The sequence below is a fragment of the Paenibacillus sp. IHBB 3054 genome (assembly GCF_051594305.1).
In the GTDB taxonomy this organism is placed as follows: Bacteria; Bacillota; Bacilli; order Paenibacillales; family Paenibacillaceae; genus Paenibacillus_AQ.
The window spans coordinates 342,566-457,908 of the sequence record NZ_JBOFBG010000001.1 but is presented as its reverse complement, the minus strand read 5'-3'; the positions used below and the strand labels follow the sequence as shown (position 1 = coordinate 457,908).

93 protein-coding genes, 2 pseudogenes, 2 riboswitches and 1 other annotated feature (2 of these 98 running past the window's edge) are annotated in these 115,343 nt (G+C 50.1%); of the genes and pseudogenes, 70 read left to right on the top strand and 25 right to left on the bottom strand.

Annotation, left to right across the window (positions count from 1 at the left end):
* The 9 genes from ACQ76X_RS02295 to ACQ76X_RS02255 form a co-directional block, all read left to right on the top strand.
* Nucleotides 1–729 carry the 3' portion of an ABC transporter ATP-binding protein gene (locus tag ACQ76X_RS02295; RefSeq protein ID WP_438491231.1) on the top strand. Its footprint begins 234 nt before the window's first position, so 729 of the gene's 963 nt are visible here — the last part of the coding sequence; its start codon lies off the left edge, out of view; its stop codon occupies nucleotides 727–729.
* Between the two features lie 162 nt (nucleotides 730–891).
* Nucleotides 892–2,085, top strand: coding sequence for a D-alanyl-D-alanine carboxypeptidase family protein (locus ACQ76X_RS02290; protein ID WP_438491598.1), 1,194 nt, complete (start codon nucleotides 892–894; stop codon nucleotides 2,083–2,085).
* A 173-nt stretch (nucleotides 2,086–2,258) separates the two neighbouring features.
* Nucleotides 2,259–2,612, top strand: coding sequence for an anti-sigma F factor antagonist (gene spoIIAA / locus ACQ76X_RS02285; protein ID WP_038594706.1), 354 nt, complete (start codon nucleotides 2,259–2,261; stop codon nucleotides 2,610–2,612).
* The gene (gene spoIIAB / locus ACQ76X_RS02280) at nucleotides 2,609–3,064 is read left to right on the top strand and encodes an anti-sigma F factor (RefSeq protein ID WP_038594704.1); all 456 of its coding nucleotides are present in this window, start codon (nucleotides 2,609–2,611) and stop codon (nucleotides 3,062–3,064) included. Before spoIIAA ends, spoIIAB begins: the two co-directional genes overlap by 4 nt.
* A gap of 11 nt (nucleotides 3,065–3,075) precedes the next feature.
* Nucleotides 3,076–3,831: an RNA polymerase sporulation sigma factor SigF gene (gene sigF / locus ACQ76X_RS02275; RefSeq protein ID WP_038594702.1), complete on the top strand. Its 756-nt coding sequence runs from the start codon at nucleotides 3,076–3,078 to the stop codon at nucleotides 3,829–3,831.
* A gap of 856 nt (nucleotides 3,832–4,687) precedes the next feature.
* A complete protein-coding gene (locus ACQ76X_RS02270) occupies nucleotides 4,688–5,374 on the top strand; it encodes a response regulator transcription factor (RefSeq protein WP_038594700.1) in 687 nt (228 codons plus the stop codon).
* Nucleotides 5,371–6,513: an ATP-binding protein gene (locus ACQ76X_RS02265; protein ID WP_438491228.1), complete on the top strand. Its 1,143-nt coding sequence runs from the start codon at nucleotides 5,371–5,373 to the stop codon at nucleotides 6,511–6,513. The genes ACQ76X_RS02270 and ACQ76X_RS02265 overlap by 4 nt, the downstream gene beginning before the upstream one ends.
* 2 nt (nucleotides 6,514–6,515) lie before the next feature.
* A complete protein-coding gene (locus tag ACQ76X_RS02260; protein ID WP_438491226.1) occupies nucleotides 6,516–8,846 on the top strand; it encodes an ABC transporter permease in 2,331 nt (776 codons plus the stop codon).
* 4 nt (nucleotides 8,847–8,850) lie between these two features.
* Nucleotides 8,851–9,609: an ABC transporter ATP-binding protein gene (locus ACQ76X_RS02255; RefSeq protein WP_438491224.1), complete on the top strand. Its 759-nt coding sequence runs from the start codon at nucleotides 8,851–8,853 to the stop codon at nucleotides 9,607–9,609.
* A gap of 371 nt (nucleotides 9,610–9,980) precedes the next feature.
* Here the strand turns inward: ACQ76X_RS02255 and ACQ76X_RS02250 are convergent.
* Nucleotides 9,981–10,449 (bottom strand): annotated as a pseudogene (locus ACQ76X_RS02250) (LysE family transporter); the annotation flags it as partial.
* Between ACQ76X_RS02250 and ACQ76X_RS02245 the strand changes: the two are divergent.
* Nucleotides 10,335–10,865, top strand: a complete 531-nt coding sequence (locus tag ACQ76X_RS02245; protein WP_438491222.1) for a transposase — start codon at nucleotides 10,335–10,337, stop codon at nucleotides 10,863–10,865. The pseudogene ACQ76X_RS02250 and the gene ACQ76X_RS02245 overlap by 115 nt on opposite strands.
* Nucleotides 10,866–10,869: 4 nt before the next feature.
* Nucleotides 10,870–11,100, top strand: coding sequence for a DUF2188 domain-containing protein (locus ACQ76X_RS02240; protein ID WP_438491220.1), 231 nt, complete (start codon nucleotides 10,870–10,872; stop codon nucleotides 11,098–11,100).
* Nucleotides 11,101–11,197: 97 nt separating this feature from the next.
* On the opposite strand, the gene ACQ76X_RS02235 is transcribed toward ACQ76X_RS02240, so the two are convergent.
* Nucleotides 11,198–12,052, bottom strand: coding sequence for a manganese catalase family protein (locus ACQ76X_RS02235; RefSeq protein WP_438491218.1), 855 nt, complete (start codon nucleotides 12,050–12,052; stop codon nucleotides 11,198–11,200).
* Nucleotides 12,053–12,240: 188 nt separating this feature from the next.
* On the opposite strand from ACQ76X_RS02235, the gene ACQ76X_RS02230 reads away from it, so the two are divergent.
* Together ACQ76X_RS02230 and ACQ76X_RS02225 are read left to right on the top strand one after the other, a co-directional pair.
* The gene (locus ACQ76X_RS02230; RefSeq protein ID WP_438491216.1) at nucleotides 12,241–13,521 is read left to right on the top strand and encodes an MFS transporter; all 1,281 of its coding nucleotides are present in this window, start codon (nucleotides 12,241–12,243) and stop codon (nucleotides 13,519–13,521) included.
* Nucleotides 13,522–13,602: 81 nt separating this feature from the next.
* Nucleotides 13,603–15,045 (top strand): amino acid permease, encoded by a 1,443-nt coding sequence (locus ACQ76X_RS02225; protein ID WP_438491214.1) that lies wholly within the window; start codon nucleotides 13,603–13,605, stop codon nucleotides 15,043–15,045.
* Here the strand turns inward: ACQ76X_RS02225 and ACQ76X_RS02220 are convergent.
* From ACQ76X_RS02220 to ACQ76X_RS02205, 4 genes are all read right to left on the bottom strand, one after another.
* A complete protein-coding gene (locus ACQ76X_RS02220; protein ID WP_438491597.1) occupies nucleotides 15,042–15,674 on the bottom strand; it encodes a LysE family transporter in 633 nt (210 codons plus the stop codon). The two genes, ACQ76X_RS02225 and ACQ76X_RS02220, sit on opposite strands and share 4 nt — an antisense overlap.
* A 106-nt stretch (nucleotides 15,675–15,780) precedes the next feature.
* Nucleotides 15,781–16,302 carry a DUF3231 family protein gene (locus ACQ76X_RS02215; protein WP_438491213.1) on the bottom strand — a complete coding sequence of 174 codons (522 nt, stop codon included), beginning with the start codon at nucleotides 16,300–16,302 and terminating at the stop codon, nucleotides 15,781–15,783.
* A 93-nt stretch (nucleotides 16,303–16,395) separates the two neighbouring features.
* Nucleotides 16,396–18,063, bottom strand: a complete 1,668-nt coding sequence (locus ACQ76X_RS02210; RefSeq protein ID WP_438491596.1) for a ribonuclease J — start codon at nucleotides 18,061–18,063, stop codon at nucleotides 16,396–16,398.
* A 414-nt stretch (nucleotides 18,064–18,477) separates the two neighbouring features.
* On the bottom strand, nucleotides 18,478–18,807 hold the full coding sequence (locus ACQ76X_RS02205; RefSeq protein ID WP_038594678.1) for an RNA polymerase sigma factor: 330 nt from the start codon (nucleotides 18,805–18,807) through the stop codon (nucleotides 18,478–18,480).
* 191 nt (nucleotides 18,808–18,998) lie between these two features.
* Here ACQ76X_RS02205 and ACQ76X_RS02200 point away from each other — a divergent pair, with 191 nt between their 5' ends.
* Entirely contained in the window at nucleotides 18,999–19,208 is a 210-nt protein-coding gene (locus ACQ76X_RS02200; protein ID WP_076108952.1) for a hypothetical protein, read from the top strand.
* Nucleotides 19,209–19,331: 123 nt separating this feature from the next.
* Here the strand turns inward: ACQ76X_RS02200 and ACQ76X_RS02195 are convergent, their stop codons facing one another.
* Nucleotides 19,332–19,763 carry a hypothetical protein gene (locus tag ACQ76X_RS02195; RefSeq protein WP_438491210.1) on the bottom strand — a complete coding sequence of 144 codons (432 nt, stop codon included), beginning with the start codon at nucleotides 19,761–19,763 and terminating at the stop codon, nucleotides 19,332–19,334.
* A 201-nt stretch (nucleotides 19,764–19,964) separates the two neighbouring features.
* On the opposite strand from ACQ76X_RS02195, the gene ACQ76X_RS02190 reads away from it, so the two are divergent.
* A complete protein-coding gene (locus ACQ76X_RS02190) occupies nucleotides 19,965–21,545 on the top strand; it encodes a sigma-70 family RNA polymerase sigma factor (RefSeq protein ID WP_438491594.1) in 1,581 nt (526 codons plus the stop codon).
* Nucleotides 21,546–21,651: 106 nt separating this feature from the next.
* On the opposite strand, the gene ACQ76X_RS02185 is transcribed toward ACQ76X_RS02190, so the two are convergent.
* The gene (locus ACQ76X_RS02185; RefSeq protein ID WP_438491208.1) at nucleotides 21,652–22,590 is read right to left on the bottom strand and encodes an aldo/keto reductase; all 939 of its coding nucleotides are present in this window, start codon (nucleotides 22,588–22,590) and stop codon (nucleotides 21,652–21,654) included.
* A 187-nt stretch (nucleotides 22,591–22,777) separates the two neighbouring features.
* Between ACQ76X_RS02185 and ACQ76X_RS02180 the strand changes: the two genes are divergently transcribed.
* The 7 genes from ACQ76X_RS02180 (at nucleotide 22,778) to ACQ76X_RS02150 (ending at nucleotide 30,481) form a co-directional block, all read left to right on the top strand.
* The gene (locus ACQ76X_RS02180) at nucleotides 22,778–23,095 is read left to right on the top strand and encodes a hypothetical protein (protein ID WP_438491207.1); all 318 of its coding nucleotides are present in this window, start codon (nucleotides 22,778–22,780) and stop codon (nucleotides 23,093–23,095) included.
* Nucleotides 23,096–23,214: 119 nt separating this feature from the next.
* Complete coding sequence (locus ACQ76X_RS02175) at nucleotides 23,215–24,273, top strand: FecCD family ABC transporter permease (RefSeq protein WP_038600267.1); 1,059 nt, start codon at nucleotides 23,215–23,217, stop codon at nucleotides 24,271–24,273.
* Nucleotides 24,274–24,275: 2 nt separating this feature from the next.
* The gene (locus ACQ76X_RS02170) at nucleotides 24,276–25,310 is read left to right on the top strand and encodes a FecCD family ABC transporter permease (protein WP_438491205.1); all 1,035 of its coding nucleotides are present in this window, start codon (nucleotides 24,276–24,278) and stop codon (nucleotides 25,308–25,310) included.
* 47 nt (nucleotides 25,311–25,357) lie between these two features.
* Nucleotides 25,358–26,398, top strand: coding sequence for an NAD(P)/FAD-dependent oxidoreductase (locus ACQ76X_RS02165; RefSeq protein WP_438491203.1), 1,041 nt, complete (start codon nucleotides 25,358–25,360; stop codon nucleotides 26,396–26,398).
* Nucleotides 26,399–26,597: 199 nt separating this feature from the next.
* Nucleotides 26,598–28,169 (top strand): spore germination protein, encoded by a 1,572-nt coding sequence (locus ACQ76X_RS02160; protein ID WP_438491201.1) that lies wholly within the window; start codon nucleotides 26,598–26,600, stop codon nucleotides 28,167–28,169.
* Nucleotides 28,159–29,367 carry a Ger(x)C family spore germination protein gene (locus tag ACQ76X_RS02155; RefSeq protein WP_438491199.1) on the top strand — a complete coding sequence of 403 codons (1,209 nt, stop codon included), beginning with the start codon at nucleotides 28,159–28,161 and terminating at the stop codon, nucleotides 29,365–29,367. Before ACQ76X_RS02160 ends, ACQ76X_RS02155 begins: the two co-directional genes overlap by 11 nt.
* Before the next feature lie 16 nt (nucleotides 29,368–29,383).
* Complete coding sequence (locus tag ACQ76X_RS02150; protein WP_438491197.1) at nucleotides 29,384–30,481, top strand: GerAB/ArcD/ProY family transporter; 1,098 nt, start codon at nucleotides 29,384–29,386, stop codon at nucleotides 30,479–30,481.
* 4 nt (nucleotides 30,482–30,485) lie between these two features.
* Here ACQ76X_RS02150 and ACQ76X_RS02145 read toward each other — a convergent pair whose 3' ends face one another.
* The 3 genes from ACQ76X_RS02145 to ACQ76X_RS02135 form a co-directional block, all read right to left on the bottom strand.
* On the bottom strand, nucleotides 30,486–30,713 hold the full coding sequence (locus ACQ76X_RS02145) for a hypothetical protein (RefSeq protein WP_438491195.1): 228 nt from the start codon (nucleotides 30,711–30,713) through the stop codon (nucleotides 30,486–30,488).
* 184 nt (nucleotides 30,714–30,897) lie between these two features.
* Entirely contained in the window at nucleotides 30,898–31,905 is a 1,008-nt protein-coding gene (locus ACQ76X_RS02140) for an ABC transporter substrate-binding protein (RefSeq protein ID WP_438491193.1), read from the bottom strand.
* A gap of 69 nt (nucleotides 31,906–31,974) precedes the next feature.
* Nucleotides 31,975–33,591: an ABC transporter substrate-binding protein gene (locus tag ACQ76X_RS02135; RefSeq protein WP_438491191.1), complete on the bottom strand. Its 1,617-nt coding sequence runs from the start codon at nucleotides 33,589–33,591 to the stop codon at nucleotides 31,975–31,977.
* Between the two features lie 147 nt (nucleotides 33,592–33,738).
* Between ACQ76X_RS02135 and ACQ76X_RS02130 the strand changes: the two genes are divergently transcribed.
* The 14 genes from ACQ76X_RS02130 to ACQ76X_RS02065 all read left to right on the top strand — a co-directional run bounded on the left by ACQ76X_RS02130 (nucleotide 33,739) and on the right by ACQ76X_RS02065 (nucleotide 52,810).
* Complete coding sequence (locus tag ACQ76X_RS02130) at nucleotides 33,739–34,098, top strand: (2Fe-2S) ferredoxin domain-containing protein (RefSeq protein WP_379140590.1); 360 nt, start codon at nucleotides 33,739–33,741, stop codon at nucleotides 34,096–34,098.
* A gap of 109 nt (nucleotides 34,099–34,207) precedes the next feature.
* The gene (locus tag ACQ76X_RS02125) at nucleotides 34,208–35,146 is read left to right on the top strand and encodes a carbohydrate ABC transporter permease (protein WP_038594652.1); all 939 of its coding nucleotides are present in this window, start codon (nucleotides 34,208–34,210) and stop codon (nucleotides 35,144–35,146) included.
* Between the two features lie 25 nt (nucleotides 35,147–35,171).
* Nucleotides 35,172–36,011, top strand: coding sequence for a carbohydrate ABC transporter permease (locus tag ACQ76X_RS02120; protein ID WP_438491189.1), 840 nt, complete (start codon nucleotides 35,172–35,174; stop codon nucleotides 36,009–36,011).
* Between the two features lie 154 nt (nucleotides 36,012–36,165).
* The gene (locus ACQ76X_RS02115; RefSeq protein ID WP_438491187.1) at nucleotides 36,166–37,560 is read left to right on the top strand and encodes an extracellular solute-binding protein; all 1,395 of its coding nucleotides are present in this window, start codon (nucleotides 36,166–36,168) and stop codon (nucleotides 37,558–37,560) included.
* A 101-nt stretch (nucleotides 37,561–37,661) separates the two neighbouring features.
* A complete protein-coding gene (locus tag ACQ76X_RS02110) occupies nucleotides 37,662–39,473 on the top strand; it encodes a sensor histidine kinase (protein ID WP_438491185.1) in 1,812 nt (603 codons plus the stop codon).
* Nucleotides 39,466–41,079, top strand: coding sequence for a response regulator transcription factor (locus ACQ76X_RS02105; protein WP_438491183.1), 1,614 nt, complete (start codon nucleotides 39,466–39,468; stop codon nucleotides 41,077–41,079). Before ACQ76X_RS02110 ends, ACQ76X_RS02105 begins: the two co-directional genes overlap by 8 nt.
* A 32-nt stretch (nucleotides 41,080–41,111) precedes the next feature.
* On the top strand, nucleotides 41,112–43,022 hold the full coding sequence (locus ACQ76X_RS02100) for a hypothetical protein (protein WP_438491181.1): 1,911 nt from the start codon (nucleotides 41,112–41,114) through the stop codon (nucleotides 43,020–43,022).
* A gap of 110 nt (nucleotides 43,023–43,132) precedes the next feature.
* A complete protein-coding gene (locus tag ACQ76X_RS02095; RefSeq protein WP_438491180.1) occupies nucleotides 43,133–44,269 on the top strand; it encodes a glycoside hydrolase family 88 protein in 1,137 nt (378 codons plus the stop codon).
* A 1,097-nt stretch (nucleotides 44,270–45,366) separates the two neighbouring features.
* Nucleotides 45,367–47,244 (top strand): DUF2264 domain-containing protein, encoded by a 1,878-nt coding sequence (locus tag ACQ76X_RS02090; protein ID WP_438491178.1) that lies wholly within the window; start codon nucleotides 45,367–45,369, stop codon nucleotides 47,242–47,244.
* 412 nt (nucleotides 47,245–47,656) lie between these two features.
* Nucleotides 47,657–48,466 carry a GNAT family N-acetyltransferase gene (locus ACQ76X_RS02085; RefSeq protein ID WP_438491176.1) on the top strand — a complete coding sequence of 270 codons (810 nt, stop codon included), beginning with the start codon at nucleotides 47,657–47,659 and terminating at the stop codon, nucleotides 48,464–48,466.
* A gap of 40 nt (nucleotides 48,467–48,506) precedes the next feature.
* On the top strand, nucleotides 48,507–49,238 hold the full coding sequence (locus ACQ76X_RS02080; protein ID WP_438491174.1) for an SDR family NAD(P)-dependent oxidoreductase: 732 nt from the start codon (nucleotides 48,507–48,509) through the stop codon (nucleotides 49,236–49,238).
* 15 nt (nucleotides 49,239–49,253) lie between these two features.
* Nucleotides 49,254–49,952: a 5'-methylthioadenosine/adenosylhomocysteine nucleosidase gene (locus tag ACQ76X_RS02075; RefSeq protein WP_438491172.1), complete on the top strand. Its 699-nt coding sequence runs from the start codon at nucleotides 49,254–49,256 to the stop codon at nucleotides 49,950–49,952.
* A 171-nt stretch (nucleotides 49,953–50,123) separates the two neighbouring features.
* Nucleotides 50,124–51,278: an AI-2E family transporter gene (locus ACQ76X_RS02070; RefSeq protein WP_438491170.1), complete on the top strand. Its 1,155-nt coding sequence runs from the start codon at nucleotides 50,124–50,126 to the stop codon at nucleotides 51,276–51,278.
* Nucleotides 51,279–51,298: 20 nt separating this feature from the next.
* Entirely contained in the window at nucleotides 51,299–52,810 is a 1,512-nt protein-coding gene (locus ACQ76X_RS02065) for a carboxylesterase/lipase family protein (RefSeq protein WP_438491168.1), read from the top strand.
* 126 nt (nucleotides 52,811–52,936) lie between these two features.
* Here ACQ76X_RS02065 and ACQ76X_RS02060 read toward each other — a convergent pair whose 3' ends face one another.
* Complete coding sequence (locus ACQ76X_RS02060; protein ID WP_438491166.1) at nucleotides 52,937–54,109, bottom strand: substrate-binding domain-containing protein; 1,173 nt, start codon at nucleotides 54,107–54,109, stop codon at nucleotides 52,937–52,939.
* Nucleotides 54,110–54,315: 206 nt separating this feature from the next.
* Nucleotides 54,316–54,465, top strand: a riboswitch (FMN riboswitch).
* A 129-nt stretch (nucleotides 54,466–54,594) separates the two neighbouring features.
* Here ACQ76X_RS02060 and ACQ76X_RS02055 point away from each other — a divergent pair.
* From ACQ76X_RS02055 to ACQ76X_RS02025, 7 genes and pseudogenes are all read left to right on the top strand, one after another.
* A complete protein-coding gene (locus tag ACQ76X_RS02055) occupies nucleotides 54,595–55,548 on the top strand; it encodes a DMT family transporter (protein ID WP_438491164.1) in 954 nt (317 codons plus the stop codon).
* Nucleotides 55,549–55,817: 269 nt separating this feature from the next.
* A pseudogene (locus tag ACQ76X_RS02050) lies at nucleotides 55,818–55,928 on the top strand (carbohydrate ABC transporter permease); the annotation flags it as partial.
* A gap of 638 nt (nucleotides 55,929–56,566) precedes the next feature.
* Nucleotides 56,567–57,229, top strand: a complete 663-nt coding sequence (locus tag ACQ76X_RS02045; RefSeq protein WP_438491162.1) for a stage V sporulation protein AA — start codon at nucleotides 56,567–56,569, stop codon at nucleotides 57,227–57,229.
* Nucleotides 57,226–57,651, top strand: coding sequence for a stage V sporulation protein AB (locus ACQ76X_RS02040; protein ID WP_038594622.1), 426 nt, complete (start codon nucleotides 57,226–57,228; stop codon nucleotides 57,649–57,651). Before ACQ76X_RS02045 ends, ACQ76X_RS02040 begins: the two co-directional genes overlap by 4 nt.
* A 1,265-nt stretch (nucleotides 57,652–58,916) precedes the next feature.
* The gene (locus ACQ76X_RS02035) at nucleotides 58,917–60,731 is read left to right on the top strand and encodes a spore germination protein (RefSeq protein ID WP_438491593.1); all 1,815 of its coding nucleotides are present in this window, start codon (nucleotides 58,917–58,919) and stop codon (nucleotides 60,729–60,731) included.
* Nucleotides 60,732–60,924: 193 nt separating this feature from the next.
* Nucleotides 60,925–62,259, top strand: coding sequence for a diaminopimelate decarboxylase (gene lysA / locus ACQ76X_RS02030; protein ID WP_438491160.1), 1,335 nt, complete (start codon nucleotides 60,925–60,927; stop codon nucleotides 62,257–62,259).
* 141 nt (nucleotides 62,260–62,400) lie between these two features.
* Nucleotides 62,401–62,832, top strand: a complete 432-nt coding sequence (locus ACQ76X_RS02025) for a peptidylprolyl isomerase (RefSeq protein WP_038594618.1) — start codon at nucleotides 62,401–62,403, stop codon at nucleotides 62,830–62,832.
* A 230-nt stretch (nucleotides 62,833–63,062) separates the two neighbouring features.
* On the opposite strand, the gene ACQ76X_RS02020 is transcribed toward ACQ76X_RS02025, so the two are convergent.
* Both ACQ76X_RS02020 and ACQ76X_RS02015 read right to left on the bottom strand, forming a co-directional pair.
* The gene (locus ACQ76X_RS02020) at nucleotides 63,063–64,622 is read right to left on the bottom strand and encodes an IS1182 family transposase (protein WP_438491158.1); all 1,560 of its coding nucleotides are present in this window, start codon (nucleotides 64,620–64,622) and stop codon (nucleotides 63,063–63,065) included.
* Between the two features lie 333 nt (nucleotides 64,623–64,955).
* Complete coding sequence (locus ACQ76X_RS02015) at nucleotides 64,956–65,711, bottom strand: YwaF family protein (protein ID WP_438491156.1); 756 nt, start codon at nucleotides 65,709–65,711, stop codon at nucleotides 64,956–64,958.
* A gap of 360 nt (nucleotides 65,712–66,071) precedes the next feature.
* Between ACQ76X_RS02015 and ACQ76X_RS02010 the strand changes: the two genes are divergently transcribed.
* Nucleotides 66,072–69,572 (top strand): collagen binding domain-containing protein, encoded by a 3,501-nt coding sequence (locus ACQ76X_RS02010; protein WP_438491154.1) that lies wholly within the window; start codon nucleotides 66,072–66,074, stop codon nucleotides 69,570–69,572.
* A 109-nt stretch (nucleotides 69,573–69,681) separates the two neighbouring features.
* Here ACQ76X_RS02010 and ACQ76X_RS02005 read toward each other — a convergent pair whose 3' ends face one another.
* Complete coding sequence (locus ACQ76X_RS02005) at nucleotides 69,682–71,157, bottom strand: copper amine oxidase N-terminal domain-containing protein (protein ID WP_438491152.1); 1,476 nt, start codon at nucleotides 71,155–71,157, stop codon at nucleotides 69,682–69,684.
* Between the two features lie 53 nt (nucleotides 71,158–71,210).
* Complete coding sequence (locus ACQ76X_RS02000; protein WP_438491150.1) at nucleotides 71,211–72,578, bottom strand: MBOAT family O-acyltransferase; 1,368 nt, start codon at nucleotides 72,576–72,578, stop codon at nucleotides 71,211–71,213.
* A gap of 192 nt (nucleotides 72,579–72,770) precedes the next feature.
* Between ACQ76X_RS02000 and mscL the strand changes: the two genes are divergently transcribed.
* The 12 genes from mscL (at nucleotide 72,771) to ACQ76X_RS01940 (ending at nucleotide 82,914) form a co-directional block, all read left to right on the top strand.
* Nucleotides 72,771–73,169, top strand: a complete 399-nt coding sequence (gene mscL / locus ACQ76X_RS01995; protein ID WP_438491148.1) for a large conductance mechanosensitive channel protein MscL — start codon at nucleotides 72,771–72,773, stop codon at nucleotides 73,167–73,169.
* 101 nt (nucleotides 73,170–73,270) lie between these two features.
* Nucleotides 73,271–73,440, top strand: a riboswitch (FMN riboswitch).
* A gap of 223 nt (nucleotides 73,441–73,663) precedes the next feature.
* A complete protein-coding gene (ribD, locus tag ACQ76X_RS01990; RefSeq protein WP_438491147.1) occupies nucleotides 73,664–74,764 on the top strand; it encodes a bifunctional diaminohydroxyphosphoribosylaminopyrimidine deaminase/5-amino-6-(5-phosphoribosylamino)uracil reductase RibD in 1,101 nt (366 codons plus the stop codon).
* A gap of 72 nt (nucleotides 74,765–74,836) precedes the next feature.
* On the top strand, nucleotides 74,837–75,505 hold the full coding sequence (locus ACQ76X_RS01985; protein WP_038594610.1) for a riboflavin synthase: 669 nt from the start codon (nucleotides 74,837–74,839) through the stop codon (nucleotides 75,503–75,505).
* A gap of 61 nt (nucleotides 75,506–75,566) precedes the next feature.
* Nucleotides 75,567–76,820, top strand: coding sequence for a bifunctional 3,4-dihydroxy-2-butanone-4-phosphate synthase/GTP cyclohydrolase II (locus ACQ76X_RS01980; RefSeq protein ID WP_438491145.1), 1,254 nt, complete (start codon nucleotides 75,567–75,569; stop codon nucleotides 76,818–76,820).
* A 39-nt stretch (nucleotides 76,821–76,859) separates the two neighbouring features.
* Nucleotides 76,860–77,327 carry a 6,7-dimethyl-8-ribityllumazine synthase gene (ribH, locus tag ACQ76X_RS01975; protein ID WP_038600255.1) on the top strand — a complete coding sequence of 156 codons (468 nt, stop codon included), beginning with the start codon at nucleotides 76,860–76,862 and terminating at the stop codon, nucleotides 77,325–77,327.
* 141 nt (nucleotides 77,328–77,468) lie between these two features.
* Nucleotides 77,469–78,260 carry a segregation and condensation protein A gene (locus ACQ76X_RS01970; RefSeq protein WP_038594609.1) on the top strand — a complete coding sequence of 264 codons (792 nt, stop codon included), beginning with the start codon at nucleotides 77,469–77,471 and terminating at the stop codon, nucleotides 78,258–78,260.
* Nucleotides 78,229–78,846, top strand: a complete 618-nt coding sequence (gene scpB, locus ACQ76X_RS01965) for an SMC-Scp complex subunit ScpB (RefSeq protein ID WP_438491143.1) — start codon at nucleotides 78,229–78,231, stop codon at nucleotides 78,844–78,846. Before ACQ76X_RS01970 ends, scpB begins: the two co-directional genes overlap by 32 nt.
* A gap of 160 nt (nucleotides 78,847–79,006) precedes the next feature.
* Nucleotides 79,007–79,693: a DUF2953 domain-containing protein gene (locus ACQ76X_RS01960; protein ID WP_438491141.1), complete on the top strand. Its 687-nt coding sequence runs from the start codon at nucleotides 79,007–79,009 to the stop codon at nucleotides 79,691–79,693.
* Between the two features lie 117 nt (nucleotides 79,694–79,810).
* Nucleotides 79,811–80,305 carry a GerW family sporulation protein gene (gene ytfJ, locus ACQ76X_RS01955; protein ID WP_438491139.1) on the top strand — a complete coding sequence of 165 codons (495 nt, stop codon included), beginning with the start codon at nucleotides 79,811–79,813 and terminating at the stop codon, nucleotides 80,303–80,305.
* A 205-nt stretch (nucleotides 80,306–80,510) separates the two neighbouring features.
* Nucleotides 80,511–81,716 (top strand): D-alanyl-D-alanine carboxypeptidase family protein, encoded by a 1,206-nt coding sequence (locus tag ACQ76X_RS01950; RefSeq protein ID WP_438491138.1) that lies wholly within the window; start codon nucleotides 80,511–80,513, stop codon nucleotides 81,714–81,716.
* The gene (locus ACQ76X_RS01945) at nucleotides 81,709–82,374 is read left to right on the top strand and encodes a nucleoside recognition domain-containing protein (RefSeq protein ID WP_438491136.1); all 666 of its coding nucleotides are present in this window, start codon (nucleotides 81,709–81,711) and stop codon (nucleotides 82,372–82,374) included. The genes ACQ76X_RS01950 and ACQ76X_RS01945 overlap by 8 nt, the downstream gene beginning before the upstream one ends.
* A 6-nt stretch (nucleotides 82,375–82,380) precedes the next feature.
* Nucleotides 82,381–82,914 carry a spore maturation protein gene (locus ACQ76X_RS01940; RefSeq protein ID WP_340897403.1) on the top strand — a complete coding sequence of 178 codons (534 nt, stop codon included), beginning with the start codon at nucleotides 82,381–82,383 and terminating at the stop codon, nucleotides 82,912–82,914.
* Between the two features lie 30 nt (nucleotides 82,915–82,944).
* On the opposite strand, the gene ACQ76X_RS01935 is transcribed toward ACQ76X_RS01940, so the two are convergent.
* Entirely contained in the window at nucleotides 82,945–84,309 is a 1,365-nt protein-coding gene (locus tag ACQ76X_RS01935) for an erythromycin esterase family protein (RefSeq protein ID WP_438491134.1), read from the bottom strand.
* Between the two features lie 239 nt (nucleotides 84,310–84,548).
* On the opposite strand from ACQ76X_RS01935, the gene ACQ76X_RS01930 reads away from it, so the two are divergent.
* The 8 genes from ACQ76X_RS01930 to glpK all read left to right on the top strand — a co-directional run bounded on the left by ACQ76X_RS01930 (nucleotide 84,549) and on the right by glpK (nucleotide 93,091).
* Nucleotides 84,549–84,893: an N-acetylmuramoyl-L-alanine amidase gene (locus ACQ76X_RS01930; protein WP_438491132.1), complete on the top strand. Its 345-nt coding sequence runs from the start codon at nucleotides 84,549–84,551 to the stop codon at nucleotides 84,891–84,893.
* A 20-nt stretch (nucleotides 84,894–84,913) separates the two neighbouring features.
* Nucleotides 84,914–85,672 (top strand): pseudouridine synthase, encoded by a 759-nt coding sequence (locus tag ACQ76X_RS01925; RefSeq protein WP_438491131.1) that lies wholly within the window; start codon nucleotides 84,914–84,916, stop codon nucleotides 85,670–85,672.
* A 110-nt stretch (nucleotides 85,673–85,782) separates the two neighbouring features.
* On the top strand, nucleotides 85,783–86,307 hold the full coding sequence (locus tag ACQ76X_RS01920; RefSeq protein WP_438491130.1) for a redoxin domain-containing protein: 525 nt from the start codon (nucleotides 85,783–85,785) through the stop codon (nucleotides 86,305–86,307).
* Nucleotides 86,304–87,992, top strand: a complete 1,689-nt coding sequence (gene resB / locus ACQ76X_RS01915; protein WP_438491128.1) for a cytochrome c biogenesis protein ResB — start codon at nucleotides 86,304–86,306, stop codon at nucleotides 87,990–87,992. The genes ACQ76X_RS01920 and resB overlap by 4 nt, the downstream gene beginning before the upstream one ends.
* Nucleotides 87,989–89,251 carry a cytochrome c biogenesis protein CcsA gene (gene ccsA, locus ACQ76X_RS01910; RefSeq protein WP_438491126.1) on the top strand — a complete coding sequence of 421 codons (1,263 nt, stop codon included), beginning with the start codon at nucleotides 87,989–87,991 and terminating at the stop codon, nucleotides 89,249–89,251. The genes resB and ccsA overlap by 4 nt, the downstream gene beginning before the upstream one ends.
* A gap of 75 nt (nucleotides 89,252–89,326) precedes the next feature.
* Nucleotides 89,327–90,043: a response regulator transcription factor gene (locus ACQ76X_RS01905; RefSeq protein WP_020427515.1), complete on the top strand. Its 717-nt coding sequence runs from the start codon at nucleotides 89,327–89,329 to the stop codon at nucleotides 90,041–90,043.
* The gene (locus ACQ76X_RS01900) at nucleotides 90,044–91,483 is read left to right on the top strand and encodes an ATP-binding protein (RefSeq protein WP_438491123.1); all 1,440 of its coding nucleotides are present in this window, start codon (nucleotides 90,044–90,046) and stop codon (nucleotides 91,481–91,483) included.
* 114 nt (nucleotides 91,484–91,597) lie between these two features.
* A complete protein-coding gene (glpK, locus tag ACQ76X_RS01895) occupies nucleotides 91,598–93,091 on the top strand; it encodes a glycerol kinase GlpK (RefSeq protein ID WP_438491121.1) in 1,494 nt (497 codons plus the stop codon).
* Between the two features lie 141 nt (nucleotides 93,092–93,232).
* Here glpK and ACQ76X_RS01890 read toward each other — a convergent pair whose 3' ends face one another.
* From ACQ76X_RS01890 to ACQ76X_RS01880, 3 genes are all read right to left on the bottom strand, one after another.
* Nucleotides 93,233–94,105: a GNAT family N-acetyltransferase gene (locus ACQ76X_RS01890; protein WP_438491120.1), complete on the bottom strand. Its 873-nt coding sequence runs from the start codon at nucleotides 94,103–94,105 to the stop codon at nucleotides 93,233–93,235.
* A gap of 8 nt (nucleotides 94,106–94,113) precedes the next feature.
* Entirely contained in the window at nucleotides 94,114–94,464 is a 351-nt protein-coding gene (locus tag ACQ76X_RS01885) for a hypothetical protein (RefSeq protein WP_438491119.1), read from the bottom strand.
* 296 nt (nucleotides 94,465–94,760) lie between these two features.
* Nucleotides 94,761–96,011: a methyl-accepting chemotaxis protein gene (locus ACQ76X_RS01880; protein ID WP_076108999.1), complete on the bottom strand. Its 1,251-nt coding sequence runs from the start codon at nucleotides 96,009–96,011 to the stop codon at nucleotides 94,761–94,763.
* Between the two features lie 286 nt (nucleotides 96,012–96,297).
* Between ACQ76X_RS01880 and ACQ76X_RS01875 the strand changes: the two genes are divergently transcribed.
* Complete coding sequence (locus tag ACQ76X_RS01875; protein WP_438491118.1) at nucleotides 96,298–102,957, top strand: glycoside hydrolase family 3 N-terminal domain-containing protein; 6,660 nt, start codon at nucleotides 96,298–96,300, stop codon at nucleotides 102,955–102,957.
* 595 nt (nucleotides 102,958–103,552) lie between these two features.
* Here ACQ76X_RS01875 and ACQ76X_RS01870 read toward each other — a convergent pair.
* On the bottom strand, nucleotides 103,553–105,193 hold the full coding sequence (locus tag ACQ76X_RS01870; RefSeq protein WP_438491117.1) for a response regulator transcription factor: 1,641 nt from the start codon (nucleotides 105,191–105,193) through the stop codon (nucleotides 103,553–103,555).
* A gap of 3 nt (nucleotides 105,194–105,196) precedes the next feature.
* The gene (locus ACQ76X_RS01865) at nucleotides 105,197–106,975 is read right to left on the bottom strand and encodes a sensor histidine kinase (RefSeq protein ID WP_438491116.1); all 1,779 of its coding nucleotides are present in this window, start codon (nucleotides 106,973–106,975) and stop codon (nucleotides 105,197–105,199) included.
* A gap of 128 nt (nucleotides 106,976–107,103) precedes the next feature.
* Here ACQ76X_RS01865 and ACQ76X_RS01860 point away from each other — a divergent pair, with 128 nt between their 5' ends.
* Nucleotides 107,104–108,444, top strand: a complete 1,341-nt coding sequence (locus tag ACQ76X_RS01860; RefSeq protein ID WP_438491115.1) for an ABC transporter substrate-binding protein — start codon at nucleotides 107,104–107,106, stop codon at nucleotides 108,442–108,444.
* On the opposite strand, the gene ACQ76X_RS01855 is transcribed toward ACQ76X_RS01860, so the two are convergent.
* On the bottom strand, nucleotides 108,428–109,411 hold the full coding sequence (locus tag ACQ76X_RS01855; RefSeq protein WP_438491114.1) for a helix-turn-helix transcriptional regulator: 984 nt from the start codon (nucleotides 109,409–109,411) through the stop codon (nucleotides 108,428–108,430). The genes ACQ76X_RS01860 and ACQ76X_RS01855 overlap by 17 nt on opposite strands.
* A gap of 155 nt (nucleotides 109,412–109,566) precedes the next feature.
* On the opposite strand from ACQ76X_RS01855, the gene ACQ76X_RS01850 reads away from it, so the two are divergent.
* Entirely contained in the window at nucleotides 109,567–110,412 is an 846-nt protein-coding gene (locus tag ACQ76X_RS01850) for an SDR family NAD(P)-dependent oxidoreductase (RefSeq protein WP_438491113.1), read from the top strand.
* Between the two features lie 99 nt (nucleotides 110,413–110,511).
* Here ACQ76X_RS01850 and serA read toward each other — a convergent pair whose 3' ends face one another.
* Both serA and ACQ76X_RS01840 read right to left on the bottom strand, forming a co-directional pair.
* A complete protein-coding gene (gene serA / locus ACQ76X_RS01845; RefSeq protein ID WP_076109875.1) occupies nucleotides 110,512–112,104 on the bottom strand; it encodes a phosphoglycerate dehydrogenase in 1,593 nt (530 codons plus the stop codon).
* Nucleotides 112,105–112,342: 238 nt separating this feature from the next.
* Nucleotides 112,343–112,569, bottom strand: a binding site (T-box leader).
* 114 nt (nucleotides 112,570–112,683) lie between these two features.
* Nucleotides 112,684–113,592, bottom strand: coding sequence for a hypothetical protein (locus ACQ76X_RS01840; RefSeq protein ID WP_438491112.1), 909 nt, complete (start codon nucleotides 113,590–113,592; stop codon nucleotides 112,684–112,686).
* Between the two features lie 65 nt (nucleotides 113,593–113,657).
* Here ACQ76X_RS01840 and ACQ76X_RS01835 point away from each other — a divergent pair, with 65 nt between their 5' ends.
* The 3 genes in view from ACQ76X_RS01835 to ACQ76X_RS01825 are tightly spaced (each overlapping or abutting the next) and all read left to right on the top strand, a layout consistent with a single transcriptional unit that may run on beyond the window.
* Complete coding sequence (locus ACQ76X_RS01835) at nucleotides 113,658–114,251, top strand: lysostaphin resistance A-like protein (RefSeq protein ID WP_438491111.1); 594 nt, start codon at nucleotides 113,658–113,660, stop codon at nucleotides 114,249–114,251.
* Complete coding sequence (locus tag ACQ76X_RS01830) at nucleotides 114,248–114,622, top strand: hypothetical protein (protein ID WP_438491110.1); 375 nt, start codon at nucleotides 114,248–114,250, stop codon at nucleotides 114,620–114,622. The genes ACQ76X_RS01835 and ACQ76X_RS01830 overlap by 4 nt, the downstream gene beginning before the upstream one ends.
* Nucleotides 114,616–115,343: the 5' portion of a metallophosphoesterase gene (locus ACQ76X_RS01825; RefSeq protein ID WP_438491109.1), read on the top strand. The gene runs 127 nt beyond the window's last position; the window shows 728 of its 855 coding nt (coding positions 1–728); the start codon lies at nucleotides 114,616–114,618; its stop codon lies beyond the right edge, outside the window. Before ACQ76X_RS01830 ends, ACQ76X_RS01825 begins: the two co-directional genes overlap by 7 nt.

Sequence of the window (115,343 nt, the reverse complement as noted above, 5' to 3'; positions counted from 1 at the left end):
GTGCGCAGCCTGGGTACCGAGCAGCTGCGCCGCTTCCGCACCGATATGCAGATGGTGTTCCAGGACCCGTATGCTTCGCTGGATCCGCGCTGGACCGTGCAGCGCATTCTGGAGGAGCCCATGCGCACGCATGAACAGGCAGCAGGAAATGAACTGAAGAGCCGGGTTGAACACTTGATGGAGGTTGTGGGACTTTCCCCTTATCAGGCGCACCGTTTTCCGCATGAATTCTCCGGAGGCCAGCGGCAGCGGATCGGAATCGCCCGGGCGCTGGCTCTGAACCCCAAGTTCATCGTCTGCGACGAGCCGGTATCTGCATTGGATGTATCGATCCAGGCCCAGGTGCTGAATCTGATGCAGGATCTGCAGGAGCAGTTTGGGCTGACCTATATGTTCATCTCCCATGACCTGTCGGTCGTGAAATTTATCAGCGACCGTGTGGCCGTCATGTACCTGGGGCGGATCGTTGAGCTTGCGCCCACTAAGACGTTATTCGCGAAGCCGCTCCATCCGTATACACAAGCGCTGATGTCCGCAGTGCCGGTGCCAAATCCGGCTCTGAAGAAGCAGCGGATTGTCCTGAGCGGCGATGTGCCGAACCCGGAAACTCCGCCAAGCGGCTGTGCCTTCCATCCCCGCTGTTCTCATGCAATGGACAGATGCCGTACCGAAGAACCAGTGCTGCGTGAGCTGGAATCAGGGCACCAGGTTTCCTGCCACTTGTATTAACCGATAGAGCAAGATAGTGAGGCCATCCGGAAGCGGGTGGTCTTTATTTTATAGAGCATTTTTGCGGATAAATGGAATAATTTTCACCCTTTCTGACCAAACTGGAACACAGTACCTATGAATTGAAGGTTAATGTTCAGGAGGGGAACCATTGTGAGAAGAATGCGTTATGTTATGTTAGTGCTGTGTATTGCTGTATCGGTTCTGGGAGCGTCCTCGGGGGCGTATGCGGAGGAAAAAGCCAAAGGTACCGGTACCGGCAGCACTGCCGCCGCTGTTGACCTTGCGCCGGGTGCACGTTCCGCCATCCTGATGGATGCGGGCACCGGCACGGTAATCTATGAGAAGAACAGCCATGATAAGCTGCCTCCGGCAAGCATTACGAAAATTATGACAATGCTGCTCACCGTCGAGGCACTTGACGAAGGAAGACTGCAATTGACCGATAAGGTACGGACCAGTGAATACGCGGCATCCATGGGCGGTTCGCAGATTTTTCTGGAGCCCGGTGAAGAAATGACGGTAGACGAGATGCTGAAAGGCATCGCAATGGCCTCAGGCAATGACGCATCGGTGGCAATGGCGGAGAAAATCGCCGGTTCGGAGAGTGCATTTGTGGATCTGATGAACAGCAAAGCTGAAGAGCTAGGCCTGAAGGACACCCATTTCGCCAACTGTAACGGTCTGCCGGCGCAGAACCATTATTCTTCGGCGCATGACATTGCCGTGATCAGCCGGGAGCTGCTGAAGCATGAGCGGATCATCAAATATACCGGATCCTATCAGGATTATCTGCGCAAGGATTCGGCCAAGCCGTTCTGGCTGGTGAATACGAACAAGCTGGTCCGTTTCTATACAGGAGCCGACGGACTGAAAACGGGTTATACCTCCGAAGCCAAGTTCTGCCTGTCCGCGACTGCGGCCAGAGACGGACTGCGTGCTGTTGCGGTCGTGCTGGGCGAACCGAACACCAAAACGCGCAACAGCGAAGTGTCGGGGATGTTCGATTATCTCTTTTCCCAATATAAAATGCACACCATTCACAAAAAAGGCGACGCTATCGGTACCCTAAAGATTGAGAAGGGTGTGAAAACGGAGCTGCCTCTGACCGCGGAGGAAACCTACAGTGTCCTGCTGAAGAAAGGCATCACCCAGGAAGGCATCCGCCATGAGCTGGTATTGCCGGCAAACATCAAAGCTCCTGTAGCTGCAGATCAGATCATAGGCAAGCTGGTAGTTTATCAAGGGACAAATGTAATTAAGAAATACGAGCTCAAGGCAGGCGAAGATGTGGCGAAGGCGGGCTGGTGGAAGCTGTTCAAGCGGACGACGGGTTCGCTGTTCACGATTGATTAATTTCTTGTATTTTGTAGATTGCTCATGAGTCTCCTGTAGATTCATAGGGATTTTCTTCTAGTTTTGTCGTGGGGCAGGAATCCTCAATTGCCATGTAGAAAACCTTGTCCTTGAAGGGGAAAACATTTAGTCTCAGGGCGGTTTTGAAAGCAACGAAGAGGAGAGTGGCAGGCATGAATTCTCATGTGGAGATGGAGCATCACCGGGGTGTGCTGATTGTCCGTTTGTTTGGAGAGCTGGACCATCACGCAGCCGATTATGTACGTATGGAAATGGATGAAGCGATTATGCGCGGCCAGGTCGAGCATATGATCCTCAGCCTGAAGGACCTGCAGTTTATGGACAGCTCGGGCTTAGGAGTCATTCTCGGGAGGTACAAGCTGATTCGCAGCAAAGGCGGCAAAATGGCAGTCTGCGATGCCACCGCACCTGTGAAGCGGCTGCTGGAAATGTCGGGCCTGTTCAAAATCATGTCCCTATATGACGACGAGAGCGCTGCACTCTCGGATTTGGAGGTTGCGTTATGACAAAGAGTGAAGCTGGTAACTTCATGAGTGTGCAGTTTGCTGCCCTGTCGGAGAACGAATCGTTCGCGCGTGTGGTGGTGGCAGCCTTCGTCTCCCGGCTCGATCCCACAATGGAAGAGCTGAATGATCTGAAGACAGTCGTTTCGGAGGCAGTGACGAACTGCATTATTCATGGGTATGACAGTGACCCTGAAGGGATTGTCAGCATCTCCGCATCGATTGAGAACGAAACCGTGCGTCTGACCATAGAGGATCAGGGACGCGGGATTGAGGATTTGGAGCTGGCGCAGCAGCCGCTGTACACCTCCAAGCCGGAGCTGGAGCGGTCGGGTATGGGTTTTACGATTATGGAGAATTTCATGGACGAGTTCGAAGTTACAAGTGAACCGGGGCGCGGTACTTCCATCGCAATGAAGAAAACCATCGTCTCGAAAAAAGCTTTATACAATTAGGGGTTGGAGCCATGGATGCAGAGTCAAAAAAAGCTCCGCCGACCTATTTGGACGATGCGGAGGTCAAACGTCTTATCGCGCTCAGTCAGGCTGGAGATAATCTGGCCCGCGACACGCTTGTAAGCTGCAATATCCGCCTCGTCTGGTCGGTGGTGCAGCGGTTTATGAACCGCGGGTATGAGCCTGATGATTTGTTCCAGATCGGCTGTATCGGACTGCTGAAGTCCGTAGATAAATTCGACCTCAGCTATGAGGTCAAGTTCTCCACCTACGCGGTGCCGATGATCATCGGCGAGATCCAGCGTTTCCTGCGCGACGACGGCACCCTGAAGGTCAGCCGTTCGCTGAAGGAGATGGCGAACAAGGTACGCAAGATGAAGGATGAAATGTCCAAGACATTGGACCGCCTGCCGACCATCGGCGAGGTCGCGGAGGCGCTGGGCGTGACGCCTGAAGAAATCGTCTTCGCCCAGGAGGCCAACAAGCCGCCGACCTCGATCCACGAGACTGTCTTCGAGAACGACGGCGACCCGATCACCCTGATCGACCAGATCGCTGACGAAACGCAGGAGCGCTGGTTCGACAAGCTTGCGCTGAACGAGGCCATTGGGGCCTTGACCGAACGCGAGCGCCTGATCGTCTATCTGCGCTACTACCGCGACCAGACGCAATCTGAAGTCGCCAGCCGCCTTGGCATCTCGCAGGTCCAGGTGTCGAGGCTGGAGAAGAAAATCCTTGCGAACATCCGTGAGCAGATTGCGCAGTGAAACAAGGATAAGTATGAGCAGTGAACGTGACGGGTGAAATCAAGAGTGGATGAGCAAGAAGCAGGAGCCGCCTCGGGAGAGGCGGATTTTTTAAAAAGATAAGAATTTATATGTTTTAGGGGCTGTCCCATAAGTGGAGTTTCCGGCGAATGGGACAGTTCTGTGATAAAAATGACCGTAAAAAACAACAGAGCCGCGCTTCTCCCGTTACTGGAGAGTCGCTGCTCTTTGTTTTTGGTCATTGGCTGCCGAACTTCATATCCACACTCTAAGGTTTCCTTATATACTTTGAGGGGGATCGTCTTCTTCTAAGTCCATTGGTAAGCAAAGTTGATCCATGGTATATTGAATGTACAAAGAAATCGCTCCTTTTTGAGATGGTTGGGTGGTACCTCCATTTTACTAAAAGGGCGATTTTTTGCTGTTTTTTAAGATTGTCGAAACAATTTCCGTTTAAACAGCGGAGTGGACGGACTGATTGTGGAAAAGCGGTAGCGGTCGCCTTTATCCCCGGATTTTCGCAGCCATTTCATGGCTTTTGAACAGAATGGAACGAATAAATTTTTTTTGCGCCGCCGTGTGAATTATTCAAAATAAAATGTTGTTATGCTTCTGAGTCCAGCTTATTCAGGTGTTCCATAACACGGCGTAGTAGATGCGCAGGAACTTATGCTCCAATGCCTCGCCCCGCAAAGTCGCAGTATTTTCTTTCCCGGCACAATGCTCAGCATTGACAGCCGGATTGCAGGAGCAATGTTAAGGTAATGTTAAGGTTAACCATGTTTAACTGAAAGGTAGGACAATTATAATGAACTTACGGCTCGAAGGTATGATGAGCAAGAAGAGAGGTGAAACCATGAACAAAACTATTCTGATTGTAGATGACGAGAAGGAGATTCGTGAGCTTCTGCGGTTGTATATAGAAAAGGACGGCTATTCCGTGATACAGGCTGAAAATGGATTGGAGGCGCTTAAACAGGCTGCGTCCGCACGGATTGATTTGGCTGTCATCGACATTATGATGCCGGAGCTTGACGGCTATCAGCTTATCAAAGGTTTGAGAGAACGCAGCAATCTTCCCATTATTATCGTGAGCGCTAAAACGGAAAATCATGAGAAAATATTAGGGCTTGATCTTGGTGCGGACGATTATGTTACAAAGCCTTTTGACCCTTTGGAGGTCACAGCCCGAATCAAAGCTCAATTACGACGCTATGACGGAGGTGCGGCGGATTCCGAAGCGGCTTTACTGACGGCAGGCGAACTGTGTATGGATGTTTCCGCTTGCACACTTAGCTTTGGCAGCGGGACAATCCCTCTTACCGCCACGGAATTTAACATGATGAAGCTGTTTATGCAAAGTCCCGGACGCGTATACACCAAACAGCAGATTTATGAAGCTGCATGGCAGGAGGCAGCCATCGTGGACGACAATACGGTGATGGTCGCCATCAGCAAGCTGCGCGGCAAACTTCCTGGTGACGGTGCGGTATCCATCGGAACCGTCCGGGGATTAGGGTATCGTCTGGAGGTGCGTACATGAAGAAAAAGCGTAGTTTCAAAAGTGTCATCATGCGCAGATTCATAGGCTATACCATCGGAATTGCACTGACGCTTCTGGTATTGGAGTTTTTAATCAGTCTGTTTACATTGAATAACGGGATGAACTTCTCGGAACTGGCGTCTTCCCCTCTGGCCGAGGGGACGGAAACCCTTCAAATCACGCTTTCAGTTATCTGGAATCTTATCACAGTTGCGATATATTTTATTGGGATTGTCCTTTTTGGGCGCGGAATCAACAGGAAAATCATGGAGCCTATACAGAAAATGGAAGAAGGTTTCAAGGAGGTTACGGCCGGTCATTTAGACACTACACTGGACTTTGAAACAGAAACGGAATTTGGGGAAATGCGGGATGCTTTCAATTTTATGGCACGAAAGCTGAAAGACTCCGAAGAAAAGCGAATGACAATGGAAAATGAGAGGATGCGGCTTTTCTCGCACATTGCCCATGACTTGAAAACCCCCATGACAACGATTTCCGGATACGCGCAAGCCTTGGCAAGCGGTATGGTGGAGGAGCCGGACAAACAGCGGGAATACCATCTGGCGATTAAAGCGAAATCCGGGCAGATGAACCAATTGATTGACCAGTTGCTTTCCTATTCCAAGCTGGGTACGCCGCAATACCGGATGAATTTTGCGAAGGTTGACCTTGTAGAGCTGCTTCGCGTATCTTGCGCCACTTTGTTTGGTGAAATCGAAAGCAGGCAGATGAAATTGGAGCTGCGGTTGCCGGACAAACCAGTATTTTACATGGCGGATTCGTTGGAAACCAACCGTGCTATTGGCAATCTGCTGACAAACGCAATCCGCCATAACCCGGTGGGCAGCCTATTGTCCGTGGGGCTGACGGATGAACCCGGCTGTATTGAGTTACAAATTGCCGATAACGGAGCGGCTATCCCGGAGGCCATCGCCGGGAATCTGTTCGAGCCTTTTGTTTCCGGCAGTGATTCAAGAAGTACCAGCAGTGGAACAGGACTTGGGCTTGCCATTGTGAAAAAGGTGATAGAACAGCATTCCGGCGAGGTTTTCGTATTGGACGCACCCTCTCCTTATACAAAGATGTTTGTCCTGAGTTTTCCAAAAGTTTCAGGACACAGAAAGACGGAGGGATGAATATGTATCAAAAAATTATCAAAAACGATATACGCAAAAGTAAGCTGATTACCGCGACGATTACGGCGTTTATCCTCGTTGCCGCCATGCTGACCGCTTTGGCCGCATCGCTGACAGTAAACCTGTTCGGCGGTATCGACAATATGCTTCTTTCGGCAAAGTCGCCTCATTTCATGCAGATGCACACAGGCGACGTAGATTTGGAACAGTTGCGGAGCTTCGCGGATGCTAATGACAACGTAGAGGATTATCAGGTGTTGGAGTTCCTCAACATCGAGGGCGCGGACATTGTCATCGGGGACGATTCCCTTGCCGGAAGCATACAGGACAACGGCCTTTCAGTGCAGGGCGGGAAATTCGACTTCCTGCTTAACTTAAACGGCGAAGTCATCCATCCCGCCGACGGCGAAATCTATGTCCCCATCTATTACATGCAGGAAGGAAACGCGGCACTTGGCGATACGGTGACAATCCATGGCATTTCCTTTACCGTCGCGGGGTTTTTACGGGATTCTATCATGAACGCGGCGATGGTAAGCTCCAAGCGGTTCCTTGTGAGTCAAGCGGATTTTGAAAGAGTCCGTGAGTTCGGACAGTTAGAAAACCTTATTGAGTTCCGGCTGGCAGAGGACGTTTCCTTCCCGGCTTTCGAGGCAACCTATCTCGATGCGGGGCTTCCGGCAAACGGTCCGCCCGCTATCACTTACACTCAAGTGAAGATGATAAACGGCATTACGGACGGCATCATGATTGCCGTGCTGGTGTTGATAGGCGTCCTTGTCATCATCGTGGCGTTTTTGTGTATCCGCTTTACGCTACTAGCTAAAATCGAAGAGGATTATAAGGAAATAGGCGTACTGAAGGCCGTTGGGATGCGGGTATCGCAGATTAAAAAGCTCTACCTTGCGAAATACGGCGCTATCGCGGGGGCGGCCTGCGCGCTGGGCTTTCTGGCCTCCCTGCCGCTCCAAACGCCTTTCATGCAAAACATCCGCCTGTACATGGGCGAAAGCGGCAGCCCGTTACCCGGCTTGCTCTGCGGACTTTTGGGGGCGACGGTAATCTGCGGGGTTGTCATGCTGTATGTGAACGGCATGTTGCGGCGCTTCCGTAAAATATCTGCGGCGCAGGCGGTGCGGTTCGGCGCGTCGCAGGAAAAATCGAGATCGGCCAGAAATTTCCGGCTGAGTAATAACAGGCTCTTTTCCCGGAATATCTTTCTTGGAATCAAGGATGTTCTTTCCCGGAAAAAGCTGTATCTCACCATGCTGATGGTGCTGGTCATTTCCTCATTCATTATGATTGTGCCGCAAAATATCAGCAGCACCATTTCTGCGGAAAGCTTCATCACCTACATGGGCATGGGAATTTCCGACGTTAATATCGGGGTGATGCGGACACAGGTGGAGGACGTTCTGGGGAAGGCGGCGGAAGTTGCTGATGTGCTGGCGGAGGATAAGAATGTTGAAAAGTATGCTTTGTTCACCGGCATGATGTTAGACCGGAAAGCGGACGACGGAACGATGGAGAAGCTGCGGGTGGCATTTGGTGACTATTCCGCCTTTCCTATCACCTACTCCAAGGGCCGTGCGCCGCAATCGGAATCGGAACTCGCTCTCTCCGTCCTCAATGCCAAAGACCTTGAAAAAACAGTTGGGGATGAAATCATTTTAATCGTTGACGGTGCGGAAAAGCACCTGACGGTCTGTGGGATTTACTCTGATGTCACCAACGGTGGCCGAACGGCGCAAGCCAGTTTTGAGGCAAATAACGGAGATGTTTTGAGCGTCGGTCTGGCGGTCACGTTCCGTGACCGCCAGAGTGTAAAGGCGGCAATATCACAGTACAGGGAACAGTTCCCTTTCGCCAAGGTTACCGGTATCGACGAAAGCATTGGGCAGATGCTCGGCTCTATACGGGACGCCATCAAAATGGCTTCCGCTGTCGCTATCGGGGCAACCGTCCTGCTCACACTACTGGTCACGGTGCTGTTTATGAAAATGCTGGTGGCGAAAGACCGTTATCCTATCGCCATACTGAAATCAATGGGCTTCACCGGTGCGGATATTCGCGGGCAGTATCTTACGCGCTCCATCACCGTGCTGGTACTGGGAGTAATCATCGGCACGATTCTGGCAAACACGCTGGGAGAGCTTGTCGGCGTGGCAATCGTTTCTTCCTTTGGCGCAACAACCTTCCATTTTGCGGTAAACCCGTGGTTTGTCTACCTCGTTTCGCCTCTGCTGATTACGGGTTGCGTTGTCGCCGCCACCATGCTGGGCGTTTCCGGCATCCAGGCATTAAAAATTTCCGAACATATTAAGGAGGCTTAACATTATGAATAGCATCATTACAGGTAAAAACATCGTGAAAACCTTTGGCAAGGGTAAGGAGCAGGTCAAAGCGCTGAATGGAGTAAACGTGGAAATAGCAAAAGGCGAGTTTGTTGCCGTGATGGGGCCGTCCGGTTCAGGGAAATCTACACTGCTGTTCGCGCTCAGCGGCATGGACGAGATTACAGGAGGGGCGGTGAAATTTGGCGATACCGAACTATCTAAACTCCGCGAAAACGCGCTTGCGGATGTTCGCCGGACAAAAATGGGCTTTGTCTTTCAGCAGCCCACTATGCTGAAAAACTTGAATCTTTTGGATAATATCATTCTCCCCGCCGCGCATGAGGGCAAAAAGGATACAGCGAAACTCACGCAAAAGGCGAAAGCCCTGATGAAGAAAACAGGGATTGCCGGGCTTGAAAGCAGGGATACCACGGAGGTTTCGGGCGGCGAGCTCCAGCGGGCCGGCATCTGCCGCGCCCTGATGAATGCGCCGGAGATTCTCTTTGCCGACGAGCCGACTGGCGCGCTCAACTCAAAGTCGGCGGAGGAAATCATGGGGCTGCTGGTGGACATCAACACAGAGGGCACAGCCATATTGCTTGTGACCCACGATGCGAAAGTCGCGGCCAGGGCTGATAGGGTTCTGTTTACGAAGGATGGGAATATCGTTTCCGAACTGCCGCTACAAAAGTTCAGCGGCAGGGATATGGAGGCGAGAGGGGAAAAGGTACTCGCTGGGATGGCGGCTGTGGGTATTTAGGTGCGATTAAAAACAACAAATAGCCATAGGCGGCGCGGAAAACCTCTGAACTTAATTGCTTATGCCTTGCGAAAACGATAAACGCGGAGTGCGTAACCGTACCGCCTTTGGGCGAAAATCCGAACTTGGACAATGCAATGTATAAATATGATATAGAGTTTTTTAATAGCATCGGGAAATCCCCTACCAAATTATCGGATTTCATTCAATTGAATGATGCTGAAATAGCTATTGATAATGTGATGAGGACGAAATACATGAACCAAGCTTCCAGTAATACCAAAGAAGACAAAAAACTGAAATGGTGGCAGCTGAGTTTGCTGGGAGTTGCGGGCACCATTGGTACAGGGTATTTTTTAGGCTCGGGTCTGGCGCCATGGATACATCCCAAAGAAGAATCCCTAATACGATAGCTCCGCTGTACATTAGTAACTGCTGCATTGGGTATTCATTGACTGCCTTAGCAAGGATGGACCCGTAAATCCCGAGCCAGAACAGAATCGAGAGCGGATTAAATAAAGACATCAGATAGGACTTTGACAGGGAAATTTCGCTTCCTCTCATCTCGGCTGCGGAGATTTCGCCTGCATTTTTGATGCTCTCCACACCTGTATAGACCAGAACAAAGAAACCGAATAACCATAAGAAGGCTTTCACAAAAGGAGCCTCAAGCAAATGGATAACGCCAAAATAAACCAGCAGCATATAAATGATATCTGCGCTGATTGCCCCGAGGTCTACCACCCAGGCATGCCAGAAGCCTCCGCGAATACCCTTGTCCAGCTGCGCGGGGAGCCGCAAAATATATAGGGCGTTATTTAGCACGTCCAGCGATCGCAGAGTACCGGGTCGTCAGCTATGGTTACCATAAAGTCCATTATTGGTATGCAGATCACCGAACGGGTAAACGGGTAGATGTGGTCTCACCAGTGATGAAATTTATATACGACCTGGTGCAGCACATCCCGCCGAAGCATTTCCGGATGGTAGGGCGCTACGGTTTATACAGCCGTGGAAAAAACAAGGAGTCGCAGAAGGTCATAAATCTGTGGCGGTTCATGGTACATAAACAAATCGAGATGATCTTTGCAACCAAAGAACGGAAGAAAAAGAGTTACCGAGAGCAAATGCTAGAGCCCGTTAGGGTGATTTTGTTCTGGACCAGTTCCCTTGATTGTACTCTACTTTATGAGGTTAATAAGTGGCATGCAGGCCCGAAAAGGAGCGTCAATCCTAAGGGTGAAGAGGAGGAATAATCAGATGGAAGATCAGCGCAAGCATAATATCCATACGACTCCGGGTAAAAACGGAGGTTGGGACAATCAGCAGGGCGGAGAGAAGCTCAGCCATCACCGGACCAAGGAAGAGGCGGAGAAGGCCGGGAAAAAAGAGGCAAAGAAGGCTCACATCGAGCAGAAAATTCACAATAAGGATGGCAAGATTTCTGATTCTATCAGCTATGGCAATGATCCGTTCCCACCAAAAGGTTAAAGCAGAGTTGCTTATTCATATAGGACAACTAACCCCCAAGACCCGCGATTATTACGCGGGCCTTGGGGGTCTGCCTAAGTCTGTTTGGACAGTGGAATTACATATGCATATCCTGTATCCCAGGGCTATGTTCGTTAGGCATTTCAGGCATAACCGGTACAGGGAAACCCTCTGGAGGAGCAACTACGTCAAGATTTCCTTTGTTGCGGCTAGGAGAAGTGCCTTGGAATATTTCTGCCATTCTTGACGGATCCAAGCTAAAGTTAAATTGAATGTTATGGTAACCCATGTCTACGAATTTACGGCATTCCGGGTACTTATTGATGTCATAGTTCGGAACCGGGAATATGTTTCCCCAATTGACACCCAGAGTCTCCAACGCCTTAGCGAACGCATTTTGATGGGCATTATCGCGCACGATCAGGAAGCCCAGTGTTTCGCGGAATGTTTTGTTTGAGCTCATCTCATAAATCCGGGTCTTCTGCAGCACCCCCGTCGATTCCAGCACGACATTATTCAGAAGGTCACTGATCAGATTTCCATGGCTGTAGACGTAGTTTCCAAGCCAAGGATTGCCCATGGCATCCACAGGCAATGAGGCTTGTGCGCCCATAATAAAATGATGGGGATTGGCATGCTTCACGGCTTCGTCCAAAGGAGCGCCATCTCTGCCCCCATTTCCAGCCTGCTCTTCACCGGACCCGTTTAGCAACTGGTTAATGGTATGCTGGACCAGATCTACATGAGCAATTTCTTCCAGGAATACACCGCGGAGCAAATCACGAAACTGTAATTCTTTCCCCCGAAAATTGCTGCTCTGAAAGAAATACTGCATCATGGTACGCATCTCTCCGTAATGGCCGCCCAATATTTCCTGAAGTACTTTGGCTGCAGCAGGATCGGGCTTATCTACGACGATCCCATTAATCAGTCCTTCTTTATAGAAATACAATTGAAAGTCCTCCTTATAAATCTTGATTTGATATTTTTCCGTGTAGTTTCCTCTAAAGACTGTTTGTTTATGCACCAGTTGGAAGGAAGTATAACCCGGAACAACTGTTTCCGATGAAATCAAACGTATAAATATGTCCGTTGAAACCACAATAAGCGGTATGTGAATATAAAAAAGGTGGTTCGTCCATGAAAGGAAAAAAAGCCGCACTGGTTGCACTAGCTTCCATTCCGCTAATTATGACACTCGGAAATTCCATGCTGTTGCCTATTCTGCCGCAAATATCAAAGGAACTTAATATCAACGCATTTCAAGTGAGTATGATCATCACGGTTTATGGCCTTATAGCCATACTGATGATTCCGGTCGCCGGCTATTTATCCGACCGCTACGGAAGAAAAATCGTTATTTTACCGAGCCTTATTTTAGCTGCCCTGGGCGGAGCAGTCTGCGTAGCCGCTGCATGGTTCATGGCTGGAGTAAATGCTTACTGGGTCATACTGGGGGGGCGTTTACTGCAGGGTATTGGTGCAGCGGGCGCATTCCCAATCGTGCTTCCCTTTGTGGGGGATCTGTTCAAGGATGAGAAGGAGGTTAGCAAAGGCTTGGGAGTGATTGAGACTTCCAATACCTTCGGTAAAGTGTTAAGCCCGATCCTTGGAGCTTATCTGGGAACATTGCTTTGGTATGCTCCTTTTATAGCCATTCCCATTCTTTGTCTGGTTTCATTTGTGCTGGTTGTGTTTCTGGTCAAAAAGCCAGAGGCAGAGGAGCGGTCTGAAAAAATGGGCCTGGGTCAGTTTTTGTCGACAATCAAAGATATACTCCATGAGAAAGGCCGCTGGCTCTATGCAATATTTGCCATCGGCGGAATATGTATGGTTGCAACCTTCGGTGTATTGTTCTATTTGTCGGAGACCTTGGAATCAGAATACAACCTACATGGGGCTTCAAAGGGATTTGTGCTGGCGATACCACTTGCACTGCTGTGTCTGGCTTCTTTTGGGACCGGGAAAATTATCGGACAAAACAAGACGCTGATGAAATGGCTGGGCTTTAGCGGCATGGCTTTACTCACGGCTGCAATGCTTACTACAGGATTTAGCCGGAATATTTATTTTATGGTGGGGTTTTTAAGTTTGAGCGGAATTGGGATTGGTATGGTATTGCCTTGTATGGATGCGCTGATCACGGAAGGGATTGAGAAGGAGAAGCGCGGCACCATTACTTCCTTATACAGCAGCATGAGGTTTATCGGAGTTGCGGCTGGGCCGCCAGTAGTATCTTTGCTGATGAATAGAGGGCACTGGGTCTTATTCGGTACTATGGCAGCGGTAGGGGCAGTTGGCGGACTGCTGTCATTGTTTGCAGTTACTCCAAGCACAAGCGGAAATGGCGGAAAGAATAAACAGAGACAAAACAAATTGGTGCAGAAAAAGGGGATTCCAATCCGGCAGCGTGCAAGGTAAGCCCTGTACTCAAGAAATGGGATGGATTATAAAGAAATAAAAGGAACAAAGTAAACCGCTACAGGAAGGGATGAATGATACATGAACCAAACTTCCAGCAAGACCAAAGAGGAAAAGAAACTGAAATGGTGGCAATTGAGCTTATTGGGAGTCGCTGGGACTATAGGCACCGGTTACTATCTTGGCTCTGGTCTAGCGATCTCCACCGGGGGCCCTGCGGTGCTGCTTGCCTATATTCTGGCAGCTGTTGGAACCTATGTCGTATTTGACGCCTTGGCGCGAATGACTGCACAGCACCCGGAGCAGGGTTCCTTTCGGTCCTATGCCAAAAAGGCATTCGGAAGCTGGGCAGGGTTCGGCAGTGGTTGGATGTACTGGTTCTCGGAGCTATTGATTATGGGAAGCCAGCTAACGGCATTGTCCATTTTTTCGCGCTTCTGGTTCCCAGCCGTGCCGATGTGGGTCTTTGCAGCCGGGTTTGGTGCTGTAAGCCTGTTAATCGTTTTTTTTGGCAACAAGGGGTTCGATCGGGTTGAAAATGTGCTGGCTATCATCAAGGTGGCAGCTATTCTAATGTTCCTGGTGATTGCGGCAGCTCTTCTGGCAGGCTGGATTGGCGGAGGAAAGTATGCTCCCAAACTTCCGCTTAGCTATTCTGCGTTATTTCCGGCAGGGGGCTTAGGGTTATGGTCTGCCTTTATTTTTGCTTTTTATGCCTATGGCGGCATAGAGGTAATTGGCATTATGTCCTACAGACTCCAGAAGCCTGATGATGCACCTAAAGCTGGAAAGGTCATGCTGCTGGCGCTCGCTGCTGTGTATGTCCTGTCTATCGGGCTCGCTGTAACAATGGTACCCTTTAATGCTTTTAATTCGAAAGAAAGCCCGTTTGTACTTGCTCTCAGCAGTGACCATCTGGCTTTTGTCCCTCATTTGTTTAATGGAGTGCTGATCATTGCCGGCTTCTCCACGATGACCGCATCGCTTTACGCCATAACTTCGATGATGATTACCCTTGCGCAGGAAGGGGACGCCCCCCGCTTGTTCTCCAAAAAATGGAAGGATAAGTATCCATTCTTTGCGATGTGTCTGATTGCTGCGGGTCTAGTTGGAGCCATTATGATGTCACTGTGGTTGCCAGGGAAAGTATATGAATATATCACTACCGCTGCAGGGTTGATGATCCTGTATAACTGGTCCTTTATTTTGCTCTCTTCAGGCAGGCTGCTGAAACCAACTAAAATAAGCGGAATTAAGCGATGGATCGGGCTGCTGCTTATCGGGATAGCGGTTGCGGGCACTCTTTTTCATGCACTCAGTCGTCCAGGGTTCTACATCAGTCTCCTGATTCTGTCGCTGATCGCGCTAAGTGATTGGATCGTCCAGCGGGTAAAGAAAAAACATGCAGCTGCTTCAGCTGGCAACCAGCCTCAAGAAGATAAGGAAATGAATGAACACGAAACACTGCCGGGTGGACCTGGGTTTCGGATCACAGGCATCAGGCTGCGGAAGAGCAAGCTTTAGTGGAAAAATAGCAGCTGGATAGCCTGTACCCCAAAATACAAACCAAAGCCAACCAGCGACAGGCCGGACACAACGGAAATCCCCTTTAAAACCTGAGCGGTCAGCAGCTTCCGAAAGATGCTGGAGGCGGCAGCCATAGAAACATCCCAAATGAGAATCCCGATTACGATAGCCCCGCTATACACTAATAACTGCTGCATGGGATACTCATTTGCCGCCTTGGCCAGGACGGATCCGTAAATGCCTAGCCAGAATAAAATAGATAAAGGATTGAACAGTGACATCAGAAAACCTGACAGATAGGATCTGTACAGCGAAGCTTCCCTTCCCCTCATGTCGGGTGCTGTGATTACACCTGCATTTTTGATGCTCTCCACACCTGAATAGACCAGTACAAAGAAACCAAATAACCATAGGAAGGCTTTAACAAACGGAGCTTCGAGCAAATGAATAATTCCAAAATAGACCAGCAGCATATAAATAATATCTGCGCTGATTGCCCCGAGGCCTACCACCCAGGCATGCCAGAAGCCTCCACGAATACCCTTGTCCAGCTGTGCGGCATTAATGGGACCGATTGGAGCCGAAAGCGATAATCCGAGAAAAACATATCCTATAAATATATTAATGCTGACCTCCCCCTTTACGTTAAGCATATTCGCAGAAAGCCGTTAGTAGGACAACAAAAAGAAGGCCCGCAATGGATTGCGGGCCTTCTTTACATTCTGATTTAGGTTAAGCCTTAACGGCTTCTGGTCTTTTTACTTGAAGAGGCGGAGGGATCAACCAGCCTTTTTTCTTGGTCAGATGCAGAATTTTAAGGCCTATGGCTGCTTTGGTAAGGTGGTATTTTGCAAATAAAGCACCAACATCTTCTCTGATGGATTGTCCCATAACCTGGCTGCAGGCAACCAATCCGGCTGCGTTATCAGCAGCAATTTTGGCAGCAATCTCCGGATCTGTGAAGCGAGCCCCTACAGGAATATCCTCAAGCTTGACTTCGGGTCTACTAGGCATTACCGGTGCTGAAGCAATACCGTTATCAGCCAGCAGCGAATCGCACTCGCTGATTTCCAGCTCGGCTTGATCAATTAATGCGGCTAATACTTTTTTAAGATCATTATCACCGGCATGATACGTATAGGCCCGGTAAAAGGAGAGAGCCCCTTTCGCTACCATCGAGGCTTGCCACACGCTAAAGATCTCTCCATAATGCATCGGTTCGTCTTTGGGATTGCCACCTAAAATTCCTGTCATAAACAAGCTCCTTTGCTTTTAAATTTGATCAAATTTAGCATACCCAGCAACACGCCAAACTATTTCAGATTTCACATGAATGTTTAATCACAATTACACTTCAATAATGATCGGAAGAATCATCGGGCGGCGTTTTGTTTTCTCGTACAGATATTTGCCCAAGGCATCTTTGAGCGTTTGCTTCATGATATTCCATTGACCCAAATCCCCTTTGCTCATTTTCTCCAGGGTTGCTGCGATAAACTGATTGATCTCTTCCATTAGCTTGTCTGAATTCCGTACATAAATGAAGCCACGGGATATCGTGTCAGGGGCGCTCAGCATCCGGCCATCCGTTTGGCTAAGGGTAATGACAGTGATCAACACCCCATCCGCAGACAACTGACGGCGGTCCCGCAAGACCACATTGCCGATGTCGCCGATTCCCAGGCCATCCACAAATATTTGACCGGCGGTAACCCGCCCCGATTGACGGACAACCCCTTCCAGTGATTCAACGACCTCGCCGTTTTTCAAGATAAATATATTGTCCTCCTTAACTCCGACTGCTTCCGCCAAGAGGCTATGATGATGAAGCATGCGGTATTCTCCATGAATTGGAATAAAGTATTCAGGCTTCATTAGGGTAAGCATCAGCTTCAATTCCTCCTGGCTGCCATGCCCGGACACATGAAGCTCGCTCTTTGATCCGTAGATGACCCTCGCGCCGAGCATGTATAGATTATCAACAATCCTGGATACATTACGCTCATTGCCCGGGATCGGATTGGCCGCGAGAAGAACGGTATCCCCGGCTCCGATTTCCATCAGCCTATGGCTGGAGTTGGCCAAACGGGACAATGCTGCCATGGGCTCACCTTGACTGCCTGTGCAGAGGACAGCTATCTGATCTGGAGGCAGTTTCGCAGCTTCCGCAGGTTCTACCAGCATCCCTTCCGGGATGCTCAAATAACCCAATTCCTGGGATACGGAGACTACGTTCACCATGCTTCGGCCAAGTAAGGCAAGCTTACGTCCGGTATGGATAGAGGCATCAACAATTTGCTGCAGACGGTGCACATTGGAGGCGAAAGTGGAGACAAATATTCTGCGATCTGCTTTTTGAAAAGCTTCTTCCATATGCGCACCTACAAGCCTCTCGGAGGGAGTGAATCCGGGACGTTCGGCATTCGTGCTCTCCGAGAGCAGAATTTTAACACCGTTTTTGCCGATGTCGGCCATTTTATGTATGTCCGGATATTGTTTATTGACAGGTGTCATATCGAACTTGAAGTCGCCCGTATGGACAACCGTTCCTTCAGGAGTATCAAAGACGACACCGAGACAATCAGGAATGCTGTGGTTGGTACTAAAAAAGGTCGTCGTAATGGAACCGAAGGTGAGGCTCGAATCGGCATCGATGCAATGCAGGCTGGTCTGGCGGAGCAGACGATGTTCCTTGAGCTTATTTTCAATTAACCCCAGGGTCAGACGGGAGGCGTAGATGGGGATATTTAATTGTTTGAGCAGGTAGGGAATCCCTCCAATGTGGTCCTCATGTCCATGAGTCACAATCAGTGCTCTTAACTTGTCGACATTATTTAATAAATAAGATACATCTGGAATGATTAGGTCAATGCCAAGCAGACTCTCATCCGGGAATTTAGAGCCGCAATCGATAACAAGAATGTCATCGGCGTATTGCAGGAAATACATGTTCTTACCAATTTCATGAACGCCACCTAAGGCTGCAATCGATAACCTTTTATCTGACATTTTTATATTCCCTCCTTATTAGAATCCTCTATATTATGTTTAGAGTCTTTAATAACTATCCATTGTTTCGGGAGGTGAGTTAGGATAAAAAAGAACAAAAATAAGCTGCGTTCCTCGTAACATGACGGGGAACGCAACTTTATGTCTGAATGGATCCAAATGAATCGTAATACGGCCTTCCTTGCAGCAATCTGCTCGTGAGGAACATGGTGCAGTTGAATAATCTAGTAAACGTATTCCAAGGGTATTAAACTTGCTTTTCGCTATGAATTAATTCCAGAAACTCTACGATAATTTCGGAAGTCACATCCTCCGCCGGCAAATGTATAAATTGACTTAGCCGGAGAATGACCGGCCTGTACAGCTCAATCAGTTGAAGCGTGGCTTCGGGGTCTTTGTTTCTGACCTCGTTCAGCAAATTTAAAAATTCGCGATCTGGGATAGGCGCTGAATCAGCTTCCTTTTCCATTTGTGCACCCCCTGTTGACTGATGTTGAGTTGGCGAGCGACTTCAGCTTCCGTCAAGCCTTCCAAATAGATTTTTTGCAAAATGGATCGCTCGTATGGGGACAACATGCTGATCAGCTGTTCCGCAGCGATTTTGTTATCTGAAGATTCTGTGAATGAAGGGACGGCAAGCTTGTCATCGTAGCTGTTCTCTTGTCGCTTGATCTTCTTTGCCCGATATTGCAGTCTCCAGCCAATACGGTATATTTCGGTTTTATAGCGGTTATATTCACTCTGCTGCACACCAACACTCCCCTTTCTACTATTTAACGTTTATGTATATAGGGAACTTTTAAGAGGGAAATAACAACCAAAAAAGGAACATGTGTTCCTATATATTATACACGTTTTCCAATTTAATGGAATCGGTTGTAAAACAAAGCCCGAAGTTTCCCTTCAATTAAAACGTCGGTTTAGGAAGGGAGGGGAGATTTATGGACATTGCAGATGTTGTCAGCTTGATTACTAATGTGGGCTTTCCGGTCACACTCTGCTTTATTCTGATTCGTTATGTACTGGAAACGGTAGGAGAGAAGCTGGATAAACTGGATGCTTCGCTTCATCAGCTCACCCAGGCTATTCAAACTCTGGAAGGCACAGAAAAGGCGGTAGAGTTCAAAAGTGTTAAATCTAAGCAAGTTTGACAAGCGTATCGCTTCAGCACAAAAAGCTTCCCACAAGAGGAAGCTTTTTGCCTTGAATTGTAAACCTGCTAATCATTGATGATAGGTTAGCGTATAATATGATTTAGAGAATTGAGGATCCTACTAGCCACCGATCGCCATCGCGCTAAAAACAACAGGACCGACAACGTATGCAGTGGAGTTATTATCCTGATTTTCAACAATCAGCTGATAATTTTGTGTTCCGGCTGGAGCATTGATATCTACCATATGCAGGCTGATGATCCCGTCATCGTTAAAGTCTTCTTCATATTCTGCCAGCGCATAGAAAATTTCAACGCCTGCACGCCAAATGCGGATCAGAATATTCGGGAAATCACCGAGATTGGGAACATCGATACCAATGGTAGCTTTCAATTCCACCTTGTTCGGGAAATGGGCAGGATTTGCGGGATCAATATACACCCCTACTCCTGCAATCTCCACGCCTGATGGAGAGATTGGGATCAAAGTAGAAATCCCTCCTGTAATTGGTGTTACTACAGTAGCATTATAATCCAAAAGAGTTTTTACCATTTCAAATCACCCCCTTCAGTCTACATCATCTTATGTGTGGCACTGAATTCGGAGTGTGTGGTTGTCTTAATGAATATGCTGATTTTTAGTAGATTAAGTGAGTAATGAGGTTGTTTTAGCCCTTGCACCAAGATCGTTGTAACCTTTCTTCCCGTAGATGGCACCTATAGTTAAGAACATGTGAAAAGAGGATCGAAAGTGATGCGGCAATGGGTTGAAGAGGCACAACAAGAGAATTCGGAGGCGTTCGGGCAGTTAATGCGGCATTATCACGGTATGGCTTATGCTGTAGCTTACGACATGCTGAAAGATGTACATCTTGCTGAAGATGTTGTGCAGGAAGCGTATATTGAAGCTTATTTGAATCTAGGAAAGCTGCAGGATCCGGCTGCGTTTCCGGGATGGTTCAAGACGATTGTCGTAAGGCAGTGCCAGCGGAGTCTGAGACATAAACGACATATATTGCTGCCTCTTGATGATGCCCTGCACCTCTCGGAAAAGTCGCCGGGCGTTGCGGAAATTGCCGAGCGCAGAGAAGGGGAACAGCTGCTGCAGAGAACGGTTGCGGCGTTGTCTGCGAAGCTGCGGGTGCCCATGCAGCTGTTTTATTATTATGGTTATTCCCTTCAGGAGATCTCTGATTATCTGGGGATTCCGGTTTCGGCGCTAAAGAAGCGGCTGTATGATGGGCGGCGCAAGCTGAAGGGAGCTCTTCCCGTTGCCGATCTCGCCTCCATGTTCAACTATCTATATGAAGGAGGCAGAAATATGCTGCATATTGTGAACGGAGACAGTGTGGGTGAAATGCTGAAGCAGGGAATTGTCCAGGGCGAGGTGCTGGTCTGGCGGGAAATCTATTCCGCGGGTCCGATATTCGTCAATCCGGCAGCCTCCAGTGAACGGATACAGCGGGCCGGGGTTCTGGAGAAGACATTAGGAATTCCTTCTACAGAGTATATAGCCAGCTGTGAGACACAGGAGGCGAAGCTTCGCGAATTCAAACGTTATGATGAAGTAGTACTGTGGTTTGAGCATGATCTGTTCGATCAGAGCATGCTTGCTTATCTGCTGCACTGGTTCAAGGGACAGAAGCTCGGCAGTACGAAGCTAAGCCTGCTCTGCATTGGTGAATTTCCGGGGATTGAGCTGTTTCACGGTCTTGGCCAGCTGACTCCGGCGCAACTTGGAACATTGTCTGGAACCTGGCAGGGCATTGGACGCAAAGAAATGGAACTGGGCAGCGATCTTTGGCGAGCCTATGCTTCTCCCGATCCTGGAACGATGGCTGCTCTGCTGGAGGAGAGAAGGGGAGAACTTTCGGCATCTGCGCTGCCCTTTGCCTATGAAGCATTCAAAGCCCATCTCTCAAGGCTTCCTTCGGTTCATAACGGACTGGGCATCGTAGAAGAGACTACGCTTCAGGCTGTCCGCCATGGCGCGCTTACACCGATGGAACTGTTCCCTCTGGTTTCCGACAAGCTGCACCGGCTCGGCATGGGTGATCTTGATTTTGGCCGTTATCTGCACACTCTGGTGTATAATCCGCAGCCTCTGCTGACTATAGAGGGAGCAGAGGGAAATACGGATTTCCGGCAGATTGCGGAATTTTGGGGCCGCCGGGTTGCCATCACCGAGCTTGGTGAGCGGATACTTGACGGGTTAGCAGACCGGGTAGAGGTTCAAGGCCTAGACGAATGGTACGGCGGGCTGCATCTGGAGGGTCACACCGTTCCATGGCGCTGGGACAGCTCCTCCGGCAGTTTGGTCCGGTCTGAATTGTAAGCTCCTCAGGGATGCAGAAATGGGCGCGGGCCAGTCCTATAAAGTTGTAGCCGCTTGCAGATTGACAAAGAAGACCTGAGGGATGCCCTCAAGGTCTTCTTTGTGATTACCAACCCAGCTTCTGGTCTCTAATCTTCGTTATCCAGAGATCCTGAAGCTTCTTGACGTGAGCTTCAGGCATCGCTGCTGCGCTGGCCGATATATTCTCAATCAGTTGGGCACTGTTCCGTACACCGGGGATGACGGTTGTGACTTCAGGATAGGCCAGGATGAATCTCAGAGCGGCCATCGTCATCGTCGTTTCTTCATTGGTTATGAATTTGATTTGCTCCAGAAGTGCTGCACGCTTACGGATCACTTCCGGCGACCAGCGGCTGCGCACACCTTCGAAGCTGCTCTGGCTGTTATATTTGCCGGACAGCCAGCCGGAGTCGAGGGGGACCTTGACAATAATGGCGATATTGTTATCCTGGGCGCGCTTGAACGCTTCGGCAGTCTCCTGATAAAAGATATTAAACATCACTTCCATCACACCGATGTTCGTATGCTCGATAACTTCCAGCATTTCCGGGATGGAATCGACAGAAACGCCGTAGGTGAGGATCTTACCCTCAGTTTTTAACTTCTCCAGTTCCTCATAATGTCCGTGTTTCCCATCCAGCATGTCAAAAGGCGGATTATGGATCAGCACGGAATCGACATAGTCAGTTTGCAGCCGCTGCAAGCTGACTTCAACCGAGGCCCTGATTTGATCCGCGCCATAGTTCGAGCTGCCGTCCGCCTGATGCCCGAATTTCGTATTGATGACGGCATTCCTGCGTTTTTCGGCTAGAGCCTTCCCAAGCAGCTCTTCGCTTTTGCCAAGTCCATAATTGGGAGCGGTGTCAAAAAAGTTCACCCCTCTCTCCAAAGCTTCATGCACCAGGCGCACCGCCGCGTCATCCTCCATGGCTTCCCAATCCTGTCTGTTGCCCAGCTGCCATCCGCCGAAGCCAATTTCGGATACGGATTTACCTGTACGTCCATAAGTTCTTGTGTTCATCATATTCACTCCCTATAGGATTGATCAATGGTTCATATACTTAGCTGCTCATATTTCCAGAAGATTATATTATATTACTAGAATATTGCAATACTGGACACAGATATTCCCTAAGGCATGCAAAGAGCCTGTGAAACATAGGATTGTATAAGAGCTGTCTCCATTCAACTGCAGCAGGAGGGATTGGTGTATGGACGGGAAGATGAGTGCAATCATTATGCAGATAGACACGCTTGCAACCGATATCATTGTACCTTTGCGCAGAAAAATCATTAATGAGGCCGGATTTATGCGGCTGTATGCCGTTCTGGAAGAGGCTTATGTGTTGATTGAGCACGAAAGGCAGATCGACAGGGAGCTGGCGGCCATTTTATTCCTGATCTATTCACAGCTTGTGACCCAGTCTAATTATGTGTATGACAAAAGCACTTTTGTGCCTCATATCGGCAAAATGCAGGGATACATCCGCAAAATATTTGGCGGCACGCTGCAAAATTTGTCATTTTAACGGAGATTAGAGGTTTTTGAGCGGTGTGCTTTCATTTGTCCATTGCCAAACAACGCCATTTTCATTTACAATATTACAATGATAATGAGAATCAATTTCATAGAAAACGGGTGACTTTAATGAATCAACAGGCAACGGCCAGCAAAGGGCTAATCCAGGGGAGAGATCCGGTGAAGTTCCGTTCACGCCCATGGGCAGCAACGCTGATATTGGTCGGCGGTCTGATTGCATTAGCACTAGGCATTGCGCTTTCGGTCTCATTCGGAGCCAAAGACATTAACTTTTCTGTAGTGTGGACCGCTGTGTTTCACTTCAATCCGGATATTACGGATCATCAAATTATCCGCGAGCTGCGGCTGCCGCGCGTGCTAGGCGGGGCCATGGTAGGTGCCAGCTTTGCGGTGGCAGGAGCGATTATGCAGGGGATGACCCGCAACCCGCTCGCGGATTCCGGGCTGATGGGCATAAACTCTGGAGCGGGGTTTGCGCTTGCACTCTGCTTTGCATTCTTGCCGAATTTACCGTTCATGTATCTGATTTTATATGCATTTGTGGGAGCCGGGGCGGGGGCGGCAATTGTGTATGGTATCGGGTCCATGGCCAAGGGTGGCCTTACACCTGCCCGCCTGGTACTTGCCGGAGCGGCCTTCAGTGCGCTGCTCTCTGCGCTCAGCGAAGGCGTAGCTTTATATTTTCAGATTGGACAAGATCTGGCTTTCTGGTATGCAGGAGGTGTAGCTGGTACGAAGTGGATTCAACTCAAAATTATGTTTCCTTGGATCGGCGGGGCGATTATAGGAGCCCTCATCTTATCCCGTTCCATCTCTATGCTCAGCCTGGGTGAGGATATCGCCAGAGGCCTCGGGCAACGGACGGGTCTGGTCAAATTGGCCGGTGCATTAATCGTGCTGATTCTTGCCGGCTCCTCGGTAGCAGTAGTCGGAGCAGTGGGCTTTATTGGACTGATCATTCCCCATCTGACGCGTTATCTTGTAGGGGTGGATTATAGGTGGATTATCCCTTGTTCCGCCATTCTGGGCAGTCTGCTGGCTGTATTTGCCGATCTGACCGCCAGAATGATCAATCCGCCGCAAGAAGTGCCGCTGGGCGCTATCATTGCGCTAATCGGTGTGCCTTTCTTTCTGTATTTGGCCCGCAAAGAAAGAAGGGAGCTGTAGTTATGCAGAGAACAACAGCTTTATCCTATGAATCTAACAGACGCAGACGCGGATTGACCGTTCTGGCTGTGATAGCCGCATTAATCGTACTCGTGTTTATTATCAGTGTGAATACAGGATACATACGACTTACTCCTATGGAACTGCTGAACACTTTGCTCGGCAAAGGTACGGACAAGCAGGAGCTGATCCTGTTCGACTTCCGTCTGCCGCGCATCGTGATCTCCGTTCTGATCGGAGCGGGACTTGCCGTTTCTGGAGCGGTCATGCAAGGCGTTTTCCGCAATGATCTGGCCGATCCCGGCATTCTCGGCATCAACGCCGGAGCCGGTCTGATGGTTATGCTGATGGTTTCTTTTTATCCGTCGACGACTGCTGCACCGGTATACCTGCTGCCGCTCGTTGCTTTTGTCGGAGCGGGGCTGACTGCGGCCTTGATTTATATGCTTGCGTATAAGCGGTATCAGGGGATATCTCCGATCCGCCTGCTTCTGACCGGCGTAGCCGTTGCAGCCGGAATCAGCGCAGCTATGATTGTGCTGACGCTGCGTCTTGATCCTGATAAGTATCAATTTGTCGCTACCTGGCTGGCGGGCAGCATCTGGGGGACCAGCTGGAAATTTGTGCTTTCCCTGCTCCCCTGGATTGTGATTCTGCTGCCCTATGTGATCTACAAAGCCCGGGTAATGAATGTACTTAATCTGGGCGAGCAGACAGCCACCGGCCTTGGAGCCGCTGTTACCAGAGAGCAGTTCAAGCTGCTCGCAGCCGCAGTCGGACTCGCAGCTTCTAGTGTCGCTGTCAGCGGCGGGATCGGTTTTGTCGGCCTGGTCGGCCCGCATTTAGCCAGACGTCTGGTGGGTCCGAAGCATCAGCTGATGCTTCCGGCTTCCGCGCTGCTAGGTTCCCTGCTGGTTATCACCGCCGATACGATCGGCCGCTGGATATTGCAGCCCTCGGAGATCCCTACAGGTATCGTGGTTGCTGTTATAGGTGCACCTTATTTTCTCTATTTGCTGGCCCGGACGAAGTCTTGATAGAGACCAAAAATACTCAAGCCAAAAACATACACGGAGGGAAATAAATGAGCAATCAACTGGAATTATACGATGTAACGATCATTGGCGGGGGACCCGCAGGTATGTATACAGCATTTTATAGCGGAATGAGAGATTTGAAGACAAAGCTGATTGAAGCCAAGGAAGAGCTTGGCGGGAGAATGCTCATTTATCCCGAGAAAATGATCTGGGATGTGGGTGGAGTGACCCCGATCCTCTGCGGCCAATTGATTAAACAGCTGGAGGAGCAGGCCCGGACTTTCGATCCGACCATTATTCTGGGGCAGCAGATTATTGCTCAGGAGCGGCAGGAGGACGGAACCTATATTCTGACTTCGGATACAGGCGAACAGCACTGGACGCGTACGATCATTCTGGCGATCGGCTATGGTATTCTGCAGATGGCGAAGCTGGAAATTGAAGGCGCGGACCGCTACGAGGTTACGAATCTGCATTATACGGTGCAAGAGCTGGAGCCGTTCCGCGGCAAAGCGGTGCTGATCTCCGGCGGTGGCGACTCCGCGGTAGACTGGGCCAACGAACTTGAAGGTATCGCAGCCAGCGTAACCATTGTGCACCGCAGAGAGCAGTTCGGCGGACATGAGAAGAATATCGCGCGGATGAAGGCTTCCTCCGTAGAAGTACGCGTGCCGTTTGCGGTAAGCCAGCTGCACAGCAGCAATGGAGAGACGATCGACCAGGTGACGATCAGCCATATAGAATCCGGGGAAACAGAGCAGTTTGCGGTGGACGCGGTAATTGTGAACCATGGTTTAAAAAGCGATTTCGGGCCACTGAAGGAATGGGGCCTTGATATGGGCGACTGGTGCGCCAATGTCAGCGGGCGGCTGGAGACGAATCTGCCCGGTATCTTTGCCGCAGGTGATTTTGTAGATTACAGCAGCAAGGTCCGCCTGATTGCCGGCACCTTTACCGATGCCGTTCTGGCCTTGAACAGTGCCAAGCTGTATATGGATCCCGATGCACCCAAAGCAGCCTATGTCTCCTCGCATAATGACCGCTTCAAGGAAAAGAACAAGGCGCTTGGCGTAAGTGATGAACACTAGCATACAACCTAATGATTGATAAATATGGCTGTCCCAAAGTAGAAGAATCTACAGCGGGGCAGCTTTTTCTGTTTCCGCATGGATAAATTCAGAAATGAAGGATCAGCGGCTGGAAAGCTTCATGCAGCATCTCACACATTCCATAACCTGCATAAAAAGAGAGTGGCAAGCGAATAGTAAAAGGCAGGAGGTGCCGAAGATGGCTAAACGCAACCCAGAACCTAAGCCCGCCGGGGCGCATGAAGGCAGCACTTCAAGCCCCCCGCTCTCCTTAAGCCTAGAGGATAACGTTAAAGTGATAAGATCCAGACTTGGAAACAGCCCGGATCTTATTATACGCGAGTACGAAACAACAGATAATGCCAACCAGATGGCTGCAGTATACATCAGCGGCATCATCGACAAGGAAAGGGTAGAAGAGTTCATAACCCATGCCTTTTCGTTTGGAATTCTAAGCGAAAAGACGTCTGATGAACAGACAATCTTGGACTTGTTCGCCTATGTGCAAGAAAAGGCGCTCACTATCGGCAAAGAAAAACTCGTTAAGGATCTGAACAGTCTTCTGGAAGCCCTCATGTCGGGAGACACGGTATTGCTGTTCCATGGTCTGAAGGATGCCATCAGCCTAAGTACAAGCGGCGGTGAAAGCAGAGCTGTCACGGAAGCCGCAACCCAGGTAGCCATCCGCGGCTCCAAGGAGAGCTTTACGGAATCTCTTGGTACGAACATTGCCCTTGTGCGCAGAAGAATCAAGAGCCCTGATCTATGGATCGAGACAATGACCCTTGGGGCTGTAACTAAAACCGATGTCACCATGATGTATATTCACGGACTAGCCCCGGAAGAGACACTGCAGGAATTCAGGAAGAAGCTTCAGGCGATCCACGTGGATTCTATTCTGGAATCGGGATATATTGAGCAAATGATTGAAGAGAACAGGTTCTCTCCTTTTCCGACGATGTACAATACAGAACGGCCGGACAGCGTGGCCGGAAATCTGCTGGAAGGCAGAATAGCTTTGTTTGTGGACGGGACTCCTTTTGTGCTGATCGCGCCTACAACCTTTCTTATGTTTTTTCATACAGTTGAGGATTACTATCAGCGGTATGATATATCGACATTAATCCGTTTACTGAGATTACTCTGCCTGGTGATTTCCTTATTTGGTCCAGCCGTTTTTGTTGCAGCACTGAATTTTCATCAGGAGATGATCCCCACACCCCTGCTGATTAATCTGGCCTCCCAGCGGGAAGGCGTGCCTTTTCCCACGTTCGTTGAGGCGCTGATGATGGAGGTTACCTTTGAGATCATCCGCGAAGCCGGCATTCGGATGCCTTCTCCCATTGGTCAAACTGTCTCGATTATTGGGGGGCTGGTTCTGGGACAGGCGGCTGTGCAGGCCGGCATTGTGTCTCCCGCTATGGTTATTGTGGTTTCATTAACGGGGATCTCCAGCTTTGCCACGCCTTCCTTTAATATGGCGTTGTCTATACGCGTACTCCGCTTTGCTATCATGTTTATTGCTGCATTTATAGGTCTTTACGGCATAGCAATTGTCAGCCTGATGCTGGTTGCCCATATGTGCTCCTTGCGTTCCCTGGGTGTTCCTTATCTCTCCCCAATCGCTCCGTTTGCGCCGGGTGATCAGAAGGACGTCATATTACGGACACCTTTGCATTTCATGAAGACCCGCAAACGTTTGATCAACCGTAGTAGCACTGAATCCGGCCAGACCGGTCAGAACCGGCAGGGAAATAACGATGAGAACTAAAATGCCGGTTCTGCTGTCTGCATGTCTGATCCTATCTCTGATCCTCACAGGATGCTGGAACAGCAGAGAATTAAATGACCTTGCTATTGTGAGCGGTATCGGAATTGATCTAACTGCAAACAACGGGGAATTCCGGGTTACCTTTCAGGTGGTTAATCCGTCGGCTTCGTCTACAAGTATGGGGTCCGGGAACGGAATGCCTGCGGTTACTGTCATTTCTGCAAGCGACCGGACGGTATTCGGGGCATTGCGCAAAGCCTCCAAGCGGGCGACGCGTCAGCTATTTTTTGCTCATTCTCAGCTCGTTGTCGTTGGTGAATCGCTGGCCCGAAGCGGAATTGAAGGCTTGTTCGATATTTTTGAACGATCACATGAACTTCGCCTGAATTCGCCGGTGCTGATTTCCAGAAATTCAGATGCCGCATCTGTACTCAAGATTTTGACGACGCTGGAGAGTCTGCCCTCCATGGGGGTGGTCAAAAAGATGCAAAATACCTCCAGAGTATACGGAGAGAACCGGAACATGAATGTATTCGAGATCATTAACGGGATCACGGGGGAAGGGGATTTGACGATTAACGGTCTGCGCCTTATAGGGGATCCGTCCGATGGGATGAAGAAATCCAGCCTCGAACAATCAGAAACGAAGGCAGGAACAATAATGAGCGGACTGGGTGTCTTTAAGGACGATAAGCTGATTTATTGGATGGACGGGCCTGCGGCGAGGGGCACTCAATGGGTGCTTAATAAAGTCATAGAAACTAATATTGACATCGCCTCTGCTAATAAAGATGAGGATATTGCCGTCAATGTGTTCTACTCGAAGACCACTGCCAAGGTTGAAGTCAGGAACGGTATACCGGTCTTTCATCTGCATATTCGTGAGGAAGGCATTATAAATGAAACGGGAAGCTACGTGGATTTGAGCCTCAAGGAAGAAATTGTGAAGCTGGAAGCCGAACTGGAGGAGAAAACCAAGGAGGAAGTAGAACTGGCTGTACGAACCGCGCAAGCGTCTCAAACCGACATCTTTGGTTTTGGCAATGAACTGAAGCGTACCGATCCGGCGATCTGGGATAAGGTAGGGAAGGAATGGAGCACCGCCTTTGCACGAGGAGAATTGGATATTCAGGTTGAAGCTTATATCCGCAGCACCGGGATGAGGTTGAAGCCTTACATGGCTCCAGAAAAAGAATGAATGGGTGAGCAGATTCATGAGAAAAGAAGCTATCGGGCCGATTCAATTATTCTCCATGATGGTACTGTTTGAACTGGGGACGGCGATTGTGGTACCCATTGGGCTGGAAAGCGGACATGCCGTCTGGCTGTCGATCCTGATGGCTCTGCCCGGGGGGATTCTCTTATATTGGATTTACGTCGATTTGTATCTTCAATTTCCCAATATGATTATCAGCGGATACACACAACAAATTCTCGGTAAATGGATCGGCTGGCCGCTGAGTCTGCTGTTTCTTCCCATACTGCTCTATAACGGATCCCGGAATCTGCGGGAAGCAGGAGACCTCCTCATCTCGGCTTCATACGACAGGACGCCTGTATTTATCATTAATTCAATTATGGCAATCGCCGTGATGTATATTCTGTACAAGGGGATCGAGGTGTTCGCAAGAACGTCAGAGATCTACTTTTTTATCACTATCCTTATGGGGTTGCTCTGCAACTTTGTAGTCATTGCGGCGGGGCTGACTAAGTTCAAGAATCTGTTTCCGATTCATGCCGGGGAATGGATGGAAGCACTGCGCTCCGCTTACCCGAGCATATGGATTTTCCCTTTTGGCGAACTTGTCTGCTTCACGACAATACTTCCCCATTTGAACAAAACGCGGAAGGTCAGGAAGACAGGAATCGCCGCCATTCTTTTAAGCGGATTTCTGCTCAGCTTCACGCATGCTGTTGAGATGTCGGTACTTGGAACAGACATTTACAGCCGCACAACCTTTCCGATGTTTTCGACCATTACGCTCGTCAATGTGGCCAATTTTATACAACGCCTGGATGCGTTTGTCATCCTGACCCTGATTATTGGCGTGTTTTTCAAAATGTCGATTTATTGCTATGCGGCTGTCATGATTGCGGCGGATTTATTCAAGGTTAAGGATACGCGCAGGCTGGTCATCCCGGTAGGGGTTGTGGTATTGTTCACTTCGTTTGTCAGTGCGGAGAATTACCCTGTCCATATGAAAGAAGGCAGCATTTTTCTCAAGAATATTCTGCCTTTTCTGTGTGCCGTCATCCCGATTCTGCTGTTTCTTGTGCACAGGCTGCGGCGCAGATTCGGACTGTACCGGTAAATTATTATTTCTGCGGAGCTCTGTTCCGTTTGATAAAGCCGGCAATTGCGGCAACAAAGGGCAGAGCGGCAAATACAACCATGATGACCGCTTCCTGCAGGGTAGTGGTTGCAAATACGATATAAAAGGAATGCATCGACATCGCGAAGCTGGTGCCTGACAGCAGATCGACAGCTACCAAAATCGAAAATGTTAAAAAAGCGAGCAGGAAATAGATACCCAGAACCTTCATCCGGTTGTCCTCCTTGGCGGCAAGTGTTTGAAAAGTATTGCTCTTTCGGGAACTGTAGACTAGAGGTATTATCTCCATTTCTGGATGCGGTTAATCAGACTGCCTCCTGTATACTCCGGGCTGCGGAAGCTGGCCATAAAAAAACCGGCAGACCAGCCAATCAAGGCTAATCTCCGGCTTGTGCTTATTGTCCTTTAGTCAGCCAGTCCGCCAATTCCTCAGTCTGGGATAATACAGCAATAGGGTCATAATACCACGAACGTTCCTCTTTCCATACATAGAGATGATCGTTTTTGACTGCAGGGAGGTTGCCCCAAATAGGATCATCTTTGAAGTCCTGAACGGTGTAGTTGTTATCGGTCACGATGAGATAATCCCCTGCATACTTGTTAAGTACCTCTGTCGATAATTCCGCCCACTGCTTCTCCATGATCTCGGCGGCGACTTCGGTTGGAGGCTTGCGGCCCAGCGCCTGGTAGACCGGCTGTCCGCCCCGTCCGAAATTGTCCCCGTAGACCCAGGTGGTTTTTTCTGAATGCTCCAGGATACTGAAGGTTGCATCTGCAGGAATGGCTGCATCTACCTTAGCCTTAGCAGCGGCGATACGTTTGTCGTATTCGGCCAGCCAATCCTTTGCTTGCTGTTCTTTGCCCAGCAGCTCACCGAAATAAGTCAGTTCCTGATGAGCATCTTTTAGATCCCCGTAAGGTACAATGACCGTTGGCGCGATTTGGCTTAAAGCTTCATAGCTGTCGGCATTGCCGGAGATAATCAGGTCCGGATCCAGCGCGATGATTTTCTCGGGCGACATCTTTCCGTAGGTTCCGGTATCCGCTACACCTGTGAGGGATTCCTTGTAGTACATATTTTGCAGCGTCAGGCCAGGAGCTCCGACGGGAATGGTGTCCAGTGCAATCAGGCTGCCCAGATATTCCTCGGCAACGATCCGCTTCGGTTGAACGGGGATTTCAATATCGCCGTTTACAGTTGTCACTGTTTTGAAGGATGCCGGTGCAGTTGTTTCTGCAGGCTGCTGTGAAGGTGCCGGAGCTTCGGCAGCACTTCCTGAATTAGTTGCAGAGCCAGTGCTCTGGTTGCTGCCACAGGCTGAAACTAGAAGAGTCAGGGTCAAGAGCAGCGGGTAGACGAGCCAGCGCTTCCGGGTGTTGCTGTTATGTTGCTGGTTAATCAACTTATAGGCCTCCTTATGTAGAACGATTATCATTCTCAATTACACTTTACAGATTTCAACCGGTGAACACTATGGCTTAATGTGATCTTGTCCTATGGAAATTTGTGATCTTATTGTTCTCATCAGCGTCTTTAGCTGAGCCAATGAAGAGAGGGGATCAAACCCATAGAACATGTCCGGCTGATCGAGGAGATAGACATGCCCGCTGCGGGCTGCGTCAAGCTCCTGCCAGCGGGCGGAGCGCAGCAGGGTCTCGAAGCGCCGCTGGCCCTCAGCGGTTGAAGCGCTGCTGGTGAAGAAGATATGATCTGCCGGATAATCGGCTATTTGCTCAGGCGGTATTTCCAGATAACCACGGTTCATCAGCCCGTGCTCCATCAAGACGCCGGGTGGCTGAAAGCCGAGATCGCCATATAAAATCTGGCAGCCATGTCCATAGCTGCTGCTGAAGCAGTATGCGCTGCTCGTGCCGAACTCCCAAATGACGGCTGTGCCCCGTGCGCCAAGCAGCCGGTCCAATTGCAGGTTAGCTTCGTAGCACAGCTGATCATAATGTCTCAACCAGGCTTCGGCCTGGGACTGCCGGTCTGCAATCCCGGCAATCATCCGAAACTGCTCGCGCCAGTCCATTTGCATGTAAGGCAGCTCTATCACTGGTGCTACCGGCAGCAGCTGCTTGCTCTCTCCGGGGAGGTCATAGCTGATGATGACATCCGGGCGCACGGCGGCAACCCTGTTATAGAGCATGGCCGCGCTGCTGCCTTCGAGCTGAAGCTTAAGCGCAGAAGGAACCGTCTCATGACGTTCCATCCACCCGGAATACACTCCGAGCTGTGGCGTAATCTCCAGAGCCCGCAGGCTTGCGGTATGGTTGAAATTGAGGGCCACAATTCTTTTATTCTTACGGTGGTAGGCTGCAGGAGAAATGCCTACGACCTGCTTGAATTTCCGGCTTAAGTAGGTCCCTTCAACATAGCCGACCTCCAGCGCGAGCTGAGACAAATTCGGAGCACCGGTCAGCATCCGCTTCTGGGCTCTGCGGATGCGCTGCAGGGTTACATATTCGTTGAAGGTTTGTCCGGTAGCTTTGCGGAAGACCCGCGAGAAGTGTTCCGGGCTAACCCCTGCCTGTTCAGCCATCTGACTTCTTGTGATATCCTCGGAATAATGTGCTTCTATATATTCCAGCACGCGGTCAAGCCAATGCGCCGGGGACTGGCTGTTCTCTCTGATTTCGCCATGAAGCTCAGTCAGCAATTCGGTGAATAACTGCTGTACGGTGAAAGGGGACTGAATTTCGCTCCCCTCCCAGACCCTCAGCAGGCGGGCTGCGAGTGTGCAAATCTTAGTCGAGCAATTCCCCAACGGGTGCCTGTCGTTCAGGGGATTTGTCTGATTGCTCTGCAGCGGAAATGTAGAGTATTCAATCCATACGCCCTGCAACTGATGCTGCGGGCTCAGAGAAACACCGGGCTGTGTGCTGCAGCACAGCATGCTGCCGCCGGATAGGCTAAGGCGTTCGTCTTGAATATCGATAGTTCCGCTGCCTCCGGTTACAATAACAGACAAGTGTCCGGAGGATCCGGGAGCAATGCTTGCGGCTAATCCGGTTAGATGTTCAACGCGTACCGGGAAGTAGAAATGATGGGGATGAGGGCGGGAATCGCCAAGTTGCCGGAGAGGCATGGATAGAATCACTCCTTTGATGTTTGATAATCATTCTCATTTGTATTATAGCAGTCTTTCACCCTATTGACGATTGTCCGGGCAATCGGTAGAGTTTAGAAGAATTCATGTAAAGGTATTATTGTTCAGAAAGAGGTGGGATTTTCCATGACGACTTGGAATTTGCAAGGAACAGTAAGCCATCTGCTGATCTGCAATGGGAGCAGCTGCAGAAAGCATAAGGGTGAAGAGGTGGCTGATGCAATAGAGGATGAGATCGAGAAGCAGGGCGCGGAACGGCTGATTCATACGACGGTTACCCGCTGCAACGGAAGGTGCTCGGATGCCTGCGTAGTGATTTCCTATCCGGAAGGCGTATGGTATAAGGAGATTACCCCCAAATCGGCCAAAGCGCTGGTGCGCAAGGTTCTGGAAGGCGAACGTCTGGAAGACAACGTGCTCTATACTTACGATGGAGGGCTCATTGCAGCAACCGAGAAAGATGCGAAGGGCAAAAAGAAGAAGTAAAAATTACATCCAATATGATCAAAATACCGTCAAAGCGCTGGCGGTATTTTTTTTATACTAAATTTATAAACAGCGCACAACCAATAACGAAACTATTGAGGTGTTAGACATGGGACAAAACCTGGAGACTTTACCGCAACAACCGCCTGTACGCAGCCGTAGAGCCTGGTCGCTGCAAAAAGGTGAGACGCTTTCCGGACTGCTGTTCGTAAGCCCGATGCTGATCGGGGTGACGATACTGGTGCTGATTCCGATCATCGCCACGTTATTCCTCGGATTTGCCGATTGGAACTTTGTTCAGGGCTTTGACGGCATCCGCTGGGTAGGCTTGCAGAATTTCACCAATCTGTTGCAGGACGAGATGTTCATCCGTTCGGTGCGCAACAATTTTCTGTTTCTGCTGACGGTGCCGGTGTATTTGCTGGTGTCGATGGTGCTGGCGATTCTGATTGACCGTTATGTGTATATGAAGGGATATTTCAAAATTGCCTATTTCGTTCCTTATGTGTCCATGACCGTAGCGGTAGCCATCGTATGGCAGGTGCTGTTCCAGCCCTCCTATGGACCTATTAATGAAATGCTCAAGGCCATCGGGATTGCCGACCCGCCGAAATGGATTGCCGACCCGCATTTCGCGTTGATCTCGATCATGATGATCTCTGTCTGGATCTCCATCGGCTTCAATATGATTATTTACATCGCCGGACTGCAGTCCATTCCGAAGGATTTGTATGAGGCGGCTGACATCGACGGAGCAGGAGCCTGGACAAAATTCAGACGGATCACCTTCCCGCTGCTGTCACCAACGACCTTTTTCCTCCTTGTAACCGGTATCATAGCAACCTTTAAAGTGTTTGATATTATTGCTGTTCTGACGCAGGGCGGCCCCATCGGCTCAACGACAATGATGGTCTGGTACTTATACGATACAGCTTTTGTAAATCTGAAGGTGGGTTATGCGTCGGCCATCGCGGTGGTCTTGTTCATCTTCGTGATGCTGATTACTTTCGGCCAGTGGCTGGCAGAGAAAAAATGGGTCAATTACTAAGGCGGCAAGGGAGGGAAGAGAAACTATGGAAATACGCACAGGCTTGGACTGGCGCAAAGTAATTATTACGGTTGTAATGTTTGCGGGAAGTGTTTTGTTCCTGCTGCCTTTTATATGGATGCTGGTAACGTCGTTCAAAGTAGAGTCGGAAGTTTTTGCTTACCCGATCCAGTGGCTCCCCAAGAAGTGGAATGCCATTGAGAATTATAAGGAAGTCTGGTTCGGGGATTACCCGTTCACTCTATATTACTGGAACTCGATTAAAGTGGCGCTGATCACGACGGCGTTGTCCTGTCTGGTCTCGGCAATGGCCGCCTACGGCTTTTCGAAGATCAAATTCCGCTCCAGCAATTTCTTGTTTATGATCGTACTAGTGACGTATATGATTCCGGGACAGGCGATCCTGATACCGCAGTTTATCCTGTACCGTAACATCGGGCTGTTTGACAGCCATTTTGGACTGATTCTGCTCGGCAGTTTCAGTGTTCTTGGAACCTTTATGCTGCGGCAGTTCTTTATGGGACTGCATCAGGAGTTCATTGAATCAGCTAAAATAGACGGTGCGGGCCACCCGAGAATCTTCTGGTCGATTGCACTTCCGCTGGTGAAGCCTGCTGTGGCTACTTATGCTATACTCCGGTTCATCTGGACCTGGAATGATTATCAGAATCCGCTGATCTTTGTCCGAAGCGACAAGCTGCTGACCCTTCCGATAGCCATTCAGAAATTCACTTCCATGAGTGGAGAGTTCTATTCCCTGATCATGGCGGCCGCAGTGTCGGCAATTCTTCCGCTCATTATTATCTTTATCCTTGGCCAAAAAAGTGTTATCGAAGGAATTGCTCTTGGCGGTGTTAAAGGGTAAGCTGCAAGCGGGAACTCTCCTATATTTATAGAAGTAAAAATAATTCAATAAAAGTAAATATTGTTTCATGTGTTAAATGAAAGCGTATTCTATAATTCAGTTGTTAGTTTCAAGTAAGTGAAAGCTGATGAAAACTTTGAGGAGGGTTATAGAAATGAGAACAAAAGTATGGGCAGGAGCAATTACGGGGGTTCTGATGTTAAGCCTGCTGTCGGGCTGCGGCGGTAATAACAATAACAATGCTGCGGACGGCGGAGCGACTGCAGGCACAAACGGCGGGGCCTCCGGCAGCACCGAGACTACCAATCTGCGGCTCTATACCTACGGTACTGAGGAAGCCTATAACTGGAAGCATACGCTGGAGGCTTATGAAGCGGCAACTCCGGGAGTGAAGATTGAGCTGGTACAGCTCAGCGAGAAGGGAGATACACAGGAGGCCTTCAAAAAGCTGGATCTGGAGGCCGCGTCCTCCGCCCAAATGGACATTCTGATGTTCAGCGATGCGGCGGGGTATGCGCAGCGTGTCGCGCTCGGCATGGCGGAACCGCTGGATGAGTACATTGCCAAGGATAACTATAAGGTGGAAGAGGATTACAAGGTGGATACCCATCTGGACGGCAAGGTCTATGCGCTCCCGGGCAAATTCAATCCATGGTATGTGCTGCTGAACAAGGACCAATTGGACGAAGTGGGTCTTGCGGTGCCGGCCGAATGGACCTGGGATGAATTTGCCGACTACGCCAAGAAGCTGACTAAAGGTGAAGGCGCAGATAAACGCTACGGAACTTACTTCCATGGCCCTCAAGCCGGCGGCTGGATGGAATTCCTGAAGCTGAAGCTGGAGAATCAACCGCAGAACTCCGAGTTTCTCAAAGCCGATGGCACGTCCAATCTGGATGATCCGAACTTCAAGGCGACGCTTGAGCTGAGACTGCGCATGGAGAAAGAGGATAAATCCTCGGTGCCCTATTCCGATATGATCTCCCAGAAGCTGGCCTACCGGACGCAATTCTTTAACCAATCCGCCAGCATGATTCTGATCGGCAGCTGGATGAACACGGAAATTGGCGGTACGGAAAAGGTGCCTTTGAACTTTAATGTGGCGGTTGCCCCGTTCCCTAAGAACACTGCAGGCGATGAAAACGGTCTGACTCCGGTTACTACAGACTATGTGGCTGTGGCAGCCAAATCAAAGAACAAAGAAGCGGCTTACAAGTTTGTGCGCTGGTACACAACGGAAGGACAGCTTGTCCAAGGTAAAAACATCCCGGCCTGGAGCAAGGTGACCAGCGATCAGGTGGAAGGCATCATTGATACGATTCTCACCGGCACCAAAAATCCGGAGAAGGTGGACAAAAAGTCACTGGTAGATACTCTCGTAGCTTCAAAAGCTTCGGCGATTATTCCACCCGCTACTTACCAGGCTGAGGTCTACAAAGCGATCAATGAGGAATACGAGAAAATGATCCTCGGCGATCAGGATGTGGATACAACGGTGAAAAACGCCAAGGAGCGGGTCGACAAAATTATTGCTGCCAACAAAAAATAATTGATATAATGTTTTAACCTTATACTTCTTGCAGAAACGGATGCCTTCCTTCATACAAGGGGAGGCGCACCGTTTCTACTTGTTTCAGGGGGACATCCGATATGATTGGCAGACTGAGGGAACTTGCCCCTAAATCGATCCGCCATAAGCTGATCCTGGCAGCTGTGGCTTGTATTCTCGTTCCAGCCGCTCTGACACTAATCATTTATAATTCTTTGACCCAAGAGGCAGTAAAACGGCAAGCGGTTTCAAATGCGGAGGATTCCCTGCAGCTGGTGAGCGGTTCAGTAATGAACAGCTTGAAGGGAATGGTGACCATTGCCAATTACGTGCAGACCAATCCCGGGCTGAGAGCCTATTTCAAGCTGGTGGCCTCGGGCAATGCCAGCGGCAATGAGTATGAACGCTTTATGGACAGCAACCGGGTGCTGGAGCAGCTTGATACCCTTACGGTTGTAGGCCAGAACTGCTATGTTACGATTCTGCTGACCAACAATGCTTACTATATGAACTATTCTGTTAGCGATTACAATCCGCTGGATCTTAAGAAAAAGCCCTGGTTCCAGAAGCTGATGGAACTGAAAGGGCTGGAATCCTATTGGATAGGTGTCGAGTCTACTGATTTCTCCTATGACAAATTTGATCATCCGTATCAGTTGACCGTTGCACGTACGCTGCGGCTGGACAGCACAGAGATTTACGGCTATGCCATTGTCACGATTATGGAGGATCAGCTCCATTCGATTTTTGGCAATCTTTCCGCCGGCCAGAAGGTGACGCTGCTGGATAGTGCCGGCATGATCGTCTCCGGTGGCGATCCCGAAAGTATCGGCAAGCCGCTTCCATACACCGCCGCTGTGGATCATCTCAAGGATTCTTCTGTGGTTTCTATAGCAGGAGAGCGGTATCTGGTCGCCCAGCAGCAGATTCCGTTCAACGGCTGGAGGCTTGTGCTGATGCAGCCGTATTCACAGAGTATTGTCGATATCAGTTCCATCTTCAACCGGGTATTTACCATACAGCTCGTTTCTTTTTTTGTGTTTCTGCTGCTGCTGATTACACTGGTCCGTGCCTTTACAAAGCCGCTGGTGCGCCTCGGCAAAGTGACAACGGCAGTGCAGCGGGGCAATCTGCTGGTGCGTTCAGGGGTCCGGGGCAATGACGAGATCGGGCGTTTGGGCCTGCTGTTCGATCAGATGCTGGACCGGGTCAAGGAAATGATAGCTGAAGTGTCCGATACCCAGGCGCGCAAAAGAAAAGCGGAGCTCAAAATGCTCCAGGCCCAGATCAACCCGCATTTTCTCTTTAATGTGCTCAACTCGATCCGGATGAAGGTCATGAAGCGGGGAGACCCGGACAGCGCCAAAATGATCGGTTCGCTGTCCATGCTGCTGCGGATGACGATTAGCCGTGAGGAGGATGAGATTTTTCTGCATGAGGAGATCGATCTGGTCTCCCATTATGTCAGCTTGATGAATCTGCGCCAGAAGGAAGAGGCCGCGCTTCGGCTGGATATTGATCCGGAAGCTTTTCTCCTTAAAGTGCCGCGTTTCTTTCTTCAGCCGCTTGTCGAGAATGCGCTCATTCACGGCCTCAGCCAAAAGCCGGGAACGATCAGCATCCGGGCAGTTGTGGAAGAGAAGTTCATCGTGCTCACGGTTGAGGACAACGGGCGGGGGATGGACAGCAGCGAATTATCCAGCCTTACCCGCAAGATAAGCTTGGAAGCGGAGAGCCTTCCCGGCAAGGCAGTGCTTAAGGGCTCTTTTTCCGGCATGGGGCTGCATAATGTGGTCGAGCGGATGAGAATTCTTTTTGGCGGGGAATTTGCTATTGAGGTCAGCAGCATAGCAGGGGAAGGTACAGCAATCAAGATGTTTATTCCGTACAGGGAGGTGATCCGGGATGTATAAAGTCATGCTGGTGGATGATGATTATCCTGTAATCGAGCTTTTATCCGAAAGTATCCGCTGGGAGGAGCTTGGCCTGTGTCTGATGGGGACACATGAGAACGGCTGGAACGCCTGGGAGCATGCCCGGCTGGAGATGCCGGATATTCTGATTACGGATATCGGGATGCCGCGGATGAACGGATTGGAGCTGTCCTCACTCGTGAAGGAGCTGAAGCCGGAGGTGCGGATAGCCATTCTTTCTTGCCACAACGAATTCCAGTACGCCCAGCAGGCGATGAGGCTGAATGTGCAGGATTACTTGCTGAAGGATGCGCTGGACCCGGAGGATCTGGTGCAGCTCCTGCGCAGATTCAAGGAATCGCTAGATGAGGAAACCAAGACAGGCTGGGAGAATTCCCGGATCAAGCATTTGTTCGGAGAGACCCGGGAGCTGCGCAAGGAGCGGAGCATCAAGAATTTTATCCACCAGCCGCTGCTTTCGCCGGAGAAATGGATGGATGAAGCTGCCGAATATGGATTGTTCCAGAATGGAGAATGCTGCCTGCCGGTGATCGCCTATCTTGAGGACTACCGGCATGTGAAATACCGCTTCTCCTCGGATCAGACCCTGCATTTCGCCGTGTGCAATGTGATGAATGAGGTGCTGGACGGAATGAAGCCGAGAGGACTGTATATCGGTTACAATGTGAAGTCTTCATTCCTGCTGTTCTCCTATAAGCCCGGTCTTCAGGGCAATATTTACGCCGAAGCCGCGGCCGGGCTGAAGATGATCCAGTCTACCTTGTTCCGGGTGCTGAAGATTCAAATGTCCTTCATTACAGGAGAAGGGACCGGTTCGCCGGAGGGGCTGAAGCAACAGCTTGGCCAAATGCTGGCGGGGGAAGAACAACGTTTCTATCTGGAGCAGGGGGAGATTGCGAAGCGGAAATCCCCGCAGTCTCCGGTCAGCGGCCAAACCAATAATCTGTTCGCCCATTATGACCAGGCCAGTATGGAGCTGAGAGAGGTGCTGCTGGGCAGGTCCGGTAATTTGTCGCACACAATAACGGATAAATGGATAGCGCAGATCCGGCAGGAGAAGTATGCACCGGAAGTGGTCAAGGATTGGACGCTGAAGCTGCTGCTCGATCTGAAGCTGAAGCTGCATTCCCTGCAGTCGGTCCGGCCTGCTTATTCGGCGGATACACTGCATAAGGAGATTGTGGATATTGATTCACTGCCTGCACTGCGGGAATGGCTTGATAATCACCTGAAATCCATCGCCCGCGCCAAAGGTGCGGGTGCCGGGGCAAGCAAACGGGCCGAGGTGATGGAAGCCTGCCAGTATGTCTCTCTGCGTCTGGGCTCCAGAATCAGCCTGGATGAGGTGGCGGATCACTTGCACCTGAATTCCAGCTATTTCAGCAGGCTGTTTAAGAAGGAAACCGGCACTACTTTTATCGAATATGTAACCAAGCTGAAGATGGAACGGGCCAAGGAGCTGCTGGACGGAACGAACTCTACGGTCGGTGAGATCTGTGAGCAGCTTGGGTATGACAACCAGAGCTATTTTATTAAGACATTCAAGTCACATGCCGGAGTTACACCCGTGGAATACCGGGGCTGAACATTCAGGTGTGCCAGGAAAGGCGGCGTAATATGCAAAGGGTTGAACTGCATCACATTATTGCAGTGATGGAACCATCGGATGTCCGGTTGTACTATCCTGACGGCGATCAGAAGACATTCTGGAGCTATGTGCTGGAATCACCGCTATACCGTGATGAGCTTGCGGAGATCCGCCGGGAAGGCGAACGGCTGAATGATGCTCCTATTCCTGAACTTACGTATGAGCTGTTTTCCATCTATGCCCGCACGGGTTCAAGGCTGGAATATGAGCGGGTCTATTTCGAGCGCAGGCGAATACTGAATACGGCTGTTCTGCTGGCGCTGCTGGAACCCGGGCAGGAGAAGCATTTAACGGCAGTGTGTGAGATTGTGTGGAGCATCTGCAACGAATATACCTGGTGTCTCCCCGCTCATCTGGGAGATACCGGCATCACAGAGACGATTGATTTGTTCTCGGCAGAGACAGGCTTTGCACTCAGCGAAATCAATTGTCTTCTTGGCGAACGGCTGCCTGCGCTGCTGCAGGCACGGATTAAGGCAGAGGTAGATAAGCGGCTGTTCGTGCCGTACTTAACCTGCGGACCCTATCATTGGGAGACTTCCACCCATAATTGGTCGGCGGTTTGTTCCGGTTCTATAGGCTCGGCGGCACTTTTGCTGATGGAAGATAAGGAAACGCTTACCGAGATCCTGTTCAAAGTGCAGGGCAGTATGGAATATTATTTGCAGGGCTTTGGTGAAGACGGCGCTTGTCTTGAAGGGTTGGGGTACTGGAATTACGGATTTGGCTATTTCGTCTACTATGCCGATCTACTACGTCAAAAAAGCCGGGGGCAGCTGGACTGGTTCCGGCGTGAGAAGGTAGGCAGCATCGCGGCCTTCCAGCAGAAATGTTTTCTCGGCGGGCAGCTTATGGCGAACTTCTCCGATTCGCTGGAGTCAGGCCATGTGTTTCTCGGACTCAGCCATTATCTGGCTTCCGCGTATCCTGAAGTGGAGGTACCTCCGCTGTCGCTTAGAGCCGCTTACACTGAGGATCACTGCAGCCGTTGGGCTTCTGCGCTGCGTAATCTGATCTGGCGCAAGCCGGAGGAAGGACCAAGAGATTGGGGCAGCACCAGCTATTATCTTCCGGATGCGCAGTGGCTGTTGTCCCGTCATTCGGGAACGGATGGCGGTTTCGGGTTTGCTGCCAAGGGCGGCAACAATGACGAACCTCATAACCACAATGACCTCGGGGGATTTATCCTGCAGGGAGAAGGAACGGTATATATTTCCGAGCTGGGCAGCGGGGAATACACTTCAGGTTACTTCGGAACAGAACGGTACTCCTATGATTGCAACGGTTCTCAAGGCCATAGCGTGCCAATTATAGACGGGCAGTATCAGGTTGCGGGAGCGGAGGCATATGCTGAAATTCAGGAAGTGAAGGCCGGGGACGGCAGTGATGTGCTGGAGCTTGATTTGACCCGGGCATACCGTGTTGGCAGCTTGGAGGGCTTAACACGCCGCTTCGAATGGGATACAGGTGTTAACTCTCCTGTACTGACGATGACTGATGAGTTCCGGTTTGCGGAAGCTCCAGCGTCGCTGGTTGAACGGTTTATTACCTTTATTCCACCTGTTCTGGAGGAAGATGCGGTGCTGCTAGAGAGGCAGGGAGATGGACAGGCGGATGGACGAGCAGATGGGCAGGTAGATGGGCAGACAGATAGACAGGAACATGGACAGGCACATGGACAGGCAGATAGACGAGCAGATGGACAGGGGCAGCGCGGGCTGCGTATCAGCTATGACATTGCGGCGCTGAGGCCCGAAATCTCCGTGCATAGCTATAACGACCATTTCGGTAAGGTGAAGACTTGGTATGGTCTGGATTTTTATGCCCGGAACCCGTGTAAACATGAAAGGTATCATTTTGAATTCAGATTCCTGGACTAAATAAGCTTTCAACCGCGATGAGGTTCAATAGAAGGAATGCAGCCGGATTTAATACGTAAATCTAGAGTTCAACTTATATCATCCAAAACAATGAATGGCGGTGGCTAGAGATGACAGCGGAAACAAAGCTGGGATGGGTAGAGGAAGCGTGGAGCAAGGTGTTGGAGAAGACACGGAAGAACAGCCGGAGAATCGGCGCGGGGTTTCCCCATGCCAGTCAAGGCGGCCAATATGAACTGGCCCAGCCGTACTGGTGGACAGCCGGCTTCTGGCCGGGACAGCTGTGGCTTCTGTATAACGAGAGCAAGGATGAGTCTTTGCGCGCGCTGGCAGAGGACTGTGAGGAACAGCTGGACCAGGTTCTGAATGATTATGTCCGACTTGACCATGATCTGGGCTTTATGTGGACTTTGACCAGCGTGGCTTCCTACAAGCTGTTGGCCAGCGAGGTTTCCAAGGTGAGAGCGCTGAAGGCAGCGAATTTCCTCGCGGCCCGCTTTAATCTGAAAGGCAGCTACATCCGGGCCTGGAATCCCTGGTATGAAGGCGAAGATAACCGCGGATACGCGATCATTGACTGTGCGATGAACATGCCGCTGCTTTTCTGGGCGGCAGAGACCAGCGGAGATCCGCGTTACCGCCATATTGCCGAAGCACATATGGACACGGTCGTGAAGCACTTCATCCGCCCGGACGGATCCGTGTATCATATTGTCCGTTTCGATCCCGAAACCGGCGAATTCCTCGAAGGCATCGGCGGCCAGGGGTATGCCGCCGAGTCGGCCTGGTCCCGCGGCACAGCCTGGGCGATCTATGGACTGACGCTGGCCTACCATCATACCGGCAAGGCTGAATATCTCCATACCGCCCAGAAGGTGGCCCATTTCTTCCTGGCCCGTTTGCCGGAGGACCATGTCCCGCAATGGGATTTCCGCGCACCCGGAGAAGCGCGCGGCTTCCGCGATTCGTCAGCCGGCGCTTGTGCGGCAAGCGGTTTGCTGCTGCTTGCCGACAAAGTCGGCGAGACCGAGGCACCGGTGTACCGGGAGCCTGCGATCCGCATGCTGGAATCGCTATACCGCAATTACGGCACCTGGGACAACGATGCCGAGGAGGGATTGATCCTCCATGGTACGAGCAATTATCCGGCCGGAACAAACATTGATGTCCCCCTGATTTACGGAGACTTCTTCTACGTCGAAGGACTGGCACGGCTGAAGGGGAATGGCCCGTTCTATTGGGAGTAAGCGCCCACCGTTGTGCTGTGGGATTAGGCTAACAGCATGTTTACAGGGAAAGAGCAATAAGCGCTGAATCTTAGCACTAGAATAAGGGTGCAAGAAGGGACAGCAGATCGGATAGAAATAGTACGACTAGAAGAGATAGCAGCAGATGGGATAGAAATAGTACGACTAGAAGAGATTGCAGCAGATCGGATAGAAATAGTACAACGAGAAGAGATTGCAGCAGATCGGATAGAAATAATACGACGAGAAGAGATTGCAGAGCGAATAGATGGTACGACAAGCGGTGGTACATTGCATTTGCTGCTGATCTGGCAGTAAAGTAACCATGTTTCGGAGTACTAACATAGGCAGCCTGATGGACTATATTGCTTGTTGTTCCGCCTCCGTTCGAATATCACCGGATAGCTGCCAGCACCAGACGCTGCGAATTATTTTAGCAAGATTGCTGCCTGTTCCAGCCAATATGCCTCTCCAGCAGATTGGCTTGCTCCTTAGATTCCAAATCACTCGGAAATTCGTGGGCAACACGTCTTTTGATAGCAGGCAGTGGATACGCAGAGAAGCTGCGGACTCCAGTGCTCTTATTTTTCGGTTTTCGCCTGTTTGGCTTGCTTATCGGACTCCAGCGCACTTATTTGCTCGTAGATCAACTAAATCATCGATTTTTACTAGGGATAGCGTCATCTGAGTCCGCTCGTTCGTGCGAAGAGGCCATTTCTGCAAAGTAACGTCACTGGAGTCCGCAGAGCAGACAGACACTGGTAGAAGGAGCAGCTTTCCAAGAAGAGCGTTGGTGAGAGTGCTGACGAGATTGTTGGAGGATGCGTTGGTGAGAGTGCTGACGAGACTGTTGGAGGATGCATTGGTGAAAGTGTTGACTAGATTGTTGGAAGGGGCACTGGTGATTGCCGATGACGCTGCCAGAAGATGTGCTGGCGAGTGAGGGGGATGTTGCTGGAAGGAAGGTGTTCTGGTGGTGAGCGTGGTTGGTGAGTGCGGATGGTTGCTAAGGTACATCAGTGAGCGCATCGATTTTGAACGTGTATAGTTGGAGCCTGACTCTATAAAAATTCGAGAAGCAATTAGGAGTGATGTCGATGAGTAGCCAATGGGGACCAATTGGGGCTAATCCGCTGGTCACAAAAGAAGATATGCAAAATGCTTTCCGTCAGCTGGCCTATCCGCTTAAGCCTTACTATAGTGAGGGACGTGCCCGTCTGAAGCTGGGGGTGACCGGGGTTCATTACGGGCCTGATATTGCTGAAATGGAGGGCTTCTCCCGGGTATTATGGGGATTTGTGCCGTTTCTGGCCGGTGGTGGTGAAGATGACATGTGGGAGATGCTGCTGGACGGCATCCGCAACGGGACCGACCCGGAGCATAAGGAATACTGGGGTGAGGTCGGTGATTATGACCAGCGCCTTGTGGAGATGGCAGCGTTTGGCTACGGGTTGGCGCTGATCCCGGACCGGGTCTGGGGGCCGCTGAGCGAACGGGAGCAGGGGAATTTGTTCAATTGGCTGAGCCAGATGAACTCACATCCTTGCTATGACTGCAATTGGCTCTTCTTCAATGTGCTGGTTAATCTGGGCTTCCGCAAGGCTGGTCTACCGTATGATGCCGATCAACTGGAGCAGAATCTGCGGCGTATGGATGATTTCTACTTGACCGATGGCTGGTACAGCGACGGTATCGGCGGTCATAGTGATTATTATGTTCCGTTCGCCATCCATTTCTACGGGCTGCTCTATGCCGAACTGATGGGTGAGGAAGATCCTGAACGGGCAAGCGTGTTCAGGGAACGGGCTGGAAAGTTCGCTGCTGAATTCATCCAATGGTTTGCTGCGGATGGCTCCGCGCTTCCGTATGGCCGTAGCTTGACCTACCGGTTCGCCCAATCGGCATTCTGGGGGGCCCTTGCTTATGCAGGAGTTGAAGCTGTGCCTTATGGTGTTATTAAAGGGATCGTTCTGCGCAACTTACGCTGGTGGTTCCAGCAGGATATTCTGAACGCGGACGGCGTATTGAACATCGGTTATACCTATCCCAACCTGGTGATGGCCGAGAACTATAACTCGCCGGGGTCGCCGTATTGGTCCTTGAAATACTTCCTGCCGCTGGCCCTGCCGGATCAGCATCCCTTCTGGCAGGCGGAGGAACTGCCGCTTCCGGAGCTTGAAGCGCTGGCTGTGCAGCAGCCTGCTCATCTTGTCATCTGCCGCCGGGCTGAAAGCGATCATGTCGTCGCCTTCAACAGCGGGCATAAAGGCACCAATGAGCATACCCATACTTCGGCCAAATATGAGAAGTTCGCTTATTCCACTGCTTTTGGGTTCAGCGTTCCCCGTTCGGAATGGGGAATCTCCCAAGGCGCATTCGATTCCATGCTGGCGCTCAGCGAGGCGGGCGACAATCTGTACCGGGTGAGAAGACAAAATGAAGAGACGCGGATTGAAGACAATCTGCTCTTTTCCAGATGGAAGCCTTGGCCCAATGTGGAAGTGCAGACCTGGGTTGTGGCTGGTCTTCCCTGGCATATCCGGATTCACCGGGTACAAACAGAAAGAACGCTGGATGCCGCAGAAGGTGGTTTTGCCGTGGCGCTAGAGCCTGGACTGCGGGAGATAATGCCTGCTGAAGGAGCAGGTATGACAGCGATCAGCAGCCATGGCGCCAGCGGAATTCTCGGCTTGGCCGGCTACAGCGAAGCAGGGCTGATCCGTCCGCATACCAATACCAATGTGCTGCGGCCGCGGACAGCCATACCGACGCTGCAGGCGAAGCTTGCTCCCGGGACCCACTGGCTGATCTCGGCCGTGTATGGCGAGCCGGGAGACAGCGGTGAAGGAGGCAAGACTATGGCTGCTGAACTAGCAGGTGACCCGTTGCAGCTTCTCGGTGTGGAGCTGACGGGGGATGAAATTCGGGTTGCTACTCATACCGGACAGAGCATCACCATACCGCTGGATCAGTAGAATCTCCCGGCGGGTACAATATTCTGGCTGGCTGGCGGAGAGGGTACCCCTGAGGTTGAAGGTTGACGAGCTGGTACCACAGTAACGGGAATAGTTACCGCTGTATTAGGCTTATTTAGTAAATCGAGCTGCTGCCGGGAAATCAGCCCGCTAAAATTTCAATATATTGCGTAACAGTGTAGTTCGACTTAATTACCGTTAGGAATTCCCGCTATCCTTCCGGTAAGCGGGATTCTGGTGAAAGTAACGGGTATGAATCCCGTTACCTTCGCAATGCCCAATGAAGTACGTCAATTGGCGAAACCTGGAAGTTTAATCAACAGCCCGAACCGGAAATTCCGGAGACGGGCTGTTTATTTTTTCCGGCAGGCGCATTATGATTGAAAGAAAGGAAAAATTAGGGGGTTAAGAGATGTTTGAGAGTTTTGAGCCGGATGATAGAGTGCTGCATAGCAGTGGGTTTAAGCAAGAGGAGGTTCTACATAACCTGATTCACCGCATTGCGGAGTATGAGGATGCGATCAAGCTCAAAAGCATTGATGATCAACTGATCTTCACCCAATCGACAGGTCACAATGCCTGGTTATGGGTTTCGAAGGAGCTTGAAGTACAGCAGCGGGACGATTTGGTGCGGCAGCTGGCGGAACGGGTGAAGGATAGCGGAATCCCCGGAATCAGCGCAGAGCCGGAGACGGCCAAGGCATTCGCGGAAGCTTTTTGCGCGGCCAAGGGGAAACTTCATCATACCAACATGATGCTAAAAGCCTACCATTGCCCCGAGGTGCGGAAACCCGGTCATGTCAGTGGGTCGCTGTTGCAGGCCGGTGAGGCCCATATTCCGGTGATTGCGGAGTTTACAGCCAGATTCGTTGAGGATGCCTTCGGCACTTCTGAGCAGCAGGAGAATTTCCTTTCCTATGCGGATGAAGCGGTTCGTGCCGGCAACCTGTATTTGTGGGTTGTGGATGGCGTGCCCGTATCTATGGCGGCCATCGCACACCGCTCAGCGAGACATGTCCGGATTAACGATGTCTATACGCCGCGCACTCACCGTAAACAAGGGTATGCCAGCGCAGCCGTGGCTGAACTATGCCAAATATTGCTCGCCGAAGGCTTAACTCCGGTGCTGTACGCGGACGACAAAAACCCGGATTCCAACAAGGTCTACCAAACTGTAGGATTTGTGGAAGCAGGGCAAATTGCAGATATTAAATTCGACTGAAGCAGCTGTAAAGCCGCTGTGAAACAAGGAGACAGATCATATGCTGAATGCCATGAAAATTATAGTAACCGGAGCCGCTTCCGGGATTGGCAAGGAAATTGTCCGGCTTGGTCTGCGGGAGGGTGCGGGCGTCATAGCCTGCGATATCAACGGCCCGGCGCTGGAGCAGTTGGAATCGGAAATGGCTTCCGGCAAGTTGTCCGTCTATCGGCTGGATGCCAGTTATCACCGCGAGGTGAAACAATTCTTTGCCTATATAGAGCAGCATCATGCGGATATCAATGGTTTGGTCAACAATGCAGGCATCTATTTGGGCAAAAGTATCCTTGAGTATGCCCCTGATGAAATAGATCGGGTGCTGGATATCAACGTGAAAGGTTATGTCTATTTCTCTCAGATGTTCGGCAGGCTGCTGCTAGGAAGCCGTCGCCAAGGCGCAATCGTCAACATGTCGTCCGTATCCGGACAGGAGGGAAGCTCGGATGCCGTTTACGGCTTGTCGAAAGCGGCTATTCTGGGTTTGACGAAGAGCTGCGCGATGAACTTCGCCCCCTATATCCGCGTAAACGCGGTTGCGCCGACAATGACGAATACACCGATGATGAGCCATATTCCCGATTGGAGACAGAAGGAATATCTGGAGCATCAATTGACTAAGGAGCCGCTGCTGGCAGAAGAGATTGCCGAAAGTGTTGTTTTTTTGTTGAGCAGGAAGTCAAGGGCTTATACCGGTGCAACGTTTGATATTAACAATGGCTGTTATTTGCGCTGACGGGAGGTTGTTTTTGTGATCACAGGTGTAATAGGACCATCGGATGAAGAAATTGAACATCTGATTAAGAAATGTTTTATAGATTCGGTTTATGAAAAAGCATCCCTGAAATTCTATTCCGGATTCTACGGAGAGGCTCAAGTAGTTCTGGTAATCTGCGGGGTGGGTAAAGTCAACGCCTGCATTGCGACGCAGGTGCTGATTGACATACTTGAAGTCACACATATTATTTTGACTGGTGCAGCCGGAGCATTGGGGGACAGCCTGAAGCACGGGGATGTGGTCATCTCTACCGAGGTAGCCCATCATGATCTTCCGCAGGAGATCCTGACGGAGTACCATCCATGGATGAAGAGCATTTTCATAGAGGCCGATACAGCGATGGTTAATGAATGTATCCGTATTGCCGGAGAGGATCAAGATCATGGAAATATCTACGCCGGAAAAATGATCTCCGGGGAAGAGTTCATCGCCAGCAGTGAAAAGCGCAAACGGCTGGATTCCTTTGGGGCGATGTGTGTGGACATGGAGAGCGCAAGCATTGCGCAGACCTGCTATGTCAATCATATTCCTTTTGTTGTTATCCGTTCGATATCGGACCATGCGGACGAAGAAAGTGTTGAAAGCTTTGAAACCCATGTGGAATCGGTCTCCCTGAATGCATTGTGCCTAGTGGAAAAGCTGCTGGTAAGTTTACATAAACCTTTGATTTGAGGATGACATCTGGATCTGGAACTTTCAAAAACGCAGCGTAAAAGGTGCAGAATTTCATAGAGGGGCGCTCGTGCTGAAAATTTGACTTGCAACCCCTGCGTTGACTATGCTAATAGCAAGTGCAATTTATCACACTTACAGATAAGTCTTTGTATTAGGGGGAAAGCAGTAATGGAAAGGGTGCAGGTATGGCCTGAGAGGTTTAAAAAGTTTTTTTTAAATAACAAATTTGTGGTTTCTTTACTGATTATTTTACTTATCGGGGTTACGATTCTGGTGTTCTCCAAGGTTCCGTTTATCTTCAAGCCGATATCGGTCCTGCTGCACACAGTGGCGGCTCCGCTGCTGCTCTCCGGAATCGCCTACTACTTGCTGAATCCGCTGGTAGACCGGCTGGAGAGAAGAAGCAAAGTGAAGCGTGCCTATGGGATTGTGATTCTGTATCTGTTGATCGCCGGGATTATTACACTAATTCTACTGACAGTCATTCCGATAATCCGCACCCAGCTGCTTGGACTGATTGATAATTTCCCTAAATACAGTGAGCAGATTCAGCAGGAATTCGTTAATCTGACCGGCAGTGAGCAGTTCGAGCGCATTCAGGAGAATATTGGCATGGACTTCACTAATATCACCAGCAAGGTGACAACATGGGCCACCTCCTTTCTGAATAACGCAGTGAATGGCGTTGGCAGCTTCGTTGGGGCATTGACCGAAATTGTTCTGGCTGTGGTAACCACCCCATTTATCCTGTTCTACCTGCTCCGTGACGGCAAAAAGCTGCCTGATTACCTGATGAGGTTCATCCCTACAGGCTTGCAGCCGCAGACTCGGGAAGTAATGTCCGAGATGAACAGCCAGGTGGCTTCCTATATCCGCGGACAAATTATCGTAAGCTGCTGCATCGGTGCGCTGCTTTATATCGGGTATTTGATTATCGGGCTGGAGTATTCCCTGGTGCTGGCGATCGTTGCAGCCTGTACGGCGGTAGTTCCCTATTTGGGTCCGGCCATTGCCATTACTCCAGCCTTGATCGTTGCGATGGTGACTTCTCCGTTCATGCTGCTGAAAATGATCTTCGTCTGGACTGCGGTCCAGCTGATTGAAGGTAAATTTATTTCGCCGCAGATCATGGGCAAGTCGCTGAAGATTCATCCGATTACTATAATTTTCGTCATTATTTTTGCCGGTAAAATGTTCGGCGTGCTTGGCATTATCCTGGCTGTACCGGGATATGCCGTGCTGAAGGTGGTCGTTACCCATGTCTTCCAGTGGTTCCGTTTCCGCTCCGGGTTATATCAAGTGATCGAAGAAAAAAAGGAATAACGCGAAAGGATGATTGTTTTATGACAGGACCCGTGGCAGATACATTATATGGGAAGCTGCAAGGAACACAAAGTGACGGTGTGAACATCTGGCGCGGAATTCCTTTTGCCGCCCCGCCTGTGGGTGAGCTGCGATTTCGCGCGCCACAGCCGCCGGAGCCATGGAGTTCCGTTAGAGAAGCCAGGGAATTCAGCCCGGTTAGCCATCAGCCTGTCAGTACCGGCAGCACCCGATTCGGAGGTGCAACTCCGGAATATTCCGAAGATTGCCTGTACTTGAACATCTGGTCACCAGCGGCTGAAGGTGAAGCTCTGCCGGTCATGGTATGGATTCATGGGGGCACTTTTGTAACCGGAGCCGGCAGCCAGCCGATGTTCGAAGGTACCCATATGGCCAGTAAAGGTAAAGTCATTGTGGTTACCGTCAATTATCGGCTGGGACCGTTCGGTTTCATGCATTTGTCGCCGTTTGGCGGCGGCTTGGCCTCCAATGCCGGTCTGCTGGACCAGATTGCCGCACTACAATGGGTGCAGGGCAATATTGCCGCGTTTGGCGGCGACCCGAAAAGGGTTACCCTCTTCGGCGAGTCTGCGGGCAGCATGAGTATTGCCGCGCTGCTGGCGATGCCTGCGGCAGAAGGCTTGTTTGCCGGAGCTATTATGCAGAGCGGGGCTGCACAGACTCTGAAGGCGCAGCAAGGTGAAGAGATTGGCGCAGCTTTTCTGGCTGAGCTCGGGATTCGTCCAGGCGGCGATACCACACTGCTGGACACGCTTCCGGCAGAGCAAATATTGAAGGCAGCAGGGGCGATGGTTTACAAGCTGTCCGGCAATGCGATGAGCATGCTGTTCCAGCCCGTTATTGAGCCGGATACATTGCCGGCAGATCCGGCGCAGGCTATTGCAGAGGGTGTAGCAAGCGGTATACCGCTTGTGATCGGGACGAATCTTCATGAGGGCAACCTGTTCTTCCGGGGAAGTGGTTCGGCAGAGAACTTTGACCAGTCCCTTCAAGCTCTGGAAATGATGATGGGAGTAGAGAATCTGGCTGAACTCGCGCTCCATTATCCCAAGACCGTGGAGGGACAGGCTGATTTTCTGACGGACCTCTATTTCTGGGACAGCTCCATTTCTATCGCTGAACGGCAGCATCGCTATGCCCCGGTGTGGATGTACCGGTTCGACTGGACCATACCCGGCCATCCGCTGCTCGAGAAGGCTGTGCACAGTGCGGAAATCTGCTATGTATTTAATAATTTATCGCATATGGCGCATTATGGAGTAGAGGTTACTCCTGCCATGGAGAGATTGTCGGATGCGATGTTGAACGCCTGGACAGCCTTTGCCCACCGTGGCGATCCGTCGGTGCCAGGCCTATCTTGGCCGCAGTATACACTGGATGACCGCGCTACCCTGATCTTTGAGCAGGACATCCGCATCGTGGCTGATCCGGATCGGAAGAAGCGGACACGGCTGCTGTCAGCACAAGAGAACCCGCCTCAAGCTTCATCTACCGGGACGTTGTCAGAATAGTACAGAGCGAAATTGCTTGTGTACAAAAAAGAAGATCGGCATCATAGAGAAGCAGCAGGGACCCGCATGCCCGGGTCCCTGCTGCTTTTTGGTGTATCTGCGTTTGCGGTAGGATAGTCCGGGAACTTATTTTACCGGGTTATAGCCGGTTTTTGCCACCAGTTCCTGACCCTCGGGAGAAACTATCCAATCCAGCAAAGGCTGGATATGCGGATTGGAGCTCCCGGCGGTCACGGCATAAAATTCGGAGGCAAAAGGATAGGCTCCGCTGCGAATGCTTTCCCTGCCGGGTTCAACTCCGTCGACGGCCAGCAGCTTGATCTCGTTATTGCTGTTCATCTCCGAGGCGTAGAACAGGAAGCTGAAGCCGAGAGCATTTTTATAATTACGGTAGCTGGCGGTCTGGCTGATAATGCCACTCATCACATCCATAACATCTTTTTGCGGAGCTGTCATGAGCGGGGTGCCCTCCATGATTTTCTCAAGCATGGTCTGGCTGCCGCTGTTTTCTTCCCGCTGGAATGCCCGGATCGAGTCCCGTTTGCCGCCTACCTGTTTCCAATTCGTCAGCTTGCCGGAATAGATATCCTTGATTTGCTGTGTGGCCAGTCCGTCCACCTTGTTCCGCTTATGAACGAAGAAGACAAAAGCCTCGCGGCCAATGGGCGTAAGAACTAGCTCTTTGCCGGCTGCTTTGGCTGATTTCTGTTGGGAGAGAGAGGGGGCTGCTGCAAAAATAATATCCGTATCTCCATCGATCAGACGGTCATAAGCAGTGGAGGTCGAAGTGCAGACTACCGTACTGCTGTCAAAATCATATACGCTATAGTCATCCTTCGGGTAGACGGCTTGAACAAAAGCGGAATATACCGGGTAGAGTGCGGTTGCACCGTCCAGCCGCGGAAGCTCGTCTGTGATCTTATAAGTGGAGGTTTGGTCCAGTATGGCTATCTTGGATTCCGGCTGGAAAGGTTTATATTTCTCCAGAGAAATCTCCCGGTCATTCACTTCAGCGAGGCTGTTCACATAAGCCTGATTGATTTCATAAACGCCTGCCGCCAGTAGACATACCCCGGCGAAAGATGCGAGCACGATCCGCCGGATACGCAGCTTAAACAAGTCAAAGATCGCCAGCACCGCATAAACTGCAAGGGCAAAAGCGACAACGGCGGAAAGCGGGGCATAAAATTGCAGCCCACCAAACAGGGAGATAAAAAGAAAGACGATAGCTTCGGCAAATGCAATAGCGACTACAGCGATAAATGATAACGGCAAGTTTGTTCCAAGTGGTCTTTTCATAAGAGCCTCTCTTTCAATGGATGAAGAATATGGATAATTCACATAATTCTATTATAACTTAATGAATTCAGCAGGAATTACAAAAAAATATCATTTAGAGGGCATGAAATGCGGTGATGAATGAAAAAATGTGTATATTTTCATAAAATACTGGACGAAATTCATAAACGGGAGTATCCTGAGATTGTGAAAAAAATAACGGAATACAAGATTCTCGGGGTAAGGTGAAATTCCTGACCGGCGGTGATGTTCAAAGCGAACTCAGCCCGCGACTCCTTCTCGCTGTCAGCAGCGGAAAGGACTGATCTGGTGACATTCCAGAGCCGACGGTAAAGTCCGGATGGGAGAGGATCATAAGATAAAGACGACAGGTTCATTCCTGATGGTCTTTATTGATAATGACCCCCGATAGTTGCCCCTCAGAAGGCAGCGCGGGGGTTTTTGGTCTCTTATCGAGGGTTTGTATCGACAAGGAGAATGGAATTATGAGTAATGTAACTGCTTCAACTTCAGAGGTGCGCCAGGCGCCGCTGCGCGGCGGGTTCTGGCTGGTTGTGCTGGGAGCGGCGCTATGGGGCGTAGATCCGCTGTTCCGCATCATCCTGCTCAAATCAATGACCTCTTCACAGATCGTTCTGCTGGAGCATGTTGTGCTCTTTCTGGCTGCCGCGCCGGTACTTTGGCGGCATCGCGCTGAACTGAAAGGAATTCGTCTGCGTCAGGCCGGAGCGCTAATGGTTGTATCTTGGGGCGGCTCCGCCGTGGCTACGATTCTCTTCACCAAAGCCTTGTCCAGCGGAGACCTCAATGCGGTGCTTCTGCTGCAGAAGCTGCAGCCGATCTTTGCCATCGGACTGGCGGCTGTCATCCTTAAAGAACGCCTGCCCCGAAATTTCGGACCGCTTATAGTGATTGCACTGGCAGGGACTTATCTGCTGACCTTTGGCTGGACCGCACCCTTCGGACATGTGAACAGCTTCATCAGTGTCGGCAGTCTGCTGGCGCTCGGAGCCGCTGCCTTGTGGGGCGGATCTACAGTAATGGGCCGCTATTTGCTAGGTTCAATGAAGTATGAAACGGTGACTTCACTGCGGTTCATTCTGGCATTGCCTCTCTTGTTCGTCGTCACCGCTATGGAGGGTGCTCCCTGGCAGGTACACGGCGGACTGGGCGCTTCAACGGCGATTGCGATCAATCTGCTGCTGCAGGCACTGCTGCCCGGACTGCTCAGTATGCTGCTGTACTACAAAGGTCTTAACACCACCAAAGCTTCCGTTGCCACCTTGGCAGAGCTCAGCTTCCCGATGACGGGAATCCTGATCAACTGGATTTTCTTCGATCTGCTGGTAACCTTGCCGCAAATTATCGGTTTTGCGCTGATTTGGACCGCACTGTTCCTTATCTCTAATCAACAGAGCCGTCAGGAAGCACTCAACTAGAGTGCGGCGGCTGTCTGAGTAATATAAAGTAGGTCTGAGGGGAGAACCCCTGGGGTTTTGAGTAGAAGAGGAGGATGTCCCCTGCTGCCATACGGCTGTAGGAGACATCCTTTTTTTCATTTCAGCCCATCCGGAGAATTTTGTTCTTCCTCAAGTTTACGAAACATCCATATTGGCTGCAAAAACTGCTGAAATGTTGCGTAAGTGAACTATATGGCTATATGTGGAGCGTTTACACTTTAAGAAAGACCAACCTGAAATCCGGCAGGATTTCTGTGCAGCATACGGTGATCGGTACAAGGCTTACGCTGCTCATTACGTTCCTTGCAGCCTATCCGCTGTCTAAGGGGAATTCGGTCTTTAAGAGCCGCAGAAGGTATGTTAAAGGAAGAGCTAGAGCCTCTTACTCCGCATATGCCGAGTTGGTAAATCAATTGTATTATGTGCAGCAGATGGGTCCAGTTTTCCACTATATCAGCGATCTATTGCACTTTGTACAGCAGACTACTGCAAAGACGCCTGTTTATCGACAAAATGCGGTAATCTGCTGCAGGAAATACAACAGAACGCTATTTTGAAGACGAATAGAGAGAAACTGCTGTACTTATTGCAATAGAACTAACTCATACGGCAGGTGCAGCAGCTTAGAGGATTCGACGATTTACAGCACTCAATTTACAAGAATGAACGCAGCACCAATAAACAAAGGATAAGGCAGACGGGAGAATCGCCCGGTCTGCCTTTTTGTGCGTCTGTCCAGTACGCTAGCCAGTCAACAAAGTAAAGGACTTGGTAGTTGATACGTTGCTTTTCCAATAGCAATGAACAATCAGGATTTATGCATTTTTTGGATACTAATCCGCAGAAATAGATCAATGGAAAGTGTTTCTGTGCGCTAAAGAGGCGATGCCTCAACTTGAATTCTGCTGGTCTGGAGTAAAAATAAGCCTTTTCTCCCATACTACCGTTATTCTTGCGTCTCATCCTGCTTTTCACGACAACAATAGGAGGTGTACGGATGAACACTTATTCGGCTCCCGCCATTTACATACAGCTTAAGAATCGGGTAATGGTGCCCAAAGGGAAAGGGGTCACGCTGCGGGATATCGCTTATTTAATCACCGAGCCGGAGTGGAGGGAGCCGCTGTATTCAATTCTGCTGCTGAAGCCGGCACAGAGTGACGGGAACCTCATTCTGATCGACCTGTTGACGGTTATCCCGCATATTCACGAATTGTTACCGGGTGCTGACATCCAACCGATTGGCGAGGGGCGGACGATTGTGCAGATCGAAGGGCCGGTCGAAGCACGCAAACCTTCGGTCGCGCTGTTTGTGCTGGTGTGGCTGCTGCTTTTCTTCGGGTCGGCGCTGACGATTATGAATTTTCATGCCGATGTCAGCATGCAGGAAGTGCATGTTCGCATCGTGGAGATGCTGACCGGACGGCGGGATGACCACCCTTATGTGTTCCAGATTGCCTATTCGCTGGGCATCGGGTTTGGCATGGTGATTTTTTTTAACCACCTCTTTAAGAAAAAATGGAATGAGGAGCCCACTCCGCTCGAAGTGGAAATGTTTCTTTATCAGAATAATATCGACCATTATGTAGTCCACGAGGAGTATAGCAAAATGAATCGCAGCGGAAACGATCCATCAGGACCTAAAGAGGATGGAACATGACCGCGCCGATTACACTTGGACTGAATTTGCTGCTCGGAATCGCCGGGGGGATTGCGGTAGGCGGAGGGGTGATCGCTCTGTTTATCGTGCTTGATATGGTGCCCCGGCTGGCCCAGCTGACTTCCTCCTACGACAAAGTTCATTGGTATGAAGGGGCGATGATCGGGGGTTCTCTGCTTGGCACTATGAGTGATTTCTGGAACTGGCGGATTAGCTCAGGCCCTGTGGTCGAACTGGGAGTTGGACTGTTTGACGGGATATTTGTCGGCATGCTGGCCGCTGCTTTGACAGAGGTCTTGAATGTGCTGCCGATCTTGGCAAAACGTCTGCAAATGACGCATTATCTGTTTGGGCTGCTGATGGCCATGGTATGCGGCAAGGTTGCAGGCTCTTTGTTCGACTTCTTTGTATATCAACAGTAGAAGGGGGTTATGGAGTGGTAAGGTATATTCACAGCGGTGATCAGGTAAATGATAAAAAAGCAAAAAATCAGACAGCTGGCCCGGCTGCGCCGCAGGCTGGCAATGTTGGTGGCGGGACAACTGGAGCGGCTCCGGCAGACGGAGCTGAGAGCAATACAATCCAGTCAGCGGATAATCTTGGGAAAACTCATACGGGGACTGCCGCCCGGCCCGGAGAAGCCGAGGCTGCGGGCGAGTTAGGCGCATTGTTAAGCCGGGAACAAATGGTACCCGCTTCCGGTTCTGTATCGGCAGGCGCTACGGAAGCCGGAGTAACCGGCTCTGGAGATCATAGTCTGCAAGCTCCGGACGGAGCGGGTATATCGAAACAGGAGGGGGCACCGGGAGGAAGTACAAACGCATCCGGGGAACAAAAGGCACCACAGTCAGGCGCAGCCGGTAGTATAGCCGCAGACGGAAGAGGTACCATTAGTGCAGCGATTGTTAGTGCAGCGGCAGCCGCACAAGCTCACAGCACGCAAGCAAATGACACGAAGGCCAGTGTAGACGCGGCTGGTGGTAACAACGCGGAAACTGGCGGTGCGGAAGCAGCAAGGGATTCGAATGCCGGGGGTGGTGCGGCAGACAGTAAGGATAATGGTGAGGCGGCTGGCGGCAGCAACGCGAATACTGGTGAGGCACAACCACAAGATGCGAAGAACTCCGGAAGCGGTGTGAGGGAGTTTTTTAGCACATTATTCAGTAAAGATACAGAGTTAGAAGTTACATCCGGCTCCAATGCCGGCAATCAGGACGTTGAAGCTTCAACAGAGTTCGGCACGGGGATCCAAAGCAATGGTAATTCCGCTGCGCCGGGCGCGGGTGCCAATAAGGGAACAAACAGCAGTGTGGACATTGGTGTGGACGCCGGAGCAACCGGGTATGGCGACCATGATTTGCAAGCCTCGGATGGAGCAGGAACACCGGATCAGGAGGGGAACGACCCGCAACAAGTGGCCACGCCTTTGGTAGAGGGCAGTTCAGATACCGAAGCAAGCAGCGCAGCGGGAGAAAGTGCAAAGGGAGCTGGAGGACAAGTGACGGCGGCGCAGGCTGGCGGCGATGCCCCTACGGCCAATACCGGCAATGCAACAGCAGGCTCAGCCTCCACACCCGAAGCCGATAATGCAGCAGCTGAAGCGGAATCGGAAAGACCAGAGGATGACAGTGCAGTGTCCCCCGGCACATCTGATCCTGGGGATGAGACCGGCAGCCAGCCGCAGAATATGGAAGCATCAGATGAGCTGGGTGCAGAGGAGCCGGAGAGCGGCAAGAAGGGGTTTTTCGCCAGACTGTTTAGTGAAGAGCCGGATACTGAGGAAGATGCTGAGTCAGACGATGAATCAGGAACGGGGAGTCAGGCTGGAGCCGGAACTACGGCGGAGGCCGGGAGCGGGCAGCAGTCACAAGCGCAGACCCAGCAGCCGCAGAAGTCCAAAAAAGACAAAAAAAAAGCTAAGCAGGAGGATGCTCCACCCCAGGGAAAAATAGACCCGCTGCAATTAAAACGGGACAACGAGCGCTCAGATTCGCTTGAGGAATCGGTGACATACTGGCAGGGAAATGACAAGATTTCACCGGTTCTGGAGCATACCAAAAATACACTGACTGAGGTCATGGGGCTGGGTTCGTCTTTTGATATCGTGTTCAGGGAGATGTCCTTTGCCGGCCGCAAAGCGGCGCTGCTATGCATCAGCGGGTTTGCCAAGGATACGATTATTGACGAGATTCTGAAGCGGCTTACCTATCTGACACCGGAAAATATCTCCACTGATGTGCTGGCCAGCTTCATGACTGAATACATTCCCCACGTGCAGGTGGAAAAAGGCGAGCTGCTGAGCGAAAGTATCAATAAGGTTTTGTCTGGAATGAGTGTGTTCTTCATTGAAGGCGAAACCCAGGTTATTATTATGGATACACGCTCGTATCCTTCACGGAATCCTGATGAGCCCTCTATCGAACGGGTGGTTCGCGGTTCACGCGACGGGTTCACGGAGACGCTGCTGAGCAACGTCGCACTGGTACGCAGACGAATCCGTGACCCCGGGCTGAAATACGAGATGCACCAGGTCGGCCGCCGGACGCGGACGGATGTCTGCGTAGCGTATATTGACGACATCGTTGACAAAACCCAGGTGAAGGCTGTCACCGACAAAATTAAAAGTGTGGATATCGACGGAATTCCACTGGCGGACAAGCAGCTGGAGGAGGCGATTGTCGGCAGAGGCTGGAATCCTTATCCGTTGGTCCGCTATTCTGAGCGCCCGGATACCGTGGCTTCTCATCTGCTGGAAGGCCGGGTGGTAATCTTTGTAGATACATCACCAAGCGTCATCGTCCTGCCGACCACGTTTTTTGATCTCTGCCAGCATGCCGAGGAGAACCGCCAGACTCCGTTTATGGGGACTTACCTGCGCTGGGTCCGGTTCATCGGGATCTTTGCTTCTATGTTCCTGCTGCCGTTGTGGTTGCTGATGGTCATTCATCCTGAGCTTTTGCCGAAGATGTTGGACTTTATCGGGCCGCAGAAGACAGCAAAAATCCCGCTCCTGGCCCAGTTCCTGATTGTCGAGCTTGGGGTTGACCTGCTGAGAATGGCGGCGGTGCACACCCCGACACCACTCGGTTCAGCCATGGGTCTGATCGCGGCTATTCTGGTAGGAGACATCGCTGTACAGACCGGACTGTTCGTGAATGAAGTGGTGCTGTATATGGCGGTAGCCTCGATCGGGATGTTCGCGACGCCGAGTTATGAGCTTGGACTGGCCAACCGGATTGTCAGGCTTGTACTGCTGGTCGCCGTTGCTGCGTTCCAGGTACAGGGCTTTATGATCGGAACCACACTGATCGTCGTACTGCTGACCCTGCACCGGTCCTACAATTCATCTTATTTGTGGCCGTTTATACCATTTAATGCAAAAGCGATGGGCGAGATCATCCTGCGTCAGCCTGTGCTCAGCTCCAAAACAAGGCCATCCTTCAACAAAACAAGGGATAATACACGAATGCCGCCTGTCCAGGAGAACGAGAAACAATCGTAGGAAAATACAAATCAACTGCAAATTAGTCCATTCTATGGTGTTCCCTCTGTCTGCTATACTGAATACACTAAACAGCCCCTTAAAAAGCGGAGTTTCTGCTCAAACAGCTATCTTTCAGGAACTCTGCGGGGCCTAATAACATACAATAGACAGGGTGGAACAAGACATTCCACAGAAATTGGAGGACTGAGTAATGTTTTTACACGGGACGAGCCGAATTAATGATGCCGGACATTTGGAGATCGGCGGATGTGATGTGACGGAATTGAAAGCGGAATATGGAACCCCGCTATATATAATGGACGAGCAACTGGTCCGGCGCCGCTGCCGCGAGTACATGGATGCGTTTACTGCCTCCGGCCTTGAGTTTCAGGTGGCCTATGCCAGCAAAGCCTTCTCCGTGATGGCGATGTGCCGGTTGGTGGATGAAGAAGGACTGTCGCTTGACGTGGTGTCGGACGGGGAACTGTACACAGCGCTGCAAGCGGGTTTTCCTGCAGAGCGTATCCACTTCCACGGCAACAACAAAACGCCTGATGAAATTGAGATGGCGATTGATGCCGGTATCGGCTGCTTCGTAGTGGATAATCTGGTTGAACTCAGCCTGCTGCAGAGCATTGCCTCGCGCAAGGAAGTGAAGGTGAACATCCTGCTTCGCGTTACGCCAGGGGTAGAAGCTCATGCCCATCATGCGTATGCTTCTACAGGCCAGACCGATTCGAAGTTCGGCTTTGACATCGGCAATGGTTCCGCTCAAGAAGCGGTAAGCCAGGCTTCAGACAAGGCCAATTTGCAGCTGCTGGGTGTGCATTCACATATCGGCTCGCAAATTTTTGAAACTGAAGGTTTTCAGCTTGCGGTGGAGCGGATCGCTGATTTCACCCGCAAGGTGAAGGAAGAGCTTGCCATTGATTTCCCTGTCGTCAATCTCGGCGGCGGCTTCGGCATCCGCTATGTGGATGGTGATACACCGCTGTTGGTATCTGAATATGTAGCGGCAATTACAGATGCGGTGAAGACCCATTTCGCAGGAATCGGCGGCAAACTGCCGCAAATCTGGGTAGAGCCGGGCCGCAGCATCGTAGGGGATGCAGGTACGACGTTGTACACGGTAGGAACCAACAAGGAAATTCCGGGGGTCCGCAAATATGTCGCCGTTGACGGCGGGATGACCGACAATCCGCGTCCTGCACTGTATGAATCCAAATACGAGGCGCTGCTTGCCAACCGTGCCACGGAATCCAATGAAGAAACAGTCTCAATCGCGGGCAAATGCTGCGAGAGCGGTGATATGCTGATCTGGGATGTGGAGCTTCCGAAGGTGGAGAGCGGTGATCTGCTTGCCGTAGCCTGTACCGGTGCGTATAACTATTCCATGGCCAGCAACTATAACCGGATCCGCCGTCCGGCCGTCGTATTTGTACAGAACGGACAGAGCGATCTAGTGGTACGCCGCGAGAGTCATCAGGACATTACCGCCAACGATATTGTGCCGGAGCGCATCGCCAAGCAGGCTGTTGCGAAGTAGGTCTTCATCACCGCAAGGCTTAGTGTGTAGAATAATTGGAGCAAGCGGGAGTGACTCCCGCTTGCTTTGCTTTGTGCGTGGTTTCATAGTAAACTAAGAAAAGTGTTCTACATCTGTTATTTCGAAAGGGGTCATTTACATATGGCAAAGCAAGCGAAAATTACACTTGAAAACGGCGGCGTAGTGCTGCTGGACTTGTTCGATCAAGATGCTCCAAACACCGTAGCCAACTTTGAGAAGCTGGCAAAAGACGGTTTCTACAACGGTCTGGTTTTCCACCGCGTTATCCCTGGTTTCGTAGCACAAGGTGGCTGTCCTAACGGTTCTGGCTCCGGTGGTCCAGGCTATACGATCAACTGCGAAATCAACCCGAACAAGCATGAGCGCGGAACGCTGGCTATGGCGCATGCCGGCAAGAACACTGGCGGAAGCCAGTTCTACATCTGCTATGCACCGCAGCCTCACCTCGACGGAGTACACACTGTATTCGGTAAAGTCGTAGAAGGCATGGACTATGTTGATTCTTTCCAGGGCCGCGACAAAATGACTTCGGTGGAAATTATCGAAGCTTAATTCAAATGAACTAAGGCGCGTCATACGCCTTTACTGCTATTCATAAAGCACCCGGCTGGGATCCCAGCCGGGTGCTTTTGTGCGAATATAAGAATTTATAGGCTTCACGCTATATATTATCCTTCTATTTCTCGCTGAAGGGGCTGTCTCAAAAGTAGATTTTCTATGAGCGGAGACAGGCCACCTTCAATTTTAAAAGCATAAAAGTCAATAGAGCAGCGCTCCTCCTGTTATTGGAGGAGCGCTGCTCTATGTTTTTGGTCCATGGCTGCTCGCTTCAGTAGATTGTGGGCAAGCGAAAGCCAATCGACCTCTAGCGTCACTTTTTCTATCCCGCGAAGCAGAAAACGCCGGAAGCCCCGGTTATTTTTTAGTTGTCCAAATACACTTTCTGGCTCCGTCATTCGACGTACAGCTAAGGCGTAGCCCTCTTCACTCCGCAACCGTTCCCGCGCTTGGTTCTGGTATCGCAGCCGTTCCAGACTGACGACCACCTCCCGATTTCCTGCCGCTTTCGTGCAACGCTCCTTTAGGGGGCAGCCGTCACAGGAGCTGCTTCGGTAATGACGTCTACGAATTTCATAGCCGCTCTCTAAGGTCTCCTTGCTTTCCCTGTGGAAATGCAGCATTTTCCCGGCTGGGCACGTCCAGTTATCCTCGGCTGCATCGTATGTCCAGTTCTCGATTTTACCAACATTCGCTTTCCAGGCCTTGCTCTTTTCCTTGTGGTAGCTGCCGTACTTCACCACCGCCTGAATCTCTTTCTTTTCCAGATAGGCGTAGTTTTCTTCGCTGCCGTAGCCTGCATCCGCAATGACTGTCTTTGGCAGTTTTCCGAGGATCTGCTGCGCTTTTTCCATATGCGGCTCTAAACAGCGGGTGTCGGTCGGTCTTTGGTGTAAACTGTAGGCTAAAATAAATTGGTTTTCGGTCCCGATTTGCACATTGTATCCCGGTTTCAGCTGGCCATTTCGCATGTGGTCTTCTTTCATCCGCATAAACGTTGCATCTGGATCTGTCTTGCTGAAACTGTTCCGGTCACCAAGCAGCTTTTGGTATTGTTCGTACTTCAGCAGTCGGGGAAGCAAATCCTTGCGCAGCTTCCGAACAGCCTTTTTTAAGGGCTTGTCTTTCGGTTTTTGGGCCAGCTGAGCTTCGAGCTTTTGCACCACCTGTTCAAGTTTCACGCTGCTCACTTCGGAATCTGTGCCGAGTTCAGCCAGATCTTTACCTGGATTCTCTTGTTCTTCCTGCTCTTCTGCCGTTTCAATGTCAGCGAACAGGGCATGTACCTTATCCTGCAGTTTGGCTTTGTGTTTACTGACGGCTTTCCCCCAAACAAACGTGTAGCGATTGGCGTTCGCCTCGATTTTGGTTCCGTCCACAAAGTAATGCTCGAGGGAAACGTATTTTTCGTCAGCCAGAAACTGAAGCACAGCGGTAAATACGGTTTCGAGAACGTTCTTCATCCGCTGGGAACGAAATCGATTCAACGTCCGAAAGTCTGGCCGCTGCCGACCGGCGAGCCACATGAAGGGGATGTTCTCCCGAATGGATTTGGCGATTTGGCGAGAGGAATAGATGCGCTGCGTGTAGGCGTAAATAATGACTTTGGTCAGCATTTTAGGATGGTAGCTGTCACGGCCACCACCCGGGTAGGCCGCGTCAAAAATGCCGTCGTCCAGCCGGTTAACGGCGGTGTTGACGATACGAACGAGGTGATGTTCTGGAATATCTTCCTCCAGATCCATTGGCAAGCAAAGTTGGTCCATGGTATATTGAATGTACAAAAGAAACCTCTCCTTTGAAATGGTTGTGTGGTAACTCCATTTTACCAAAGGATGGTTTCTTTTTTTTGCGTTTTTTAAAGATTGTAGATCCATTTCCCGCTTAAACAGCGGAGAGGACGGAACGATTGTGGAAAAGCGGCAGCGGTCGCCTTTGTCCCCGGATTTTCACCGCTAAGGAGAATAAATAAAATCTGGGGACAACAGCGATTGGAACAACGGTCCGTTCGCGGAGCGTCCACCCAAAAAGCTTACGTATCTCCTACGTATAAAAAAGGGCTGACCCAAAGCCATTTCATGGCTTTTGGGTCAGCCCCTTCCACTTGGTGCACCGCTTCAAAGGATCCGGCTTCTGCGGCGATCCCGGAGAGCGGAACGCTGAGGCAGCCTGAAAAAGAGCAGATACATCAGCAGAAAAAGCATAAAGGCAAACCCCTCTTCCACCAGCAGGTAATAAGGGTAGGGGCCGAAATAATCCAGTACGGAAAAGGTGCCGGGTTTATGCGCCAGGAACATGTAATTCGATCCCAGCAATGAATTTGCGGCATAGACACAGGCAGCGACCAAATTCAGGCAGAGCATGGTGAAGAAAAGCGAGCGCCAGGTTGGCCTATACCCTTCGACCCAGGTCATATAGAGAGAGGCCAGAATAATCGCGCCATGGGCCGTAAAAAACAGCAGAAAGCGGAAATGGGGATAAGGATACACCAGGTTAGGCGTCAGCAGGGCGATAAAAGCTCCGCCAATGCCGGCAAAGTAGAGAAAGGAGTAGAGCCTCCGGCTGCGGGTAAGCAGCATAATGACGGACAAGAGCAATGTAATCCCGCATAACTCCAGCGGCAGCGAGGACTCCTTCTTCCAGATCCCCTGCGAAAAGTACCATACATGCAGTCCGGCTTCTGATAAAAGCAGGACGAATACCAGCAGCAGTTTCACAAACCGGCGGAGTGATGGACGGGAACGAAGTGCAAAACGCGACCAGAACAGCACCAGGCAAACCAAGGCCACAACAGCCAGAGCAGCCCAGTGTGACGGCGAAAACATACTGAAATCAGTCTCATGCCGCCGTGCGAAAAATGAGTCGAAGTTCACAGAATTCTCTCCTTAGGACCCGTGGGTTATTTTAACAAAAATAAATATTCGGAATTTTAACATTTTCTGATTCTAGAGATCTATACTTAGGTGATATAAGTATATAACGCTCAAGCCGACCAGAAAAGGAAGAGATTTCTGCAATATCACATAAGATGGACGCAGGAAAACCGGAATACATAACTGGCTTGAGGTTTTTGAGTGTCATGACGAGGGGTACGGCTGCCATTTTATTTTGCATCATTGTTGACCGGGTTTTAGAGGCTGTTCCTGAAATCAAGCATGAATAGACAGAGAAGGAATATGCTGCAAGAGGGATAATTATCCCAAAATCAAATCAGAAACGGGGGCTTCCACGGAATGTTGAAGAAGAAATTGAGTTTGTCCATTATGATCATTATGCTTTTTGTGCAGTATGCCTATGGTATTGGATTCACCTCGCAGGCTACGGCAGCTGGGATTGAGACTGAAAGAGATCTTATTACCAGCGTCTCCATGGCTGTGTATGGACCTGACGGCCAGACCGTTACGGACAGTGTGTATGATGTCAATTCCACGGTCAGTCTGGATTACACCTGGTCGCTTCCAAACGGACATGGTTACGTAGCAGGTGACACCTTTACGTTCCTGCTTCCTGAGCAGTTCCAGCTGTTTAATGACATTGGCGGCGCATTGGTCTCCGATGACGGGGAAGTTGGCAGCTTCACGGTCAGAAAGTCCACGCATCAGGTAGTGATGACCTTTAACAGCTATATTGAGAGTCATGACAATGTGCAGGGAACACTCCGGGTCAATACGAAGTTTGACAAACAGGAAATTCCCGGCAGTGGGGTAGAGGAAATCCTCTTCCCTGTGAATGGCGGGACGCAGAAGGTTATCGTGCACTTCAAGCCTGAGATCGGCTCGACCATCGACAAGCACGGCAGCTCCAGCGGCTACAATGCCACCAGCATTCAGTGGACGGTTGATGTGAACAAGAAGCTGGAGCATGTAGCCAACGCTACGGTGACCGACCCTATTCCGGCAGGGTTGTCCTTAGACAGCACGGCCACGCTTGCGGTTTACGAGCTGGCAGTCCAGCTTGACGGTACAGTGTCACCGGGTGCGCTGCTTGACAGCAGCAAATATTCCGCGGAAATACTGGACGGCAAGCTTATCGTTCACTTCACCGATCCTGTAATCAGCAGTGCCTACCGCATTGCATACACCACACCCATAGCTGTGGAGAATAAAAGAATTTTCACCAATACAGCGACGTTTACTGGGGATGGGCGCGATCCGGTCAGCTCCTCAGCAACGGTAACTGTTGAGCGCGGTGGAACGCTTAAAAAATTCTCAACCGGATATGAATGGGGAAATCAGGTGATTTCCTGGGCAATAGAATATAACTACAACGGCAAGAACATCCCGCAGGCCAATGCTGTCTTATCCGATTTATTCGATGCTTCGCATGAGCTTGTAGCCGGTTCGGTTAAGGTTTATCCGGTAACTCTGGATTCAGCGGCTGTAGCCACAAAAGGCCCTGCCTTGATTGAGAATGTGGACTTTACTGTTTCTCCTATTACCGCTACCGGTAAAAAAGGCTTTAAGCTGCAGTTCACAAACGATGTATCCGCACCGCACCGTATTGAATATAAAATCAAGGCCAAAGACCGCGTGATCAAAGAAACGACAGTTATCAATTCGGTTACGGACAGCACGTATACTTATGATGCAAAACAGCTTGTCCGGCCTGCCGTCATCTATAAGACGTTATCGGGTGTAGACTACAAGAATAAAACGACAGATTGGAAAATTACGCTTAACGGTGATAATTACCCGATGAGCCATGTTGTTGTGAAAGACAGCTTCCCGGATGGCGGTCAGAAATTTGTTCCCGGTTCGCTGCTTGTAAGGGATGAAAACTGGCTGGTAGTGAGCCCTTCCAAGTACACGGTGACCTATGATTCACCTGTACAGCCAAACGCCGGATTTACAGTGAAGTTTCATTCACCGATATCCGGGTTTCATACCATCAATTACACCACCTTGTTCAGCAATGACTGGCTGACTGGAAGCACTGATGATTTTATTAATAAAGCACAGATTGATTGGATGGACAGTGCTGAAAATATCCAGTCAACTGTAGCGTTTGGAAAGTTCATTCCGCGTCCCGAGGTTAAGAGCAACGGGTTCAAGTCGGGTGTTTACAATGCAGCTGCCAAAGAAATTACCTGGACTGTGGGTGCGAACTACAACGGCAAGGCGATTACTGATCCTGTGGTAACCGATGTGCTGACTGCGGGCCAAACGTTAGTTCCAGGTTTGCTTAAGGTTTACAGCATGAACATCGACACAAAGGGTGACTTTACAAAAGGTTCAGAACTTAGCACATCGGCGTATACTTACGCTGTCAGCAGCAGCAATGAGCTGAAAGTAGAATTTGCCGGCAACATCGTTGAGCCGTATATCATCGAATTCAAGACAACTCTTGAAGGCCAGCTTATCGACGCTACTGTAGTCAATACGGCTAAACTTCTGGATGGAACTAAGCAGGTATCGAAAGACTTGACTGCTTCCCTGAAGATCCCGCACGGTGGTGAATATATCTACAAAGATGGACTGCAAAGCGGCGATAAAGTAGATTGGAACATCGCGATCAACCGGACACAGTCGTTCGTGAAGAATGCAAAAATCATTGACGAACCAAGCTCTAATCAAATACTGCTCCAGGATTCCTTCCATTTATATCCAACCGTTGTATCTGTAAACGGAGAAGTGACCAAAGGCGGACCTGAACTGGTGAAGGATGTTGATTATTCACTTAACATTAACCAGGATGCCAGTGGAAAGCAGAGCTTTGAACTCAGCTTCTTAAAGGATATCAAGACAGCTTATGTGCTGGAATACAAGTCGCTGATCGTAGCGAATACAGGCGATAAGCTGCTTAATACCATAAAATTCAACGGCAACAATGTTGTATCGGTCGAGAAGGATACATCCAAAGAGGTCATCGTGGGAGTATCCAGCGGTTCGGGCACAGGAAGTGGTGTCAGAGGAGCATTGATCGTCAACAAGCTGGATGCCGTAAACAAGGAGAAACCGCTGGAAGGGGCAACTTTTGAGCTTTACCGGCTGAACGGAACAGAACGAGTGCTGATCAATACCCTGACTACCGACACTGCAGGCAAAGCGGCATTCAACAATATTTGGCTGGGCAGCTATGTATTGATTGAGACGGCGGCTCCGAAAGGATATGTGCTGGATTCCAAAGAGTATCCGGTCACAATCGGTTCGTCGGTGAGCGTGGGGCTGACTGTATACAATACAGAGGAGGTGCCGGTACCAACGCCGACGCCGACAACAGTGCCAACAACAGTACCAACAACAGTACCAACGACAGGTCCAACAACAGAACCAACAACAGGTCCAACGACAGAACCAACCACTGGCCCGACGACAGAACCAACACCAGTACCGACAGTAGGTCCTGGTGGCAGTCCAACACCAGTACCACCGACACCAGTACCGACACCAGTACCGACACCGACAGTAGCACCTGGCGGCAGTCCAACTCCTGTTGTCGTTATTGAAGAACCACAGATTCCTGCGGGACCGGGGGCGACGGCACAGGTTACACCTGCTCCGTCAGCTACACCTTCACCGACTCCGGGACAAGTGACAACGACTGATGATGACATCCCGCTTGGCGAAGTGGAAGTTGAGGATGATGAAATTCCGGCGGGTACAGTGACCGGCTCGGGCGGCCAACTGCCACAGACGGGTGAGAACAGTCCATTGCCAATCTATTTGGCAGGATTGGGATTGATTCTTGCAGGGTTCATTCTGAGCCGGGTATTCAGACGCAGAAAGCAGGAATAGCACCAGAGGCAGCTGAAAATTCATTTTTTCTGCCATAGCGGCACAAAGAGCACACGGCGATCATCTGCCGTGTGCTCTTTGTTTATTGGAATTATACAATCCACTATAGTTATGGAGTAAGGCTGTAGCGGATCCAGTTCCCCTTTTTATCGGTGGTGACGTCCCACCCCAATTGTTCGGCGGTAAAGGCGAGCGGAATCATGGCTTTGCCTCCGACGAGCAGCGGAGCGGCTTCCAGGACTGTGCTAGTGCCGTCCACAAGCGCTTCACTGCTGCCGACAGTCATTGCAACACTGTGCCCGCCGGACGTTAGCGTTACTGTTTTGCTGGCTCCATCCCATTCCACTTTAGCCCCCAGGGCAGGCCCCAGGTCTTTGGCAGTCAGCCACAGCTCCTTGTCCCCCTGGATCAGCCGGGTGGTATATCCCAGCTGCACTCCACCGAACTGAACGCTGCTCTGATAGAGGTTCCCGCTGAGGTCGGTAACGGCACTTTCCGCCTGGGACTGCAGCCTATTGTTGAACTCGTCGATGTTATCAGCCGTTACAAGATAATCCGGATTCTTCTCTCCGATGGCCTCTGCAATCCAGCTGTTAACTTCTTCGCTGTGATGGCTAAGATCCTTGTAGAGATCAAGGTTGAATGTCCACTTCGATTCCGCCTGAAAATCATATAGCGACACATTCCCGAACTGCCGGAATTGCTCATACATCCATTTGCGCATCACCAGTTGATTGCCAAAACGGATGGGATTATCCGAATACCAGGCAACCTGCCGCATCACGCAGTAGGGCGGATAATAGAAGTAGAACTTCACGTCAGGGTATTCCTTCAGCAGCGGCAAAATATAGGTATTGAAATGTGCCTTCAGCTGATCGGTGTTTTCCTCGTTAAGCCCGAAGTATAACTCGTTGTCACTGGCTTTCAGGTAGGCTTTGGTTACATATTGTTGGCCGAACTTAACTACACGGTTCCAATTGTTCAGATATTCCAGAGTTTTGACGGGCTCACCGGTGATCGTACTTTTGAGGCTTCTCCAGAAGAACTGCGTATACACCGAGGAATTGAACCAATACTTGTAATCGGTCCATAGCTTGTCGTCGTACAGATAATCAGGAAATTCTTTTGCCGCCTTTGTGGTTTCCAGCTTCAGGGAGAAATAATCCAGCCCCCAGAGGACCTGCTTCACTTTACCGGTTTCCAGAGCAAGCTTGGCGATCTTATAGTGCTCATCCACAGTCGATCCCTCCATCGACAGCTTCATAGTGGTTCCGCCTAAGCTTTTGTCTACCTGGGAAGGAAGAAAGTTCTCGGTCATGGAAGTCCCGATAATAATATTATCGTAATCATAGTTTTTGGCCAGCCCGGGATTCTGGTAACGTTCCTCCTGTGAGAAAACCGGGGTATACCATGAGGATTTATGATAGAACTGCAGCGGATCCAGGAATATGGTAAGAAGAGCGGCGAGAGCTGCGAACGAGAACAGAAACAGCAGGAATAAAGCCATCATTTTTTTGGATCGGGCATGCAATCCGCGTGGCTGTGCTGTGGGTTTGACGATTTGAATATGGGGTACTGGCATCATTCGAACCTCCTAAGCAAATAGTGTGAGTGAGTTTGACGGGATCGTTTACTGGATTAGAAGTTAAAATACAGGAACGGAGTGATACGGTTGAAGAAGAACAAGGAAATGACGAAGATCAGAGCCATGGCCATAACCGTCTTCCAGCTTCTCACCTGAATTTCTGTCTTGCGCCGCAGCAGGATCACGCCGAGCAGGATAACAATTAGGACGATAGCCCACCGCATTAAGCCGCTGACTGCAGAAATTCCCAAACCATTTATTCCGCTCATTCCTTTTAATAATCTAAGGGCTATCGTAAGATTCTCCGCGCGGAAGAATACCCAGGTTACATTAATAAAGGCAAAGGTGAGTACCCATGCGATACCCTTGGGCAATGGCGTACCCCGGCGTGCCCACAGTTTTTCTACCGCTTGCCCGACTCCGTGCAGCAGACCCCAGAGAATGAACATCCAGCCTGCCCCATGCCATAAGCCGCCAAGCAGAAAGGTAATGATCACATTGCGGATGGAGATCCAGAAGCCCTTGCGGTTGCCCCCAAGCGGAATATAGATATAGTCCCGAAGGAAGCGGCTGAGCGTCATATGCCAGCGTCTCCAGAAGTCACGGATACTCAGGGCGCGATATGGAGCATTGAAATTTTGCGGCAGTACAATATTGAAGAGCAGGGCAATGCCGATCGCCATATCCGTGTACCCGCTGAAATCAAAGTAAAGCTGGAGGGTATAGGACAGCACAGCCACCCAGGAGTCCACAAAATGAGCAGCGGAGGCAAAGCCGCTATTGGCAAAGCCGGCCAGGGTATCCGCAATGATCACTTTTTTGCCGAGGCCAATGCTGAACAGCAGGGTACCCTTCAGGACATTGTTCCAGTTCCAGAGCTTGCCCCGCAGTCTGTCGAACTGAGGCATCATTTCCTTGTGGTGAAGGATCGGACCGGCAATCAGATGGGGGAAGAAGGTAACGAATAGTATGTAATTGACGAGACCGTATTCACTTGCCTGATGCCGGTAGGCGTCGACGAGATAGGCAATTTGGGTAAAGGTGAAAAAGCTGATCCCAAGCGGCAGCAGCAGGTGAAGGGGAGCCGCATGCCAACCCGTCAGCCCATTCCAGTTCGTGATGAAAAAATCGGCATATTTGTAGTAGCCCAGTAGCAGGAGATTGGCGCTTAAGCCAAAGATAAGCAGTGTGCGGGGGCGGAATTTTCCGCTGTGTAAATACCGGCCAAGCGTGTAGTTGAACAGAATGGATAAGAGGATCAGCGGGATGTAGCGGATATTCCACCAGCCATAGAAGACCAGAGAGGACAGCGCAAGCCACAACTTGGCGTACTTAAACAGGCGGAAGCGGTTTAGTGCAAAGTAGCCGGCCAGCACAACAGGCAGGAAGCCGAACATAAAGATGTACGAATTAAATAACATTTTGACCCCTCGTTTACAACAGATTTGGTATAACAATCACTTTAAGACTCAGTTCTAAAGACTTACCGGCACTAAATCTAATGATTTTCTTAAGAAAATTCTCCTTTCCGTGAGAACAAGGCCGGAGATTTATTGTCATCCGCAGGGGAAATGCTATAATAGTTTAAATTCGGAGTTTTGGAGGGAATCGCAATGTGGAAGGAATTCAAAAGTTTTGCCATGAAAGGAAATGTGCTTGATCTCGCTGTTGCTGTCGTCATCGGGGCAGCTTTCGGTAAAATCGTTACCTCCCTGGTCGCCGACATTATTATGCCACTGGTGGGGATGCTTAGCGGAGGGATTGACCCTTTGAAGAAGCTTAGCTTCACTTTCCGAGAGGCAACTGTGAACTACGGCTTGTTCCTGCAGGCAGTGGTTGATTTCTTTATTATTTCTTTCTCCATCTTTTTGGTCATTAAGCTGGTAGGCAAATTTAAACGCAAGGAAGTCGTTAAAGTCGAAGTGGTCGAGGCCCCGGCACCAGATCCGGAAATCGCCCTGCTGACAGAAATCCGCGATTTGCTGCGTGCGGAAAAACAGAGTGAAATCTAGAAGTAAGTTACATAAATAAAGTAAATATATTAAATGCACTTGCTTTTCCTGCCGCTAAGTGATAATTTTGTTGTAGGCAAAACTTAATTTAATTGAATATATCAATCCTTCAGGGCAGGGTGTAATTCCCTACCGGCGGTGATGCCGCTGTATATGGCCGAAATGCCAGTATCAGCGCTTAGTCCGCTACCCGCTTCGTATGTTGCATACGGACGGTGGACCCGGTGCAATTCCGGGACCGACAGTATAGTCTGGATGGAAGAAGGAGAGATTGACGTTCTGTGCTTTGTATAGGCAGGCGTACTGCAGTGTTTTCGAATATTATGTGCGAACTTTCACAATGCCATGTTTGTGGCGTTTATTTACGCACCATTTTATTGGACTGCCGGTAAACTCTCGTATAACCCGTCTTGAACTCCTCCTGGAGATTGAGACGGGTTTTTCTGTTTTGGACTGGAAGCATGAATACAAGGCAATGGGATTGGAGGCAAGGCATGGATACAATGAACGACCAGTTTTATATGGCGCTGGCGCTGGATATGGCGGAAAGAGCACAGGGACAGACAGGCATCAACCCGGTGGTTGGCTGTGTTGTAGTGAAGGACGGCGCGGTGATCGGCCTCGGCACTCATTTACAGCGCGGAACAGGGCATGCCGAGGTACATGCGCTGAATATGGCGGCCGGCAAGGCGCAGGGAAGTACAGCGTATGTGACCCTTGAGCCGTGCAGCCATTACGGCAAGACGCCGCCCTGCAGCCAAAGGCTGATTGATGAAGGCGTAGCTCGTGTAGTGGTAGCGTGTGAAGATCCCAATCCGCAGGTAGCAGGCCGGGGCATAGCCATGCTGCGCGATCAAGGGATCGAAGTTGAAGTGGGGCTGCTGCGCAGCCGTGCTCTAAGGCTGAACGAGAAGTTCATCAAGTACATTCTGACGAAGCAGCCTTTTGTCACGCTGAAGAGCGCCAGTACACTTGATGGCAAAATCTCTACCCGGACCGGGGACAGCAAGTGGATATCTAACGGGCAGGCACGGGAGATTGTACATACCCTGCGGCACCGTCATCAGGGGATCATGGTCGGCGTCAATACGGTTATTGCCGATAATCCTTCCCTGACCACAAGAATGGTGGTACCCGGACTCAACCCGGTCCGGATTGTGATCGATTCTTCGCTGCGTATCCCGCTGGATTCCGCCGTTGTTACCGACGGGCAGGCACCTACAGTTGTAGTGACTACAGAAGCTGCTGATCCGGTCAAACATGAGGCGCTTGTGGCGGCAGGGGTTCAAGTCATCATCTGCGGCGCGGGGCCGCGCGTGGATCTGCAAAGTGCTATGACTAAGCTGGGCGAGATGGAGATCGGCTCCATACTGCTGGAAGGCGGAGGTACACTGAACGGCTCCATGCTGGAGAGCGGACTGGTTGACCGCGTAGTGCTGTTCTTCGCTCCCAAGATCGTCGGCGGCAGGGCCGGAGCGGCCGGAACCTTCGAATTCCCGGGTGTCGAGCTGATGAAGGATGCCATCACGCTTGAGGGATTGGAAGTGGAAGTGCTCGGGGATAATGTGTGTATCAGCGGCACTCCAATCCGCTAAGTAACAGCAGATGCTAACAAAGCTTAAGCAGATGCTTGCAGTGATCCTAACCAAACTTGTAGGAGGGGTTCTATGTTCACCGGCTTAATTGAGGAGATCGGCGTGCTGCGCAGCGTCTCCAGCGGAGGCGAGATGATGGTGCTGAATATCGGCGCTTCCCTCATTATGGATGACCTGAAGATCGGCGACAGTGTATCCGTCAACGGGGTCTGCCTGACCGCAACGTCTTTAGGCGACCATTATTTTACCGTCGATGTGATGCCCCAGACCTACCGCAACAGCAACCTGAAAGAGCTGCGGACCGGCGGCAAAATGAATCTGGAACGGGCAATGGCCGCCGGAGGGCGTTTCGGCGGGCATATCGTTCAGGGGCATGTCGACGGCACCGGTGAAATCCGGAGCGTGAAGCGTGACCAGAATGCGGTTGTGTTCGAGATTGCACCGGACCGCAAATCGCTGTTCAAATACATTATTCCTAAAGGCTCCATCACGATTGACGGCATCAGCCTGACGGTCGTAAATACGACGGCTGCAGCGTTTACCGTGTCGATTATTCCGCACACGCTTGGAGAAACTGTACTTACGCACAAACGCTCAGGTGACAGCATCAACATTGAGTGTGACGTGCTTGGCAAGTATGTGGATCATCTCCTGCATTACAGTGCGGGCGCAGGACATGAGGAAGATGAGAACAGTTCCCGGATCAGCCGTGATTTCCTGGCGGCCAACGGGTTTGTATAAATAAGACTAAGCTTACGGATAGCCTGTGAAGGCAACGTAAAGTGATCAGGAGGACAGAAACATGAGCCAAGAATCCAAGCAAGACAGCGTCCTGGACCCGATTGAAGACGCTATTTATGATTTGATGCGCGGCAAGGTGATCATCGTAGTCGATGATGAGGACCGCGAGAATGAAGGGGACTTCATTGCTCTTGCCGAACGTGCTACACCGGAAGTAATCAATTTCATGATTAAAGAAGGCCGGGGGCTGGTCTGCCTGCCGATCACGGCGGAACGTGCGGAGGAGCTGGATCTGCAGCCGATGGTCAGCCAGAATACTGACAACCATGGCACTGCTTTTACCGTGTCCATCGACCATAAAGATACCACAACCGGTATTTCCGCAGGTGAAAGATCCATGACCATCAAAGCGATTATGGACCCCAACGCCAAACCGTCCGATTTCCGCAGACCGGGGCATATGTTCCCGCTGATTGCCAAGAAAGGCGGCGTCCTGCGCCGTTCCGGCCACACTGAGGCTGCTGTTGACCTAGCCCGTATGTGCGGCGCATATCCGGCAAGCGTCATCTGTGAAGTGGTCAAAGAAGACGGAGAGATGGCCCGGCTGCCGGATCTAATCGAGATCGCCAAAAAACATGACCTGAAGCTGATCAGCATCAAGGACCTGATCCATTACCGCAACGAGAAGGAGCATTTAGTCACCCGTGAAGTTTCAGTGAATCTGCCTACAGATTTCGGTCTTTTCCAGACGATTGCCTACACGAACGAAGTGGATGACAAAGAGCATGTCGCGCTGGTCAAAGGCGATATTTCCGGCGAGGAGCCGGTGCTGGTCCGCGTGCATTCCGAATGTTTGACCGGTGATGTGTTCCACTCGCACCGCTGCGACTGCGGGCCGCAATTTGAAGCAGCGCTGCGCCAGATTGAAGCGGCTGGCAGAGGAGTGCTGCTCTACATGCGCCAGGAAGGCAGAGGTATCGGCCTCATTAATAAGCTGCGTGCCTACAAGCTGCAGGAGGAAGGTCTGGATACAGTTGATGCCAACCTGAAGCTCGGCTTCCCGGCAGACCTGCGAGACTACGGTATCGGGGCACAGATTCTTAAGGATCTTGGCGTACGCCAGATCAAACTGCTGACCAACAACCCGCGCAAGATCAAGGGACTGGAAGGCTACGGCCTTGAGGTTGTGGAGCGTGTGCCGATTCAAATGCCGGAGAACAAGGACAACACGAATTATCTTCATACGAAGCAGGCCAAGCTGGGACATTTGCTGACTTTTGACAATATTGAACAAAATGAAGATTCCAAAATTTAACCATAAAACTAACTTACTAATGAAGGGTTGATGAGCACAATGCCGAATTATTTTGAAGGACATTTAGTATCCGAGGGTTTAAAATACGGGGTAGTCGTAGGACGTTTCAATGAGTTCATTACAAGCAAGCTGCTGTCCGGCGCTCTGGATGCGTTCAAACGCCACGGTGTTGCCGATGAAGAGGTGGATGTGGCATGGGTTCCGGGCGTTTTCGAAATTCCGCTGATTTGCCAAAAGATGGCCGAAAGCGGCAAATATGATGCCGTCATCGCGCTGGGCACCGTCATCCGTGGCTCCACTACGCATTATGATTATGTATGCAACGAAGTGGCTAAAGGGGTGGCAGCCATTAATCTCAAAACGGGTATTCCTACTATTTTCGGTGTTGTTACGACCGAGAATATTGAGCAGGCCATCGAGCGTTCCGGAACCAAAGCAGGCAACAAAGGCTGGGATGCTGCGACGTCGGCAATCGAAATGGCAAACCTTAACAAGCTCTTTAAGTAAGACAGCCTCTTGACGAATTGGCTATAATCGTGCTTATTTATAAGTATAAGAAGAAAGCATGGACTATAAAAACCCTTTCTACTTGTGTAGCGTCCCTATAGCGGCGCTACACTTTACTTTTTTTTGGCGGGAGGAAACCGCGTGACTGTATTGTACAAGCTGGAGACGTTCGAAGGTCCGCTCGATCTGCTCTTGCATCTAATTGACAAAGCGGAAATCGACATCCAGGACATTCCGGTCAGCGTGATCACCGAACAGTACATGGATTACCTGCAAACGATGCAGGAGCTTGAACTGGATATCACCAGCGAATTTCTCGTTATGGCTGCAACCCTGTTGTCCATCAAGAGCAAGCTGCTGCTGCCGAAGCCGCCGGTCATTGAGATCGAGGATTTCGACTATTACGAGGATGATGGCTATGATCCGCGTGCAGAACTGGTTCAGCGGCTGATTGAATACCGTAAATTCAAGAACATTGCTGTGCAGCTGCTGGATATGGAGAGCGAACGCAGTCTGATCTTTACGAAGGAGCCGGAGGATTTGGGTCCTTTCGTGCCGACGCAGATTGATAACACACTGAAAGGGTTACATACGTCTGACCTCATCGCCGCATTCCGCAAGGCGTTGAGCAAGGCGGCTCGAAGATCCTCTTATCAGCGGATTACCCGCGATGAAATTTCAGTCAAAGACCGGATTCGTGATGTTTCAGAGGCGCTGCAGCGCAAAGGGGTGGGCGGCAGGCTGCGCTTCTCGGCGCTGCTGCATGATGAGATGGCCAGACATGAGATCGTGACTACCTTTCTGGCGATCCTGGAGCTGATGAAGATGAAGGCCATTTACTGTTATCAGGAGAAATTGTTTGAGGATATTGTGATGGAGTGGAGAGGAGGAGAGGAATTCAGTGGATTACAAAACGCTGAAATCGATTATTGAAGGATTGCTGTTTCTGTCTGGCGACGAAGGGTTGTCGGTGCGTCAAATCGCCGAGATCACCGAGCAGCGTCCGGATCTGGCGACAAGTGCGCTGGAAGAGCTGAAAGACGACTACATCAACCAGGGCCGCGGGTTGCAGGTCGTGCAGATCGCCGGGAATTACCGGCTGGCTACGCTGCCGGAGCATGCGGCTTATTTTGAACGGCTGGCCTATTCGCCTTCAAGATCTTCTTTATCCCAGGCGGCCCTGGAGACGTTGGCCATTGTGGCCTACCGCCAGCCGATTACCCGGGTGGAGATTGAGGAGATCCGCGGAGTAAAGTCTGAACGGGCGATCCATACACTGAACAATAAGGATCTCATTCATGAGGTCGGGCGTGCCGAGGCAGTAGGCCGTCCAATCCTTTACGGAACGACCAAATCGTTCCTTGACAGCTTTGGACTGGCCAGCCTGAAGGAGCTGCCGGAGCCGTCTAACTTCGATAATTCCGACGGGCTGGAAGAGGAGACACAGCTCCTTTTCAGCAAGCTGGACAGCCAAATGACGTTCGATGAAGTTGAGCAGCCGCAGGGTATGAAGGAGTAAAGCATCTTCATTCGGATCGGCTGTGAGCTGTAAATTTATGTTAAATGCCGTTGTCTCCTAGGAGAACAACGGTTTTTTTGCGTCCATCCGAATTTTTTCCAGCCAAGTTTGCCATACTAAACCAAAGGTTCCTATTATAAGGATGCTTGGAGGGTAATCCGTGACGTTATGGCTTGTTATACCTTTGGCTCTTCTGCTGGTTATCATTGTACTGGTCCTGTCTTCTTCCATTCATTTTCACTTCCGATTGTGCAGACTTGGCAAGGATGACCGGGTGGAATTTGATATTAAGGCTTTATTTGGGTTAGTTAAGTTTCATTATGAACTGCCAGCACTCGTATATGAGGGTATAGAGCGGGGAGTGAGGGTGAAGCTGGAAGAAAGCGGGATCGCACCCGTGAAGAAGGACTCCGATAAAGAGGAGCAAATTGACAAGGAGGCTGTGTCAGGCTGGATCGATAATTTTAAGGCAGCGCTGCGGGCGACACGGGGATTGAAGAAGTGGCTGAGAGGACTGATGGCCCATGTCAAAATATCAAAGCTCGACTGGTCGACGGATTTCTCGCTTGGCGATGCAGCCTATACAGCAACAGCAGCGGGGGCACTGTGGGGAATGAAATGGAGCCTTATTGGCTGGGTTTCGCAATTCGTCCGGCTGCAGCACGCTCCGCGTCTGTTTGTCGCACCGGTGTTCCGCGATGAGCTGTGCTACTCCACAGAGGCAGTGTGTGCCGGGAAACTGTCCTTGGCTTATACCCTTTACGCGGGAATACTGCTGCTGCGCCGGATCACCAAAGTGGAGGGGGGACTGACCCGGTGGAAACAGCTATTGAGCCACAAACATTAAGGGAAGCTCCAACTGCCTGGAAGATAGAAACGACTTACATACAAATGTAGTGATATGGGAATGATATACGCTGTGGAAGAAAGAGTATTTCCCTAGAAGTTAAAGGAGGATAACAATATGAGTGACCATCCGATTCAAGGTCTGATGCAGACCGCGATGGAAAATATCAAAGGCATGGTGGATGTTAATACAATTGTCGGAGATCCTGTAGAGACACCGGATGGCAGCGTCATTCTGCCGATCAGCAAAGTGGCATTTGGTTTTGCCGCAGGGGGCAGTGACTTCCGGGTGGAGGATGATGCGCCGGGTGTGAACGGCAGCGGCTCCAGCGTTAAAATGCTTCCATTTGGAGGCGGTAGCGGGGGTGGCGTATCCATTCGCCCGATCGCTTTTCTCGTAGTGGGCAGGGAAGGTGTGCATATTGTGCCGCTTGATAATCAAACCCATCTGTTCGAGAAAATCATCGACGCCACTCCAGGGCTGATCGACAAAATCCAGAATATGTTCCAAAATGGAAATGGCGCTCCTGTCGGGGCGGAAGTTGTGGGTGTCCCTGTTGCAAAGCCAGTAGTTAAAACAGATCCTGCAGCCAGCAATTCATCGACACACTAGCGGAGAAATCAGGGATATCGCCTTAACCGGGCGGTATCCCTTTTTTTGAAATTTACCTAGTCGTTGTCCGCTCCTCATACATAGAGAGGACTTAAGAGAAGGACATACCTGTCCGCCATGCTGCATACACTTGTACAACATAGCGTGATCTGAACCTTAACCTGACTTAAGAACTGAGAAGAACTGAGAAGAAAGAAGCCGGAGGATGAACATGAAGAGATTAACTTTTAAATCGTCTTTGATCCTGATATTGTGCCTGCTGCTAGTTGGTTTGCTTCCGCTGCCTGTACTCCGGGCCGAAAACAGCTCCATCTCCACTCATGCCAGGGCTGCGGCGCTGATTGACGTGGAATCCGGAAGGCTTCTGTACAGCAGCAGGGGTGATGAGCCTATGCTGATCGCCAGTCTGACCAAAATTATGACTGCCATAGTGGCTATAGAAAATGGGGATTTGACTTCCAAGGTCAAAGTAAGCAAAACCGCTTTTGCGAAGGAAGGATCTTCACTGTATTTGAAGCAAGGGGAAGAAATGAAATTGGAGGATATGCTATACGGGATGATGCTGCGTTCGGGAAATGATGCGGCAACAGCAATAGCCGAACATGTCGGCGGTTCTGAACAGGGTTTTGTCTATCTGATGAATCAGAAGGCGGAGGAGCTCGGCTTAACCCACAGCCATTTTGCTAATCCGCATGGTCTGGATGCCGAAGGCCATTATTCCAGTGCCAATGATTTGGCAGTGTTGACCGCCTATGCGCTCCACAATCCTGTATTCAAAGAAATCGTGAAGACGCAGGAGAAGACGGCGGACAATCCTTATGAGAAATGGGACTACAAATGGAGCAACAAAAATAAAATGCTGCGGCTCTATGAAGGAGCAGACGGCGTAAAGACAGGCTATACCAAAAAAGCGCTGCGCTGCCTTGTCAGCTCTGCCACAAGAAACGGACAGCAGCTGGTTGCGGTCACAATCAACGACGGAAACGACTGGAATGACCATGCATCCCTGCTGAATTTCGGTTTCAATCATTATCCCCTCAAAACGTTAATCGAACGCGGCGAAGGGATCAGCGGATACAGCTACGTGACGAGCAAATCCTTTGCCTACCCGCTTGGACAGGGAGAAGAGGCGAGGCTGTTTACCAAGCTTGAGCTGAAACGGGAAGCAACTGTGCCGAAGCAGGCGCGCAGCAGCGATTTTGGCTTAAAAGGCGTGCTAGTCCTGCAGCTGGGCGGCCAGGAAATCGGCCGGGTACCCGTTTATGAGCCGGAGCAGCTCCCCCCGGAACAATCGGCTTATACCAAGAAGTACAGCGCGGCCCTAGCCCCTGCTTATCCGGCGGGGAACTGGCTGCAGGCGCTTGGCAGCGCGCTGCGGGCACTTTTTCAGCGGGGGGATAATCATGATTAATGGAATCTGGCTCGGAATGATCCTGATCGGCTTCGTATTTGCCGCTGTGAACGGGCGGATGGACGAGTTTACAGCAGCTGTGTTTGACGGCGCCAAAAGCGGGGTTACGGTAAGCTTCGGCCTAATCAGCGTGCTGGTCTTCTGGCTCGGAATTATGCGGGTGGCCGAGGATGCCGGATTGCTCAGGAAAATCGCCAAGGTACTCGGACCCGTAGTCTCCTTTCTATTTCCCGATGTTCCGAAAGGCCATCCTGCGATCGGCTATATCCTTTCCAATATGAGCGCCAATCTGCTCGGACTTGGCAATGCCGCAACCCCTATGGGCATCAAGGCGATGCAGGAGCTGCAAACGCTGAATCCGGACAAGGAGACCGCCACCCCGGCGATGTGCACCCTGCTGGCGTTGAATACGGCAAGTATTACGCTGATCCCGGCTACGCTGATAGCGATCCGGCTCAACTACGGCTCAGCCGACCCTGCCGGCATCGTCGGTACGACCCTGGCGGCGACCGCAGTGGCGACGGTTGCTGCCATCGCTGCCGACAGGCTGTTCCGCCGGCTGACTCTCATGCGCAGGCCGCCGAAACCGCCGGCGGTAAAGTCCGGCGATTCAGCCAGAGGCAGCACAGCGCTTCCGCATTCTTCACTGAAAGGGTGAGCTTCCGTGTTCCAGCTAATCAGCCTCATCTCGGCCTGGGCGATTCCGGTCCTGATCACCTTTATCCCGCTATACGCCTATTCGCGCAAGATTCCAGTCTATGAGTCCTTTGTGGAAGGGGCCAAAGACGGCTTCGGCACGGCGATTGCCATTATCCCGCATCTCGTCGGCATGCTTGTCGCCATCAGCGTGTTCCGCGCCTCCGGTGCGCTGGATTTCTTCATGGGCTTCATCGCCCCAGCCCTCAAAGGCTTGGGCGTGCCGCCGGAAGTGCTGCCGCTCGGCCTGCTGCGTCCGCTGACAGGGACAGGCTCCCTCGCTTACACCACCGACCTGATCCGTGTCCATGGCCCGGACTCCTTGATCGGGATGATCGCCTCCACGATCCAGGGCAGTACAGATACGACACTGTATGTTCTGACCGTCTACTTCGGCGCTGTGGGTGTCCGCAACGGCCGCTATGCCCTTAAAGTCGGTTTGTTCTCAGACGTCATTGGCTTTATCGCTGCTATCGCCGTATGCCTGCTGGTGTTTGGGTAGCAGGCAACCGGGTGCCGCCGGATCGTCTGCTTAATAGGCACGTGTTGGCGGAGATACTTGATCAATGAGAATCAGGCCGTCGAACTGCTCCTTCGGAACGAATTTCATCACCATCGGAGCAATGACCACTCTGGTGAGCCCGTCCTCAGCAGCATATAGAGATTGAAACATCCATTTGTTGCTTGTGTCTGCTTTGGTATGCTTCGTGAGGTCAACGAAGGTACGGGAGTATCCGCTTTGCATGATTCTTCCTTCCAAGGTTCCGTTTGGCATCGGCCCGATAGAGAATTCCTTCAGTGTTGTAATATTTGCTGCTTTGCCCCTATTCATATAAAAGCCGACCACATACATCTTATCCTTCAACTTCTGATGCAGCAGTTCGCCCATGCTGGTAAAGCTGTTCTGCCATTTTCCTTGCTCGAAGATGCGCATGTCCGAGGTGTTTTTAGCCAAATGGTCGTTGTGGGCCCACAGAATGATCTTTTTGCCGGGGTATCTGACCTTCATCAGCCATTCCACATGCTCAGCCATAATTCTGTCCCGGGCCTCATAAACTTCCCGCACATTGGCTACCTGCCCTTGCATGAAAAATTGCACCCGGTCCTGCAGTCCTTTCAGAATCGTATCTGTCGTGTGAGGGGCACTGGGATATAAGGCATTGAACTTTTGCCGGCGATCCTGGATGTATCTGATGTATTCTTTATATTTAGGAACATACTTTTGAATGACTTTTCCTATTTTCTGCTGGTAAATTGGATTGCTCTTGTTCTCCAAGGCGTATTGTTCGACCAGCCCATAATAGGTTTCAATGGCTTCATTATCAAAGTCCATAAAGGCTTTGCCATAGTCCGCATCCACCTTGGAAAGGAAACTGCGCGTAGCTACCGTAAGCATCGGGGAGGTATACTGCATATCATATCCGGCCAGCTGTAAGGGCTTGCCCGTCTGGCGCGATTGTTTCATGTAGTTGAACAGCTCCAGGGTTTCTGCGGATTTCCAGACGTCAAATATTGAATTATCCATCATCTCTGCTGCGGTTAATTCATCAGCAACATCGTTAACGACGGAAGCTTCAGCCAGACCTGATTCGAAAGCGATGACCTCAAATCCCAGTTCCTCATGCAAATATTTTACCAGCCTCGTCTTCATGCTGGCGTATTCGCCTACCCGGTGAAAGTTCTCGCCAAGGCTAACGACCGTCTTGTCCTTCAGCAGCGGCTTCAGGAAAGAAAGATCGCTGTAGTCCCCGCTTGTCAGTGATTTAATCTCATGCGCGTATGGCAGCGGATTCGGAGCCGGCTGTGCGGCAGACACTGGAAGGGACCCTCCAAGCAGCAGCCCAAGTACAGATGCAACCGTGAGCGTTTGGGTTTTCCATGATTTTTTAATCAACATACGTATTCCTCCATTGCTAGATATAGTGTAATTGCTGTCTTTTTAGCCTAAGGTGGCCACGCCTTCGTAACAATCGATTTACATGACTAATTCCTTACATGCAAATCATGTTATGTTCGCATGCACTGTTCGCTATGAACGGACGATTTCTATGCGGCGCGAAAATTAGCACCAATTCCTCACCCTGCTCCCCTCCACTTCATATGCTATTGCAGCAATACGGAGGGAGGCCACATGGGATGGAATATAAAGGTTTTATTCTGCATCATTCCCGCTGTCCGTCCATTAACGGCAAGGGCTTTGACTTTTGGGTCGGGGCAGACGGGGGGATTTATGCCGCCCCGCTGCTGACAGATCCGGATTATATCCACATCTGTCTCGAAGGGGATTTCGGGGCGGAAGACAGTGTTCCGCCGCTTCCGGGGCGCAAAGAGCAGTTGTTTGCAGCAGGTAAATTGATTCTGGAGCTGGCTGCCCGTTACCACATTTCCCCTATGCTGGTGGAACCACACAGCAATTCTTGTCCCGGAGCATTTTTTCCATGGAATGAACTTGTGATTTATGCCTCTGATGGTTATCATTAACCTGAGGTGAGTAGTCGAAAATGGAAAGATTACAGAAAATATTGGCGCAAGCAGGTGTTGCGTCCAGACGCAAGTGTGAAGAAATGATTTTGGCCGGTAAAGTGGAAGTCAACGGGGAACTCGTAACTACGCTTGGCACGAAGGTGGACCCCGAACAAGATATTATTAAAGTTTCCGGGCGTTTGATCCGGGGAGAGAACAAGATTTACATTATGTTTAACAAGCCCAAAGGTGTCATTACAAGCGCATCTGATCCCAAGGGCCGCAAGGTGGTAACGGATTACCTGAAGGGCATTAACGAGCGCGTATACCCTGTAGGCCGCTTGGACTATGATACGGAAGGATTGCTGCTGCTGACGAATGACGGAGAGTTTGCCAACTTGCTCACGCATCCGAAGCACCATGTACCGAAGACGTATTTGGCCACGGTCAAGGGTGTGCCGCATGGCACTGCACTGGACAAGCTGAAGGCAGGCATCAAGCTGGAGGACGGTATGACCGCTCCGGCGGAAGTCGAATACAAAGATGTGGATGAAGTCATCAAAGAAACCGTAATCAGCATTACGATTCATGAAGGACGCAACCGTCAGGTCCGGCGGATGTTTGAAGCGATTTCCCATCCTGTAATCCGTCTGAAGCGGATTTCCTTCGGGGATATTTTGCTGCAAAATCTCAAACGCGGCTCTTATCGCCACCTGACCAAAGATGAAATCAATCATTTACAGCAAATGGCCAAGGCTGGAGCGCTAAAAGCAAATACGACACGCAAGGACACATAAAGTTCACATTTCCCCCTCCTAAAACTGTGACAATATTCGGTATAATGTTCATAGGATGTTCACACCTAACAACTAAAGTATGAGTTGCGTCACAGAAGGGGGCTTCGCGTGTGGGCAAAGCGAGAAAGCCGATTCAAATCGTAATTCTGTTTTTGATACTTTTGCTTGGAGGTTATGCAATCGGTTCCTCCGTATTCGGAGGAGACGGAAAACCCCGGGAGGGCGGAAGGGCGCCGTCCTTTGAACTGTTGGGACTAGACGGTTTGACCCATACGCTCGAAGAGTACAAGGGCAAATCGGTTGTGCTTAATTTTTGGGGCTCGTGGTGCGGCCCTTGTGTGAAGGAAATGCCTGCTCTACAGGCGCAGTGGGAGAAATGGAAAGATCAAGGTGTAGTGGTCGTGGGGGTTAACGTCGGTGAGGATCAGATGACAGTGGAGAATTTTGTCAAGCTTGTCGAAATTGATTTCCCGATTGTCATGGACACCGGACGGGATGCCGTTCGCAGCTATGGCGTATCCCCATTGCCCACCACCTTCTTTATTGATAATAAGGGCAAAGTGGACAGCATTCATATCGGCCAGCTGGATCTGAACTCACTGGAGTCCCAGATCGGAAAGCTGGTGAGCGAATGAAGAAACGGACGCCGCTGATCAGCAATACCAAATGCGAATGCGGGCATCAGAATCCGGTAGGTACCGTTCTGTGCGAAGCCTGCGGCAAACCGCTGGAGGAGAAGGAAAGTTCCTCGGGAGAGAATCTTGAAATGCGCTACGATGGAGTTGCCCGCCGTTCACAGCGTGTGAATCCCGGAGTGATCGACCGTGTGTGGAACTTTTTTTCCTCTGTCAAAATAGCGATTTACCTGATTGTGCTGACACTGCTGGGTTCCATGCTGGGTACGATTTTCCCGCAGGAGAGCACTTTTCTGAACATTGATGCCTCAACATATTACAAAGAAACGTACGGAACAGCCGGGAATATCTATTATAGACTCGGCCTTTCGCACACCTATGAATCCTGGTGGTTTGTAAGCCTGCTGGTAATGATCGGAGCTTCACTGGTGATCTGCAGCCTGGACCGCGTACTTCCGCTGTACAAGGCGCTGACCCGCCAGAAGATCCGCAAGCACCGGCAGTTTCTGACCCGCCAAAAGGCTGTTCTGGTCACTGGTGTACAGGAAGATCCGGTGACTTGGGTGGCCGGAATCGTAGAACCGCTTAAGAAAAAAGGCTACCGTGTAAGGACAGAGGGTGGCGCTCTGCTGGCAGAGAAGCACCGATTCAGCCGCTGGGGACCCTATGTCATACATATCGGCTTGATTATTTTTTTGCTCGCCGTACTGGCGAGAGGACTGCCGGGACTGAATATGGATCAGCATCTCGCTTTTCCGCAAGGGGAAATGACTAGGATTCCGGATACCACTTATTATTTACTCAATGAGAAGTTCACAGTGGAATTTTACTCGGAAGCAGAGATGCCTGAGGAATTCCGCGGCAGGAAAGTGCTGCCGAAGCTGTACGAGACAAAGGCCAAGCTTTATGAATGCACCGCCGATTGTGTCGATCCTTCGAAGGAGCCGCAGCTCGCAGAGGTGACCTCACATGATATCCGTGTGAATTCACCGCTCAGCTACAAAGGTTTGAAAGCGTATCAGTTTGATTATGACCTGACCCCTGTACTGCGCTCAGTACAGCCTGAGCTGGTGAATTCAGCTACGGGTGAGGCATTCGGCAAGTTCAAGCTGGAGATGAAGAACTCTCAGCGCACCTTTCAGGTCGGTCCCTACACCCTGGAGCTGAAAGAGAAATATATGGATTTCGGACTGAACGAGGAAGGGCAGCCGGTATCCAAATCGCCTTATCCGAATGCGCCTGCATTCCTTTTTCTGATTACGGGGCCGGACCTGCCGGCGGAAGGGCAGCAATATTTCTATTTTCCGAAAGCGATTGACAAGGATCAGTTCCAGCAGCAGACGATCAACGATAAGCTGGGAGGCGGCAGCCGGTTTCTGGAGCTTGAAGTGAAGAGCATGAGCGATGTTGATTTTGCAGAGTCCACCTCCTTCCTCAATGTGCGTGTGGATCGTGCAATGCCCTTTGTCTGGATCGGTGCCGGGATCGTAATGCTTGGGCTCGTGCTCGGCTTCTACTGGCAGCATAGACGCATCTGGCTGACGCTGGAGAACGGAGAACTTGTACTGGGTGGCCATACGAACAAGAATTGGTTCGGCTTCCGCCGTGAGATCGTTTCTATTCTGAAGAAGATAGACATGACAGTCGATGAAAAATCATTGGACAACGGAGGAGGCATGGCATGAGCTTGCTCGATTTCAGCAGTGATGTCTTTATCATCGCATTTTTCTTATACAGCGGTGCGTTTATGTTGTTCACAATCGCTATTATGGGGCGCAGGTGGTCCGGCAGAAAACCGGAAGAGCATACCGCGCGCTGGGGTAGAATTGCGTTTATAATTTCCTCTTTGGGCCTCATTTGCCACATGGCTTATTTCATCACCCGCTGGATGGGATCGGGTCATATTCCAGTCAGCAATATGTATGAGTTCATGACCTTTTTATCCATGATGGTGATGGTTGCCTTCACAGTAATCTTCGCCATCTACCGCAAGATCATTCTCGGCGTTTTTGCGGTACCGATCTCCATCATCGTTATGGCTTATGCGGCAGTATTTCCGCAGGAGGTTCAGCCGCTCATACCTTCATTGAAATCCATCTACCTGAACATTCATGTTACCCTGGCTGCCTTGGGCGAATCTTTCTTCGCAGTCGGCTTCGCAGCCGGTCTGATGTATCTGCTGCACACAGTGAATTTCGACAGCGCGGAGCGGAGCGACCGCAAGCAGCAGCGGCTGGTCGAATTTACTCTCTTTTCGATCATTGTTATAATAGGGTTTCTCGGGAGCGTCTTTGCTTTTCGCGGCGCCGGATACGAAACTGTTTTCGTTCGTTCCAACGTTACGATTGACAGCCCCGGGCAGGAAGATAGTACAATAGAAAGAGTGAGCTATAAAATGCCGCCGATTGTGGCGCCGTATCATAGCGAAATTGAGCAATTCCAGTCGTTTCTTGGCATGAAAGAGCCTCTCTTCGAAGCGCCTTCATGGATGAATGGTGTCAATGCGGGACGGAAATTCAACACGGTTATCTGGTCGCTGATCTCCGGCGCGCTTATCTATGGACTCCTGCGCCTCATTGTCCGCAAGCCGCTAGGCAAGGCCATACACCCGGTACTGGACGGAATCGATGAGAATGACCTCGACGAAATTACGTACAGGGCTATAGCTATTGGATTCCCGATCTTTACGCTGGGTGCGCTGATATTTGCCATGATCTGGGCTCAAGTAGCCTGGGGCAGATTCTGGGGCTGGGATCCCAAAGAAGTGTGGGCTCTCGTCACCTGGCTGTTCTACAGCGCCTATCTCCATTTGCGGCTGGCCCGTGGATGGCAAGGGCGCAAATCCGCGTGGCTCGCCGTACTCGGCTTTCTGGTCGTAATGTTCACCTTGGTGGGCGTTAATCTGGTCATCGCCGGGCTTCATTCTTATGCGGGGACGGACTGAGCAACTTTGTTTACTAACGCAGCACTTGGTTTTAAGATAACGTTCTACTGTATTTGATGAAGGGGTTGTTGTGAAATGGCAGAGCATTTGAATAGAATTCTGGTGGTGGATGACGAAGAGCGCATTCGCCGCCTGCTAAAGATGTACCTTGAAAAAGAAGGCTACGAAATCGACGAAGCGGAAGACGGCGAAATTGCTCTGCGCAAAGCAACGGCCAATGATTATGGCCTTATTTTGCTGGATGTCATGCTGCCGGGCATTGATGGGATTGAAGTGCTGACGAGACTCCGAGGGGTCAAGTCTACTCCTGTTCTGATGCTCACCGCCAAGGGCGAGGAGATCAACCGGGTTCAGGGCTTTGAAATGGGTGCAGACGATTATGTGGTTAAACCGTTCAGCCCGCGAGAAGTGATCTATCGGGTCAAGGCCATTATGCGCCGTTCTTCGGCAACGGCCTTTTTATCTAAAGAGAGCAATTCCAGCAACAATATCGTATTCCCGCATCTTATTATTGAGCATGATGCACACCGGGTAACTGCAGGCGGCCAGGAAGTAAGCCTGACCCCGAAGGAATACGAGCTGCTGCATTATTTGGCTATCTCGCCGGACAAGGTATTCTCGCGCGAAGAACTGCTTAAGGATGTGTGGAATTACGAGTTTTTCGGAGATTTACGTACAGTGGATACCCATGTCAAACGGCTTCGCGAGAAACTGAATAAAGTTTCACCGGAATCAGCAGCGATGATCACCACAGTATGGGGCGTTGGCTACAAGCTCGAGGTACCTAAATAAGTGAATTTCTGGAGAAGTCTTGTCGGCAAGCTGTGGATCACGATCATCTGTCTGGTTGCTGTCGTGCTCATTACGGTGGGGCTGTCTCTGCTGCCTTATATCGACAGCAACTTCGCCAATTCCGGGGCGATTAAACGTTTGTTCATGTATGCCTGTATGATCGGGTTCTCGTTGACGACATTTTTTGCCTTGTTTTTATTTACTAAGATTACCCAGCCGATGCAGCAGGTCATTGAAGCGGCCAACAATATCCGCAAGGGTGAATACGGTACAAGGCTGACACTTGTGACGAGCGACGAAATTGGTCAATTGGCCACTTCATTCAACCATATGGCTGAAGAGCTGGAGGAGAATATCCGCAGTTTGAACCACGAGAAGGGCCATCTGTCGAGTGTTCTGCGCAGCATGAGCGATGCCGTCATCACGTTTGACATTGAAGGCCAGATTATATTGACCAACCCGCACGGCCAAAAACTGCTTCAAGCCTGGAAGGATTTAGACCACGAGCAGGAAAGCGATTCTGAGCTTGATCCTGATGCGGCTGCTTCAGGCGATGTGCCGCCGCCGCTACGGCCGCTGTTCTTCAGCACGCTGAGACAGGGAAGCGACGAGCGTTCTAATGTGCATGTCCGCCAGGGAGTCTGGTCGGTTCATATGGCTCCGCTCTATTCGGAAGGGAATATCCGCGGCGCTGTAGCGGTTCTGCGCGATGTGACTGAAGAGGTGCGCCTGGAGAAAATGCGCACGGACTTTGTGGCCAACGTATCGCATGAAATCCGCACACCACTCTCGATGATGCAGGGCTACAGCGAGGCGCTGCTGGATGGCATGGCCTCCTCGCCGGAGGAGAGCAGCGAGCTGGTGCAGGTTATCCATGACGAATCGCTGCGAATGGGACGGCTGGTTAAGGATTTGCTGGATCTTGCCCGCATGGAGGCAGGACATACGGATATGGCCAAGGCGCAGGTGGATATGGATGAGCTGCTGGAACGCATATACCGCAAGTTTTCTGTACGGGCCAAGGAACGGGAGATTCATTTAGAGCTGACCAAGTCTGGCGATATACCGCTCCTAAAGGCTGCTGACGAAGATAAGCTGGAGCAGGTTCTGACAAATCTGCTGGACAATGCATTCCGCCATACACCCGCAGGCAAGCACATTACCATTGTTACCAGCACGGTGATTCTGGAGGGCCGCCGTTACCTGGGGATTGAAGTCCGGGATGAAGGAGTCGGGATTGCGCCGGAGGATCTTCCTTATATTTTCGAACGTTTCTACAAGGCAGATAAAGCGCGTGTCCGGGGGGAATCCGGGGGAACGGGATTGGGACTGGCGATCGTTAAAAATATCGTCGAGTCGCATCACGGGCAAATTACCGCTTACAGCAAGCTTGGCGAGGGGACAACCTTTACGCTGCGGCTTCCTGTCGAAAAACAGTAAACGCTTGACCCAGCACGACAGCGCCTCTGACAGCAGAGGTGCTTTTTGTTGAAACTAGCACTTTAATCTTGTTCATCGTGGAACATCTTGCAGCAAATCAAGGAGGCATCTATCATGATTTTATCGTTGGACCAAGGCACGACCAGCTCACGGGCGATTGTGTTTGATCTGGAAGCGGGCATGCTCTCCCAGGGTCAGTATGATATTAAACAATCTTTCCCCCGTCCAGGCTGGGTTGAGCATGACCCGGAGCAAATCTGGGAAAGCCAGCTTGCCGCAGCCAGAGATGCTATCAGCGGAAGCCGGGTCCCGGCTGCGGAGATTTTGGCCATCGGCATCACCAATCAGCGGGAAACTGCGCTCATTTGGGACAGGGTTACAGGTGTGCCGATTTATCCGGCCATTGTCTGGCAGGACCGGCGCACGGCGGAGCAGTGTGAGGACATTAAGCGGCAAGGTCTTGCTGCTGAGATTGCCGAGAAGACTGGACTTGTCGTCGATGCCTATTTCTCGGCAACAAAGCTGGCCTGGATTCTGGACCATGTACCGGGCTCAAGGGAACGTGCCGAGCGGGGAGAGCTGCTTGCCGGAACCATTGACAGCTGGCTGATCTGGAAGCTCACCGGAGGCGCTGTGCATGCCACGGACGTGACCAATGCTTCACGTACGATGCTGTTCAATCTGCATGAGCGCAAATGGGATGAGCGGCTTATCAAAGTTCTGCGCATCCCCCGCGCCATTCTCCCGGAGGTGCGGATGTCCGGTGGAGAATTCGGCGTAGCCCAGGCACAGTGGTTCGGTGCGGAAATTCCTATCCGCTCTGTGCTTGGCGATCAGCAGGCCGCATTGTTCGGCCATACCTGTCTGGATGCCGGCAGCGCCAAAAATACATACGGCACAGGCTGCTTTATTCTGATGAATACAGGTACGGAAGCAGTCGTCTCCACTCATGGGCTGCTGACCACAGTAGCCTGGGGCATGGGCGATGAATTGTATTATGCGCTCGAAGGCAGTGTCTTTGTGGCCGGTGCAGCCGTCCAGTGGCTGGAGGAAGGACTGGGACTGATTGCCGGCCCCTCGGACTCGGAGGACAAAGCAAGGGAAGTGGAGGACAGCGAGGGTGTCGTAGTCGTACCGGCCTTCACCGGGCTGGGAGCGCCTTATTGGGATATGTACGCCCGCGGCGCGGTGTTCGGTCTGACCCGGGGGACTACGGCAGGTCACCTGGTGCGGGCCACGCTGGAGTCGCTGGCTTTTCAGTCCCGGGATGTGATTGGGGCGATGGAAAAAGACGCCGGCATGCCGCTGACCGGACTGCGCGTGGATGGCGGCGCTGTCCGCAATGATCTGCTGATGCAGTTTCAATCAGATATTCTAGGCAGTGAGGTGACCCGCACCACCTATGCAGAGACGACGGCTCTGGGTGCAGCGCTGCTGGCCGGACTCACCTCAGGGATTTGGTCACGAGAAGAGCTGGAGAGCTTCAACAAGGCCGAGAAGGTGTTCTCGCCGCAGATGGAGCAGGAGGAACGGGAACGCCGCTACGGCGCCTGGAAAGATGCTGTAGCGCGTACCATGGGCTGGGAGAAGCATGAGGGGCGTCAGTAAGCAGGAATGTATTCATGTACTGATTTAGAAACGAGGTTCACCATCACCCTATCACGCAAACGGCGCTCAAGAAGAGTAGATTCTTCTTGAGCGCCGTATTTGTTCTGGCGGGCTTGAGCATTCCTGTTTATAACGTTTGATTTACCGGCAAGACACCGGGCCTGTGTAATATTGAAACTCGCCCATAATGGTAAAGCCGACGCTCAGGTAGAGGTCCAGAGCATGGGTATTCTCAGTGACGACGCCCAGATGTATAAGCGTATCGGGTTCCTGCAGCAGCAGGTCTTCCACTGCTGCTGCAAGGATATCGCGGCCCAGGCCTTTTCCCTGGCAAGAAGGAAGGACGCAGAAATCGTGGATAACCGCTGTCCGGGAGTCCACTTTATTAACTCTTATCAGGCCAACCGGCATGTGATTATTCTTGGCAATATAGGTGATGCGCCCAGGCTGACGGGTATGGGCCCAATAATCCCGTGTCCATGATTCTGAATCACCGAAAGCCTGCGAGGAACACATCACCGAAAATTCATAATCCTCCGGCTGCTCTACTTGCAACGTTAGATCCGGGTAATGGGGCTCACGGGCGTGGTACTGCTTGAGACTCAGGGAATACTCAGAGCTGGTCAAGTTTGCTGCCAACTGTGCCGCACAACCAGCTCCTGAAAAAGACCCCAAAGGGACGCGGTAACGGAGCGTTTGGATACCTTGAGCTTCCATCTCTTGCCTCGCGAGATCCAGCAGTCTGCGGAACACCTGCTGCCGCCGGTATTCGGGATGCACCATTCCATTGATGTTGGCTTCCGTTCCGTCTGACGTATACCAGCTTAGAAAACCGATTAATTGTTCCCCGGCATGGCAGAGGAAAGCAGCATCACCGTTCTCAGGTCCCAGACTCTCAACGCCAACTCTCAGATTGCTCCCATCGGAATTTTTGCAGAGCAGCTCCAGCGACTTCACAGCCGCAATAGATCTCTCTGAGAAATCAGTCATTTTCTTAATTACATCTTCTCCCATAACTGCTGCTACACTTTAACCGCAGAAATGATCACTAAGTTCTCAAGGCCAGCCTTGCGGCCCAGCCGGGCCAGCTGCATTTTAAGGATCGGATTATTTTCCAGCGTCAGCTTGACCTTCACAAATCCGTCGCTCTTGAACATCACGAAGCAGCTTTCCAGCAGAGGCACCACATCTGGAGCGGTTACATTCAACTTTATACAATCAATTTTTAGTTCATAGTCGGCTGGGTTAATAGGATTGATCGTTTGCTGATAAGCTTGGATGGACCGGAGACCGTCCTCTTCAGAGAAGATGCCTTCCAATTCGATTTCGATTACTTTCTGTTCCACATCTGTCTTTAAAATAAAATTCCCCATCTGTACATCTCTCCCGTTAGTGGATTGCTGAACATGAGGGGGCAGCTAAGCTTGCCTCTGCGGTCCTCATGTATATCTGTTCATATAGATAACCATGAATTTCATGGTTATGCAATAATAAAGTCGAAACATGTATTAATTTGTCACAAAAGATCAAATGAAACCCGGTGACAAAAGCCGTTGCTAGCGTACTATATAGTGATTTTTTACCATATTTCAATAAAAAAACCTCTTCAGGATACGGCTGATAATCAGCCATAATCCATAAAGAGGTCTCGGAGCAGGATACGCTTAAGCTAGAACTTGAAGATGTGAATGGTCTTTTGCAGCTGGAATACGGCTTGCGTCATTTTATCTGTCTCTTCAGCTACGGATTGCAGGGCATTAATTTGCTCATTCATGGCTGCGGATACCTCTTCGGTTCCGGCTGCCGTCTGCTGGGTAATCGCGGAAATATTCTCAATGGCGCTGGAGATTTTGAGTGCACTTTCCAGCATGAGATCACTTTCAGCAGAGAAGGAGGCGATTTGCTCCGTTATGTACTGAACACTTTGCACAATTTGCGCGAAAATATGAGCGGTCTCGGTGATCATCTCATTCTGAACCTGCACGACCTCTTCGTTGATGGCAATATTGTCGATTGCCTGCTTGATGTCGGCTTCGATACTGCGTACCAGCCCGAATACTTCCTTAGTAGAAGCGGTGGATTCCTCGGCAAGCTTGCGGACTTCCTGGGCTACCACGGCGAACCCCCGGCCATGCTCGCCTGCGCGCGCGGCTTCAATGGATGCGTTCAGCGACAGCAGGTTGGTCTGCTCGGCAATTTCGGTGATGGTCTTCGTAATCATGGTAATGCCCCGGGCATTTTGTGAAAGGGCATCAATCGTATCGGCCACCTTTTGCGTAGCCTGAATATTTTTGCGCATGCCTTCTGCCTGAGTGTCAACGGACACACGTCCTTTTTCGACCAGCTCCAGCGTATGTATAGAACGTTTATTCATTTCTTTAGTTGAGCTTGTGTAGTTAGAAACTTTGGTTTCTATGTCTTTGATGGATTCCGTCATATCTGCAATATCCACGGATATCTCATTGGCGCCGAGGGCCAGCTCGTTGGAAGAGGAGGCAACCTGTGCCATGACAATCTTGAGATTCTGGTTCTTGTCTTCAATACCCCGGCTCGCGTCCATTACCTGGCGGGTAATTCCCGAAGCTTCCGTCAGAATCTTCTTCAGCTTCTCGATCATTGTGTTGAACGAGCGGCTGATGTCGCCCATGGCCCCGCTTTCGTCCGCACGGCTTGTGAAATCTCCTTTGGCGATCGTGTGCGTCACATTGGAAATATCGTCAAACGAAGATGTAAGCGTTCTCTCAATAAATCGTGAAAGAGGATAGGTCAACGCTGACAGCACCACAACAAGAATAATTCCGATCAAGATCTTGCCCATGATCAATAAAGTAATCAGAACAGGAACTGCGAATAATGCGGCAATCAGATAACAACCGGCAACTATTCTCTGTTTTAACGGAAGCTTGTTCATCCAGTCCATAATAACTAATTCCCCCTAATAAATATGTTGTATATTGTAATATTATAGGTGATTATAGGAGGTTTGGTCTATTGTAAGAACTGACATAAATTTAAGATAGGAATAATCTAAAAAATGCTGCAGGTTATCTAAAAAATGACTCCTATATTTTTGTGGATGCTGAAATTATCATTATAAATGATTACGCTTTCAATCACTATATAACAATTGCCTAAGGAGGTTCTGTTCGAAAGGGAAATTTGTATTCGATTTCAATGCTCACTACTTTTGAAGGAGGCAATATGAAATGTTGAAACGCGCAATTTCCTCGGCCACCGCTTTACTCCTTTTGTGGTCAACACTTGCAGGAGCAGCACCTGCAACTTCCTATGCAGCAGCGTCAACTACGGAAGCCCTGGTTCCCTATTATAAAGCCTCACTGCCTGTGGATACCCGAGTGGCAGACTTGCTGGGACGGATGTCTCTGGATGAGAAAATCGGGCAAATGGTGCAGGCGGAGCGTGCATCTGTCACACCAGAAGATGTCAAGAAGTATCACTTAGGTTCGGTTCTCAGTGGCGGAGGTTCTTTCCCGAACGGGAAGCAAGTAGACAGTACTCGTGAGAAGTGGGAGGCACTGGTGGATTCCTATCAAGCAGGTGCCTTATCTACACCACTTGGTATCCCGCTTCTCTATGGGGTTGATGCGGTACATGGTCAGAACAATATCATGGGTGCGACCTTGTTCCCACATAACATAGGTTTAGGAGCCACACGAAATACAGAACTTGTTGAACAAATAGGGATCGCAACCGCACAGGAGGCTAAAGCGTCTGGAACGAATTGGATCTTTGGTCCTACCATTGCCGATCCGCAACATATAAATTGGGGCCGGACGTATGAAGGCTTCAGTGACAACCAGTCCCTTGTAGCTGAAATGGCCTCTGCGTACATAAAGGGACTGCAGGGAAAAACCATTGGCGAGTTGAAGAATAGTGATCGGGTGATCGCCTCCGCTAAGCATTTTCTTGGAGAAGGGTTAACGGATAATGGTGTGAATCAGGGCGATATCACAGGGATGACTGAGCAGGAAGTCCTCGATCTGAATCTGCCTATGTACAAAAAGGCTATAGAAGCTGGGGCAAGGACGGTAATGGCTTCTTATAACAGTATCCAAGGATTGAAGATGCACGCGAACAAACGTATTCTCACCGATGCGCTGAAGGGTACAGGCGAGGGCCAGCTTGGCTTCACGGGCTTTGTTATTACGGACTATAATGCCGTGCAGCAAATCAACAAGGATTGGGATGGAAATGCAGTCAGCGGATTGAAGAACCAGATTAAAGTAGCTGTGAATGCCGGCGTTGACATGTTGATGATGCCAGCCGATTGGAAAATTACCATCACTCACCTGAAGGCACTTGTAGAGGAGGGATCAATTAGTCAAAGCCGTATAGATGACGCAGTAACGCGTATTTTGCGCGTTAAGTTTGAGTCGGGTGCATTCGAGCATCCGATGACGGATCAGAGTCTTGAGACTACCTTCGGCTCTAAATCACACCGTGCGCTTGCCCAGAAGGCAGTGCGCGAATCACTCGTTCTCCTGAAAAACGATAAGGTAAATGGTCAGCCGATCCTTTCCCGGCTTAAGAATATGAATAAGATTTTTGTCGCAGGAAAAAGTGCGGATGATATCGGCATACAGTCGGGTGGCTGGTCCATCAGCTGGCAGGGTCTATCCGGAAAAATTACGGAAGGAACCACGATCCTTCAGGGGATTAAGAACACAGCTGGTGAATCAAAGAAGGTAACCTACAACAAACATGGCCGTGGCGCAGCGGGCAATGATGTCGCGATTGCTGTTATCGGTGAAAAGCCGTACGCCGAATCAAACGGTGATGGCCTGAACAGTCTCAAATTGGATAAGGAAGATATTTCTACGTTAAATAATATCCGCAAATCTGGGGTTCCGACGATTGTTGTCCTCGTATCCGGAAGACCTTTGATCATAAATGATCAATTGGAGGATATTGCAGGGCTGATTGAAGCTTGGCTGCCGGGAACGGAGGGGCAGGGAGTAGCTGATGTCCTTTTCGGTGATTATGAATTCACAGGAAAATTACCGATTCGTTGGCCTTTCTACACAGAAGCATACTCTGCTTTGAAGGCAGGCACCTCGAATTTAGAACAGCAATATATTCTGTTTGATTATGGGTATGGATTGACTAAAAACGAACCAACACCTGTTTTACCTGCTCTTCCGCAAAAACCGGGCAACGCTCTCTACGCGAAAGTAGAGGCAGAGAGCTTCATACAACAGCAAGGGATACAGTTAGAGGGCACTGCTGATGTGGGTGGAGGCCAAAATATTAGCTACGCAGATGCAGGGGACTGGATGGAATATCTGATTGACGTTCCAACAGATGGAGTGTTTGATATAGATTTCCGCCATGCCGGTGAAGGTGATAATACCGGGTTTAACATTCTAAATGAGTCAGGCGTTAAACTCGGTGAGTTATCCGTAAACCGCACAGGAGCCTGGCAGAACTGGAAGACGACTACAGTTCATGACATTGCCCTTACAGCAGGTGTTCAGAAGATTAAGTTAGTGCTTAAGGCGGGCGGACTAAACTTAAACTGGTTTGGTTCCAAAGGATTCTCACCCGCAGCTCCAGAAATTGATAGTGGGGGAATTGTAACCCCGGCACCGGTCATACAGGCGAACGCAGTTGAGAACTGGGTGACCACTGAACGGGATTCCGGGGATATGGGATGGTATTATGATCCTCGTTGGCAGGATGGTGACAAGAAGCTTGAACAGCAAGCTAATATCGACTTGACTGAGGTTGGAACAGCTATTGACCCTAAAGTTACAACGATTACTATTGATCCAAACAAAGAATATCAGTCGATGATGGGGATTGGAACATCGATGGAAGAATCGACTGTTTACAATCTGCTCAAGATGTCACCAGCGAAACAGGACGAATTACTGAAGAAGCTAGTGAGCAAGACTGAGGGCATTGGCATGAGTATGATGCGCGTGACGATTGGTTCGGCTGATTTTACAGCACAGAAGTTTTATTCCTATGATGATATGCCAAAGGGTGAAACGGACACAAGCTTAAGTCATTTCTCAATTCAGAAGGATATCGACTTCGGTATTATTCCGGCATTGCAGAAAATGGCGGCGATCAATCCGGAACTCAAATTTTTCGCTTCACCATGGAGTCCTCCAGGCTGGATGAAGAGCACTGACAGCATGGTTAAAGGGCAGGTTAAGGATGAATATCTGCCTGTACTCGCGGACTATTATGTCAAATTCATTCAAGAGTATAAGAAACAAGGGATTGTTATTGAAGCGATGACCTTACAGAACGAGCCCCTTCTTGAAATCGAATATCCCAGTACGAAAATGCCTTGGCAACAAGAAGCGGAGCTTGCCAAGCTGCTGAAGCAGAAGCTTACAACAGCAGGACTGGACGTCAAGTTATGGATATTCGACCACAACCCGGGCGACACGATGTCTTATCCGGCTCCAATGCTGGCTGATTCTGAGAACTACGCAGCGATTGACGGAACGGCTTTCCATGATTACGGCGGCGATCTTGGGCTTATGTCTCAGCTGCATGATATGTACCCCGAGAAGAACGTTTACTTAACGGAACGTGCAGTATGGGGGACATTAGGTACGGATCGGATTGCACAGTATTTCAGAAATTGGGCAAGAAGCTATAATTCATGGGTCCTTATGCTTGATAGCGATATCAACACCCACCAATGGGTTGGAACACCGGATCCGACGATGTTAATTCAGGATTCGTCGAACACCGATAATTATTGGCTAACACCAGAGTATTACTTCGTGGGCCACTTCACGAAGTTCGTGAAACCAGGCTACACTCGAATCGACAGCAATTACGGTAATAAGGATAGTGTAACGAATGTATCCTTCATGAGTCCGGACAAGAAAACGATCGTTACGGTCGTTATTAACCAGACGGCATCAACACAAACGTTTAAGCTGGTGAGTGACGGAACACAAATTGCGGCAACACTAGCACCCAAGTCAGTAGCAACTTACCGTTGGAACCGTGACGTTCAAACGGTACCTGGGGAGGAGAAAGTGCTAAGTCTTACTCCGGATGTTTTGGATTATGACGTAAACGGCAAAGAAGCAACGTTGAATCTTAGCGGAGGCACCTTTAATAGCTTCAATGTAAATGACATTTCATTATCTGGTGAGGCAACGGCTAAGGGTGTGACAGTAACCTCTGTTACCTACGCTACTTACAACCCGGATAAGGTTAAAGTAAAACTCACATGGGATGGAACGCCTTATTATAATGATGTGAACCTGACCCTAAATGTACCGGCTACCGCCTATTCTGATTCTACTGATGGTAAGCCGCTTTCAGCGCATGTGAAGCTGAAAGGGACTGCAAGGCAGACACCGGCTACACCTATACCAGGTACCGTCAGCGCGGATGTTTACTATCAGTTCTCAGGAGTGAATTTTACGGAGGGATGGAAGTTTACAGACATAGGAGCAGGGGACTGGGTAGACTTTAAGATTAATGTTCCGAGAGCCGGCAAATATGCATTTACGTTAAATGCTGTAGTTCCAAGTGGTGGAGGCAGTGCTTTCCAGATGAAATCTGATGATACAACGCTCGCCACATTTAACATTCCTTCCGGACCTAATACTTGGAATCTCATACGTACTTCGGCGGATTTGGAAGCAGGGGAGCAGATCATTAGAATTCTCGGCAGTGTGGGCACCTTTGAAATGCAGCATATTATAGTCGAAGAAGTCAGCCCTCATTCCGTGGACGGGGACGGCATCTTGAAAGTGGAAGCGGAGAGTTTCGTAAAAGCAGGTCAGAACGTGATCCAAGTAGGAGATCCAATTACTAACCTCGGTTATACAACTGCGGGAACCTATATGGATTACTTAGTTACAGTACCGAAGTCCAGCAACTACAAAGTTAAATATAATTATGCGACTCCACAAGGCGGAGTTTCCGTATCGTTGCAGACGAATGGTCAATCAACCGGTACCACGAGCTTGCCAAGTACTGGTGGCTGGGGTGTCTATTCTGAAGCGGCTTCGATCCTTCCTTTAACAGCTGGCACGCAGACCATACGGCTTGTCATTAATGGCGACGGAGTAAACTTGGACCGGTTCCAGCTTGAGCCAACGGATTCCGCTCCGGCGCCAGTTTTTGAAATGGCTGCAGCACCTCATGTCTTGTATGAAGATAGTCAAAGGGATGACGAGCAAATCGTAAAGCTCAATACGAATATCGTTGACGGGAAAATCTACTACACAACAGACGGTACACTTCCAACAAAGGACAGCACATTATATACGGGTCCTGTCTCAGTGTCACCGGCGAAAGTCCTTCGGGCTATTGTCGTAAAGGCGGGGATGGATGACAGTTATGTCTCCTTCTATGCAGCAGCAGCGGCATCACCGCAAGCAAATCCAGGTGCGGGAAGTTATAACAACCTGGTCAATGTGAATCTAACAAGTAGAACCAAAGGAGCAACTATTTATTATACTACCGATGGTACCGTACCGACGACGACAAGCCTCTTATATCAGGGACCGCTTACGGTTACTTCCGATACGACGATCAAAGCAGTTTCTATTAAAGAAAGCTTGAATCATAGTGCTGTCGGTGAATTCACTTTCAATATTACTAATAATCCAAATCCGAATCCCGGTACGAATCCAGGGGCGAACCCAGTAACAAATCCCGGAACAACCCCAGGGACTACCCCGGTTGATAATGGGCAAAAGCCGATGATCAAAGCTCCAAAGCCTGTAGTAAATCCTAACACAGGCCGCGCAACAACAACGATAGCAAGTGCAGATTTGAAAGCAGCACTACAAGCTGCGAAACCAGTCAAAGGAGTCCCAACGGTCTTTATAGAAGTTGAGGAATTAGCAGGACAAAAGGGATACGAAATACTTCTTCCTGTTGAGAATCTGACGACGGGGACTTTAACCTCGAAGCTGGACATTGTTACGGCCATTGGGAAGATAGTCGTGCCAAGTAACATGCTAAGCAGAACCGTTGCAAGTGGTGTAGACAACATTGGATTAACCATTGCGGTAGCGGATATTACTGAGGATGGGGTAAAAGCAAAGATTGGGCAACGTCCCGTCATCGGGCTGACCTTACGAGCCGGTAATCAGGTCATTGAATGGAATAATCCGAAAGCACCGGTAATGGTGTCTATTCCTTACACGCCTTCGGCGACAGAATTGGCCCATAAGGAGCAAATCACTGTCTGGTATATCGATGGACAAGGAAATCTAATATCGGTTCCAAGCGGTCGTTACGATGAAAAAACCGGAATGGTTAGTTTCACCACGACACATTTCGGCACATTTGCTGTAGCGTATGTTAATAAATCTTTTACAGATATCAGTAAGCACGGGTGGGCAAAGCAGGCAATCGAAGTTCTGGCGTCCAAGGGAGTGATACAGGGCACATCAGATACGACATTTGCCCCTAATGCAAAGATTAAAAGAGCGGACTTTATCGTATTATTAGTCAAAGCACTTGGACTTACAGAAGTAGCGGGTGATAACTTTGCCGATGTTAAATCCACGGCTTATTATGCAGATGCTATTGGCATAGCTAAGAAGCTCGGGATTGTCCAAGGAAAAGGCGGCAATGTTTTCGAACCGGAAGCAAACATCACGAGACAAGAAATGATGGCTTTGGCCAACCGGGCATTGAGTGCTGCACAGATTCATTTGGAACAGGGATCAGCAGCGGACTTAACGCGATTTGATGATATTACGAAGATCGCCCCCTTTGCGGTTGAAGACATAGCAACGCTGGTCAAGAATGGAATCGTGTCGGGTAACGGGACCCTTGTGAATCCGCTTGGGACTGCAACCCGGGCTGAAGCTTCGGTTATGATTTATAAGATGTATAATTTGCAATAACTAAATGCTGTTATAGTTGAATGAAGATAAGGAGCTGACCAAAAGTAGATTTTCTACGAGCGGAGAGAGACCACTTTCATTCTCAATAACCGTAGAAGTCAACAGAGCAGCGATTCCCGTGTTATTGGAGGATCGCTGTTCTGCGTTTTTGGTCATTTGCGGCTTGCTTCAGGTTCCGTCATCGGACTCACAGCCGTTTCAGTTGTTCATTTGCATGTGATCTTCTTTCATGCGCATAAAGGTCGCGTCCGGATCGGTTTTCTTTAAGGTTGGATTTTAAGTTTGGTTGGTTCAGCAGTTAAGCTTCTAGCTCCGCATCACTTGTTTGAGTTTTTCACTGTTTATCTCAGAAGACTTGCTATAAAGATTGTAAGTGCGTTTCCCGCTTAAACAGCGGAGAGGACGGACTAATTGTGGAAAAGCGGCAGCGGTCGCCTTGGTCTCCGGATTTTCACCGCTAAGGGAAATGGAATAAATCTGGAGAGCACAGCGATTGGAACAACGGTCCGTTCGCGGAGCGTCCACCCAAGTGCTGACGTTGATCCTGCTCAAAAAACGAGGGGTTTCCCAATCAGCCACTTCATGGCTTTGAGCTTCAGTTTGTCGGATCAAGGTAACCGATCATTTTCTGGTACTGTGTTGGGGTCAGACCCGTCCATTTTTTGAAAGTAGTTCTGAAATGCCGCTCTTCCTGATACCCGACTTGCTTGGCAACTGTATATATTTTGTAGTTTTGCTTCAATAGTTCCTTCGCTTTTTCCACACGGAATTGATGCAAATAATCCAAAAAGTTAATCCCTAGTTCTTGCTTGAATAAAGAGCTTAAGTAGGTATTGGATACATAAGTTTCCTTAGCGACAGATTCCAGCGATATACTGGTGTTGTACTTCTGAATAATCCAATCAAGTGCAGCTTGAACCGTTCGGTGAAGAGGCTTCTGCCGGGAGTCAATTTCAACAATGCTTTGAATAATTTTTTGCATAATGGTAGCCAGCTCTTCTAATGTCTCGATAGAGGGGACTTTCTCCACCCAATTAATTAGGTCATCCTTCCATTCGAAGGCGGCATGATTACGTTCCTGTGAGAATTTTTGCAGCTCTAGAATGAAGATCGTGGCCCGCAGATTGACTTCCGTTTTGTCATATTGAGAGGTGTTGCGGATATAATTCAGCCAATGGTCCAGATGATCTAACGCTTGTTCATAATTATGATTTTCCAAGTTGAGCTTTATTTCTTTCTCCAGTTGCTGTAATTCTTCATTCTCCAAGATGGAGGTGTGAACCAGACCGCGCTGATTATATTCGGAAAAAAGAAATACCCCGCCTTTTCCTTTGTAAAACCGGCCTGCCATGGCTTCCATGGCTTCCGCGTACGCGCTATGTACTTCATCCAGAGATGGTTTTACGGAAGAGATGGCTATACTGATGGAAATTTTCAAGAAGGTCTCCATATTCTTTTGGAGTTCTTCCATCTTTTTCTTCAAAGAGGTATCGGTCTCATGATCAGGGATGTTGGCCAGCCATAATAATTCCTCTCCGTAGCTAATCGGTTCTATAAATCCATGGAATAGAGGCAGCAATGTCTCGGTCAGAATATTACTGGCTGCGTATCGAATCAATGCCATATCCCGTTTATATAGTTTGGAGTCATTCCGGTGGGCCGGGGTGTCAATCCGCAGCAATCCAATATGAATCTTAAAAGGCTTAAGTGAGATTCCCATCTCTTCTATAATTTTCTGCCTGTCTTCGAGAAGGAGCGGGGGATTCGCAAGCCACTGATTTAAAATTTGATTTTTAAGCAGCGGAATATTTTTTGTCCAATTCTGATTGAGCTGCTGCAGCGTGGAGCCTTCCCTTTGTTCCTTATCGATCTTTTCCTTCACCATAAGTATGGCTTGGAGAATATCTTCAGGTAAGCAGGGCTTTAACAAATACTCGCTTGCCCCATATCGGACAGCATCCCTCGCGTAATTAAAATCACTGTACCCCGTAAGCAGGATGGAATAGAAGGACAGCCCCTCCTCCTGCGCAGTCTGGATCAGTTCCAGTCCATTTATGTAAGGCATGCGAATATCTGTTAATAATACCTCCGGCTTCCTTTCTCTCATTAATGTCATAGCTTCTCGTCCATCGCTCGCTGCGCCCACAATCTCAATATCGTAAAAGGACCAATCGATCATCTGAATAATTCCTTGTCGGAATGATAATTCATCTTCGGCAATCAGCAACCTGAGCATCGTTTAGTTACCCCCTCTATGGATTCGGATTTGGATACGTGTACCTAGACCTAAGGTGCTTTCAATGTGAAATTCCGTAAGCTCAAAGTACAGATTCAACCTTTCGCGAATATTACTTAAGGCGAGGCCCGAGTGTCCAATGGAAGGAGTAACCGGTTTAGGATGACATAAAATTTGCTTTACCCGTTCTGGGGTCATGCCCTTCCCATTATCAACAACCTCCAGTACGATCCACGATTCCTCTGCATAACAGGCTACCGAAATCAGTCCGCTTCCTTCTAAAGGTTCTATGGCATGAATGATGGCGTTTTCAACAAGGGGCTGCAATAATAATTTGGGGACTTGGAAATGACTGATCTCTTCATCCAGGGTGACGGAGAAATGAAATCTGGTAGTAAAACGTTTCTTTTGCAAAAATAAATAATTCTCGATGAATTCAACCTCCTGATGAAGAGTGGCATTGTCTTGGCCGTTATTCAGACTTAACCTAAACACCTGGGACAAAGATTGAACCATTTCTGCAATATCCCGCTCATTCTTCTGCATCGCCGCCCAGCTTATCATATTTAAAGTGTTGTACAGGAAGTGAGGATTGATTTGCGATTGCAGCGTTTTAAGCTCTGCTTCTTTCTGCTTTAGGTGTGAAGTATATACATCATCGATTAGGGTTTTGACACGCTTGACCATCGTATCATACCAATAACCCAGTTGGCCGATCTCATCATTCCCCGAAAAATTCACCCGCTGACTGAAGTCTCCAAGCTGCAGCTGCTTCATCGAGAGAATTAATGTTTTAACAGGGTTCGTAATGATTTTGGCGATTAACCAAGTGCACAGTATCATTACCAGCGTAAACACTGCCATAATAAGAACAGTTATAGATTTGATATAATCGAGCTCTTTCAATAAATCCTTTTTATTCTGTATCACCAAAGAGTGCCAGCCCGTCAGCGGGGAAGTGGTCTGAGAGACAACCAAGTCATCTCTATCCAGCAGGTAGCTGAGCGCATCATCTTTTGAGAGTGCAGGTTCAGCAGATTGGAAATAGGGCAGATCGCCAATATGTTCACCCAAATTATCCAACTCCGTAGAAGCCAGAATCACACCATCGTCATTGATAACCAGTTGATAGGCATTATTTTCTTTGCGGAAAAGATTATTGCTGAGTTGATCGGCATCGATCCCAATCATTAGCACACCGATTCGTTTATAGGTATTGAAATCCTTAAAGGGCTTGATCATCACGAGTTTATAATGTCTGTCTCCATGCAGCAGGTGATCCTCAGGGGACAACATATCCCATATAGGTTCACCGGCAGATTTCATAATGTTCTTGAAAAACCGGGTTTCTTGAAACTCGGCGAAGGAGGCAGCACTGGCAATACCGGTTTGTGTAATGGCGAACGGCCCACTATCTTCTTGACCCGTAGACAAGCGATAAACAAGCAAGGATTGAAAGGATTCGCTCGAGACCATCAATGGGAGGAGGGATTTGTAGATTTGCTCTCTTACTTCGAGTGTATCACTGGTGGTCACCAAATGTTGTAAGGATGGATTGAGAAACAGGAAGTTACCTGTGCTAATAGTACCGCTGGTGATAAAATCAAGCTGGTTTGTAGTTTTGGCAGCCATGTGGCTTTGCGCTTGACGGATTTTATCGACGATTTCATTGGCGGCAATATAATAGGAATAAAGGCCAGTTAAACCTACAGTAAAGATCAGCAGAGGGATGACCCAGATCAGTAGTTTATACTGCAGTGAAATGTCTCGATACCGCGTCACGATAGGTTTAATATTATCTCACCCTACTTTACATAGAATATCATCAGTATAACTACAAATAAGGTAATAATATATGTGCTGTCCCCTAAATTTTAGAAATAATAACTTCTCAAGAGGTGGGGAAGAGGATGAGGATGAAAAAGAAATACCGCGTACTATCCATACTGATCATAACCGGTTTGACAGCTTGCGCAATATTTAGTATTACGAATATGAATTCCAAGACACCAGCAATAAAAGATCAGAATAATACAGGGGCACCGGGAATTGTCACGCTGAAATTGTTCACAGCCCTTGCTGACCGCAAGAACGGACAGGGGAAAATCGAACAGCAAATCATAGACGCTTATATGAAAGAACATAGAAATGTGAAAATAGAAGTCGAGGCATTGCAGGATGAGCCTTATAAATCCAAAGTTAAAATATACGCTACATCGAATGCTCTTCCGGATATTATTCAATCCTGGGGGCAGACCTCTTTCATCAAACCCTTAATTGATGCAGGTTTGTTGGCTAAGCTGAACGAGCCGGATTATACCTCCTACCATTTCGTCTCCGGCTCACTTGATGGATTTAAGCAGCATGGTGAATTATACGGGTTACCTAGAAATACCGACTTCTTTGTGATGTATTACAATCAAAAAATATTGGCCGACACCGGAATCTCGGTTCCTGGAACAACACAAGAATGGTTTAAGGCAAGTAAGAAGCTAAGAGAGAAAGGCATTAATCCCATCACAACCAATGCCGTTGAAGGCTGGTCACTACCGATCTGGTTCGAATACATCGCTCAGCGGCATACGGGTGATTTCAGCAAAATGGACGAGGTTCTCGCGGGCAAAGCTACCTTTACAGGCAATGAACAATTTCTTGCAGCGGCTAAGGAATTACAGCGGTTCCAGAAAGAGAAGACACTTGCGGACGGCTTCCTGACTGCGGATTACGGCGCAGCCCGCAACTTGTTTGGACAAGGTAAAGCGGCTTTCTTTTTGATGGGGAGCTGGGAATCCAGTCTTGCTACGGATGAGAATTTCTCGGAAGAATTCCGGAATAATGTTGCAGCTGCACCGTATCCCGCTTCTGACAGGGGCAAGCTGACGGATGTCGCAGCCTGGTTTGGCGGGGGATATTCGATCTCCGCCCATTCGAAGAATAAAGAGGAGGCTGTACAATTTTTGAAATACTTCTACGATCCAGAGAATTGGGCGAAGCTTATTTGGCAAAGTGGAGCAGGGATACCCGCTCAAAAATTCGATCAATACCTGACTGGGGCAGAAAATAAGCTGCAAAAAGGACTGGTAGACATCTTTAGCTCCATTTCAACTTCCAGCGGGACCCCCCTCCAGGATCAAGGAAGTAATGAATTTAAAAATAAAGTAATGGAGGCCCATCAATCCTTAATGGATGGAAGATGCACTCCGGCAGAGTTTTTAAAGAAACTTGATGAAGCCGCTAAAATGAATCAGTAGCTGGAAGACGACTTACCCGACGACCCAATAGGACGGTTTCCAGTGCAGCCTTATATACTTTTATACGCAGTTCCTCTGGTGACCTGACGATCACATGGGGACCCAAGGACAACATGATTCGGCAAGCTGCTTCTATGACGTTAAACTCAGCTTCGACCTCCAGCCATGCAGAATCCGGGGATTCATCTATGGACAGCAATGTAACAAAGCGTTCCTGCCTTAACGCTTGAAGGGAGGAAGACTTTAGCGTGAATTTGGCTTGATAACTGGGAAGGGCGGATTTGAACGATACTTTAGACAACTCCCAGTAACTCGTCAGCTCAAAATCGTCAGGTCGTGAATAAGCTTCCTCTAATATTTGGGCAGCAACGATTCTCGAAACCCGGTAGGTTTTGAACTGCTCCTCATGCTGCCCGATAACATACCATACCCCCCGTTTCGCCACCAAGCCCAGCAGTCCAATGATTCTGTTCTTTATTTCCCCATTGCGCAGATAAGAAATACTTACTTTCCGGTCTTCCCAAAGAGCTGCCTGTAAGGTTGAAAGAAAAGGGAAGCTTTCCTCGGATGAAAGCCATCCTTCACTGTCTATATGAATACGCTGGTTAAAATAGTTGGCGGAAGGGGATTTATTCCCTGAGGCAGCAGCCTCCAGCTTGCGCGATGCAATCGTGAAATCCTCATGAATACCAAGATCCTTCAAGATTGCCGAATCGGCAGAGAGCAGGAGAGCGCCTATTTCGTTGGGCTTCATTCCAGTTAAGGAAGTGCGGTAGCCTTCGGTGAGCATCCAGCCTCCCTCCCGGCCTCGTTCAGCCAGCACAGGTATTCCGGAGGCACTAAGCGCCTCCATATCACGAAATATTGTCCGCTCGGACACCTCCAAGGTGCTGGCCAGCTCACGGGAGGTGACTTTGCCGCGGTTTTGCAGCAGAAGCAATATGGATAATAAACGGTCGGCTCTCATACGTCCTCCTCACAGGGGGGATCCCCCTAATTTCAATCTTTTTTCATTTTATCATATATATATGTCAGTTGATGTCATATATAGAGTTTATGATGAGTATAGCAAGCAGAAGAACCAATGATACTAAGATCAACAATGAAGAGGGGAGCGGTAGTATGACAAATCTGCAAGGGAAAGTGGCACTGGTTACCGGAGGAAGCAGGGGAGCCGGCAGGGGAATAGCTTTGGAGCTGGCAAAGGCAGGTGCGTATGTGTATATCACAGGCAGAAGCACAGGGCTTTCGCACGAAGAAAGGCGTAAAGGGACGATAGACAGTGTTCTTGATGAAATCAAGGCGGTTGGAGGGCAGGGTGAAGCGATCCGCTGCGACCATACCCGGGATAGTGAAACGGAAGAAGCCATCCGGCGGATAGCGTCGGAGCAGGGCAGGCTGGATATCCTGGTCAACAATGTATGGGGCGGCAATGAGCTGTCCATCGAAAGCAAACCCTTCTGGGAGCTGCCTCTGGAACATTGGGGCCATATGTTTGATGCGGGAGTCAGAGCGCAGCTGATGACCAACTATTACGCGATTCCGCTAATGAGAAGCAACCGGCAGAGCGGTGGTATTATTATTCATACAACGTATTGGGACCACTACAAATACATTGACAACTTCTATTATGATCTGGCTAAAAATGCACTGGTTCGCATGGCCTATGGATTGTCGGTAGAACTTGCGGCAGACGGTATAGCCGTGATCCCGTTGTCGCCCGGCTGGATGCGGACTGAACTGGTGCTGGAGAGCCTCAATACAGATGAAGAGCATTGGCAGGATGTGCCTGGGCTGCAAACCAGTGAGTCCACAGCCTATATCGGGCGGGCCGTGGTTCAGCTGGCTGCAGATCCAGAGGTAATGTCCATAACGGGAATCCCGCAGCAGGTAGGCAACCTTGCGGTACAATACGGATTCACCGATGCTGACGGGCGGCTCGTCTCGGTCTTCAAAGTTCCGGAATAAACAAAAATCGCTCTTTTGAAATGGCTGCAGGATGCCTCCATTTTCGAAAGAGCGATTTTTTTGCTAATACCCAGAACTATAGATCATACGAATTGGCTTCTATAGCAGAACTACCTCTTCGGCGGTGTTGATTTCCGGCAAGCCAGCCAGCTTCACAAGCACATGCTGCGGCACCTCTTTATCCACGGTCAGAAGCATGATAGCTGCACCACCGACAATTTTACGCCCCACCTGCATCGAAGCGATGTTGACATCGTTTTGTCCGAGCAGAGTGCCGACGAGACCGATAATCCCCGGCTTGTCGTTGTGGGAGATTACAATTTGATGGCCTTCCGGAGCGATATCAACCGGGAATTTATTGACCTGGACAATGCGTTCACCGTAGCCCTGGAGCAACGTTCCGGCTACCAGGCGTTCTTCATCCGGTTCGGCCTTCAGGGTAACGGTGATAAGGTTAGTGAAGCCCTTGGTCTTGGAAGCCTTTGTCACGACAACATTCACATCACGCGTTTTCGCCAGATGCATGGAGTTGACGATGTTGACATCACTGCCGAAGTGGCGGGTGAACACGCCTTTTACAATATAGCGGGTCAGCGGCTGTGTATCCACATCCGAGAGATCCCCGGCATATTCAACATGAATTTCACGAATAGCGCCGTCCGTCAGCTGTGTTGCAAAGCTGCCAAGTTTCTCACCCAGTGTGAAGTAAGGCTGAAGCTTGTTCATTACGCTTGGCGCAACCGGAGGAATGTTTACAGCGTTAATGAACGGCTCGTTGCGCAGAATATGCAGCACCTGCTCCGATACATCGATGGCTACATTCTCCTGGGCTTCTACGGTCGAAGCACCCAGATGCGGAGTCACGATGATTTTTGGATGGGAGAGGAACGGGTGATCCGCTTGTGGCGGCTCTTGCTCAAATACGTCAAATGCTGCTCCAGCGACGATGCCGCTGTCAATGGCTTCAACCAACGCCATTTCGTCGATTACGCCGCCGCGGGCACAGTTGATGATGCGCATGCCTTTTTTCATCACTTCGAACTGCGGGCGGGAAATCATATGACGGGTTTCAGGTGTTAATGGTGTGTGTACGGTCATGAAATCAGCGCCACGGACAATGTCATCAACGGAGGCCAGTTTCACTTCGAGCTTCTCCGCGCGGTCCGGAGTCAGGAACGGGTCATAGGCGAGAATGTTCATGCCGAAGGCTTTGGCCCGTTTGGCCACCTCGCTGCCGATCCGTCCCATGCCGAGAACACCTAGTGTTTTGCCGCGTAGTTCTACGCCGAGGAATGTCTTTCTATCCCATACGCCGGAGATCGTTTTGGCATAGGCTTGGGGAATGTGCCGGGCGAGTGCCATCATCATGGCAAAAGCATGCTCACAGGTCGTAATCGTATTTCCGTCCGGCGCATTGATGACCACAACGCCATGCTGCGTTGCCGCCTCCAGTTTAATATTGTCGACACCGACGCCGGCGCGGCCAATGACCTTCAGGTTTGTGCCTGCGGCAATAATTTTCTCGGTAACAGTGGTTTGGCTGCGTACGAGCAGGCCGTCATATTCGCCGATGATTGCAATAAGCTCTTCTTCACTAAGTCCAGTCTTCTTGTCTACAGTCACGTCGTTTGCGTCCATCAATTGCTGAATGCCCAAATCACTGATTGGATCCGATACTAATACTTTAAACATGGTTTCTTGTCCCCCTTAAAGTGATAAAGCTTAATATGCCAAGGATGCCCTGATAAGGCAATCCACAGTACCTGAAGCATCAAAACGGGTAAAAAGCATGTCGGAATAACGAAGTAACGCGCTGTCGCATAAAAGAAAGAGAGTGTAGGAGGACGGTCTTCTGCCAATTTTGGGCCTTTTAGGCCAAAAGACGGATTCCGGGTAACAAAAAAACTCCCAACCCCATACTACTGCCGTAGTAAGGGACGAGAGTTGTCGTGGTACCACCCTAATTCACTGCAACGTTGAAGAAGCAGCCTCATTGGCCTGCAAAGGCCACACTGGTAACGGAGATGATCCGATTGCATCTACTTATAGTTCGATACAATATCTCAGGAGCGCTAAAGATATCTGTATGCCACCGGTTTGCACCACCCACCGGCTCTCTGAAGGCTTCCAGCATCCTTGTTCCATCATCGGTTTTGCTTGATTAATTTTTTCATAATGTAACATGGTCGCACCAAAAGTGTCAATAGGCTTATTACAACATGCCTGCCTTGAAGTTGGCTTCATTTTTCGTTATGATGCAATATACTAGTCTTATTCATAGAAAAACGGAAGCTGCGGCATCGTTTCTTTGCCGTAAAATTGTTCCCGCCACTTCATGAAGTCTTGCTCCTGTATAGCTCCGGTAGAAATAAGCAGTGTAACAGAGGATTGGACATCCTGCAGCTTCAGGGAGCTGGCCATGCCGGAGTAGATCATGTCATCTATTTTGGCCGTGATATCCTGCGGATCATAGCCGGCGTAAATTCCCCGATTCAGCATCATTTCGGCGATGGAAGCATTTTTAAGCAGGAGCGGCATCTTCTTCCATTGGATGAAGGAGAGCGTCTTCAGTTCACTTGGTACCGCCGGGATTTTGCTGTTGGTCTTGGAACCCCACTTCAGCATGGAATCATAGAAATCCTTCTGGGCAAGCAGCCCGAATTGCATGGCACTGGCCGTGAAGTTATCGTTCTTCAGCGCTTTGGCTGTTTCTGTGCCTGATGATCCAGCAGATACCTTGTTGGAAGCCTGGGAGAAGAGCGTCAGGCTCTTAAGTATGTTAAGCTGGGATTGATACAGGAGTGGCGAGCCACTGAAGATGGAATCCTGGTTAACCTTCTCATATTGCTTGTCCGCCAGAATACTGAGATTTTTCAGTGTGGCCGCGTTCTCACGGGCATCCGTGCTGCGTGACAAACTGTCTACCTCGTTGTTCCAATTTCGCTTGAATTCACGATACGGCAAAAATACGTTATGATAGAAGGTAACAAGATCCTGCTGCTGGTAAGATCCGGAGAATTCCTCCGATGCGCCGTCAGCTTCAATCAGGTGGGAATATTTAGCTTCTGTCTTGTCTGCACCTACTTTCACTCCCGTAAAGAAAGCGGCGAAAGCGCATATCAGGAAAAATACAAAACCTAGTGTGTATAACATTTGAGTGCGGGAGGTACGACTGGTCATAATTAGTGCTCCTTCTTCTATGGAAATTATCTTATGTAAAAACAATATAGAACAGGCAGGTTACAATGAAAAAATTCAAATTAGGTGACATAAAGATTAAAAAAGCCGATCCTCAAGCGTTAACCGACAAGCTGCTGCTGATCAATCTCTACATTACACAGGGCCTTACCTTATTTATCGGTTTGATATGGATATTATTGCAGAAAAGAAATCCGTTTGACATATTAAATTTTCCTAACAGTGTAAATTTTGTGTACTGGGGCCTTGGTTTGGCAGGAATTATGCTGATTGTGGATTTTATTCTGACTTATATTGTACCAGAAGAAAGCATGGATGACGGAGGAATTAACCAGTTGTTATTCGGCAACCGCCCTTTGTGGCATATTGTTGTCATCGCAGCGGTTGTTTCAGTTTGCGAGGAACTCCTGTTCCGCGGTGCCATTCAGCATGGACTGGGTTCCTACTGGACGAGCATTCTTTTCGCAGTTATTCATGTGCGTTATCTGCGGCACTGGATTCCGACCGGGTGGGTATTCCTCAGCAGCTACGGTCTTGGCTATATATACATCCATTCCGGAACGATTTGGGCACCAATTTTATGTCATTTCTTCATCGACCTGTTCTCAGGTCTGGTGATTCGCTACAGGAGGGTATCATGAGTGACGACTTAAGCCGGGTGAAATCCCGCCAGAAAAAATATAAAGGCGAAGGCCAGGCTCCGGTCAAAGGTAAAAATAGTAAGCAAGCTGCCGTATCTCCCCCCAAAGAGACGGAAGCGCCTGTTCTTGTGTCCGGTACGCTGTCAAGGAAGGCCCGGCATTCCAGCACCGCAGCTAAAACCTCCGTAAAGCATGATAAAGCAGAGCAGGAGGGGGAGGATACGCCTTCCCGTGCGCAGACCTACCCTTCGGAACGTATCCGCCTGAGTAAAATCTTCGTCAACTCGTTGATCGTAATGTTTGTCATGCTGCTGGCTTCGCTCTTTTGGTGGGGATTTGAAGGAGCTCCTGAATTGAGGACTCTATGGTAACCGGCTGGGTCATAATTATTATGGCGGCCCTGCTCCTGTTGCTGGGCATAGCAGCTGCAATTATGGTAGTTTCGGCATTTAAAAAGAACATTATTGCCGAGGAAATATCTCTCGGTGCACTTCCAGCGGAATTTGACGGTTACCGGATTCTGTTTATCACGGATATTCATCGCCGCCGGCTTCCCAAAAAACTGCTCGATCCCTTACATGGAAAAGTGGATGCTGTTTTTCTGGGAGGTGACTTGACGGAGAAGGGGAGTCCCATAAACCGCCTCGTTGATAATATGGCGCTTGTGGCTTCACTTGCACCTGTGTATGCCGTTCACGGTAACCATGATTACCGGGCAAATATTTCGCTGGTGGACAATATTATCCGCGGCAGCGGGGCCAGCCTGCTGATCGATGAGAATATATCACTTGAACGGGGAAATGAATGTCTGCTGCTGACCGGTGTGGATTTCCCAAAGAAAGGCGGCAAAAAAGCGTATGCCCCTCTGGCTCCGGTCCCTGAGTCACTCTCTTCATGCTGCCGGATTATTCTAGTTCATGATCCGCTTTGGGTGTCCCAGCAGCCAAACTTGCCCGCAGACCTTATCCTGGCCGGCCATACGCATGGTGGACAGGTGGTTCTGCCATTGATCAGGCAGAGGCATACAGATCCGTTCTACCAACAATATAATGCCGGAATGTACCGGCTTGAGCGGAAGGACGGCTCTGGAGC

Bases quoted from the DNA above. Each gene is read 5' to 3' on its own strand.
- ACQ76X_RS02055 (WP_438491164.1), top strand. From the start codon at position 54,595: ATGAGTAATGTAACTGCTTCAACTTCAGAGGTGCGCCAGGCGCCGCTG.
- serA (WP_076109875.1), bottom strand. From the start codon at position 112,104: ATGTTTAAAGTATTAGTATCGGATCCAATCAGTGATTTGGGCATTCAG.
- ACQ76X_RS02000 (WP_438491150.1), bottom strand. From the start codon at position 72,578: ATGTTATTTAATTCGTACATCTTTATGTTCGGCTTCCTGCCTGTTGTG.
- ACQ76X_RS02125 (WP_038594652.1), top strand. From the start codon at position 34,208: ATGGGACAAAACCTGGAGACTTTACCGCAACAACCGCCTGTACGCAGC.
- ACQ76X_RS02010 (WP_438491154.1), top strand. From the start codon at position 66,072: ATGTTGAAGAAGAAATTGAGTTTGTCCATTATGATCATTATGCTTTTT.
- ACQ76X_RS02240 (WP_438491220.1), top strand. From the start codon at position 10,870: ATGGAAGATCAGCGCAAGCATAATATCCATACGACTCCGGGTAAAAAC.
- ACQ76X_RS02265 (WP_438491228.1), top strand. From the start codon at position 5,371: ATGAAGAAAAAGCGTAGTTTCAAAAGTGTCATCATGCGCAGATTCATA.
- ACQ76X_RS02225 (WP_438491214.1), top strand. From the start codon at position 13,603: ATGAACCAAACTTCCAGCAAGACCAAAGAGGAAAAGAAACTGAAATGG.
- ACQ76X_RS02290 (WP_438491598.1), top strand. From the start codon at position 892: ATGCGTTATGTTATGTTAGTGCTGTGTATTGCTGTATCGGTTCTGGGA.
- ACQ76X_RS02230 (WP_438491216.1), top strand. From the start codon at position 12,241: ATGAAAGGAAAAAAAGCCGCACTGGTTGCACTAGCTTCCATTCCGCTA.
- ACQ76X_RS02145 (WP_438491195.1), bottom strand. From the start codon at position 30,713: ATGAAGGTTCTGGGTATCTATTTCCTGCTCGCTTTTTTAACATTTTCG.
- ACQ76X_RS02180 (WP_438491207.1), top strand. From the start codon at position 22,778: ATGGACGGGAAGATGAGTGCAATCATTATGCAGATAGACACGCTTGCA.
- ACQ76X_RS01860 (WP_438491115.1), top strand. From the start codon at position 107,104: ATGAGGATGAAAAAGAAATACCGCGTACTATCCATACTGATCATAACC.
- ACQ76X_RS02135 (WP_438491191.1), bottom strand. From the start codon at position 33,591: ATGCCTCTCCGGCAACTTGGCGATTCCCGCCCTCATCCCCATCATTTC.
- ACQ76X_RS02185 (WP_438491208.1), bottom strand. From the start codon at position 22,590: ATGATGAACACAAGAACTTATGGACGTACAGGTAAATCCGTATCCGAA.
- ACQ76X_RS02080 (WP_438491174.1), top strand. From the start codon at position 48,507: ATGCTGAATGCCATGAAAATTATAGTAACCGGAGCCGCTTCCGGGATT.
- ACQ76X_RS01945 (WP_438491136.1), top strand. From the start codon at position 81,709: ATGATTAATGGAATCTGGCTCGGAATGATCCTGATCGGCTTCGTATTT.
- ACQ76X_RS02065 (WP_438491168.1), top strand. From the start codon at position 51,299: ATGACAGGACCCGTGGCAGATACATTATATGGGAAGCTGCAAGGAACA.
- ACQ76X_RS01830 (WP_438491110.1), top strand. From the start codon at position 114,248: ATGAGTGACGACTTAAGCCGGGTGAAATCCCGCCAGAAAAAATATAAA.
- ACQ76X_RS01885 (WP_438491119.1), bottom strand. From the start codon at position 94,464: ATGGGGAATTTTATTTTAAAGACAGATGTGGAACAGAAAGTAATCGAA.
- ACQ76X_RS01935 (WP_438491134.1), bottom strand. From the start codon at position 84,309: ATGTTGATTAAAAAATCATGGAAAACCCAAACGCTCACGGTTGCATCT.
- ACQ76X_RS02105 (WP_438491183.1), top strand. From the start codon at position 39,466: ATGTATAAAGTCATGCTGGTGGATGATGATTATCCTGTAATCGAGCTT.
- ACQ76X_RS01840 (WP_438491112.1), bottom strand. From the start codon at position 113,592: ATGACCAGTCGTACCTCCCGCACTCAAATGTTATACACACTAGGTTTT.
- ACQ76X_RS01870 (WP_438491117.1), bottom strand. From the start codon at position 105,193: ATGCTCAGGTTGCTGATTGCCGAAGATGAATTATCATTCCGACAAGGA.
- ACQ76X_RS02270 (WP_038594700.1), top strand. From the start codon at position 4,688: ATGAACAAAACTATTCTGATTGTAGATGACGAGAAGGAGATTCGTGAG.
- ACQ76X_RS01930 (WP_438491132.1), top strand. From the start codon at position 84,549: ATGGAATATAAAGGTTTTATTCTGCATCATTCCCGCTGTCCGTCCATT.
- ACQ76X_RS01950 (WP_438491138.1), top strand. From the start codon at position 80,511: ATGAACATGAAGAGATTAACTTTTAAATCGTCTTTGATCCTGATATTG.
- spoIIAA (WP_038594706.1), top strand. From the start codon at position 2,259: ATGAATTCTCATGTGGAGATGGAGCATCACCGGGGTGTGCTGATTGTC.
- ACQ76X_RS02070 (WP_438491170.1), top strand. From the start codon at position 50,124: ATGGAAAGGGTGCAGGTATGGCCTGAGAGGTTTAAAAAGTTTTTTTTA.
- ACQ76X_RS02215 (WP_438491213.1), bottom strand. From the start codon at position 16,302: ATGACAGGAATTTTAGGTGGCAATCCCAAAGACGAACCGATGCATTAT.
- ACQ76X_RS02165 (WP_438491203.1), top strand. From the start codon at position 25,358: ATGAGCAATCAACTGGAATTATACGATGTAACGATCATTGGCGGGGGA.
- ACQ76X_RS02150 (WP_438491197.1), top strand. From the start codon at position 29,384: ATGAGAAAAGAAGCTATCGGGCCGATTCAATTATTCTCCATGATGGTA.
- resB (WP_438491128.1), top strand. From the start codon at position 86,304: ATGAAGAAACGGACGCCGCTGATCAGCAATACCAAATGCGAATGCGGG.
- ACQ76X_RS02090 (WP_438491178.1), top strand. From the start codon at position 45,367: ATGAGTAGCCAATGGGGACCAATTGGGGCTAATCCGCTGGTCACAAAA.
- ytfJ (WP_438491139.1), top strand. From the start codon at position 79,811: ATGAGTGACCATCCGATTCAAGGTCTGATGCAGACCGCGATGGAAAAT.
- ACQ76X_RS02060 (WP_438491166.1), bottom strand. From the start codon at position 54,109: ATGAAAAGACCACTTGGAACAAACTTGCCGTTATCATTTATCGCTGTA.
- ACQ76X_RS02110 (WP_438491185.1), top strand. From the start codon at position 37,662: ATGATTGGCAGACTGAGGGAACTTGCCCCTAAATCGATCCGCCATAAG.
- ACQ76X_RS02175 (WP_038600267.1), top strand. From the start codon at position 23,215: ATGAATCAACAGGCAACGGCCAGCAAAGGGCTAATCCAGGGGAGAGAT.
- ACQ76X_RS02005 (WP_438491152.1), bottom strand. From the start codon at position 71,157: ATGATGCCAGTACCCCATATTCAAATCGTCAAACCCACAGCACAGCCA.
- ACQ76X_RS02130 (WP_379140590.1), top strand. From the start codon at position 33,739: ATGACGACTTGGAATTTGCAAGGAACAGTAAGCCATCTGCTGATCTGC.
- ACQ76X_RS02120 (WP_438491189.1), top strand. From the start codon at position 35,172: ATGGAAATACGCACAGGCTTGGACTGGCGCAAAGTAATTATTACGGTT.
- ACQ76X_RS02255 (WP_438491224.1), top strand. From the start codon at position 8,851: ATGAATAGCATCATTACAGGTAAAAACATCGTGAAAACCTTTGGCAAG.
- spoIIAB (WP_038594704.1), top strand. From the start codon at position 2,609: ATGACAAAGAGTGAAGCTGGTAACTTCATGAGTGTGCAGTTTGCTGCC.
- ACQ76X_RS02025 (WP_038594618.1), top strand. From the start codon at position 62,401: ATGGCAAAGCAAGCGAAAATTACACTTGAAAACGGCGGCGTAGTGCTG.
- ACQ76X_RS01875 (WP_438491118.1), top strand. From the start codon at position 96,298: ATGTTGAAACGCGCAATTTCCTCGGCCACCGCTTTACTCCTTTTGTGG.
- lysA (WP_438491160.1), top strand. From the start codon at position 60,925: ATGTTTTTACACGGGACGAGCCGAATTAATGATGCCGGACATTTGGAG.
- ACQ76X_RS02035 (WP_438491593.1), top strand. From the start codon at position 58,917: ATGGAAGCATCAGATGAGCTGGGTGCAGAGGAGCCGGAGAGCGGCAAG.
- ACQ76X_RS01905 (WP_020427515.1), top strand. From the start codon at position 89,327: ATGGCAGAGCATTTGAATAGAATTCTGGTGGTGGATGACGAAGAGCGC.
- ACQ76X_RS02040 (WP_038594622.1), top strand. From the start codon at position 57,226: ATGACCGCGCCGATTACACTTGGACTGAATTTGCTGCTCGGAATCGCC.
- ACQ76X_RS02045 (WP_438491162.1), top strand. From the start codon at position 56,567: ATGAACACTTATTCGGCTCCCGCCATTTACATACAGCTTAAGAATCGG.
- ACQ76X_RS02085 (WP_438491176.1), top strand. From the start codon at position 47,657: ATGTTTGAGAGTTTTGAGCCGGATGATAGAGTGCTGCATAGCAGTGGG.
- ACQ76X_RS02160 (WP_438491201.1), top strand. From the start codon at position 26,598: ATGGCTAAACGCAACCCAGAACCTAAGCCCGCCGGGGCGCATGAAGGC.
- ACQ76X_RS02095 (WP_438491180.1), top strand. From the start codon at position 43,133: ATGACAGCGGAAACAAAGCTGGGATGGGTAGAGGAAGCGTGGAGCAAG.
- ACQ76X_RS01855 (WP_438491114.1), bottom strand. From the start codon at position 109,411: ATGAGAGCCGACCGTTTATTATCCATATTGCTTCTGCTGCAAAACCGC.
- ACQ76X_RS02200 (WP_076108952.1), top strand. From the start codon at position 18,999: ATGGACATTGCAGATGTTGTCAGCTTGATTACTAATGTGGGCTTTCCG.
- ccsA (WP_438491126.1), top strand. From the start codon at position 87,989: ATGAGCTTGCTCGATTTCAGCAGTGATGTCTTTATCATCGCATTTTTC.
- ACQ76X_RS01835 (WP_438491111.1), top strand. From the start codon at position 113,658: ATGAAAAAATTCAAATTAGGTGACATAAAGATTAAAAAAGCCGATCCT.
- ACQ76X_RS02190 (WP_438491594.1), top strand. From the start codon at position 19,965: ATGCGGCAATGGGTTGAAGAGGCACAACAAGAGAATTCGGAGGCGTTC.
- ribD (WP_438491147.1), top strand. From the start codon at position 73,664: ATGGATACAATGAACGACCAGTTTTATATGGCGCTGGCGCTGGATATG.
- ACQ76X_RS02195 (WP_438491210.1), bottom strand. From the start codon at position 19,763: ATGGTAAAAACTCTTTTGGATTATAATGCTACTGTAGTAACACCAATT.
- ACQ76X_RS01850 (WP_438491113.1), top strand. From the start codon at position 109,567: ATGACAAATCTGCAAGGGAAAGTGGCACTGGTTACCGGAGGAAGCAGG.
- ACQ76X_RS02170 (WP_438491205.1), top strand. From the start codon at position 24,276: ATGCAGAGAACAACAGCTTTATCCTATGAATCTAACAGACGCAGACGC.
- sigF (WP_038594702.1), top strand. From the start codon at position 3,076: ATGGATGCAGAGTCAAAAAAAGCTCCGCCGACCTATTTGGACGATGCG.
- ACQ76X_RS01880 (WP_076108999.1), bottom strand. From the start codon at position 96,011: ATGGACTGGATGAACAAGCTTCCGTTAAAACAGAGAATAGTTGCCGGT.
- ACQ76X_RS01890 (WP_438491120.1), bottom strand. From the start codon at position 94,105: ATGGGAGAAGATGTAATTAAGAAAATGACTGATTTCTCAGAGAGATCT.
- ACQ76X_RS01985 (WP_038594610.1), top strand. From the start codon at position 74,837: ATGTTCACCGGCTTAATTGAGGAGATCGGCGTGCTGCGCAGCGTCTCC.
- ribH (WP_038600255.1), top strand. From the start codon at position 76,860: ATGCCGAATTATTTTGAAGGACATTTAGTATCCGAGGGTTTAAAATAC.
- ACQ76X_RS01925 (WP_438491131.1), top strand. From the start codon at position 84,914: ATGGAAAGATTACAGAAAATATTGGCGCAAGCAGGTGTTGCGTCCAGA.
- ACQ76X_RS02260 (WP_438491226.1), top strand. From the start codon at position 6,516: ATGTATCAAAAAATTATCAAAAACGATATACGCAAAAGTAAGCTGATT.
- ACQ76X_RS02155 (WP_438491199.1), top strand. From the start codon at position 28,159: ATGAGAACTAAAATGCCGGTTCTGCTGTCTGCATGTCTGATCCTATCT.
- ACQ76X_RS02100 (WP_438491181.1), top strand. From the start codon at position 41,112: ATGCAAAGGGTTGAACTGCATCACATTATTGCAGTGATGGAACCATCG.
- glpK (WP_438491121.1), top strand. From the start codon at position 91,598: ATGATTTTATCGTTGGACCAAGGCACGACCAGCTCACGGGCGATTGTG.
- mscL (WP_438491148.1), top strand. From the start codon at position 72,771: ATGTGGAAGGAATTCAAAAGTTTTGCCATGAAAGGAAATGTGCTTGAT.
- ACQ76X_RS01980 (WP_438491145.1), top strand. From the start codon at position 75,567: ATGAGCCAAGAATCCAAGCAAGACAGCGTCCTGGACCCGATTGAAGAC.
- ACQ76X_RS02115 (WP_438491187.1), top strand. From the start codon at position 36,166: ATGAGAACAAAAGTATGGGCAGGAGCAATTACGGGGGTTCTGATGTTA.